Origin of the sequence: Streptomyces sp. NPDC012466 (genome assembly GCF_042955215.1) — a bacterium.
GTDB lineage: Bacteria > Actinomycetota > Actinomycetes > Streptomycetales > Streptomycetaceae > Streptomyces.
In genome coordinates this window covers 113135-210822 of sequence record NZ_JBIBEQ010000011.1, presented here as the reverse complement: position 1 = coordinate 210822, position 97688 = coordinate 113135, and the positions used below count along the sequence as shown (strand labels likewise).

Sequence of the window (97688 nt, the reverse complement as noted above, 5' to 3'; positions counted from 1 at the left end):
GAGGAGGAGGTGATCTGGTCGCTGCGGCCGCCCTTGGGGGCCTGGACCGCCTCGGCCTTGGTGATCTTCCCGCCGGCGACGGTCACCCGCACCTGGACCGGCCCGTACTGCGTCTGTGCCACGCTGCCGGTGAGGGTCTGCGCCTGGGCCTGGCCGCCTCCCGAACCCGCGGCCTGCGAGGAACCGCCCCCGGCCGGAGCCTTGTCCAGGGCCGACTGGAGGGACTTCTTGTAGCCGGCGCTCGTGTACGTGGCGCCCGACACCGCGTCGATGTCCGCGTTTCCGGCCGCGACGGCCGCCTGGTTGAGGCGGGGGACGGAGGAGGAGGTGATCTGGTCGCTGCGGCCGCCCTTGGGGGCCTGGACCGCCTCGGCCTTGGTGATCTTCCCGCCGGCGACGGTCACCCGCACCTGCACCGGGCCGTACTGCGTCTGAGCGACATCACCGGTCAGCGTCTGCGCGTCGCCGGCCCCCTGCTGCGCTCCGGCCGACGCCTTCGCCTTGTCCAGGGCCGACTGGAGGGACTTCTTGTAGCCGGCGCTCGTGTACGTGGCGCCCGAGACCGCGTCGATCTCGGCGCTCTGCGCCGCGACCGCCGCCTGGTTGAGGCGCGGCACCGAGCTGGCCGTGATCTGGTCGCTGCGGCCACCCTTGGGCGCCTGCACCGCCTCGGCCCGGGTGATCTTGCCGTTGCTCATCGTCAGGCGGACCTGCACCGCGCCGTACTGCGTCTGCGCCGCGTCACCGGTGACCGCGCCGTTCACGCCGCCCTGCGGTGCCTGCCCGGCCGCCGCGGGCGGCGCCTGCCCCGCCGCCTGGGCGGAGCCCGGGTCGGAGGCCGGCTTCAGGGACAGCAGCAGCACGATCCCGGAGACGGTGGCTGCGCCGGCGAGCACGGCGCGCCGGACGGGGTGAGACTTCCTCATCGTTTCCCAAACTCCAAAAGGGCCATTGGTGTCCCGTCGCTCACATCTCGAACGACTCGTGATGGATACGGCGGGCGGGTACTCCCGCGCCGCGCAGTGCCTCGTAGACGGACTGCGCGAAGCCGGGCGGCCCGCACATGAACACGTCGTGGTTGTCGATGTCCGGGATCTTCCGCTGGAGGGACTCGGCGGAGATGTCGGGGCGTTCCCCGTCCGGGCTGTTGACCGCGTACATCAGCCGGGCGCCGCGCTCGTCGGCGATCTTGGCGAGCTCGCCCCACAGCGCCAGGTCCTGGGTGCTGTTGGCCCGGTAGAGCAGCGTGATGTCACCGGACGCGCCCGGCAGTGTCTCGAACAGCGCCCGCATCGGGGTGATGCCCACCCCGCCGGCCACCAACAGCACCTTGCCGCGGCTGCGCCGCTGCGCGGTCATCGCCCCGTACGGGCCCTCGGCCCACACCCGCGTGCCGGGCGTCAGTTCGCGCAGCCGGGAGGTGTGGTCGCCGATCGCCTTGACGGTGATCCGCAGCATGTCCGGGCGGGGCGCCGCCGACAGGGAGTAGGGGTGCGAGCTGAAGCGCATGCCCGGCGCCATGAACCGCCAGCGGAAGAAGTGCCCGGCCTCCGCGCCCATCCGGTGCAGCTTGCGCCCGCCGATCAGCACGGACACGATGCCCGGCGTCTCCTCGATGACGGCCTCGACCCGCATGCGGTGCCGCAGGTTCAGCCGGATCGGCGTGAGGATCCGGTACCAGACGACCAGCGCGGTCACCACGCCGTACAGCCCGTACCAGAAGGTCTTGGCCGCGGGCTCGACGGCGAACTCGTTGCCCGTCGTGATCTGGTGCCAGAACGTCAGGTACACCGCCGCGTACGTGAGCAGGTGCACGTGGTACCAGGTGTCGTAGCCGATCAGGCGGCGCACCCCGCCGATGGACAGGATCCCGATGAGGAACAGCAGGCCCGTGCCGATGGCGGCCTTGCCCATGTCCGGCAGCTGGTTGATGGAGTCGGTCGTCTGCTGGACGATGTCGCCGAGCCCCTTGCCCGCCTGCAGGGCGTAGCCCCACATGATCAGGAAGACATGGGCGAGGACCAGGCAGAGCGTGTAGCGGCCGGTCATGGCGTGCCAGCGCGCGACCCGGTCGGTGCCCACCCGGCGCTCCAGCGCGGGCACCCGGGCCATCTGGAGCACCACGAGCGCCATGAGGTACCCGGCGAGCAGGCCGGTTATGCGGCCCGCCGCCAGGATCTTGGCCGAGGTGTCCGCGAGGGACGGTGTGTTGTCCCACCACAGCCACAGCACGGCCGCCGCACCGGCCCACAGGGCGATCAGCAGCGGGACGGCCGGGGAGCGGCGCGGGCGGATGCGGCGCATCGTCTGGCGGCGGGCGGCACGTCCGCCTGCGAGCGTGGTGGTCACGGTTCCTCCGTGGGGACTTGACCCTTGGCCCACAGATACGTGCCGCGGCACGGGAGTGTTCAGCCGGGTGCCGAGTCGTGTGCGAACAGCAGTGACCGTTGGTAACACTCACGCGGCCGACGACCCCTCAGAGGCGCGTGACGGCCGTGCTTCCGCTGAGCGTCCCCACGGCGATGTGCGGACGCCGCGCGGGGTCGGCCCAGACGAGGATCCGCCGCATCGCGTCCTCGGACACGGAGACGCAGCCGGCCGTCGCCCCCCGCCCGTGGACGTGCAGGAAGATGCCCGCGCCACGCCCTCGGACGGGACGCTCGTAGTTGAAGCCGATGACGAGCGCGTGCGCGTACTGCGTGCGATAGGTGATCAGGTGCTCCGACTCGGCGGCCCGGCAGTCAGCCGCGCGCGGCTCGGTCCAGCGGTTGTAGGAGCGGGAGTCGTTGTCCTGGCACCACCAGGACTCCTGGCGCACCCGGCGGTACCTGTACGCCGTCCCGCGCGGCGCGGCCTCGATGCCGAACGCGTACGGCAGGCCGTAGAGGCCGGTGGGGGTGGTGTTCGTGCCCTGCTTGCGGGACGCGCCCTCGACCAGCCCGTTCGCCCCGAAGCGCGCGGGCGCGGAGCCCTTCTTCACCCAGCGCCCGCCTCCGTCGCGGTCCCACCAGGCGACCGTGCCCGTCGTCGAGGCCCCTTTCGGAGCCACCGCGGTGATCAGCTGGGTGCCGCCACCGGTGTCCGCCATCCGGGCCGGCAACGGTGGCGCGGGGACGGGCGGCCCGGCGCCGAGCACCACGAGGGAGGAGACGGCGAGGACGACGGCACCGGGGCGCATGCCTCAGACGGTAGAGGGAGGCAGCGGCAACGGCAGCCCGGGAAGTCCGTCCAGGCTGGTGGCGATGTACTCCTTCTTGGTGAAGTAGGCGCTCAGTGAGGCGTCGTCCTCACGGGCGAACCGCTTGCCGTGCAGATCGCGGTCCGTCTCGTACGCCATGAATGGCACGCCGTAGCCGCAGGTGTCGCGGACGTGTTCGGCGGTGACGACGATGATCGCGCGCAGGCCGTGCGGCGTCGGGTCGATGTCCGGGAAGTGCGTGAGCAGTTCCGCGAAACGGGGGTCGTCGCGGAAGACCGGTTCACCCCTGCCGTGCACCCGGACGATGTTCGGCGGGCCCTGGAAGGCGCACCACATCAGGGTGATCCGCCCGTTCTCCCGCAGATGGGCGATGGTCTCGGCGTTGGAACCGGCGAAGTCGAGGTAGGCCACGGTGAGTTCGTCGAGGACGACGAAGGAGCCCGTGAGTCCCTTGGGGGAGAGGTTGACCGTGCCGTCGGCGGCCAGCGGGGCGGTGGCGGTGAAGAAGACCGGCTGCGCCTCGATGAAGGCGCGGAGCCGGCCGTCTATGCGCTCATAAGTCTTTCCCATGTCGAACAGTATGGGCGCAGGTATTTCGACTGTCTAAAGAATTGCGGGATCCGGTCACCTCTGCCGGATCCCGCGTGCGGGCGTCGCCGTGGCCGCCCCGGCCGGCGCTCCCACGGGGCGGCCACAGCGCCTGTCACCTCACTTGGTGAGTGTGCAGGCGGCGAGGGAGTCCAGGCCCTGCGGCTTGGCGGCGGTGCGGCCGATGGCGGTGGCGATGCGGTTCACGGTGGAGACGCGCTTGTCCTTGAGCGGGCCGAGGATGGCGTTCTGGACGAAGTTCGGGCCGCCCTGGCCGACGGTGTCGACCAGGCGCTTGTTGGCTTCCTGGATCTGCGTGTTGAGCAGGGTCAGGTTGCGGTCGACCTCGGCCTTGGCGGAGGCGGGGACCGCCGGGAGCTTCGACTTGACGTCCGGGCACGTGATCGTGCCGACGGCGGCGTTCCCGCCGTTGCCCGCGTTACCGGCGTTACCGGCGTTACCGGCGTTACCGGCGTTACCGGCGTTACCGGCGTTACCGCCCGTCTGCGGCTTGCCGGCCGCACCGCCGCCCGCGTTCGTGCCCGCGCCGTTGAGTGTGCAGGTGGCGAGGGAGTCCAGGCCCTGCGGCTTGGCGGCGGTGCGGCCGATGGCGGTGGCGATGCGGTTGACGGTCGCCACGCGCTTGTCCTTGAGCGGGCCGAGGATGGCGTTCTGGACGAAGTTCGGGCCGCCCTGGCCGACGGTGTCGACCAGGCGCTTGTTGGCCTCCTGGATCTGCGTGTTGAGCAGGGTCAGGTTGCGGTCGACCTCGGCCTTGGCGGAGGCGGGGACCGCCGGGAGCTTCGACCTGACGTCCGGGCACGTGATCGTGCCGGGGCCCGCGAGTGTCCGGGCCTCGGCCCCATTGCTCTTGGACGTCTCCCCGGCGAGGGCGAATCCGGCGATCACCGTGCCGGACAGCGCCACCGCGGCGGCGCCGCCGATGAACGTGACGCGACGCTTGTTGTACTTCGGAAGAGCCCTGGACATGCGGATGCCTCACTAGGGGGTCGGGGGGTTCGTCGGTCGAAACGCGGCGCCTGCGTTCGGCGAGAGGTACGGGTAAGCGGTTTCCCGTGTTCAACGGATCTTCAAATTCTTTCTCGCGCCGTCCGGATTCCGGCCCCCACCTCGAGGTCGATTGACGAATCATGCATGACTCTGCATACTCATGCATGCCGATCGCGGCCCGGCGGGACCTCGCGCAAGCAGTAGCGTGACGACCGCCTCCCCCGTGCGGGGAAGCGGTGGCACATCCACACCCACAGAGGAGCGCAGCAGGTGAGCAGCAACAGCGGTGACGTCCGGCTCTGGGGCGGTCGTTTCGCCGACGGTCCCGCCGAGGCCCTGGCGAAGCTGTCCGCGTCCGTCCACTTCGACTGGCGGCTCGCGCCGTACGACATCGCCGGTTCGCGCGCCCACGCGCGCGTGCTGCACAAGGCGGGTCTGCTCACGGACGACGAGCTGACCCGCATGATCGCCGGGCTGGACCAGCTGGAGGGCGACGTCGCCGACGGTTCCTTCGTGGGCACGATCGCCGACGAGGACGTCCACACCGCCCTGGAGCGCGGCCTCCTGGAGCGCCTCGGCCCCGACCTCGGCGGCAAGCTGCGCGCGGGCCGCTCCCGCAACGACCAGGTCGCCACCCTCTTCCGGATGTACCTGCGCGACCACGCCCGGATCGTCGGCGGTCTGATCGCCGAGCTGCAGGACGCGCTGATCGGCCTCGCCGAGGCCCACCCGGACGTGGCCATGCCCGGCCGCACCCACCTCCAGCACGCCCAGCCCGTCCTCTTCGCCCACCACGTCCTGGCCCACGTCCAGTCCCTCTCCCGGGACGCCGAGCGGCTGCGCCAGTGGGACGCGCGCACGGCGGTCTCGCCCTACGGCTCGGGCGCCCTGGCGGGCTCTTCCCTCGGACTGGACCCGGAGGCGGTGGCGAAGGACCTCGGCTTCGAGCACGGCAGCGTCGGCAACTCGATCGACGGGACGGCTTCCCGCGATTTCGTCGCCGAGTTCGCCTTCATCACCGCGATGATCGGGGTCAACCTCTCCCGGATCGCCGAGGAGATCATCCTCTGGAACACGAAGGAGTTCTCCTTCGTGACCCTGCACGACGCGTTCTCGACGGGCTCGTCGATCATGCCGCAGAAGAAGAACCCGGACATCGCGGAGCTGGCCCGCGGCAAGAGCGGCCGCCTCATCGGCAACCTGACGGGCCTGATGGCCACCCTCAAGGCCCTCCCGCTCGCGTACAACCGCGACCTCCAGGAGGACAAGGAGCCGGTCTTCGACTCCATCGACCAGCTGGAGGTCCTGCTCCCGGCCTTCACCGGCATGATGGCCACCCTCACCGTCCACCGCGAGCGCATGGAGGAACTGGCCCCGGCAGGCTTCTCCCTCGCCACGGACATCGCCGAGTGGCTGGTCAAGCAGGGCGTCCCGTTCCGCGTGGCCCACGAGGTCGCCGGCGAGTGCGTGAAGGTCGCCGAGGCCGAGGGCAAGGAACTGGACGAGCTGACGGACGAGCAGTTCGCCAAGATCTCCGCCCACCTGACCCCCGAGGTCCGCACGGTCCTCAACGTCCCCGGCGCCCTGGCCTCCCGCAACGGCAGGGGTGGCACGGCCCCGAGCGCGGTGGCGATCCAGCTGGGAGAGGTGAAGGCGGACGTGGCGGCCCAGCACGCCTGGGCGACGGCACGTCAGCAGGCCTGACGGGGGGGGCTGGGCGCCGCGCGAACAGGCGAAGCGAACCGCACGCGCCGAAACACCGCAGCGGCCGGGTCCCGAGGCGAAGGTCATCGCGGGTTACGTTGTCCGGAAGCCACCGGAGCCGACCGAACGGAGCCGACGATGCCCTTCGCCCGCCTGGCCGCAGCGACAACCCCCACCTGCCACATCGGCCTCGGCCTCGCCGCCGTCGGACGCCCCGGCTACATCAACCTGGGCCGGGACGAGGACCTTCCCGCGGAGCGCACGGTCGATGCCCTGCGGGAACGCACCCACGAACTCCTCGACGCCGCCTACGCCCAAGGCGTCCGCTACTTCGACGCCGCCCGCTCCTACGGCCGCTCCGAGGAGTTCCTCGCCGACTGGCTCAAGGGCAGGCCCGGCCTCGACGACATCGTCGTGGGCAGCAAGTGGGGTTACACCTACACCGCCGGCTGGTCCACCGACGCCGAGAAGCACGAGGTCAAGGACCACGGACTCGCCACCTACGAACGGCAGCGCGCGGAGAGCGACGCCCTGCTCGGCGACCGCCTCGACCTCTACCAGATCCACTCGGTGACCCCGGACAGCCCGGCCCTCACCGACAAGGAGCTGCACGCGAAGCTCGCCGAAGCCGCCGCGCAGGGCCTCACCGTCGGCTTCTCCACCAGCGGCCCCGCCCAGGCGGAGGCGATCCGGGCGGCCCTGGCCGTGACGGTCGACGGCGAACCCCTCTTCCGTACCGTGCAGTCCACGTACAACGCGCTGGAGACCTCCGCCGGTCCCGCCCTCGCCGAGGCGCACGACGCCGGACTCACCGTGATCGTCAAGGAGGGCATGGCCAACGGCCGCCTCGCCGGGCCGCACGCCCCGGACGCCCTCAAGGAGATCGCCGACCGGACCGGACTGGGCTGCGACGCGGTCGCCCTGGCCGTGATCCTCCGGCAGCCCTGGGCCGGTGTCGTCCTCTCCGGCGCGGCCACCACCACCCAGCTCGCCTCGAACCTGCACGCCGCGGTGGTCGATCTCGACGACGACCAGCTGGCCCGCCTCGCCACGCTGGTGGAGGAGCCGCACACGTACTGGGAACGGCGCGGGCAGCTGCCCTGGCACTGATCACCCCTTTCCGCACGGCAGCACGACAGCCGTGAGGCACCCGCGCCCGGGATGAGACATCGCTGTCTCATATGGCTTATGGTTGTCTCATGGCTGTCGATCCTGAGCACATGCTGCGCGCCGCCGCCGCCCTGCTGACCCGCAAATCCACCGCGACGATGGACGAGGTCGCCAAGGCCGCCGGAATCAGCCGGGCCACGCTGCACCGGCACTTCGCCGGACGTGACGCCCTCGTCCGGGCGCTGGAGGAGCTCGGCATCGCGGAGTGCGAGGCCGCCCTGGACGCGGCCCGGCTCGACGAGGGCACCGCGAGTGAGGCCGTACGCCGGCTGGTCGGCGCCATCGAGCCCGCCGCCGGGCTGCTCGCGTTCCTCTACACCGAGAACCAGCTCTTCGAAGGCGAGGAGCAGAACGCGGGCTGGACCCGGATCGACGACCGGATCTCCGCCCTGTTCCGGCGCGGCCAGCTCAGCGGCGAGTTCCGCATCGACCTCACGCCCGCCTGGCTCACCGAGGCGCTGTACGGCCTGATGGCCTCCGGCGCCTGGATGGTGCACAGCGGCAAGGGCGCACCCAAGGACTTCCAGCACATGATCGTCGAGCTGCTGCTCGGCGGCGCAGTCAGGAGAGAGGAATCATGACCAGCACCTTGCGGCCGGCGGACCGCACCGAGGCGGTGGAGCGTCCGGGCCGCTGGCTCGCGCTCGGCGTACTCGTGCTCGCCGTGCTGCTGGTGGCCGTCGACGCGACCGTCCTCGGTCTCGCGACCCCCTACATCAGCGAGGACCTCAAGCCCTCCGGCACCCAGTTGCTGTGGATCGGCGACGTCTACTCGTTCGTCATCGCCGGCCTGCTGGTCTCCATGGGCAGCCTCGGCGACCGGATCGGCCGCAAGCGGATCCTGCTGGCCGGTGCCACGGCGTTCGGCGCGATATCCGTGTTCAACGCCTACGCCACGAGCCCCGAGATCCTGATCGTCGCGCGGGCGCTGCTCGGCGTCGCGGGCGCCACCCTGATGCCGGCCACGCTCGCCCTGATCCGCAACCTCTTCAACGACCCGCGCGAACGCAGTCTGGCCGTCGGCATCTGGGGCGCCACCGCCTCCGCCGGTACGGCCGTCGGCCCGATCGTCGGCGGGTTCCTGCTGGAGCACTTCTGGTGGGGCTCGGTCTTCCTCATCAACCTGCCCGTGATGGCCGTGCTCGTCCTCGTCGGGATCAAGCTGCTGCCCGAATCGCGCACCGCGAACCCCGGCCCCTGGGACCTGGCCAGCGTCGTGCTGTCGCTGGTCGGCATGATCGGCGTGGTGTACGCGATCAAGGAGGCCGCCACCCACGGTTTCGCCTGGAGCACCCTGGCCGCGGGCCTGCTGGGCGCGGCGGCCCTGTACGGGTTCGTCCGCCGGCAGCTCAGGCTGCCGATCCCGCTGCTGGACATGCGGCTGTTCCGCAACCGCGGCTTCAGCGGGGCGGTGCTGGCCGACCTGCTGACCATCCTCGGTCTGTCCGGGCTGGTGTTCTTCCTGTCCCAGTACCTGCAACTCGTGCAGGGCAGGCGTCCGTTCGAGGCCGGTCTTGCGGAACTGCCCGCGGCGATCGGCGCGGTGGTGGCCGGACTGCTCGCGGGGCGTGCGGCCCGGCGCTTCTCGGTACGGGCCGTCGTCTCCGGGGGCCTCGCGGCCATCGGCCTAGCGCTCGCCGCGCTCACGGTGCTCGGACAGTCCACCGGCTACCCGCTGCTCGGGACCGCGCTGCTGGTGGTCGGCGTCGGCGCCGGATTCTCCTTCACGGTGACCGCCGACGTGATCCTGTCCAGCGTGCCCAAGGAGCAGGCGGGCTCCGCGTCCGCCGTCTCCGAGACCGCGTACGAACTCGGTGCCGCGCTCGGTATCGCCGCGCTCGGGTCGATCGTGACCGGCGTCTACCGCGACTTCACCGGCCCCGCGGGTACACCCGCCGCGGCCCACGAGTCGCTGGGCGGTGCCGTCGAGGCGGCCGGGAGCATGCCCGCCCACAGCGCCGCGACGATGCTGGACGCGGCCCGCACGTCCTTCGTGGACGGCCTGGCACTCGCGGCGGGCGTGGGTGCGGCGGTCCTGCTGGCAGCGGCGGTGGCGGCGTGGTTCCTGCTACGGGGCCAGAAGCTGGAGAGCGGACGGAACCACGCGTGACTCCGCCCGCCGGACGTCCCCGAGGTCATGCCCTCGGGGGCGCGGGAACAGCGGGACAAGCCCCACTCACCCGCGGCCGCCTCCGGTCCGAGGCCGCCCCTGCGCGTCGCGCCCACTCGGGGCCACGCCCGCGTCCGAGATGACTACGCCGCTTCCTTCGCCTTGCTCGCGTACATGTCCACGTACTCCTGACCGGACAGCCGCATGACCTCGGTCATCACCGAGTCGGTCACCGCCCGCAGGACATAGCGGTCCCGGTCCATCCCCTCGTACCGGGAGAACTCCATCGCCTCGCCGAACCGCACGGTGACCTTGCCGGGACGGGGGAGTCCCGCACCACCCGGCTGCAGCTTGTCGGTGCCGATCATGGCGAAGGGCACCACGGGCGCACCCGTCATCAGGGTCAGCCGGGCGATGCCCGTCCGCCCCCGGTACAGGCGCCCGTCGGGCGACCGCGTCCCCTCCGGGTAGATCCCGAACATGCGGCCCTCCTCCAGCACGCGACGGCCGGTCATCAGCGCGGCGACACCACCCCGGCCACCGTCGCGATCCACCGGGATCATGCCGACGCCCGTGAAGAACCAGGCCATCAGCCGGCCCTTGAGGCCCTTTCCGGTCACGTACTCGTCCTTGCCGATGAACACGACCTGACGGTCGCAGACCAGCGGCAGGATCATCGAGTCGATGAACGTCAGGTGGTTGCCGGCGAGGATGACCGGGCCAGTGCCGGGAATGTGCTCCGCACCCTCCACCTGTGGGCGGAACATCAGGCGCATGATCGGGCCGAGCACTGCCTTGATGAGCGCGAAGCGGGACAACGGACCCTCCGGTGTCAAGGGGTTCTGTATGAGTCTGTGCAGGTGAGGACGATACTCGTGGCCCCGGGCATCGCGCACATCGGGCACGGCGACTTCACCGAGGCCTTACGCACTGTTGACGCGTGTTTACCTGCGGTGGCGTGCCTCCGACGGCGTGTAACGCGGCCGACACGATGTGACGCACATCGCCCCGGGCCCACCGCACGCGTTCCCAGAACCGGCGGACCGAATCGCGGGCGGATGCGACGAACCGTCAACTCATCCTCCCCACCAGCCACTACGACATCCGACATCACCCGCGTGTTCCGCCCGGGGTCTCCCGCCGGTCATGTACGCGCCCCTACGATCAGCGCGCACTGACGAGCCGAACGGCAGGGAGGGCGCTCATGGGAACGCAGGAGTCGAACGAAGAAACGAGCGGTACCGGACGGCGAGCCCTGCTCGGCGCGGCGGTGCTCGGCGCCGGCGGCGCGGTCCTCGGCATGGCCGGCACGGCACGAGCCGACGGCGCCCGGCACGGCGGCGGCGTGCGGAGCCTGCCCAAGCCGACGATCATCGGCCACCGCGGGGCCAGCGGCCACCGCCCGGAGCACACCTTCGGTTCGTACCAGCTGGCCCTCGACATGGGTGCCGACATCGTCGAGGCGGGCGACCTGGTGCCGACGAAGGACGGGCACCTGGTCTGCCGTCACGAGCCCGAGATCGGCGGCACCACGGACGTCGCCGACCACCCCGAGTTCGCCGCTCGCAAGAAGACCAAGCTGCTCGACGGCGTCTCCACCACCGGCTGGTTCACCGAGGACTTCACGCTCGCCGAGCTGAAGACGCTGCGCGCGATCGAGCGCATCCCGGCCAACCGCCCGCACAACACCCTCTACGACGGCCGCTGGGAGATCCCCACCTTCGAGGAGGTCCTCAGGTGGCAGGACGAGCAGACGCGCAAGCGCGGCAAGCAGGTGTGGATCTACCCCGAGCTCAAGCACCCCACCTACTTCCGCAAGCAGGGCCTGCCGCTGGAGGAGCGCGTCGCCAAACTGCTGCGCAAGTACCGCAAGGACCGGCGCACGTCCCCGGTCATCCTCCAGTCCTTCGAGCCGACCAGCGTCCAGCGCCTGCACAAGCTCGTCGACAACCCGCTGGTCGTCCTGCTGTCCTCGGCCGGCTCCCGCCCCTGGGACTTCGTCGAAACCGGCGACCCGCGCACGGTCGCCGACCTGGTCAAGCCGGCCGGTCTGCGGGAGATCGCCTCCTACGCGCAGGGCATCGGCCCGACCCTGGACCTGGTCATCCCGCGCGACGCCCAGGGCAACCTCACCCAGCCGACGACGCTGGTCTCCGACGCGCACCGGGTGGGTCTGATCCTGCACCCGTACACCATGCGCAACGAGAACCCCTTCCTGCCCGCGAACTTCCGCAAGGGCGCGGAGGCGGACGCCTACGGTGACGTCTTCGCCGCGTACCGGACGTACTTCGCGACCGGCATCGACGGCGTCTTCACCGACCAGCCCGACACGGGCCTGCTGGCCCGCGCGGACTTCAACGGCTGAGGGCGTCAACACCTGAGCTCACGCCCCCCGGTCGGGTGAGCTTCGGCCGCCCGGGCAACCCGACGCCCGGGCGGTCGCGTCGCTCCGCATATGACGCACGACCTGGTCACCGCCCTGCGCCCGCTGCTCACCGCCGAGGCCTCCGCGGAGGCATATTCCACCGGAACCGAGCCGGGCGACCTGGAACAGGCGGTCTGGCTCCGCCTGCTGGAACGCCTCGACGCGGAGGGCCCGCCGCTGGACCCCGAGGAGTGGCTTCGCCGTGCCGTCCGTTCCGAGGCGCGCCGCACCCGCCGTACCAGCCGTCTCGAACGGCCGTATGCCGGTGATCCGGTCGACGACGGCGGCCATGACCCCGAACAGCTCGCCCTCGCAGCCGCCCGCGGCCGGGCCCTGCGCGAGGCCGTGCGCCGCCTCCCCGGCCGCTGCCCCCGGCTCCTGGAGGCCCTGCTCTCGCCGAAGGACCTGACATACCGGGAAATCGCAGGGGAGTTGGGTATCTCACAGGGGAGTCTTGGCCCGGAACGTTCCAGATGCCTGGGATGTCTGAGGAGATTGCTCACGCCGGAGGTTGCGGCCCGCTGAGGACGGGGATAGGAGTGGGGGACGACTGGTGATCAGATGAGCGGGAGGCGTGCGCACATGGGCATGAGCGTGACCATCTCTGCGGCGACCGAGCAGGACGCGGAGCAGATTTTCAGGCTGCAGTACCTGTGCTTCCAGACGGAGGCGGCGCTGTACGGGAATTACCGCATCGACCCGCTCGTCCAAACCCTCGACTCGGTCCGCGAGGAGGTCACCCGCGACTGCGTCTTCGTGGCCCGGCTCGGCGAGGAAGTTGTCGGCTCGGTCCGCGGCTCGGTCACCGAGGACGGCGCCGCCGCGATCGGCAAGCTCTGCGTCCACCCCCGCCTCCAGGGCCACGGCATCGGCGCCCGCCTTCTGCGAGCGGCCGAAGCGGCCCTCGCCGACCGGCACGGCGCCACCCGTTTCCGCCTCCACACCGGCCACCGCAGCGAGGGCAACCTCCGCCTCTACCGCAAGGTCGGTTACGTCACGGTGGGCACGTCCCAGGGCGCCGACGGCGTACCGATGATCGTCCTCGAGAAGCCGGCCGGCGCTTACGCGGCGACGGCTTGATCACGCCCCTCCGGGGGCGCGGGATCGTGTCGATGTGCGGCTCCGCCGCGTGGGCGCGATCAGCCGCACAGGGCCCGCGGCCGCCTGACGCGTCTCAGGCGGCATCCTCCTCGGACACGCCCTTGCGCAACCAGTAGATGGCGGACAGCGGCAAGAGCACGGGAATGAAGAGGTACCCCATCCCGAAGTCGGACCACACGGTCGCGTCCGGGAAGGCGGACGGCTCGGCCAAGGTCCAGGTCCCCACCGTCAGCACGCCCACCAGTTCCGCGACACAGCACACCAGCGCCGCCCGCCGGGCCGTCTCTCCACCCCGGACCAGCGAGTACGTGATGAACCCGTACACGACACCGGCCACCGCCGACAGCGAGTACGCCAGCGGCGCCCGGTCGAACTCCGTCGCGATCTGATACGCGGACCGGGACACCGCCCCCACGACCATCACGCCGTACAGCCACACCAGCAGCGTGCCCGGCCCGCTGGTCAGCCGCCGCCGGCTCACCTCAGCCTCCCCAGATGTCATGGAGACGCACCTCCAGCACCGCCAGCACCACACCGCCGGCGGCCACCGTCACCGACCCCCACCGGGTCCGCTCGGCCAGCGACATGAACCCCGCCGCCGGGACGCACGCGAACGCCCCCAGCAGATACGCCACGAAGATCGTCGTGCCCTGCTCCGGCTTCTGACCCCGCGCCAGCAGCACGATCCCCACCACCAGCTGGATCAGCGACAGCAGCGTGACCACGGCCATCCCGATGAAGTGCCAGTCCTTCGTCGGCTGGTCACGGTAGGCCGCCCAGCCGCACCAGGCGGCGAGCAGCAGCGCGGCGACGCCGGTCACCAGCGTCAGGGCATCAAGCATGCTGCGACCTTATTACGGCCGAAAAGGCCCGATGCCTCCGGCCCTGGCCTGCACCGTAGGGTCGAAGGCATGACGATCCACGCCCAGGCCCTGCTGTTCGACAACGACGGAACCCTCGTCTCCTCCCTCGCCTCGGTGGACCGCTGCTGGACGCGGTGGGCCGGGGAGTACGGGATCACGGCCGAGGAGTTCGCACGCGTCGAGCTGCACGGCCGGCCGGCCGCCGAGATAGCCGCCGACCTGCTGCCCGCCGAGGTCGTGCCGCAGGCCGTCGCGAGGATCGAGGACCTGGAGGTGGACGACGTGCCCAACGGCGGTGTCCACCTGCTGCCGGGCACCCGCGACTTCCTCGACTGCCTGCCGGCCGACCGCTGGGCCGTCGTCACCTCCGCCACCCGGCGGCTCGCCGAAGCCCGCCTCGACGCCGTCGGCATCCTGCCCAAGACCCTTGTCGCCGCCGACGACATCACGCGCGGCAAGCCCGACCCCGAGCCCTACCTGCTCGCCGCCCGCGCGCTCGGTGTCGACCCGGCGCACTGCGTCGTCTTCGAGGACGCCCCCGCGGGCCTCACGGCCGGCCGCGCCGCCGGCATGACCACCGTGGCGTTGACCACAACCCACCAGGCCCGCGAACTCCACGCCGATCTGGTCGTCGAGAACCTGGCGGCCCTGTCCGTGCTGGTCACCGAGCAGGGCGTGGAGATCTCCCCGCGCGGCTGAGGTGACACCGGCTCCGTCCACCGCTGTCCAGCATCCGGACAGCGGAGGGCCGGTCAGGTCCGTACGCATGTTTTACTGACGACATGACCACGACGAGCGACCGCATCCCCGCGACCGAGGCGACCATGACGCCCGGTGCTCGTTGTATGTGTCGAATGTGCGCCTTCTAGAGGGCCCCCGCACCACCCCCTGAGCTCGCGCCCCGAAGCGAGACGCGGCCCGTCCGCGCGCCCTGAGCGCCGCGTGACCCGAAGCCGCCCCGCGCACATGTTCTCCCCGGTTCCACTCTCCAGCGAGAACCGTGTCGCGTCCCTGACCGAATGCACCTGTGCCCGGGCACACCCACGCCCGCGCACTCGACAGTGACGGAATCCCAGTGATCACCACCTCGGGTCTGACCAAGGTCTACCGTGCACGCGGCCGCGAGGTCACCGCCCTGGACGGCGTCGACCTGCACGTCCGCGAAGGCGAGGTGTACGGCGTCATCGGCCAGTCCGGCGCCGGCAAGTCCTCGCTCATCCGCTGCGTCAACCTGCTGGAACGCCCCACCTCCGGCACCGTGACCGTCGCCGGGCAGGACCTCACCGCCCTGGCCGGCCGCGGCCCGCGCGCCGGAAAGGAACTGCGCCGGGCGCGCAGCCGTATCGGCATGGTCTTCCAGCACTTCAACCTGCTGTCCTCCCGGACCGTCCAGGACAACGTCGAGCTGCCGCTGGAGATCCTCGGGAAGTCCGGGCAGGAACGCTCGCGCAAGGCACTGGAGCTGCTCGACCTGGTCGGCCTCGCCGACCAGGCCAAGGCCTACCCCGCCCAGCTCTCCGGCGGCCAGAAGCAGCGCGTCGGCATCGCCCGCGCCCTCGCCGGCGACCCGAAGGTGCTGCTCTCCGACGAGGCCACCAGCGCCCTCGACCCGGAGACCACCCGCTCCATCCTGGCGCTGCTGCGCGACCTGAACCGGCAACTGGGCCTGACCGTCCTGCTCATCACCCACGAGATGGACGTCGTGAAGTCGGTCTGCGACTCGGCCGCCCTCATGGAGAACGGGCGCATCGTCGAGTCCGGCACGGTCACCGAGCTCCTCGCGACCCCCGGTTCCGAACTCGCCGCCGCGCTGTTCCCGCTCGACGGCGAGGCCTCCGGCGAGGACCGCACCGTCGTCGACGTCACCTTCCAGGGCGAGAGCGCCACCCAGCCCGTCATCTCGCAGCTCGCCCGTACCTACAACATCGACATATCGATCCTCGGCGCGGCCATCGACACCGTCGGCGGCCTCCAGGTCGGCCGGATGCGCATCGAACTGCCCGGCCGCTACGAGGACAACGTCGTGCCGATCGGCTTCCTGCGGGAAAAGGGGCTCCAGATCGACGTCCCGGGCCGCGAGTCCGAACTGGTGAAGGAAGGTGCCAAGTGACCTGGTCCGAGATGCAGCCCCTGCTGGAGCAGGCGTGTTGGGACACCCTTTACATGGTCGGCTGGTCCACGCTCATCGCCGTCGTGGGCGGGCTGCCGCTCGGCATCCTGCTGGTGCTCACCGACCGCGGGGGCCTCCTGCAGAACGTCGCCGCCAACAAGGTCATCGGGCAGATCGTGAACATCGCCCGCTCCCTGCCGTTCATCATCCTGATGGTCGCGCTGATGGGCTTCACCCGCTCGATCACCGGGACGACCATCGGCGTCGAGGCCGCCATCGTGCCGCTCGCCGTCGGCGCCATCCCGTTCTTCGCGCGCCTGGTCGAGACGGCCGTCCGCGAAGTGGACCACGGGCTCGTCGAGGCCGTGCAGTCCATGGGCGGCAACACCTGGACCATCGTCCGCAAGGTCCTCGTCCCCGAGTCGCTGCCCTCACTGATCTCCAGCACCACCACCACGATCGTCGCCCTCATCGGCTACTCCGCCATGGCGGGCACCGTCGGCGCCGGAGGCCTGGGCGACATCGCCATCCGCTACGGCTACCAGCGCTTCGAGACCCAGCTGATGTGGATCACCGTCGCGATCCTCGCCGTCGTCATCTCGGTCATCCAGTTCGCCGGCGACTACGCGGCCCGCTCCCTGCACCGCCGCGGCGCCCACTCGGGTCCCGCCCCCAAGCTGCGGCTGCTCAAAGCCGCCTCCTGAACCCCCCCGTACACCCATCACGGGGCCGCACCACTCGCAAGGTCATAAGGAAAGGCACTTTTCGTGCGTAACACCGCCAGGATCACCACCGCCGTCCTCGCCGCCGGAGCCCTCACTCTCGGGCTCAGCGCCTGCGGCGCGGACAGCTCCGACACCGACGGACCCCTGATCGTCGCCGCCAGCCCCGTCCCGCACGCCGAGATCCTCACCTACGTCAAGGATCACCTGGCGAAGAAGGAGGGCCTCGACCTGCAGGTCAAGGAGTTCACCGACTACGTCACGCCGAACACGGCGACGCAGGACGGCTCCGTCGGCGCCAACTACTTCCAGAACAAGCCGTACCTCGACGACTTCAACAAGAAGAACGGCACCGACATCGTGCCCGTCGTCACGGTCCACCTGGAGCCGCTCGGCCTCTACTCCCACAAGGTCGAGAAGGCCGACGACCTGAAGAGCGGTGCGACCGTCGCCATCCCGAACGACACGGTCAACGAGGCCCGCGCCCTCAAGCTCCTCGCGGCCAACGGGCTCATCACCCTCAAGGCGGGCGTCGGCAACGAGGCGACCCCCTCCGACATCACCAAGAACCCCAAGAACCTGAAGTTCAAGGAGCTGGAGGCGGCCCAGACCCCGCGCTCCCTCGAGGACGTGGACGCCGCCGTGGTCAACGGCAACTACGCCATCGAGTCCGACCTCAAGCCGTCCGAGGACGCCCTCGTCCTGGAGTCCCCGAAGAACAACCCCTACGGCAACTTCCTCGCCGTGAAGAAGGGCAACGAGGACGACCCGCGGGTGAAGAAGCTCGCCAAGCTCCTCACCTCGCCCGAGGTGAAGAAGTTCATCCAGGACAAGTACGCCGGCTCCGTGCTCGCCTCCTTCTGAGCCCCGCCCGGCACCCCGCGCACCCGGGGTCCTCCCTCATCCGGTGGGGGAGGGCCCCATGATGCGGATCAGTGCTTTCATGCTGCATGCTGGGCAGTTCAGCATGCCCTGAAGGTTCACCGAAGGTTACGGAGCGGCGGATGACGAGCACCTTCCCCAACATCTCCATCAGCACGGAGCGGTTGGTGCTGCGTCCCCTCGACGAAGACGACGTCGTCGCCCTGGCCGCGATGATGAACGACGAACAGGTGGCGGCCTGGACCTCCGTGCCCCAGCCGTTCACCGAAAGCGGCGCCCGCACCTGGATCACCGAGTACGCCCCCGCGCAGCGCACCGGGGGGCACGGAATCGACTTCGCCGTCACCGAGTTCCTCACCCAGCGCCTGGTAGGCGTCATCCAGCTCGGCAGGACCAACTGGCACGTACGCTCCACCGAACTGTCGTACATCATCGCCCCCTGGGCCCGCGGTGAGGGCTACGCCTCCGAGGCCGCCCTGGCCACCGCCCAGTGGCTCCTGGGGGACCAGAAGTTCGAACGCATCGAACTGCGCACGGCGGCCGACAACACCGCCTCCCAGCAGGTCGCCCAGAAGATCGGCTGTATCAGCGAGGGCGTGCTGCGCAACGCCTGTATAGCCCGGGCCCGTGCCGAGGACGGCACATGGACCGACGTACGCACCGACTTCATCGTCTGGAGCCTGCTCCCCGAGGACCTGGAAGGCGTGGGCGACCAGCTCCGCGACGGCTTCACGTCCTTCGGCGACTGGAACTAGGCCGGAACCACCCGGAGGACGACGGTGACGACCGCACCGGCGCTCCCTCCGACACCTCCACCGGGTACCCTCACGGAGCCCGCTCGCGGGCTGCCTCCCCTGACGCCACGCAGACGACCTGCGAAAACCCCTGGAGACTGACGACGATGGCCGACCGGGTCACGGTGATCGGCTGGGACGGTTCGCCGCTGACCGCCGCGGCGAGCGCCGCCCTGGGTGCCGCCACGCTCGTGGCCGGTGCCGCCCACCACCTGGCGCTCCCCGAGGTTCCCGCCGGCGCCGAGCGCATCCGCCTCGGCAGTGTCGCCCTCGCCGCCCGCCGGATCGCCGGCCACCGCGGCACAGCCGTCGTGCTCGCCGACGGCGACCCCGGCTTCTTCGGCGTGGTACGCACCCTGCGCGCCCCGGAGTTCGGCCTCGAAGTGGAGGTCGTGCCCGCCGTCTCCTCCGTCGCCGCCGCCTTCGCCCGCGCGGGCATGCCCTGGGACGACGCACAGGTGGTCGTCGCACACCCCCGCACCCTGCGCCGCGCGGTGAACGTATGCCGCGCCCACACCAAGGTGGCGGTCCTCACCTCACCCGGCGCCGGCCCGGCCGAACTCGGCCTGCTTCTCGAAGGAGTCCACCGCTCCTTCGTCATCTGCGAGGAACTCGGCACCGCGCGCGAACGCGTCTCCGTCGTCACCTCCGACAAGGCCGCCGACCACACCTGGCGCGACCCCAACGTCGTCATCGTCCTCGGCGGCCCGGCCCGGCCCGGCACCGCGGGGGAGGCCGGCGGCTGGATCTCCGGCCGCGACCCGTCCGCCGGACCGCGCGGCTGGACCCTGCCCGCCGACGCCTACGGCGCGGACCTCGGCGAAGGCGAGACCCAGCTGCTGCGCGCCTCCCAACTCGCCCACCTGGGGCCCCGCGTCGGTGACCTCGTGTGGGACATCGGCTGCGGCAGCGGCGCCTTCGCCATCGAGGCGGCCCGCGCCGGCGCCGCGGTCCTCGCCGTCGACAGCGACCGGGCCGCCTGCGCCCGCACCGACGCCGCGGCCCGCCGTCTCGGCGTGCAGCTCCAGATCGTGCACGGCACCGCCCCGCACATCCTGGAGAACCTCCCCGAACCGGACGTCGTCCGCGTCGGCGGCGGGGGAGCGGCCGTCGTCTCGGCGGTCGCCGACCGCCGCCCGCAGCGCATCGTCACGCACGCCGCCACCCGCGACGCCGCCGAACTCATCGGCCGCGACCTGACCGAGCACGGCTACGGCGTCGAGTGCGCCCTGCTGCAGTCCGTCGAACTCGACACCCGGGCCTGGACGGAGAAGGAACGGAGTGTCGCGTTCCTGCTCAGCGGCGTGCTCCCGCGGCGCGGTGCCTGACCCCGCCGACGTCCCCGTGATCGGGTTGTCGTACCGCGCGCGGTAGGCTGGCCGATCGCTGCACCGCACAAGGACGCCCGGCGCTTCGTCGGTCAATGTCCGGAAAACCCGCCCGTTTTGGGGGGTGTGTGGTACGGCAGAACCGGAGGACGCGCAACGTGGCGCAGTCCACAGCGGAACCGTCGCGGATCAAGCTGCCGTGGGGGTGGTTCGACCGCGACAATGCCAGTGAATGGCTTTGTCGCCTTTTCCGGACGGACCGTTCGTGCCGCTGGGGACGCACGCTCGTTCTTCACTGCGGGGCGGTCGGTGCGCCGTTCCGGGCGAGCTGGTCGTAGGAGCACTAACCGATGGGCGAGGGGTACGCATGACCGACACCGGCCAGGTCCCGGGCGAGGGACTGCCGGAGAGCGCAGGCATGGTGGAGCAGCCGGGCGCCCCCGCGCACGGTGCGTACACCTACCTCTCCGAAACCACCGCCGAGGACGAAGACCTGCTGCTCCTGCCGGGCGCCCAGGGCGCCTGGGGCAACGAGGTCCCTCCGCCCGCGCCGGAGCCGGTCCTCGAGACCGTGCACCAGCCGGGCCCGCACGAGATCTCCGGCCGCGACAGCGGCTCGGTCGACCTCGGAGGCGTCCGCCTGCCCGACCCGCCGCCGATCCCGCCCATCACCCCGCGCCGGCCGCTGCACCTCGGCCCGCCGCTGCCCGACAGTTCCGCCAGCCCGGTCCGCTCCCTCGCCGACCGCGGCCCCGCCGACGCGCCCGTACGACAGCCGGCGCCCTCCTCGGCAGGCCCCGAGTACCTCGACGGTTCCCGCGCCCCGGAGACGCCCTCGGCTCCCGCCGCGCCCTGGGGCGCACAGGTCACGCACCCGGCCCAGGTGAGCGCCGGGGCGGCGCCTGCGGAAACGGTTGTTCCGGCGACGGAACCGATGGGCACCGCCCAGGCGGCCGCGGCCCCCGCGACGACGGAGACGAGCCACACGACACCGCCGGCTCCGGCCGAGGCCGCCCATGCCGTGCCCGCGGAGGGTAGGGCCGACGGGGAAGACCCTGCCGGCGAGGGCGTCGACCCGGCAGAGCACCGGACGGCCACCGCCGGGGACGGTCAGGCCGCCCCCGTGGCGGTCGCGGGCGACCCGCAGGGGATGGACGTGGGACCGGCGGAAGGTCAGGCCGCCGCGTCCGAGGCCGGACACCTCCCCGCGGCAGAACCGATCGTCGCGGGTGACCCCGCCGGTGCGAGTACCGGTCCGGGCGCGGGCGGAACGGCCGCTGCCGAGCACGTCGTGCCCGCTCAGGCACACAACCCCACGGACACCGGTGCCGTCCCGGCGGAGCACCAAGTGGCCGCCGCCGAAGCCGCCCGGGCGGCCGGGGCCGGCCACGCCGTTCCCGAACAGGACACGGCCGTCGCGGGTGACCCCGCCGGTGTCACGGCTGGTCCGGACGCCGCCCAGGTGGCTGCGGCCGAGGCCGGAGCCGTAGCCGCTCCGGGAGTTGAGGTGCCGCCGGCTGCGGAGTCGGCGCCGGTGGCGGAGGACGCCCCCCAGAGCGCTGGGACTTCCGGACCGGAGGCCGCAGGCGAACAGGCCCCGCCGGCCGCCGCCGAGCAGGCCGTGGCCCCGGCTCCCGCCCCGGATGCCGGCCGGCTTCCCGAAGCGGTCCCGTTCCCGGAGGCCGCCTCCGGTCCGGAGCATGCCGTCGTGGCTCCGTCCGAGGCCGCCGGTGCGCAGGCCACCACTCAGGTACCGGGCGGGGCGACTTCGGACGCCGTCGCTCACCCGCCGGTAGCGGCCCCCGAGGCCGTTGCGCAGACGCCGGCAGCGGGCGCTGCCCCCGAGGCTGCCGCACCGGTTTCGGAGGCGACCGCTCCTGTGGCTGCCGCACCGGTCCCGGACACCACCGCCGAGGCTGCACCGGTTCCGGACGCGACCACTCCTGTGGCTGCTGCCCCGGTCCCGGACGCGACCACTCCTGTGGCTGCTGCCCCGGTTCCGGACGCGACCACTCCTGTGGCTGCTGCCCCGGTCCCGGACGCGACCGCTGCTGTGGCTGACGCAACCGCCGAGGCCGTCGCACAGGTCCCTCACGTCACTGGCCCCGAGGCAGCTGCGCCGGCTCTGGACGCGACCGCCCCCGCGGCTGCCGCGCCGCTCCCGGACGCCGCCCCCGTGGCTGCCGCGGAAGCCCCCGTACCGGCCCCGGACGCGACCGCTCCCGAGGCTGCCGCACCGATCGCTCACGCCACGGCCTCTGCCGCACCCGACGCCGCCGCACCGGAGCAGGTCCTCCCCGCCGGAGACGCCGCTCCCCAGCCCTCGGCGGCCTCCGACGGCGTGCCGACCGCCCAGCAGCCCGAGGCGACGCTCCCTCAGACCCCCGCTCCCGGCCCTGAAGCGCCCGGCCAGGTCGCCCCCGCCCCGGCTCCTGAGCCGGAGTCGGACGGCCGGGCAGGGGCCGCTCCCTCCGCCGAGGCCACCGCCCCGGTCCCGGTCCCGATCCCGGTCGCCGAAACCGCCGTGCCCGCCGACGCCCCCGCTCCCGCCGCGCCGGAGACCGCACAGGAAACCGCCCCGGAAGCACCTGCCCCGGCCCAGCCCTCCGCGGCGACGGCTCCCGGCGAGGCCCCGGCCCCCGTACCCCCTCAGGCACCGGAGGCGCCCGTGCCCGATCCCGCCGCCGACGCAGCGGTCCCGGCTGACGCCCCCGAGGCGGTCGCCGACGCCCCCGCTGCCGAAACCGTGGCGCCCGACGCGGCCCCCGAGACCCCGGCACCCGCCGAGGACGTCACCGTCGTACTCCCGGCCCCCGCCGCTGCCCCGGTCGCGGACGAGTCGGCCGGGCAGCCCGTGCAAGGCCCGCAGCAGTCCCTGCCGGCACCGTCCGAGACGCTGGAGCCCCCCGCACCCATGACCACCGTCCCGGCACCCCGCGACGGCGACGCCGAACTCGCACAGAACGCCGACGACCTGGACACCCGGGCCGCCGAACAGGAAGACCTGGCCGACCAGGAACGCCGAGAAGAGAGCGCGGCCGCAGTGGCAGAAGCCCGACAGTCCACCGGTCCCGCCGCCCCCGGCTACGACCCCGCCGAGCGCGAGGCCGTCCTGAAGGTCATGCGCGAACGCCGTGACATCCGCAACGGCTTCCGCAGCGACCCGATCCCGCACGAGGTGCTTCTGCGTGTCCTGGAGGCCGCCCACCACGCGCCCTCCGTGGGTCACTCGCAGCCGTGGGACTTCGTCGTGATCCGCTCCGCCGACACCCGGCGGGCGATGCACGAACTGGCCATGCGCCAGCGTGACGCCTACGCGAAGTCCCTCCCCAAGGGCCGGGCCAAGCAGTTCAAGGAACTGAAGATCGAGGCCATCCTCGACACACCGGTGAACATCGTCGTCACCGCCGACCCGACCCGCGGCGGCCGCCACACCCTCGGCCGCCACACCCAGCCCCAGATGGCTCCGTACTCGGCCGCCCTGGCCGTGGAGAACCTCTGGCTCGCCGCCCGCGCCGAAGGCCTCGGCGTCGGCTGGGTCAGCTTCTTCGACGAGCGCGAGATGGTCCGCGCCCTCGGCTTGCCCGAGCACCTCGAGATCATCGCCTACCTGTGCGTCGGCTACGTCGACGAATTCCCGGACGAGCCCGAGCTGTTGCAGGCCGGCTGGTCCAAGCGCCGCCCGCTGTCCTGGGTCGTGCACGAAGAGACATACGGCCGCCGTGCCCTGCCCGGAGAGGAACCCCACGACCTGCTCGCCGAGACCGTCGCGCAGATCCGCCCGCTGGACGCCAAGGCGCTCGGCGAGGCGTGGGAGCGCCAGAAGCGTATGACCAAGCCGGCCGGTGCGCTGGGCATGCTGGAGATCATCTCCGCCCAGCTGTCCGGCCTGTCCCGCCAGTGCCCGCCGCCCATCCCGGAGCCCGCCGCCGTCGCGATCTTCGCGGGCGACCACGGTGTGCACGCCCAGGGCGTCACCCCCTGGCCGCAGGAGGTCACGGCCCAGATGGTGGCCAACTTCCTCGGCGGTGGTGCCGTCTGCAACGCCTTCGCCACCCAGGTCGGCGCCGAGGTCTGCATCGTGGACGTGGGCGTCGCCGCCGACCTCCCGGCCACCCCGGGCCTGCTGCCGCGCAAGATCCGTGGCGGTACGTCCGACATGACGACCGGGCCCGCGATGACGCGCGAGGAGGCCAGGCAGGCCATCGAGGTCGGCATCGAAACCGCCCGCGACCTGGTCGCCGCCGGCAACAAGGCCCTGCTGACCGGTGAGATGGGTATCGCGAACACCACCGCGTCCGCCGCCCTGATCTCGGTCTTCACGGGTGCGGACCCGGCCGAGGTCACGGGCCGGGGCACCGGCATCAACGACGAGACCCTCGCCCGCAAGACCGAGGTCGTGCGCCGGGCCCTGGAACTCCACCAGCCGGACCCGGCCGACCCGATCGGCGTGCTCGCCGCGATCGGCGGCTTCGAGCACGCGGCCATCGTCGGTCTCCTTCTCGGGGGCGCCTCCCTGCGGACGCCGGTCATCCTGGACGGCGTCAGCGCCGGGGCCGCCGCCCTGGTCGCCCGCGCGATCGCCCCGGAGGTCCTGGCCGCGTGCATCGCGGGCCACCGCAGCGCCGAGCCGGGTCATGTCGCAGCCCTCAACAAGCTGGGCCTGCGGCCCCTGGTCGACCTCGACCTCCGCCTCGGCGAGGGCACCGGCGCCCTGCTCGCCCTCCCGCTGGTGCAGAGCACGGCCCGGGCGATGCACGAGGTGGCGACGTTCGATTCGGCGGGAGTGACGGAGAAGTAGGGCTCCCGTCGTCCGCGTAGGCCGGTGGGCGGGCGTTCCGCAGGACGGGGTGCCCGCCCGCCGCCCGCCCACCGGCAGAGGGCCCCCGGTGCCCAGCCACCGGACCACTCGTGCCGCCCTCACCCCTGCCCATTAAAATCCGCACGTCAGGGCACTGAACACCGCCGCAACAGGAGCCGCACCTCATGGCCGAACACCCCGCCTACCCCGTAGGCCTCCGCCTCACCGGCCGCCGCGTGGTCGTCCTCGGCGGCGGCCAGGTCGCCCAGCGCCGCCTTCCGGCCCTGATCGCGGCGGGCGCGGACGTCCTCCTCGTGTCTCCCGAGGCCACCCCCTCCGTCGAGGCCATGGCGGACGCCGGCGAGATCACCTGGGAGCGGCGCCCGTACGCGGAGGGCGACCTCGCGAACGCCTGGTACGCCCTGATCGCCACCAGCGATGCCGAGGCCAACACCGCGGCCTCGGCCGAGGCGGAGCGCCACCGCGTCTGGTGCGTCCGCTCCGACGACGCCGACCGGGCGACGGCCTGGACCCCGGCCACCGGTCACAGCGAGGGCGTCACGGTCGCCGTCCTCACCACCGACGCCAAGGGCCGCGACCCCCGCCACACCGCCGCCATCCGCGACGCGGTCGTCGAAGGCCTGCGCGACGGCACCCTCGTCGCCCCGCACCACCGCACCCGCACCCCGGGCGTCGCCCTGGTCGGCGGCGGGCCCGGCGACCCGGACCTGATCACCGTGCGCGGCCGCCGGCTGCTCGCCGAGGCCGACGTGGTCATCACCGACCACCTCGGCCCGCGTGACCTGCTCGCCGAACTGTCCCCGGGCGTCGAGGTGATCGACGCGGCGAAGCTGCCCTTCGGCAGGTTCATGGCCCAGGAAGCGATCAACGACGCCCTGATCGAGCACGCGCGCAAGGGCAAGTCGGTCGTCCGGCTCAAGGGCGGCGACCCCTTCGTCTACGGTCGCGGCATGGAGGAGGTCCAGGCGCTGGCCGAGGCCGGCATCCCGTGCACGGTCGTGCCCGGCATCTCCAGCTCCATCTCCGTCCCGGGCGCCGCCGGCATCCCGGTCACCCACCGGGGCATCGCCCACGAGTTCACCGTGGTCAGCGGCCACATCGCCCCCGACGACGAGCGCTCCCTGGTCGACTGGCCGTCCCTGGCCAAGCTGACCGGCACGCTGGTGATCCTCATGGGCGTCAGCACGATCGGCAAGGTCGCCGAGACGCTCATCGCGCACGGCAAGTCCCCGGACGCACCGGTCGCCCTGGTCCAGGAGGGCACGACGGCCGGCCAGCGCCGTGTCGACGCCACCCTCGCGACGGTCGCGGAGACCGTACGGAGCGAGGACGTGAAGCCCCCGGCGGTCATCGTCATCGGCGACGTCGTGACGGTCGGCCCCGAGGCCCCCGCACCCCGCAAGTAACCCCGGGTAACACAACCTGTACCCAGCCGTTGGCACCGCACCCAGGACAAGGCAGTATCACCCTGTGGCCGATCTCATCACCGTCGAGGATCCCGACGACCCGCGTCTGCGCGACTACACCGGCCTGACCGACGTGGCACTGCGCCGCAAGCGCGAACCCGCCGAGGGCCTGTTCATCGCCGAGGGCGAGAAGGTCATCAGAAGGGCCAAGGAAGCCGGCTACGAGATGCGCTCCATGCTGCTCTCGGCCAAGTGGGTCGACGTCATGCGCGACGTCATCGACGAACTCCCGGCCCCGGTCTACGCCGTCAGCCCGGAACTCGCCGAGCAGGTCACCGGCTACCACGTGCACCGCGGCGCGCTCGCCTCCATGCAGCGCAAACCCCTGCCCACGGCCGCCGGCCTCCTCGGGGCCGCCCGCCGCGTCGTCATCATGGAGTCGGTCAACGACCACACCAACATCGGCGCGATCTTCCGCTCGGCCGCCGCCCTCGGCATGGACGCCGTCCTGCTCTCGCCGGACTGCGCCGACCCCCTGTACCGCCGCAGTGTGAAGGTCTCCATGGGTGCGGTCTTCTCGGTGCCGTACGCCCGTCTGGACACCTGGCCCAAGGGCCTGGAGTCGGTCCGCGAGGCGGGCTTCACCCTCCTCGCCCTCACCCCCGACGAGAAGGCCCGGCCCCTCGACGAGGCCGCGCCGCACACCATGGACCGCGTGGCCCTCATGCTCGGCGCCGAGGGCGACGGCCTGTCCACCCAGGCCCTGGTCGCCGCCGACGAGTGGGTCCGCATCCCCATGTCCCACGGCGTCGACTCCCTCAACGTGGGCGCGGCGGCGGCCGTGGCCTTCTACGCCGTGGCCACCGGCCGGCCCCAGGTCTAGGGGTCCCGCGTGGAGCAGCGCGAGGCCGTCGTCGCCGTCCTCCTGCGCGGTGACCGCCTCCTCGCCGTGCGGCGCGGACCGGCGGTCGTCCGCCCCGGCTACTGGCAGCCCGTCAGTGGCAAGGTCGAGCCCGGGGAGACCCAGGAGCAGGCGGTCGTCCGGGAGGTGCGCGAGGAGGTCGGCCTCACCGTCGTGCCGGAGGCGAAGGTCTGGGAGTCGGAGACCGACGACCACCGCTTCCGCCTCCACTGGTGGACCGCCCGCGCGGACACGGGCGAGGTGGTCCCCGACCCGCGCGAGGTCGCCGAGACCCGCTGGGTCACCCCCCGGGAGTTCCTGGCCCTGGACCCGGTCTTCGACGGCGACCGCGCGTTCTTCGAACGGATCCTGCCGCAGCTGTGACGCCCCGCTGACCAGCCGGCCGTCGTCCTACGCCGGAGTCCTGCGGCCGGAGCCCTACGGTGCGAAGTCCTGCGGCACGGAGTCCTGCGGTCTGAAGCCCTGCGGGCCGTCGTCCTGCCCGACGTGCTCCTGCCGTACGACGCCCCCTTCGCCGCCCAGCCCCCGCGCCGGGCCCTGGCAGCCCTGCACCAGGGCGATGCCGACCGCCACCAGCAGCGTCACCACGACGAACACGAACAGCCGCTGCCGCAGCAGCCGCGGATTGGCGGGCCGTAGCCCGGTCCCCGTGTTCCTCGGCCCCTGACGCCCGGTGCCGCTGTGCGGAGCGGGACGGCTGCCGCCGGCCGACCGGGCTCCGTCGCGCCCGGTGGGGGTCGGCCGCGATCCGGACCGCGACGGGGCGCCGCCGCGCGAGCCGCTGGGCCCGCGCAACGGGGCCCTGCCACGGCTTCCGCCACCCGTCGACCGGTTCCCGCCCCGCGTACCGGCCCCGCCCTGGGAAGGCGTACCGTCCGGCGACGGATGGCCGTCCCGGGACGGCGAGGAGCCCCGCGGCGGGGGAGTGCCCCGCCCTCGCTGCGCCCCGGACGCGCCCGCGCCCTGCTGTCCCTGCGGACGGCGGGTCCGCTCGGGGTAGGTGTCGGCGGGCCGCTCGGTCTCGGCGCCGCGTGGCGCGGGCGGCCGGACCCCGGCGAGGTCCTGCGACTCCCGGGCCGCGATCTCCTTGAGCCGCAGCGACAGTTGCAGTGTGCTGGGCCGCTCCTCGGGGTCCTTCGCCAGGCACGCCCGGACGAGCGGAGCCAGCGCGTCGGGCACGCCGTGCAACTGCGGCTCCTCGTGCACGACGCGGTACAGCATCACCTCGGAACTGCCGTGCCCGAACGGCGAGTCGCCCATGGAGGCGTACGCGAGCGTGGCACCGAGCGAGAACACGTCCGTGGCCGGTGTGACGGCGGCCCCCCGCACCTGCTCCGGTGCGAGGAAGCCCGGCGAGCCGACGGCCGTGCCGACGTGGGTGAGCGTCGAGGCGCCGGTGGCCCAGGCGATGCCGAAGTCGATGATCCGCGGCCCCTTCGGGGACAGCAGGATGTTGGACGGCTTCAGGTCCCGGTGCACCACCCCGGCCTCGTGCACGGCCACCAGGCCCTCCGACAGGGCGGCACCGACGGCCGCGACATCGGCGGCGCCGAGTGGCCCCTCGGCCGCGACCTTGTCGTGCAGGGAAGGGCCGGGCACGTACTGGGTGGCGAACCAAGGGCGGTCCGCGTCGAGGTCGGCGGCGACCAGCCGGGCGGTACAGCCGCCGCGGATCCGCCGGGCCGCCGAGACCTCGCGTGCGAACCGGGAGCGGAACTCCTGATCCTCCGCCAGGTCGGGCCGGATGACCTTGAGCGCGACCCGTTGCCCCTTCTTGTCGGAGCCCAGGTAGACCACGCCCATCCCGCCCGCGCCGAGCCGTCTGTGAAGCCTGAACGAGCCGACGACGCGCGGGTCCTCGCGCCTCAGGCGCATCATCGCCATGTTCATCCCCGCTGCCCGGTCCTGTGACGAGCCACAGCTTACGTTTCCACGGCCGCCCGCGCGCAGAGGCCGCGCCCTCTCAGGGTGATGGATTGTCAGTGGTGGGCGGGAGAGTTGAAAGGCGGTCAGGGAGGGCGCGAAGAGGCGGACTTCGCCCAATCGGTGCTCCCAACCGCCCGTCGCAGAAGGGGGATTGATCCTGTGAAGGGTGATCGTGTGGAGATGGTCGTGGATGCGGGGGACACGACGCGCGCGTATGAGGTGGTGGCGAGCAGGGCGGGCCGCAGGGTGGAGACGGCGGTACGCCGAGGTGTCGTGGACGTGAGCGAAGTCACCCGGTGGGGGTCCCCCCACGCCGTTCACGCAGTGGGGGAAGGGGCGGTCGTACGTACCGCCCCTTCATGGCGAATCGGGTGCCGGCCCTGGTGGAGCAGCCGATTCCGAGGGAGAAAGCCGGACACAGCGGATTGAGCCGGGCGTCCCGTCGGGGAAGACCCTGAGACGCGCGTCCCCGTCTCCAACCAGGGGAGTACATCGCAGGTGGCTCCTCATCCTCCGGGAGGCCCGGCAATCGGTACGAGGGCATGACGCCCGGGAAGGGCCGGACGCCTAGATTTGAGGTCAAGCGGCGGGTGCAGCACTCGTCCCCCGAGGTCAGACGCCCGCCGCTGCACACGACAACCGAGAACGGTCAGGAGAGGGACCATGGCCCAGACGGCTCCGCGGACGCTGCTCCGCGAAGAGGGACGCAAGGTGTACGCCGCAGCGTTCCGCCGCCGGCAGGGCCGTCGCCACCCGGTGGTGGCGACGCTGATGGCCCTTCCCCTGGCGGTCCTGCTCCTCCTCGTCTTCGACGGGTGGGAGACAGTGGCCACACAGGCGTCGTCCGTGGGCGAGATGCTGGGGCGCTGAGCGGCGACCCCAGGCCCGGAAGAGCGGTCCGGGCGGGGACATCCCACCCATGAAACCCCGTGGGGACGGGGGTGCGGCGGACGGCAAAAATGCCGGCGCAGCTGGGGAGCTGCGCCGGCATTGCTTTTTGTCCGGCAGGCGCCGAGCACCCGGAACAGGCAGTTCCCTGCGGCCGGACCCCCGTCTGCACGTACTCTCACCCGGTGAACTCCGCCCCCGGCCCGCTCCTGACCGACCTCACCGCCAAGGCCCGAGCCACCGCCCACGCACGCTCATCGGCCTGCCCGTGTGGCGCGGCGACGCTGGCCGACCGCCCCGACGGCCTGGTGGTGCGGCACGCGGACACCGTCGCGAAGGCCCACCCCCCGGGCACCGACCCGGCCGAACTCGCCGGCCGCCTCACCCTCGCCACCCACCACCCCGGCATCCTTCTGCCCCCGCTGACCCCGGCACCGGCCGCCCTGCACGGCCGCCTGGTGACGTTCTGGCCGTACGGCACCCCGGTGGACCCCGAGGATCCCGACGCCGCACCCTGGGAAGCCGCCGCCTCCCTCCTCGCCCGCCTTCACCGCACCCCGGCCCCGCAGGACCTGCCCACGATGCGCGGCCCGGCCAAGGCGGCGCAGGCCGTCGCCCGGCTCCGTGAGGCCGGCCCGCACCCCGCGGCCGCCTCGGTCCTGCGCGCCTGGGCGACCCTCCCGCCCTGGGCCCGGGCCGAGGCGCCGATGCCGCGGACCGGCACCCTCTGCCACGGCGACCTCCACCTCGGCCAGCTCGTCCGCCATCCCACCCCGGCGGGCCCCTGGCTGCTGATCGACGTGGACGACCTCGGCGTCGGCGTCCCCGCGTGGGACCTCGCCCGCCCCGCCGCCTGGTACGCCTGCGGCCTGCTCCCGCCCAACGCGTGGGCCCGCTTCCTCGCCGCCTACCGCGAGGCGGGCGGCCCCGCCGTCCCGGCCGAGGGCGACCCCTGGCCCGCCCTCGACGTCCCGGCCCGTGCCCTCACCGCGCAGACCGCGGCCCGGGCCGTCGCCAAGGCGGTCGCGGCCGGCCGGCCACTGGACGAGGTGGAGCAGTCGGTCGTGGACGCCTGTGACCGAATGGCTACCGTCCCGCCGCAGTTGGCGCAGGAGCACGCGAAGTAGGGTGCAACCGACCACAGCGGGACAGAGTCTGTCCTGGCGAGATGTGAAGCAGGACCGACCGGCGAGGAGTTGAACGACCATGCAGTGTCCGAAGTGCCGTGCGCCGATGCACACGTACAACCGCAACGGTGTCCAGATCGAGCAGTGCAGCGGCTGCCGCGGGATCTTTCTCGACTACGGCGAGCTGGAGTCGCTGACCCGCCTGGAGGCCCAGTGGTCCCAGGCCGCCCCGCCGCCCGCCCCACAGGCCTACCCCGCCCCACAGGCCTACCCGGCCCCACCGGCCCCCGCTTGGGGCGCCCCGCACGGCGGTCACGGCCATCACGGTCACCACCGCAACAAGAGCTTCGGGCACATGCTGTTCTCGTCCTGAGCCGTGACATCACAGGAGCCCCCGGTCGCGAACGGCCGGGGGCTCCTGTGTGATGTGGACGATACTGGGATTGAACCAGTGACCTCTTCCGTGTCAGGGAAGCGCTCTCCCGCTGAGCTAATCGTCCTCGGGACCATGACCACTGAGAGCAGCGGACCATGGGCATTGCGTGCGCGATACTGGGATTGAACCAGTGACCTCTTCCGTGTCAGGGAAGCGCTCTCCCGCTGAGCTAATCGCGCGGGTCGGGATCCTCGAAAGATCCAGTGGACGATACTGGGATTGAACCAGTGACCTCTTCCGTGTCAGGGAAGCGCTCTCCCGCTGAGCTAATCGTCCTTGGAGGTGGAGACGGGATTTGAACCCGTGTAGACGGCTTTGCAGGCCGTTGCCTCGCCTCTCGGCCACTCCACCAGGAGTGTAGGGGACCGGGAAGCCCCCTCATCCTTCGAGCGGACGACGAGGTTCGAACTCGCGACCTCAACCTTGGCAAGGTTGCGCTCTACCAACTGAGCTACGTCCGCCTGTCGTTTCGGTCCGCTCTCGCGGCCCGGCGACGTGTTGAACTCTAGCGGATTCCGGTGCCAGGACAAAAACGCGTTTGCGCAGCGTGCTGCGCTTCCCCTGCTCAGGGACGTCACAGGGCCGCCCGGGGAGACGTCCCCCGGTCACGCGAGGGACACCCGCCATAGACTCGACTGCGTGCTCGACCTCCCTCCTCTCGCCCGTTTCGGCGACCGCGTCGCCACCGGGCTCCTCGACGTCACCGACGACCCCGAGGCCCTGGAGTCCAGCGGCTTCTGGGCCGTCTGCGCCGACTTCGAGGGCCGTCTGACCTGCGCCCGCTTCGCGGAGGTCCGGACGGCGGACGTGCCCGCCGCCGTACCCGGCGCATGGCGCGGACCGGCCGCCGGTGACTGGACGTCCTCGCTCGAGCGCGCCGCGTACACGGCCGCGGTGCGGCGGATCCGCGACCACATCGCGGCCGGCGAGGTCTACCAGGCGAACCTGTGCCGGGTGCTGTCCGCGCCCGTGCTCCCCGGTGCCGATGTGGACGCCCTCACCGCACTGCTGGCCCGCGGCAACCCGGCCCCGTACGCAGGAACGATCCGCCTGCCCGGGCACGGCGTGGAGATCGCTACCGCGTCCCCGGAACTCTTCCTGCGGCGCGAAGGCCGGATCGTCGAGTCCGGGCCGATCAAGGGCACCGGCAGGACCGAGGCGGACCTGCTGGAGAAGGACTACGCGGAGAACGTGATGATCGTGGACCTCGTCCGCAACGACATCGGGCGGGTGTGCGCCACGGGCAGTGTGACGGTGCCCGACCTGTGTGCCGTCGAGAAGCACCCCGGGCTGGTCCATCTCGTCTCGACGGTCCGCGGCGAGCTGGCGGACGGGGCAGGCTGGGCCGAGCTGCTCGGCGCCGCCTTCCCGCCCGGCTCGGTCACCGGCGCGCCCAAATCCAGCGCCCTGCGGATCATCGACGCCCTGGAGACGGCGCCCAGAGGGCCGTACTGCGGCGGGGTCGGCTGGGTCGACGCCGACCGCGGGACCGGTGAGCTGGCCGTCGGCATCCGGACCTTCTGGATCGACCGGGCCGACGGCGTGCTCCGCTTCGGCACCGGCGCCGGGATCACCTGGGGCTCCGATCCCGAGGGGGAGTGGCGGGAGACCGAGCTGAAGGCGGCCCGGCTGCTCGCGATAGCGTCGGGAACGTACGAGGTGAGTGGAGAGGACCTGACGTGAAGATCTGGCTCGACGGCGGGCTGCAGGACACCGAGTCCGCCCGCGTCTCCGTCTTCGATCACGGGCTGACCGTGGGCGACGGCATCTTCGAGACGGTCAAGGCGGTGGACGGCCGGGCCTTCGCGCTCACCCGGCACCTCGACCGGCTCACCCGCTCCGCGCGCGGCCTCGGCCTCCCCGACCCGGACCACGACGAGGTGCGCCGCGCCTGCGCCGCCGTCCTGGAGGCCAACCCCGTGCCGCTCGGCCGCCTGCGCATCACCTACACCGGCGGCCACGGCCCGCTCGGCTCCGACCGCGGCGAACACGGCCCGACCCTCGTCGTCGCCGTCGGCGAGACGACCCGCCGCCCCGACTCCACCGCCGTGATCACGGTCCCCTGGACGCGCAACGAGCGCGGCGCACTCACCGGTCTGAAGACCACCTCGTACGCCGAGAACGTCGTCGCCCTGGCCCGAGCCCGCGAACAGGGCGCCTCCGAGGCCCTGTTCGGCAACACGGTGGGGCGGCTGTGCGAGGGCACCGGCTCCAACGTGTTCGTCGTCCTCGACGGCGAGATCCACACGCCGCCGCTCCCCTCCGGCTGCCTCGCGGGCATCACGCGCGCGCTGACGGTCGAATGGACCGGCGCCGCTGAGACCGACCTGCCGCTGGACGTCCTGGAACGGGCCGACGAGATCTTCCTGACGTCCACCCTGCGGGACGTGCAGGCCGTGCACCGTGTCGACGGCCGTGAGCTGCCCGGCGCGCCGGGCCCGGTGACCGCCAAGGCGATGCGGATCTTCGAGGAGCGGTCCGGGAACGACCTCGATCCCTGACAGTTCGCGGATAATTCGGCTGACCAGGGCCGTGGTTGCGGGTAGAACACCCCTGATGACCACGACCCTGCGGCCGACCGAGCCGCTTCAGCAGAACGCCGACGGGACACGCTCACGCCGCTACCAGGTGTGCGTGAACAGCCGTCCCGTGGGGGCGATACACCTCGGCACGCATCCCGTGTTCGGCGACGCGGTGGCCCGGATCATGAAACTGCGCATCGACGAACCGGACCGCGGGCGGGGCCGGGGCACGGTGGCCGCCCTCGCCGCGGAGGAGGTGGCGCGCGGCTGGGGATGCCGCCGCATCGAGGCGGCGGTACCCGCCGAGTCCGCGGCGGGGCTCCGGCTCGCCACGACGCTCGGCTACGTCGTCCGCAACCGCGGTATGGAGAAGCCGCTCGGCGACACCCCGCCGGACCTGCCGGAGGGCAGCCGTGCCCGGCCCATGACCGAGGCGGAGTTCGGCCCCTGGCTGGAGAAGGGCAAGGAGGACTACGCGCGCAGCTGGATCGAGCGGGGGGTCCCGGAGGCCGAGGCCCGGGCGAAGTCGGAGCGCGACCACGCCACTCTCCTGCCCGACGGGCTCGCCACCCCCGGCATGCTCATCAGCGTCGTCGAGCACCTGGGCACACCGGTGGGCACGCTGTGGCTGGCGGTGCGCGAGGACAACGCCTTCGTCTTCGACGTGGAGGCCGACGCCGCCCACCGGGGTAAGGGACACGGCCGCACCCTCATGCTCCTGGCGGAGGCCCAGACGATCGCCGAGGGCAGGCGGACCCTCGGCCTCAACGTCTTCGCCGGCAACACCCCGGCCGAACGGCTCTACGCGTCGCTCGGCTACGAGACGACGCAGTACGCCATGTACAAGCCGCTGTAGCGGCCCGCAGCCGGGAGCCGGGCGCGAGCGGTCAGTGCTCCTGCCCGGCCAGCAGCCGGTCCGCGATCTCCTCGATCCGCCGGCGCAGCCCCTCCTGGCTCTTGCCGCCGTCGAGCCGCTCACCGCCGATGACGTACGTCGGGGTGCCGGTCACACCGATCGCCTTGCCCTCGGCCTGGTCGGCGTCCACGATCAGGATGTGACGGCCGTCGATCAGCGCTGTGTCGAACTCCTCGGCGTCCAGACCCAGTTCGCGCGCCACCTCGACCAGGAAGGGTTCTCCCGCCCGGGCCAGCTCCTCGACCCGTCCCAGCAGAGCCTCGACATACGGCCATCCCCGGCCCTGCTCCCACGCCTCCTCCGCGGCCTGTGCGGCCGCGAAGGCGTGCTTGTTCTTCTCCAGCGGGAAGTGCCGCATCCGCAGTTCCAGACGGTCGCCGTAGCGGGCGCGCAGCGCACGGAGATCGTCCAGCGCGGTGCGGCAGTCCGGGCACTGGAGATCGCACCAGATCTCGAGGACGAGGGCGGCGGAACGGTCGGGGGAGGAGTCGCTCATGCCCACATTCTCCCAGCAGCCGTGACCGGGGACGCAGCCCGCACCGGCACCTGCGGAGGAGACGACCCGGAGATCTCCCTGATGTCGGGCCGGAGCATGGCCCGCCGGGGATCGGCGGGTGCAGGATGGAAGGGACGAAGTGCCCCGACCCGACCCCGCACGCCTGGAGGACCGGATGATTGCCGAGACCGTCTGCTCCGCCGTGTCCGCGGCAGGCCTGGGCATTGCGGTGATCACGGCGTACCGCAAGCGCTATCTCGCGGCGGTCCGTATCGCGGCCTACGCGCTCGTCCCGATCGGCCTGGTGATGACGGGGGTCGTCGAGTGGCTGGCCGACACCGCGTTCAGCCCGACGGCCTGGGCCGGGTTCGGGGTCCTCGGCGTCGCGTGGGTGCTCTTCATGACCACACGGGCCGTGGAGCGCCGCCGCGGAGGGACCCGCAAGGAGCGCAGGGCGGCGGCCCGCGCGGCGGACCGGCCGGAGGCGGTCGCTCCCGTGGCCTCGGCGCCGAGTCTGGGCCAGGGCTCCCGTCCGGCGACCCGGCCCGCCCCCGCGTCCCGGGGCGAGGACGACTTCAGCGACATCGAGGCCATCCTCAAAAAGCACGGCATATGACCGGGCCCCGCGCCCGGGGCTGAATCGTCACAGTGGGTCCGCCGGTGCGCGGAAGTGATCACAACCCGAACCGGACCTCACGGAATCGGTGCACTCCCGCACGCAACGAGGACGCTGATCGCGCCCGGCAGGGCGAGTGGGTCATCATCGCCCCGAGATGCTGGACACGACGGAACAGAGCGACCCCGCACCGCCGCAGGACGGGGCACCTCCCCCAAGGGACGAGCCACGTCCCCGGCAGGACGAGCCGCGCGGTTGCCTCTTCGCCCTATCCCAGCCACCGCTGATGATCTTCCTGGCGGTGATCGGGAGTCTGCTGCTCATGGCCTCGTTGCACGATCTGCTGTTGCTGTGAGCCTGACCCGCGGTACCCGGCGTCACCCGCCGGGGCCCGCGTCGGCATCGGCGCCTTCCGGGGCCCGGCGGCCCGGCGACGGCCGTCAGCCCGCCGCCTCCTTGCGGCGCGCCCGGTAGGCGGCCACATGCAGGCGGTTTCCGCAGGTGCGGCTGTCGCAATAGCGCCGCGAGCGATTGCGGGACAGATCGACGAAGGCACGCCGGCAGTCGGGCGCCTCGCACCGCCGCAGCCGCTCCTGCTCCCCGGCGACCACGAAGAACGCCAGCGCCATCCCGCAGTCGGCGGCCAGATGGTCGGCGACGGAGGCGCCGGGTGCGAAATAGTGCACATGCCAGTCGTAGCCGTCGTGGTCCGTGAGCCGGGGCGTGGTGCCGGCGGCCGCGACCAGCTCGTTGATCTGGCCGGCGGCGGCCCGGGCGTCGGGGGCGGCGAAGACGGCGGCGAAGCGTCCGCGGATCTTGCGCACCGCGGAGAGGTCGAACTCCGAGAGCACCCCGACGTCGCTGATCTCGTGGTTGCGCACGAAGTCCGCGAGGGCCGCCACATCCGGCAGCCCGTCCGCCGTGTCGTCCTCCGGTGCGGTGTTCACCAGATCGACCACGGTGTCGAGGGCGCACCGGGTGTCGTGGGTGATCAGCACGATTCGCTCCCTGGCCTGAGGGTCGGGCGGGCGCCCGCCGATGCTGGCCGATGGTAACGGCTCCACCACCGCCGGACCGCCCTCATGCCCGCACATGGCTTCGAATAGAACGTCGCCGGGCCCGCCGGGGTTCCCGAGGGGCGACAGAGGGAGCGGGCAGCGGGGGGCGGTCGCGGCGGCAGGGGGAGTGCCCCGGCACGTGACCCGGCGCCGAGCCGCGTAGGCCGCGGCACCGGCGCCGGTGTCATCCCGTATGCGGTTGTCCGAGCCCGAGCCGTCTCCCCGAGTCGACGGCGCCGGGCGGCTTTGTGAGCGCCTCGCCCTAGCTTTCCGCCAGGATGTGCGAGAGCTCCTGGTCGAGGTCGAAGTGCCGGTGCTCCGTGCCGGGCGGCACGGCGGCGTCGGTCCGCTTCAGGAAGGACTCCAGGGCCCGTGCCGGGGCCTCCAGCAGGGCCTCGCCCTCCGGAGAGCTCAGGGCGATGCACACGACGCCCTGACCGTGACTGCGCGACGGCCAGACGCGGACGTCGCCGGTGCCCGTAGGGCGATGAAGTCCCTCGGCGAGCAGGTCACGGGCGAACACCCACTCGACGGTTTCCTCGGCTCCGGTGTGGAAGGTGGCGTGCACGGCGTAGGGGTCGGCCGTGTCGTACCGCAGGCCTGCGGGGACAGGCAGGGAGGACTCGCTCGACACAACGAGGCGCAGGTGCAGCTCGCAGCTGACCGTGGTGTTCATAAGCGCCAGGGCCTTTCGCTCAGTGTGCGCTCGGGGATTCGCACGTCGGCGAAATCGACATGCCACCTACGGTGCCGTTGTAAACCCCTCTGAGTGTTTTGCGTGCCTTTACGTAACTCTTCCGGCCGAGAGATCGTTCGCGTCGTGCGTCCATTCCGGTGACTGGTTTCGCTCGGGTAGTGTTCGGCCGTATGAATACGGGGAGTAACGAGCCGGGCGAGGTGGCCGTGGCGTCGGACGAGACGGGGACGAACGAAGGGCGCGGCGAGCCGGATCGGGGCCTCGGCTCCCGGGCGCCGGAATTCATCAAGGCCCGCCGCGCGCTGCACGTGAGCTGGCAGGTCGGCGTTTTCATCATCGGCCTCGCGGTGGTCGGGGCCGGCATCATCATGCTGCCCCTGCCGGGGCCGGGCTGGGTCGTGATCTTCGGCGGCATGGCGATCTGGGCGACGGAGTTCGTGTGGGCCCAGCTGGTGCTCCGCTGGACCAAGCGGAAGGTCACCGAGGCGGCCCAGCGCGCCCTCGATCCCAGGGTGCGGCGCCGCAACATCATCCTGACGTCGATCGGGCTGGTGATCGTGGGCGTGCTCGTCGGCATCTACCTGTGGAAGTTCGGCATCGTGATGCCGTGGAAGATCAAGGACCAGTGAGCGTCACAGGCACCCCCTGACATGGGGTAATGTTCTTCCTGCGTCCGGGCGATTAGCTCAGTGGGAGAGCGCTTCGTTCACACCGAAGAGGTCACTGGTTCGAACCCAGTATCGCCCACTCGGACCGGCGGCCCACCTGCGATCAGCAGGTGGGCCGCCGTCGTTTTCACCTTCACCTGGCAGGGCATCGCCTCGCTCGGGCGGAGTGCCGGAGGGTGACTCGCCGTCGGCATCGCCCGCCCGGCGGCGTGGCCGGAAACCCCTGCGACGAGCCGCTCCCGCCGCTGCCGGCTCCGCCCGTCGGAGCGCACGCGCTGTCGGTTCCGCTGGTGGACGGGCTGGGGCAGGAAACGCGGTGCGGCGGCCGGCCCGTCCTGTCTCGTGACGCCCGGCATGCCCCCGAGCTCCCGCATCTGCGAGCAAGGGCCCTCCCTCGCCGCACAGGCCCCCGAGCGCAACCAGTGCGCAGGCACCCGCCCGGCATGCCGAGAGCACGCACCGGATGCCGCAGGGCTCGCCCTCCGGGCGGACGACGCGACTGTGCGGACACCCCGGGGCCCGCCATGCAGGCTCCTGGCGCCGCGGAGGGCCCGCCGTCGGGACAGCAAGGGCACCATCTCCCGTCCCCGGCCGGGTCCACATGAACCCCTGCCTGGCTGGCCACCGGCGCCGCCTGCCGTGGCACCCACACCGGCCCCGGCGCCCGCCGTAGGCGCATCGCCGCCGCGTCCGGCACCTCGGGGACCCAGGCCGTGCCGTCCTGGAGGCCCGCACCGCCGGTCCCCGCGAGTCAGCCATCCCGCCCCGCATCCAGCTCCGGCGCTCCGCCCACCTCGGCCCCGACCGGCCCCCACGCCGGGCCCCCACCGCACCCACCGACCTCCGACGCCTCCAGGCGCTCCCGTCCCCGCAGCCCGAACACCCACCCCGACGCCACGGGGCCCAAACCGGCCCCCCACCCCCAGCGCCCCCTCCCTCCACCCACCGTCGCCTTTCGGTCGGGCAGGACACCCGCACGACCGGCCCTCCTCCGTTCGGCGCTTCGACCGCACCGCCGTCACCAGCGACGTCGTTCGAGCCCTGGGCCCACCCCGCCTCCTCGGCCCGGTCCGTCTCCCGCCCTCGCGGTAAGAAAATCTTGTCCGAATCATTGACGCACTCACAGCCCCTCCGTAACTTGTGCCAGCAAGCGCTTACTTGAAACGATTCATGCGAGCAGGGCGACGTGCGGGGAGGTCCAACCGTGGTGAACGGCAGGAATGTTGAGAGACGTACGATCCTGAAGGCGGCCGGGGCTACGGCGGCCACGCTGGGGCTGGCCGCGACGACCGGTTGCGGCGGTGACGGAGGGACCTCCGCGGACGGGACGGTGACGATCCGTTACGCGTGGTGGGGTGCGGAGGACCGCGCCGAGAGAATCAACAAGACGATCGAGCTCTTCCACAAGAAGTACCCGAAGATCAAGGTGAAAACGGACTTCCAGCCTTATGTCGACTTCTGGAAGAAGTTCAACACCCAGGCCTCGGGCGGAAATCCGCCGGACGTGTTCCAGAATGCGGTCGGCTTCCTCCGTAAATACGACGCGAAGAACGTGCTGCTCGATCTCAGCGAGCAGGCCAAGGCCGGCCACCTCCGGATGGAGGGATTCCGCGCGGGGCTGGAGAAGTTCGGCGAGATCGACGGCAAACTCCTCGGCGTTCCGGTCGGTTCCAACTCGATGGCCCTCGTCATCGACAAGCCCGTCTACACCCGCGCCGGCGTCAAGCCGGAGCAGGGCTGGACCTGGGACGACTTCGACGCGGCGATGAAGAAGATCCGCGACAAGACGGGCCGGGCCGGCGACAGCGGCATGTACGGCACCATGTACCTCTACGACCTCTACCTGCGCCAGAACGGCAAGGCGTTCTTCACCGAGGACGGACTGGGCTTCACCGAGGCGGACCTGACGGACTGGTGGACGAAGGCCAGGAAGGGTGTCGAGGAGGGTCTCTTCTCCGACCCCAAGAAGGTCGCCCAGATCAAGCCCAAGTCGGCGTTGGCCGCGGAGCTCTCGGGCAGCGAGTTCACCTGGGACAACTTCACCGTCCGCTACACCTCCGAGGGCAAGAGCGAGTACGGCCTGGCCCCGATCCCGACGACGGACGGCAAGAAGACCGGCCAGTACCTCGGCTCCCTCATGCTGAGCGCCTCCAGGCGCACGCAGCACCCCAAGGAAGTCGCCCAGTTCATCGACTTCATGGTGCACGAGCCCGAGGTCGCCAAGATCATGGGTTACGACCGCGGTGTGCCCGCGACGCAGGCCCAGTTCGACGCGTACAAGCCGACCGACCCTGTCAACCAGGCGATAGCCGCCTACGAGGAGTCCCTCGTCAAGGCCGGCGTCCTCGAGCCCATCACCCCGCACCCGAACGGCGCGGACATCTGCGAGTCGGCGTTCCTGCGCATCGCCGAGGAGATGGGCCTGGGCAAGAGGTCGGTGGCGGAGGCCGTCAAGCAGTTCTTCACCGAGTCGAAGACGGCTCTCGGCACCTGATGGGAACCACCGTGACACACGCCCCTGCGATGGAGGGCCTGTCTCAGGACTCCGAGCCGCGGCACGGTCCGGTGAAGCCCGCGCGCCCCGCCGCCCTCAAGCGGCGGCGGCGCCGGGAGAACCTGGCCGGCTATCTCTTCATGTCCCCGTGGATCGCCGGGTTCCTGCTGCTGACAGCGGGCCCGATGATCGCCTCGCTCTACTTCGCCTTCACCGACTACAACCTGTTCGACGCGCCCCGGTGGATCGGCCTGGACAACTTCTCGGAGATGTTCGGCGATCCGCGCTGGCGCCACTCGGTGCAGGTGACGCTCTGGTACGTTGCCGTCGGCACGCCGCTGAAGCTGCTCGCGGCCCTCGGCGTTGCGCTGCTGCTCGCCCAGAGCCGGCGCGGCCAGGCCTTCTACCGGGCCGCCTTCTACGCGCCGTCGCTCATCGGCGCGAGTGTCTCCGTCGCGATCGTCTGGAAGGCGATCTTCTCGGACGACGCGGTCGTGGACCGTACCCAGAAGATCTTCGGCATCGACGTCGGCGGCTGGACCGGCGACCCGGACATGATCATCTACAGCCTGGTGGCGCTCACCGTCTGGCAGTTCGGCGCTCCCATGGTCATCTTCCTGGCGGGTCTCAAGCAGGTCCCGCGTGAGCTGTACGAGGCGGCCGAGGTCGACGGGGCGGGCGCGCTGCGGCGGTTCTGGAACATCACGCTGCCGATGATCTCGCCGGTCCTCTTCTTCAACGTCCTGCTGGAGACGATCCACTCCTTCCAGATCTTCAGCTCGGCGTACATCGTCGGCGGCGGCGCCGGAAGCAACGCCTGCGGTCCCGCGGACGGCTCGATGGTCTACACCTGCTACCTCTACGTCCAGGGTTTCGAGAACAGCCGCATGGGTCTGGCGTCCGCGATGGCCTGGCTGCTGCTCGTCGCGGTGGCCCTGGTGACGGCGGTGCTGTTCTGGTCCCAGAAGCGCTGGGTGCACTACGAGGAGGGCGCCCGATGAGTGCGCAGGCCACCGACATCAAGCCAGCCTCCGGAGCCGGAGCGCTCCGTCACAAGCTGCCCGGCTCCCTCGCCTGGCACATCGGGTCGCTGCTGATCCTCGCGGTGATCCTCTACCCGGTGATCTGGGTCATCGGCGGGTCCTTCAAGAAGAGCGAGGAGATCGTCGGCAGCCTGGACCTTCTCCCGACCGACCCGGTCATCGCCAACTACAAGAGCCTCGCCGACGGCATCGCCGACATCTCGATCTCCACGTTCTTCCTCAACTCGCTGTTCCTGGCGGTCGGTTCCGTGATCGGGATTCTGGTGTCCTGCTCGCTGACGGCCTACGCCTTCGCGAGGATCCGCTTCGCCGGCCGCAATCTGCTCTTCACGCTGATGATCGGCACGCTCCTGCTGCCGTACCACGTGCTGCTGATCCCGCAGTACGTGCTGTTCCGCAACATGGAGATGATCAACACCTACACGCCGCTGCTGCTCGGGAAGTACCTGGCCACCGAGGCGTTCTTCGTCTTCCTGATGGTGCAGTTCATGCGCAACATGCCCAAGGAGCTCGACGAGGCGGCCCGCCTCGACGGCTGTGGGCACTTCCGCATCTACTGGTCGATCGTGCTGCCGCTGAGCCGGCCGGCCCTGATCACCAGCGCGATCTTCACCTTCATCAACTCCTGGAACGACTTCATGGGCCCGCTGATCTACCTCAACGAGCCCGACAAGTACACGGTCTCGCTCGGCCTGAAGATGTTCGTCGACCAGGAGGGACTGGCCAACTACGGCGGCATGATCGCCATGTCGCTGGTCGCGCTGCTGCCGGTCCTCGCCTTCTTCCTCGCCTTCCAGCGCTATCTGATCGACGGCATGGCCACGTCGGGTCTGAAGGGCTGAGGCGGGCATGGCCGGGACACGGGTGAAGGCACGGGGTGAGTCGGCGCTCGCCGAGCGGTTCGCGGTGTTCGCCGAGTCTCTGCTGACCGGTGTGTGGATCGCCGTCGTCTCGCTGGGCATCGTCACCTACCCCGCCGCGTTCGCCGCCGGGGCGCGGCACCTGCGGCGTCGTACCGCCCACGAGGGCGGCGGATGGCGGGAGTTCGCCGCCGATTTCCGCGCGGCGCTGCGCGGTGGGTGGCTCGTCGGGCTCGCCGGGTGGGCGGCGGTGGCCGCGGTCTGGGTGGACGTGCGGGCGGCCCGGGCGGGGATTCCCGGCGGGCCGCTCGTCGGGGCCCTCGGCGTCGTCGCGCTGATCGGGCTCGTCGTCGCGGGGCTGCGTGCGGCCGCGGTCTGGGCGCCGGGTACGCGCTGGCGGACGCTGCTGGCCGAGGCCGGGCGGCGGACCGTGCTCGATCCGGCCGGGTCCTTCCTGATCATCGGCGGGCTGGCCGTGGTGGCCGCGTCCGCCTGGTTCTCCGCGCCGCTGGCGGCCCCCGTCCTCGGGGCCGTCGCGGCGGCGGCCGTCGCCGTGGAGGAACGGTACCGGCACCGCTGAACGGCGGTGCCCCCTTCCAGGTCGGTGCCTCGGCGCCGCACCTCTCTCTGTCATGCCCCTGACCAGCGCACGGATTCGCTTCCCGCACGGACAAGGAAAGGCAGCATCGCCATGTCTCCCATCCCCCGCAGGTCCCTCCTCAAGGCGGCCGCCGTCACCGGAGCCGCCGCCCAGTTCAGCTGGGCGCTGGGAGCCCAGAACGCCCAGGCCGCGCCCGGAGCCGAACCCGCCGACGCGGATCCGGTGACCCTGGACTGGCTGGAGGACGGCGGCCTCGGCGCCGCACCCGGCTCCACCGTCGGCGTGCCCTGGCCCAAGGGCGCCTACCAGAAGGACCAGACCTTCGCGCTGACGGACGCCGGCGGCAAGGCCGTACCCGTGCAGTCCTGGCCGATCGCCTACTGGCCCGACGGGTCCCTCAAGTGGACCGCGCACGCGGTCGCGTCGGGGGACGGAAAGCTCACCCTGGCCGCCGGGACACCCGCCGCACCCGAGAAGAAGGTGACCGTCGAGAAGCGCGGCGGCACCATCGGCATCTCGACCGGCGTCATCACCGCGAAGATCGGCACGTCCGGTTCCACGATCGTCAAGTCCGTCACCCGGGGCTCCACCGAGATCGCGAAGAACGGCCGGCTCGTGCTGATCCGCCAGCCCGAGATCGAGGACGAGGACCAGGGCGCGGTCAGGACCGAGCGCTTCGACGGCGCGATCTCCAAGGTCGAGGTCGAGCAGGCCGGCCCGGTGCGCGCGGTCGTCCGCATCGACGGCAAGCACCGCAAGGGCGGCCGCAGCTGGCTGCCCTTCTCGATCAGGCTCTACTTCTACGCGGGCGCCGACTCCTTCCGCATGGTGCACACCATCACCTACGACGGCAAGCAGGAGCCGGGCAAGGCCAGTGGCGACTTCATCCGCGGCCTCGGAGTCCGCTTCACCGTGCCCCTGCGCGACGAGTCGTACGACCGCCACATCCGCATCGGCGGCGACGGCACCGGCATGCTCCGCGAGGCCGTCAAGGGCATCACCGGACTGCGCCGGGACCCGGGCGCGGCCGTGCAGGCGGCCCAGTTCGAGGGCAAGAAGCTGCCCGATCCCGCCACCTGGGACCAGCGGGTGACGACCCGGCTGCAGTACATCCCCGAATGGGGCGACTACACCCTCTCCCAGCTCTCCGCCGACGGCTTCACGCTGCGCAAGCGCACCAAGAAGGGCCACGGCTGGGTCGCCGCGGGCGGTGGCCGCCGCGCCTCCGGCTTCGGCTACGTCGGCGGGGCGAGCGGCGGGTTCTCCTTCGGCCTGCGCGACTTCTGGGAGAAGTTCCCCGCCCAGCTCGACATCCGGGACGCCCACACCGACGAGGCCGAGGTCACCCTCTGGCTCTGGTCGCCCGAGGCACAGCCCATGGACATGCGCTTCTACCACGACGGCATGGGCCAGGACACCTACCCGGAGCAGATCGAAGGCCTCAACATCACCTACGAGGACTACGAGCCGGAGTTCGGCACCCCGTACGGCATCGCCCGCACCTCCGAACTTCTCTTCTGGGCCAACGAGTCGACCCCGAGCCCGGACCGGCTCGCCGAGCAGGTCGAAGCCGTCCGCGTGCTGCCGCAGCTGGCCGCCCCGCCGAAGCAACTCATCAAGGCCAAGGTCTTCGGTCCGAACCTGTACTCCCAGCCCGACCGCTCCACCCCGGCCAAGGCGAAGATCGAGGACCACCTCGACTTCCTCTTCACCTACTACAAGGACCAGGTGGAGCAGCGCCGCTGGTACGGCTTCTGGGACTACGGCGACATCATGCACACCTACGACACGTTCCGGCACCAGTGGCGGTACGACATCGGCGGCTACGCCTGGGACAACTCCGAGCTGTCGCCGGACCTGTGGCTCTGGTTCGCCTACCTGCGCTCCGGCCGTGCCGACATCTTCCGCTTCGCGGAGGCGATGACCCGGCACACCGGCGAGGTCGACGTCTACCACCTGGGCAAATGGGCGGGCCTCGGCACCCGGCACGGCGTGCAGCACTTCGCCGACAGCGCCAAGCAGCAGCGCATCGCCAACACCACCTACCGGCGCTACTACTACTTCCTCACGGCGGACGAACGCGTCGGCGACCTCATGCACGCCAACGTCGACTCCGACGAGACGTTCCTCGCCCTCGACCCGCTCCGCAAGATCCGCACCGAGCCGTACACACCCGACCGGCACGCCCTGTCGGTCGGCTTCGGCACGGACTGGAGCGGCCTGGTGTCGGCCTGGCTGACGGAGTGGGAGCGCAAGGGCCCCAAGTGGGAGAAGGCCAAGGCGCGTGTGCTGTCCACCATGGAGACCATCGCCGCCCAGCCCAACGGCTTCGTCCAGGGCAGCGGCCTGTACGACCTGGACACCGGCAGGTTCGCCGTCGCCGGGGCCCCCAAGGTGGAGGTCTCGCACCTGTCGGCCGTCTTCGGCCTCAACGAGCTGTGCGCCGAGCTCATCGACCTCGTCGACATGCCGAAGTTCAACGAGGCGTACTTCGACTACTGCCGCTACTTCAACGCCACCAAGGCCGAGCAGAAGGCCCGATACGGCTCCGACTTCGGCAGCCTGCTGCTGTTCCAGGGCCACTCGCGCCTCGACGCGTACGCGGCCGTCAAGACCGGCGACGAGAAGCTCGCCAAGCGGGCCTGGGAGAAGTTCTACAACTCCGACGGCTACAAGGAGTCCGCGCCCTGGCGGACGGAGAAGCTGAGCGGCCCGGCCGCACTGGTGCCGGGCAGCGAGGCCACCTGGGTGTCCACGAACGACACCGCGCTGTACGGCCTCGCCGCCATCGAGAACCTGGCACTGCTGGGGGACAGGATGCCGTAGCGGGAAGCCGGACGAGCGGTTCCCGTGGCGACGCCGACGCGGGAACCGCTCGTCCTGACGGAAGAGCACCGCCGTGCCGCTCTCCTCCGCGGCTACGCCCGCGCGGTGGGCTCCGGCCGCCCCGGGCCGAACACCACACCCGCCGCTTCACCGGCCCGGCGCACCACGTCGACCGCGTGCGCCGCACGCGGGTCGACTCTGACGGTGAGCAGCAACTCCCGCGGTCCGATCACGGGTTCCGGCACGTCCAGCACATGGACACCGGCGACGCTCGTCCGCAGTCCCTCCGGGGCCGTGTACAACGCCACGGCCCCCGCACCCACCACCGAGAGCAGGCGCTCCAGGGTCCCCTGGACCCCGGCACCCGTGCCCCCGCCCGGTGATCGCCCCAGGTCCGTCAAGATGCCTCCCCGTCCCCCCGGCCACGGGCTTTGGCCGCAATCGAGAGCCCCGACGGCGCACAAAGGGGCTAGTTCATCCTCCCCAGCACCTCCCTCACCCGCCGGACGTCACGGATCCGCTGCTCGTACGTCGCCCCGAGCGCGAGCAGCAGGAGTCCGGCGAGGGCGGGAGGCGCCCAGCGGGGCAGGGCTCCCGTCACCTGCACGACGTACGGGGCGAGTTCGTGGAGGGTGACCAGGGCCAGCACCGAGCCGCCGAGCGCCAGCGGTGCCTGGAGGTGGTGCCGGGCACCCAGCAGAGTGACCAGCAGCGCCGCGACGCCGAGCAGGAGGGGCCGCGTCCAGTGCGGATCGGCCCAGGCCGCGACCAGGCTCGGCAGGAGTGTGGCCGCGAGCCCGGGGCCGTACGCCGTCCAGGACGACGTCTGCGGATCACGGCGCCGGCGCAGCGCTCCGACGAGCAGCGCCGGGACGGTCACCGGGAGCGTGTACGCCTCGGGAGTGCCGACGTCCCAGACGGCCAGCCGCACCCAGGCGGCCAGCACGAACAGGGCCGTGGCCGCGTAGCCCACGGGACGGCGCTCGGCGCGCAGGGCCGTGCCCGCGGCGATCACCCCGCACAGGGCCAGCACCAGGGCGAGCATCGGCGGGTCGGTGACGGCGAGAGCCACGGCGAACAACCCGAGGGCGGCCCCTACGGCCTCGACGGGCACCGTCGCCCGGGACGCGCCGAGCCGCGGCGCCAGCAGGGCGGCGGCGGCGGGAACCACCAGGACCAGCAGGGCGATGCGGGCCGGCGGCCAGTCCGCGGCGGCACCGGACGCCGAGGCCAGCCCGGCGCCGTACACGAGAGCCGCCGGAGCCGTGAAGGGCGCGACACCCGTCCGCCGTGAGGCCGCGGCGAACATCAGCGTCAGCACGGACAGCGCGATCAGGGTCGCGGACCGGGAGGCGAGAGAGAGCAGGGTGAGGTCGGCGGCCGTTACCAAGGACAGGACGAGGGCCGTGACGCGCGTGGCCGCCGACGCCGTGATCCGGCACGCGTACAGCGCGGCCGCCGTCAGGACGCCCGGAACCAGCGTCCCCGCCGGGTAGGGAACCTCGAAGACCGCCGGAAGCGTCAGGGCCGTCGCCCACAGCAGCCCCAGGGAACCGAGCAGGGCCCGCCCACGCCACGGCTCCGTACGCACCACCAGGGCGAGCACGGCGGCGATCGCCACCAGCACGAGGGGAGCCACGGTCGCGCCGGACGGCCAGGGCACCTCCATGGTCACCGCCGCACGGGCGTCGGCGGGAGCACCGCTCCACACCCGGCCCAGCCGGCCGGCCGGGCCCAGCAGCACCACGGCGACGACGGGCAGCGCCCACAGCACGGCCAGCGTCTGTACGGCACCGGAGGCCCAGGCGAAGCCCCGCCGCACGGCGTCCGGCAGCCGTTCCCTCCGCACCGCCGCCAACAGGCCGATGCCGACGGCCAGATGAGCCGGGACCACCCACTCCGACGGCACCCCGGGACGAGCCGCCCCACCGAGCGCGGCCACGACCAGCAGCCCGGCCGTGATCGCGAGACCGAGAGCGTGCCGCGTGCCCGGCCCCCGCAAGGCCGCAGCCAGGGCGATCGCCCCGGCGAGAAGCAGCAGCGCCCCGGCGCGGGAGGCCGCGCCGGGACCGCCGGCCGTCAAGGACAGCCAGCCGGCGCCCAGTACGCCCCAGCCGCCCATGCCGTACGCACCGACGACGGCGGTGATCCGCACGGCACCGGCCGGCGACCGCACCACCGCCACCGCGTCGAGTCCGGCCGTCACCAGCAGTGCGCTCGTGATCACGTACGCACTCGCGCCGGCGGCCAGGGCCCCCAGCAGCAACGGGAGCTGGGCCGCTGCCAGGGCGCAGGGCAACGGCAGACGCAGCGCGGCCGTGGCCGGCAGCAGGCCGTACGCCGCCCAGGCCGCCGCCAGGACCGCCGACGCGGCGGCCGCGTACCCGGTGCCGTCCGTCCCGGAGAGGGCCGCCGCGTGCAGCGCGTAGGCGTCCAGGACGGTCAGGGCCAGCCCGAGGCCCGCCACCGCCTCGGCCGTCGACCGCAGCCCCCGCTTCAGCAGGGCCACAGGTGCGGCGAGCGCGGCCAGCGTGACCGCGCCGAGGACCAGGGCCCGCCCGGCGATCCCCATGTGCCCCCAGCTGACCAGCGTGAACACCGCTGCCGCGAGCGTGAGCAGGACACCGCCGAGGACCAGCAGCGCGTTCTGCACGCTGGGCGCGGCCGTCTCCGGACGGGGCGGTGCGGCGGCCGGCGCATGCGCCGAGGCCTGGGCCCGCGGCTGCTGCGTCTGGTGCAGGGCCGCGACCAGCCAGGCGCGACGGGTCAGCAACTGGGCACGCCGGGCGTCCAGTTGCCAGAGCTCGGCGTCGAGGAGCCGCAATTCCTCGGCCGGCGGCGGAAGGTGGGTCATGCACCGCAGTGTGGTACGCGTCACCTCGCACGGCATGAGTGCGGATACTCAGGCGCGTACTCACCCGGTCCACGCCACGAGTGGGCAGACTGCCGGCATGGACTGGAACCATTACCGCTTCCGCAGTCTCTGGCCCCTTCCCGCACCCCCCGCCGCCGTGTTCGACGTGCTGGAGCGCCCCGAGGACTACCCGCGCTGGTGGCGGCAGGTGCGGGAGGTGACCCGGCTCGACGGCACCACCGGGGTGATCCGCATCCGCTCCGTCCTGCCGTACGACATGACCTTCACGGCGCGGGAGGTGCGGCGCGACCCCGCGGCCGGGGTGCTGGCAACCGCCCTGACCGGGGACATCGAGGGCTGGGCACGCTGGACGGTCACGCCGCACGGAACGGGCAGTCTCGCGCGGTACGACCAGGTCGTCAGCGTGCACAAGCCGCTGCTGCGGCGGTTCGCCGTGCCGGGGCGGCCCGTCTTCCGCGCCAACCACGCGCTGATGATGCGGTCCGGGCGGCGCGGACTGCGCGGGTACCTCCGAGCGGTTTGAAGGAAGCGTGCCCGGACCTGTATGGTTCAGTGCGTTCCCGGGCGATTAGCTCAGTGGGAGAGCGCTTCGTTCACACCGAAGAGGTCACTGGTTCGAACCCAGTATCGCCCACCGGAAACAGCCGGTCCGTCTCAGACGGACCGGTTTTTTCATGCCTTCGCGGGCCCCGTACCAGGTGCTCAGGCCGCTGCAGGCAGGTCCGGGCGCAGCGGCCACGCCGGGTCGACCGCCTCGTCCACACCGCTGCGCGCGAACCACGCCTGCAGGCCCCGTGCCTGGGCCGCGTGCCACACCGCCTGGAGGGTGTGCAGCTCACCCGGGGCGAGCCGCTCCAGCCGGGACGCGAACCGGCGGCCCACCGCCCGGGTGACCTCCAGCGCCGCCACGGCGTCCGCCGCCGCGTCGTGCGCGCCCTCCAGGGCGACGCCGTAGTGCGCGCACAGGTCGGTCAGGGTGCGGCGGCCCTTGCGGTAGCGGTCCAGATGCTTGTCCAGGACCCGCGGGTCGAGCACGGACAGCGGCGCCGACTCGAACCAGCGGCCGAGCGCGGAGGCGCGGTGACGGCGCAACTCCCGGTCCAGCAGGGTCAGATCGAACGGCGCGTTCATCACCACGACCGGCCGCCCCGCGTGCGCCTGCTCGGCCAGCGCCTGCGCTATCTCGTACATCACCGGCGCCGGCCACCGGCCGTTGCGCTGCAGGTGTTCCTCCGTCAGCCCGTGTACCGCCGTCGCCTCGGCGGGCACCGGCACCCCCGGGTTCACCAGCCAGCGGCTCACCCGCGGCCGGATGCCCGGGGCATCCTGGACGACGACGGCGGCCGACACGATCCGGTCGGTCTCGACGTCCACGCCCGTCGTCTCCGTGTCGAAGGCGGCCAGCGGCCCTTCATACCAGCACGTCGTCATAGCCACACAACCCCTCGTTCACCCTCGGCAGTTGACATACCGTCCGCTGCCCGATCCGGTGATACCCGGGCTGTTTGCGCCGTACGCCGGAAGGAGACAACAGGAGTACGGGTTGACGCAGTTCAGCGGCCCGCAGCGGGGAAACACTTGTTCTGGAAGGCTGTTGGCCATGGCCATAGCGCAGCCCGAACGGGGCGGGCTGCTGCCCGAGCGCACGGCCCCCTCTCGCGGCACACTCGCCACCACCGCCTGCATGGAGACCCTGCAGGTCGGCTATCTGCACGCCGTCGCGGCAGCCGCCGGCTGCTCGCTGTCCCAGCCCTTTCCCGACAACGGCATCGACTGGCACGTCAGCCACAGCGCACCCGGGCACACGGTCGACGACGAGGTCACCATCAAGGTGCAGCTCAAGGCCACCTACCAGGTGCCGCCCAACCCACCGGGCCGCACCTTCTCCTTCACGCTCGACAACGACCACCTGGCGAAGCTCGCCCGCACACCCGTGTCGGTGCACAAGATCCTGGTGGTGATGCTGGTGCCGCGCACCCAGGACGACTGGCTGCGCGCCAGCCACGACCGGCTCGACCTCAGGCACTGCTGCTACTGGACCAACCTCGCCGGACAGCCCATCACCGGCCGCCGGCGCACCACCGTGCGCATACCGACCGCGCGCATCTTCGACGACCGGGCCCTGTGCGAGATCATGACGCGGGTCGGGACGGGAGGGAAACCGTGACGCACCGCCCGACCGAGGAGCCGCTGAGGCCCGTGCGGCCCCACCCCGTGGACACCCCCTGGAGCGGCTCTCCGCCCGAGCCCGTCGACGTCGACCCGGCCGTGCTCAGCGCCCTGCTGCGACGGCACGGCTGGCAGCGACGCGGCGGCGCCCCGGGACGCTACGGCCGCTGGACCCCACCCGGCCCCGGCGGCAGCGGCACCAGCCTCCTGGTTCCCGAGAGCCGGGCCTTCCCCGACAGCGACGACCTGCTCGGCGAGGCCCTGCTCGCGCTGTCCCGCAGCGGCACGCCGTCCGCCCGCGAGGTCCTCGTCTCCCTCGCCGTGCCCAGCGACGAGATCCGCTGGTGGCACGACGTCCCCGCCGGACCCGCCGGCACCGCGTCCTGGACCGTCGAGGACCGGCTGCGCGGCGCCGCCCGCCGGATGCTGCTCGCCGCGGCCCTCGCCACCCGCGCCCGGGCCGGCTACCACGGCGCCCGCCACCGCCGCTCCGCCGCCGCGGCCCTGCGACACGTCCTCGTCGGCTCCGCCACCGACGGCCGGCTCACCGCCTTCGTGCCCGTCGCCGCCGGCCGGCCGCTCGCCGTCTGTCTCCACCAGGCCCTCTCCGCCGCCCGCGAGGCCATCGACTACCAGCGCGCCACCGGCGGCATGGACGCCTTCGACGCGGCGGTCGAGGCCGGGGTGAGCCATGAACTCACCGAGGCCCTCGTCGCCCTCGTCCGGGGTACCGAGGGCGCCCGGATCGCCGTCGAGTGGGCCCCGGCGGCCGGGGTGCCCGAGGGCTGCGCGCCCTCCGCCGAACCCGTCGAGTTCTCACCCGGTGACCTGGCCGTACTGCGCGAGGCGGGCGCCCGTTACCTGCGGGAGGAACCCGCCGTGCCGGTGCGGATCACGGGAGCCGTGGTCCGGCTGCGCCGGTCCGGGCCGCGCGGCGACGGCACCGTACGGCTGCGTGTGCTCGCCGGGGCCGACGTGCCGAACGTCCGCATCACCCTCGACGAGGAGGCGTACCGGATCGCCGGGCACGCCCACCTCGTCGGGCTTCCCGTGCGGGTGCAGGGGCGTCTGGAGAGCCGGGGCGGATTCCGCCGCCTCACCGGCGCCCACGGCGTCGTCCCCGTCCAGGTCGACGACGCCGAGCGGGACCGGCTGATGAAGGAGCTCCACGAGAACCTCGACTTCTTCGAGGAGGCCTGCGGAGGGGACTGCGGGGACTGATTTCGCGGAGGGGGGTCCCGGGTCGGTACGATCCTTACTCGTGCGCGCGCTCCGGTATGGCGCCCGCAGCCCCCTTCAGTCAGGAGAGACCGGTGTCAGACGTCCGTGTGATCATCCAGCGCGATTCCGAGCGGGAAGAACGCGTGGTGACGACGGGCACTACGGCCGCCGAGCTCTTCGCCGGCGAGCGCTCGATCATCGCCGCCCGCGTGGCCGGCGAGCTCAGGGACCTGTCGTACGCCCTGTCCGAGGGCGACGAGGTCGAGGGCGTCGAGATCTCCTCCGAGGACGGCCTGAACATCCTGCGCCACTCCACCGCGCACGTCATGGCGCAGGCCGTGCAGGAGCTCTTCCCCGAGGCCAAGCTCGGCATCGGCCCGCCCGTCAAGGACGGCTTCTACTACGACTTCGACGTCGAGAAGCCGTTCACGCCCGAGGATCTCAAGGCCATCGAGAAGAAGATGCAGGAGATCCAGAAGCGCGGGCAGAAGTTCTCCCGCCGCGTCGTCACCGACGAGGCCGCCCGCGAGGAGCTGGCCGACGAGCCCTACAAGCTGGAGCTGATCGGCCTCAAGGGCTCCGCCTCGTCCGACGACGGCGCGGACGTCGAGGTCGGCGCCGGTGAGCTGACGATCTACGACAACCTGGACGCCAAGACCGGCGACCTGTGCTGGAAGGACCTCTGCCGAGGCCCCCACCTGCCGTCGACCCGGGCGATCCCGGCGTTCAAGCTGATGCGCAACGCGGCCGCCTACTGGCGCGGCAGCGAGAAGAACCCCATGCTCCAGCGCATCTACGGCACCGCCTGGCCCACCAAGGACGAGCTGAAGGCGCACCTGGAGTTCCTCGCCGAGGCCGAGAAGCGCGACCACCGCAAGCTCGGCAGTGAGCTCGACCTGTTCTCCGTCCCGGAGCAGATCGGCTCCGGCCTCGCCGTCTTCCACCCCAAGGGCGGCATCATCCGCCGGGTCATGGAGGACTACTCGCGCCGCCGCCACGAGGAAGAGGGCTACGAGTTCGTCTACACCCCGCACGCCACCAAGGGGAAGCTCTTCGAGACCTCGGGCCACCTGGACTGGTACGCCGACGGCATGTACCCGCCCATGCAGCTCGACGAGGGCGTGGACTACTACCTCAAGCCCATGAACTGCCCGATGCACAACCTGATCTTCGACGCGCGCGGGCGTTCCTACCGTGAACTGCCGCTGCGCTTCTTCGAGTTCGGGACGGTGTACCGGTACGAGAAGTCGGGCGTCGTGCACGGCCTGACCCGGGCCCGCGGCTTCACCCAGGACGACGCGCACATCTACTGCACCCGCGAGCAGATGTCGGAGGAGCTCGACAAGACGCTCACCTTCGTCCTCGGCCTGCTGCGCGACTACGGCCTGACCGACTTCTACCTGGAGCTGTCCACCAAGGACCCGGAGAAGTTCGTCGGCTCCGACGAGGCCTGGGAAGAGGCGACCGAGACGCTGCGCCAGGTCGCCGAGAAGCAGGGCCTGCCCCTGGTGCCCGACCCGGGCGGCGCCGCCTTCTACGGCCCGAAGATCTCCGTCCAGACCAAGGACGCCATCGGCCGCACCTGGCAGATGTCGACCATCCAGCTCGACTTCAACCTGCCGGAGCGCTTCGACCTGGAGTACACGGGTCCCGACGGCTCCAAGCAGCGCCCGGTCATGATCCACCGCGCGCTGTTCGGCTCGATCGAGCGCTTCTTCGCCGTGCTCCTGGAGCACTACGCGGGCGCCTTCCCGGCGTGGTTGGCCCCCGTCCAGGCGGTCGGCATCCCGATCGGCGACGCGCACGTCGACTACCTGGAGAAGTTCGCCGCGGCGGCCAAGAAGAAGGGCCTGCGCGTCGAGGTCGACTCCTCCTCCGACCGCATGCAGAAGAAGATCCGCAACGCCCAGAAGCAGAAGGTGCCCTTCATGGTCATCGCGGGCGACGAGGACATGTCCCACGAGTCCGTCTCCTTCCGCTACCGCGACGGCTCGCAGGAGAACGGCATCCCCTTCGACGAGGCCATCGCGAAGATCCAGAAGGTCGTCGAAGAGCGCGCTCAGGTCTGATCCCACGGCGTACGGGCCCCCGGTGAGATCCCGGGGGCCTTTGCCGTCCCCCCAGCTCGACGCCATATGCTGCACTGCATGACGAGTGAGCCGGAGCAGCAGCTGGGAGTAGGGACGCAGGACGCGTTCCAGCGTCTGTGGACGCCCCATCGGATGGCCTACATCCAGGGCGAGAACAAGCCGACCGGCCCGGGCGCCGGCGACGGCTGCCCCTTCTGCTCCATCCCGGCCAAGTCCGACGAGGACGGGCTCGTCGTCCGCCGTGGCGAGCAGGTCTACGCGGTGCTCAACCTCTACCCGTACAACGGCGGGCACCTCATGACCGTGCCCTACCGGCACGTCGCCGACTACACGGACCTGACGGCGGGGGAGACCGCCGAGCTCGGCGAACTCACCAAGCAGGCGATGACGGCCCTGCGCACGGCCTCCGGCGCACACGGCTTCAACATCGGCATGAACCAGGGCTCGGTCGCCGGCGCGGGCATCGCCGCGCACCTGCACCAGCACATCGTGCCCCGCTGGGGCGGTGACACGAACTTCATGCCGGTGGTGGGTCACACCCGCGTGCTGCCGCAGCTGCTCGCCGACACGAGGAAGATGCTGGCGGAGGCCTGGCCGACCAGCTGATGTCCGGCCTCTGCGGCCTCCGCGGACGAGGCCGTCCAGGCCGACGGGGTCCGGGGGCGCGGCCCCGGGAGCTACGCGTCGTAGACGTCGGCCTTCTTCGGCGCAGCCTCCTGAACCGCCCCGCTGAGCGCCGCGGACCTGGACCCGAACTTCTCCACGTCCACCCCGTTCTCCCGCAGCACCTTCAGCGCCGCCGTATGCACCACCCGCAGCACGGGCGTGGCCGCGCGCAGCGCGTCGTCGGCCATGAAGCGATGCCGCCACGGCTGGTCGGCCCACGCGTGCCGCAGACCGAACGGCTCCGGCAGCGTCAGGCTGCCCCCGAGCCAGTTCAGCAGCGGCGGATACCAGGTCAGCGGGGCGCGCGCGGCGAGCCGGACCACCTCGTCGGCGTCGATCAGGGGCATCTTCACGGTGCGGGTCTCCCAGAAGCGGAAGGCCTTCTGGACCGTCTTCTCCTTGGCCGCCGGCTTCTCGTTGAACAGAGAGTTGACCGGCCCCAGCGCGTGCCCGGTGACCTCGATGCGCAGGGTGTCGTGCAGCACGGTCACCGTGATCAGCATGGTGATCACCAGGTGGCCGTCCCACAGGGTCCACTGCACGCCCAGGTAGTGCCGGTCACCGCTGCCGAACTGCTGCTTGTTGCAGATGTCCTGGACGGCGTGCGTCCGCACCGTGTACGCGTCGACGTCCGTGCCGCTCGGCCGGGACACCTCCGTCGCCTTCTCGCCGATCGGCGTGACGACCCAGTGCGTGATGGACGGCTTGGGGAAGCCGCCGGTGTTGATGGACGTGCGCTCCAGCATGCCGAGGCCGCCCTGGATCGCCACGATGACGTCCCAGCTGCGGAAGGGGTGGAACTCCTTGCCCGGCTCGGCGGAGACCAGCTCCTCGGCCAGCTGCCAGCTGCCCCACCGCGTGCCCATGCCGAGTATGCCCTTGGGCCCCGCGTAGAAGACCGAGTTGGACCGCTGCTCGGCGGCGAGGCGGGCCAGTTCCTTGCGGACCTGCTCGGCCGCGTCACCGGGATTGCCGGGGACGGCCTCGGGGATCTTGGCGCCCACCCCGCCGCCCGACAGCAGGCTCGACCAGCGATCCCGCAGGTCACGCGCGGTCCGCTCGCAGATCTGCTTGGCCCAGAACCAGCCGACGACCGGCATGATCACCGCCGCGCGTCCGTACAGGGCCCAGAAGCCCGTGAACGGCATGCGGATCAGGAACAGCACGGCCAGCGCGCCCACGGCGAGCAGCAGCGTGGTGGCGAGGGCGCCGGCCCGCTTGTCCTCGCGCTTGGTCATGGTGGTGCGCAGCGTGAAGACCAGCAGCCACACCAGGAAGCCCGGCAGGAACAGCACCCCGCAGATCACCGTGATCGCCGAGAGCCAGTTGTCGCGGTCGCGGCGGATGCGGTGGGCCGCCAGACAGTGCTCCACGACGACCTGGGGCTCGATGCCGAAGGACTGGATGACCGGCTTGCGCCCGGCGCCCAGCATCCGGTCGATCACCGCGCGGGAGAAGGCCTCGCCGAACCTGGGGCGGAAGATCTTCGCCCAGGACCGCGGCGGGGTCACCTTGGACTGGTGCCACTCGTTGTCGGCGTTCAGGATCTTGGTGACCTCGTCGTCCCGGTACGCCGCCGCGGCCAGCGCGTAGGTCGCCGCCGTCTGGCCGCTCGCACCCGCCAGAGGCACCTGGGCCCCCGGGCTGAAGTCGAATCCGTCCGTCACTGCCGCCCCCATCGCTGCCGCATCCGCATCTGCGGCCTTCCCGACTTCCGCGCTCCGCACACCTGTTGATCAGGTCATCAGCGTATCCGTCCGCACCGGCACGCGGGGGCGGGCGGCCCGTCAAGCCGTCCGCCCCCGCGCAGGGGAGCCCCCACAGGGGCACTTGGTGGCGCCCGGCGCCAACTACGAGGCCTTGCGCTCCTCTTCACGCACCCGGTCCGCGACCTGCTGCGGCATCGGTTCGTGCCGCGCGTACCGGCGGCTGAACCCCGCGGTGCCGTGCGCCATCGACCTGAGGTCGATCGCGTACCGGCCGATCTCGATCTCGGGCACCTCGGCCCGGATCAGGGTGCGTCCGCCGGGTGTCTGCTCCGTACCGAGCACCCGGCCGCGCCGCCCCGACAGATCGCTCATCACGGCGCCCACGAAGTCGTCGCCGACCAGCACCGACACCTCGGCCACCGGCTCCAGCAGATGGATCTTCGCGTCGGCGGCGGCCTCCCGCAGGGCGAGCGCGCCGGCCGTCTGGAACGCGGCGTCGGAGGAGTCCACCGAGTGCGCCTTGCCGTCCAGGAGGGTCACCCGTACGTCGATGAGCGGGTACCCGGCCGCGACTCCCCTGGCCGCCTGGGCCCGTACGCCCTTCTCCACCGACGGGATGAACTGCCGGGGCACCGCGCCGCCCACGACCTTGTCGACGAACTCGATGCCGGAGCCGCCGGGCAACGGCTCGACCTCGATCTCGCAGATGGCGAACTGCCCGTGCCCGCCGGACTGTTTGACGTGCCTGCCCCGGCCGGCCGACTTGGTCGCGAACGTCTCGCGCAGGGACACCCGGTGGGGGACGACGTCGACCTGGACGCCGTACCGGCTGCGCAGCCGCTCCAGGGCGACGTCGGCGTGCGCCTCGCCCAGGCACCACAGGACCACCTGGTGGGTGTCCTGGTTCTGTTCGAGCCGCATCGTCGGGTCCTCGGCCACCAGCCGGGCCAGACCCTGGGACAGCTTGTCCTCGTCCGGTTTGCTGTGGGCCTGGATGGCCAGCGGCAGCAGCGGGTCGGGCATCTGCCACGGCTCCATCAGCAGCGGGTCGTCCTTGGCGGACAGGGTGTCGCCGGTCTCGGCGCGGCTGAGCTTGGCCACGCAGGCCAGGTCGCCCGCGATGACGTGCGACACCGGGCGCTGCTGTTTGCCGAACGGCGTGGACAGGGCGCCGATCCGCTCGTCGACGTCGTGGTCCTCGTGCCCGCGGTCGGCCAGCCCGTGCCCGGAGACGTGGACCGTCTGGTCGGCGCGCAGGGTGCCCGAGAACAGACGGATCAGCGACAGCCGTCCCACGTACGGGTCCGAGGAGGTCTTCACGACCTCCGCGACCAGCGGAGCGTCCGGATCGCAGGGCTTGAGCTCGCGCGGCGTGCCGTCGATGGCCGTGACCCGCACCCTCTCGTGCTCCAGCGGCGTCGGGAAGCCCCGCGTGATCAGCTCCAGCAGTTCCACGGTGCCGAGCCCCTGCCGGGCGCCCTCGCCCGCCGGGGCGGCGGCCAGCACGGGGAAGAAGACCCCGCGTGCGACGGCCCGCTCCAGGTCCTCGATGAGCGTCTTGACGTCGATCGGCTCCCCGCCGAGGTAGCGGTCCATGAGGGTCTCGTCCTCGCTCTCGGCGATGATCCCCTCGATGAGCCGGTTGCGGGCCTCCTCGATCAGCGGCAGCTGGTCCTCGCCCGGCTCGGATTCCTTGCGCTCGCCGGCCGAGTAGTCGAACAGCTTCTGCGACAGCAGCCCGACCAGACCGGTCACGGGTGCGTGCCCGTCGGGTGTCTGGGGGCCGTGCAGCGGCAGGTAGAGCGGCAGGACCGCGTCGGGGTCGTCCGCGCCGAAGGCCTCCGCGCAGTTCCGGGTCATCTCCTCGAAGTCGGACCGCGCCGACTCCAGGTGCGTGACGACGATGGCCCGGGGCATGCCCACGGCCGCGCACTCCTCCCACACCACGCGGGTCGAGCCGTCCACGCCGTCCGAGGCCGAGACGACGAAGAGGGCCGCGTCCGCCGCGCGCAGACCGGCCCTGAGCTCCCCGACGAAGTCGGCGTATCCGGGGGTGTCGAGAAGATTGACCTTGATGCCGTCCCACTCGACGGGCACCAGGGAGAGCTGTACCGAGCGCTGTTGCCGGTGCTCGATGTCGTCGTAGTCGGAGACGGTGCCGCCGTCCTCCACGCGGCCCGCCCGGTTCACCGCCCCCGCCGTGAGTGCGAGGGCCTCCACCAACGTGGTCTTGCCCGATCCGGAGTGGCCGACCAGCACCACATTCCGTACGGACTGAGGGTGGTCGGCCGCTCGTGCCCTGCCGGCGGCCCCAGGGTGTGTCTGTGCCTTGTCGCCCATGATCCTGCCTCCCGTGCACGGTGAGGTCACTGTGGGCGCGGACATGCCGCCCGCGTACGGTGGCGGCTCCGGCGACGCCCGCGGTTCTTCGAGCTTTCCACTCCGGTCACGGTGCGTCCATACGAACGACGTGATCCCGCCTCCCACCAGCGACGCGCCGGTTCCGCCCAAGGGGTCCTGGTGCCCGCCCCTCGCCCACGCGCGCGCGTGGCTACGATGGGCCAGCCGGTGGCCAGCAGGGGCCATGCGGCGACACCGACCCTCGGGAAGGCCATGCTGAACAAGTACGCGCGTGCATTCTTCACGCGTGTCCTCACACCGTTCGCCGCGTTTCTGATCCGCCGGGGCGTCAGCCCCGACACCGTCACGCTCATCGGCACCGCCGGCGTGGTCGCGGGAGCGCTGGTCTTCTACCCCACGGGCGAGTTCTTCTGGGGCACGGTCGTGATCACGCTCTTCGTGTTCTCCGACCTCGTCGACGGCAACATGGCCCGCCAGCTCGGCCGCTCCAGCCGGTGGGGCGCCTTCCTGGACTCCACGCTCGACCGGGTCGCCGACGGCGCGATCTTCGGCGGTTTCATCCTCTGGTACGCCGGCGGGGGCGACGACCTCGTCCTGTGCGCCGTCTCGATCTTCTGCCTGGCCAGTGGCCAGGTGGTGTCCTACACCAAGGCCCGGGGCGAGTCGATCGGCCTGCCGGTCGCGGTCAACGGGCTCGTCGAGCGGGCCGAGCGGCTGGTGATCTCGCTGGTCGCCGCGGGGCTGGCGGGCCTGCACGCCTTCGGTGTGCCGGGCATCCAGTACCTGCTGCCCGTCGCCCTGTGGATCGTCGCCGTGGGCAGTCTCGTCACGCTGATCCAGCGGGTCGTCACCGTCCGCCGGGAGTCCGCGGAGGCCGAGGCCGCGACGGCTGCGCAGGACACCCAGGACACCCAGGGCTCCCAGGACAATGAGGACGAGCAGCGGAACGCCTCTCACGGGAGCGAGGCGGCCACGTGAGCACTCAGGACCGGCTGACGGACACGCTGTACGGCCTCGGCTGGAGCACGGTCAAGAAGCTCCCCGAGCCGGTCGCCGTACGGCTCGGCAACACCATCGCCGACCTCGCCTGGAAGCAGCGCGGCAAGGGCGTACAGCGCCTGGAGAGGAACTACGCGCGCGTGGTGCCCGGCGCGAGCCCCGAGCGCCTCGCCGAGCTGTCCCGCGCGGGCATGCGCTCCTACCTGCGCTACTGGATGGAGTCGTTCCGCCTCCCCGCCTGGAGCCCCGAGCGCATCGGGGCGGGCGTCGACGTCAAGGACCTGCACTACCTGCGGGAGGGCATGGCGGCGGGCAAGGGCGTCATCCTCGCCCTGCCCCACCTGGCCAACTGGGACCTCGCCGGCGCCTGGGCCACCACCAAGCTGGGCATCCCCTTCACGACGGTCGCCGAGCGCCTGAAGCCGGAGACGCTGTACGACCGGTTCGTCGCCTATCGCGAGGGGCTCGGCATGGAGGTCCTGCCGCACAGCGGCGGCACCGCCTTCGGCACCCTGGCCCGGCGGCTGCGCGACGGCGGCCTGGTCTGCCTGGTCGCCGACCGCGACCTGTCGGCCTCCGGCGTCGAGGTGGACTTCTTCGGTGACACGGCCCGGATGCCGGCCGGACCCGCCCTGCTCGCCCAGCAGACCGGCGCCCTGCTGCTGCCCGTCACCCTCTGGTACGACGACTCGCCCGTGATGCGAGGCCGCGTCCACCCGCCCGTCGAGGTTCCCGAGTCGGGCACGCGCGCAGAGAAGTCGTCCGTCATGACACAGGCGCTGGCCGACGCCTTCGCCGCCGGGATCGCCGAGCATCCGGAGGACTGGCACATGCTGCAGCGCCTGTGGCTCGCGGACCTCGATCCAGCGAAGGGATCCACGTGAGGATCGGCATCGTCTGCCCGTACTCCTGGGACGTGCCGGGAGGCGTCCAGTTCCACATCCGCGACCTCGCCGAGTACTTCCTCCGCCTCGGCCACGAGGTGTCCGTCCTGGCCCCGGCCGACGACGACACCCCGCTGCCGCCGTACGTGGTCTCGGCCGGGCGCGCGGTGCCGGTGCCGTACAACGGCTCGGTGGCCCGGCTGAACTTCGGCTTCCTGAGCGCCGCCCGGGTGCGCCGCTGGCTGCACGACGGCGCCTTCGACGTGATCCACATCCACGAGCCGACCTCGCCCTCGCTGGGCCTGCTGACCTGCTGGGCCGCCCAGGGGCCGATCGTGGCCACGTTCCACACCTCCAACCCGCGCTCCCGCGCGATGATCGCCGCGTACTCGATCCTCCAGGCCGCGCTGGAGAAGATCAGCGCCCGGATCGCCGTGAGCGAGTACGCCCGGCGCACCCTGGTCGAGCACCTCGGCGGGGACGCGGTCGTGATCCCGAACGGCGTCGACGTCGACTTCTTCGCCAAGGCCGAGCCCAAGGCCGAGTGGCAATCAGACGAGGCGCGAAGCTCCGTTGAGGGCGGTGGTGGGAGACGGGCGGGCGGCACCATCGGCTTCATAGGGCGCATCGACGAGCCCCGCAAGGGACTCCCCGTGCTGATGAAGGCCCTGCCGAAGATCCTCGCCGCGCGTCCCGGGGTCCGGCTGCTGGTGGCCGGTCGCGGCGACGAGGAGGAGGCCGTGGAGTCCCTGCCCCCGGAGCTGCGCTCCCGCGTCGAGTTCCTCGGCATGGTCAGCGACGAGGACAAGGCCCGCTTCCTGCGCAGCGTCGACCTGTACGTCGCGCCCAACACCGGCGGCGAGAGCTTCGGCATCATCCTCGTCGAGGCCATGTCCGCCGGAGCCCCCGTCCTCGCCTCCGACCTGGACGCCTTCGCGCAGGTCCTGGACCGGGGAGCGGCCGGTGAACTGTTCCCCAACGAGGACGCGGACGCCCTGGCCGACGCGGCCGTGAGCCTCCTGGAGGACCCGGAGCGACGAGCGGAGCTGCGCGAGCGGGGGAGTGCCCACGTACGGCGCTTCGACTGGTCGACCGTCGGCGCGGACATCCTTTCCGTCTACGAGACGGTGACGGCCGGTGCGGCGGCGGTCGCCGAGGACGAGCGCACGACCGGGCTGTGGGCGCGACTGGGGTTCGCCCGGGACTGACCCCGGGAGACGGCGGCCCGCTTGGGCCCCGCACACCGTCCGCCCCGCACACCGTCCACCCCGCACACCTTCTGCCCGGCACACCCGGGACGGCGGATGGGGCGGGGTGAACCGGTGGGCCTGTCGTGCCGCTAGCCTTGCCGCCCGTGACCACCACTCTCATCTGGATCGCCGTCGCCCTGGTCGCGATCGGGCTCTACCTGAGCTGGACCGCGGGCCGGCTCGACCGTCTCCACGCCCGGATCGACGCCGCCCGGGCCGCCCTGGACGCGCAGTTGCTGCGCCGGGCCTCGGTGGCACAGGAACTGGCGACGTCGGGGGTCCTGGATCCGGCCGCCTCGATCGTGCTCTACGAGGCCGCGCACGCCGCCCGGCAGGCCGAGGAGGAACAGCGGGAGGTGGCCGAGAGCGACCTGAGCCAGGCGCTGCGGGCCGTCTTCGGGGAGGCTCCGCAGGTGGAGGCGGTACGCGAGGCGCCCGGCGGAGAGGAAGCGGCCCGGGAACTCACCGAGGCGGTCCGCAGGGTGCCGATGGCCCGGCGCTTCCACAACGACGCCGTACGCGCCGCCCGGGCCCTGCGCCGCCACCGCAAGGTGCGCTGGTTCCGCCTGGCCGGCCACGCGCCCTTCCCCCTGGCCTTCGAGATGGACGACGAGCCTCCGGTGGCCCTGGTGGACCGGGCCGCCTGAGCCCCCTTCACGGTCGTTTTCCGGCCGTCCGTCGCAAAAGAGTCCACGGCCTTCCCATTGGCCCTTGCTGTGGCCTGGTTCTCTCGCGTTTCCTCAGTGCTGCAGAAATCCTCTTTCCCCTCAGTGAGGTCACCCGTGTCCATCTCCGAAAACCAGGCTCCCGAGACCGGCACCGCCCGAGTGAAGCGCGGCATGGCCGAGCAGCTCAAGGGCGGCGTGATCATGGACGTCGTCACGCCGGAGCAGGCGAAGATCGCCGAGGACGCGGGCGCCGTGGCCGTCATGGCCCTGGAGCGGGTCCCGGCCGACATCCGCAAGGACGGCGGCGTGGCCCGCATGTCCGACCCGGACATGATCGAGGGCATCATCGACGCCGTCTCGATCCCGGTCATGGCCAAGTCCCGCATCGGCCACTTCGTCGAGGCCCAGGTCCTGCAGTCCCTCGGCGTCGACTACATCGACGAGTCCGAGGTCCTCACCCCGGCCGACGAGGTCAACCACTCCGACAAGTGGGCCTTCACCACGCCGTTCGTCTGTGGCGCGACCAACCTGGGCGAGGCCCTGCGCCGCATCGCCGAGGGCGCCGCGATGATCCGTTCCAAGGGCGAGGCCGGCACCGGCAACGTCGTCGAGGCCGTCCGCCACCTGCGCCAGATCAAGAACGAGATCGCCCGCCTGCGCGGCTACGACAACAACGAGCTGTATGCCGCCGCCAAGGAGCTGCGCGCCCCGTACGAGCTCGTCAAGGAAGTCTCCGAGCTCGGCAAGCTCCCCGTGGTGCTGTTCTCCGCCGGCGGTGTCGCCACCCCGGCCGACGCCGCCCTGATGCGCCAGCTCGGCGCCGAGGGCGTCTTCGTCGGCTCCGGCATCTTCAAGTCCGGCGACCCGGCCAAGCGCGCCGCCGCCATCGTGAAGGCCACCACCTTCTACGACGACCCGAAGATCATCGCGGACGCCTCCCGCAACCTGGGCGAGGCCATGGTCGGCATCAACTGCGACACTCTCCCCGAGGCCGAGCGCTACGCCAACCGCGGCTGGTAAGGCACAAAAATCCATGAGCGACACCCCCGTCATAGGCGTCCTGGCCCTCCAGGGCGACGTTCGGGAGCACCTCGTCGCCCTGGCCGCGGCCGACGCCGTGGCCAGGCCGGTGCGGCGCCCCGAGGAACTCGCCGAGGTGGACGGTCTCGTCATCCCCGGCGGCGAGTCGACCACCATCTCCAAGCTGGCCGTCCTGTTCGGCCTGATGGAACCCCTCCGCGCGCGCGTGCGGGACGGCATGCCCGTCTACGGCACCTGCGCCGGCATGATCATGCTCGCCGACAAGATCCTCGACCCGCGCTCGGGCCAGGAGACCATCGGCGGCATCGACATGATCGTGCGCCGCAACGCCTTCGGACGGCAGAACGAGTCCTTCGAGGCCTCCGTCGCCCTCCGGGGCATCGAGGGTGACCCGGTGGAGGGCGTCTTCATCCGCGCCCCCTGGGTGGAATCCGTCGGCGCCCGGGCCGAGGTGCTCGCCGAGCACGGCGGCCACATCGTCGCGGTCCGCCAGGGGACCGCGCTGGCCACGTCGTTCCACCCGGAACTGACCGGCGACCACCGCGTCCACGCCCTGTTCGTCGACATGGTGCGGGCGAACCGGACAGCCGGATCCTTGTAGGATTCCTGCGTTCGTTGCTGAGATGGGTTACGCGAAGGAGACAGGCAGATGTCCGGCCACTCTAAATGGGCTACGACGAAGCACAAGAAGGCCGTGATCGACGCCAAGCGCGGCAAGCTCTTCGCGAAGCTGATCAAGAACATCGAGGTCGCGGCGCGAATGGGCGGCGCCGACATCGAGGGCAACCCGACGCTCTACGACGCCATTCAGAAGGCGAAGAAGTCGTCGGTCCCCAACAAGAACATCGACTCGGCGGTCAAGCGCGGAGCGGGCCTGGAGGCCGGCGGCGCCGACTACGAGACGATCATGTACGAGGGTTACGGCCCGAACGGTGTCGCGGTGCTCATCGAGTGCCTCACCGACAACCGCAACCGCGCCGCCTCCGAGGTCCGCGTCGCCATGACCCGCAACGGCGGCTCCATGGCCGACCCGGGCTCGGTGTCGTACCTGTTCAACCGCAAGGGCGTCGTGATCGTCCCCAAGGGCGAGCTGACCGAGGACGACGTGCTGACCGCCGTGCTCGACGCGGGCGCCGAGGAGGTCAACGACCTCGGCGAGAGCTTCGAGGTCCTCAGCGAGGCAACCGACCTGGTCGCGGTCCGCACCGCCCTCCAGGACGCCGGCATCGACTACGACTCCGCCGACGCCAACTTCGTCCCGACCATGCAGGTCGAGCTGGACGAGGAGGGCGCCAAGAAGATCTTCAAGCTGATCGACGCGCTGGAGGACAGCGACGACGTGCAGAACGTCTTCGCCAACTTCGACGTCAGCGACGAGGTCATGGAGAAGGTCGACGCGTAACGCCGCCGCGAGCTGCGGGGCTCGATGGGCTCAACGGGCCGACGGGACACACCCGTCGGCCCGTCGCGTTGTCAGCGGTACCCGATAGCCTGCACGAACAGGCGATTGAAGGAGGGGCGGGTGCGCGTACTCGGGGTGGACCCCGGACTGACGCGGTGCGGTGTCGGCGTCGTCGAGGGGGTCGCGGGCCGGCCGCTGACGATGCTGGGCGTCGGCGTCGTGCGCACGCCCGCGGACGCCGACCTCGGCCACCGCCTCGTCGCCGTCGAGCAGGGCATCGAGCAGTGGCTCGACGAGCACCGGCCGGAATACGTCGCCGTGGAGCGGGTCTTCAGCCAGCACAACGTCCGTACGGTGATGGGCACGGCCCAGGCCAGCGCCGTCGCCATGCTCTGTGCCGCCCGCCGGGGAATCCCGGTCGCACTGCACACCCCGAGCGAGGTCAAGGCCGCCGTCACCGGCAGCGGCCGGGCCGACAAGGCACAGGTGGGCGCGATGGTCACCCGCCTGCTGCGGCTCAGCGCACCGCCCAAGCCCGCCGACGCGGCCGACGCCCTCGCGCTCGCCATCTGCCACATCTGGCGCGCCCCCGCACAGAACCGACTCCAGCAGGCCGTAGCCCTGCACACCTCGAAAGGCCGGACGGCATGATCGCCTTCGTCAGCGGCACGGTCGCCGCGCTCGCCCCCGACGCCGCGGTCGTCGAGGTCGGCGGCGTCGGCATGGCCGTCCAGTGCACGCCCAACACGCTGTCCACGCTCCGCATGGGCCGGCCCGCCAAACTGCACACCTCGCTCGTCGTGCGCGAGGACTCCCTGACCCTCTACGGGTTCGCGGACGACGACGAGCGGCAGGTCTTCGAGCTGCTCCAGACGGCCAGCGGTGTCGGCCCCCGGCTGGCCCAGGCCATGCTCGCCGTGCACAGCCCGGACGCGCTGCGCCGGGCCGTCGCATCCGCCGACGAGAAGGCCCTCACCGCCGTCCCCGGCATCGGCAAGAAGGGCGCGCAGAAGCTCCTCCTGGAGCTGAAGGACCGGCTCGGCGCGCCCGTCGGCGCCCCCGCCGTGGGTGCGGCGGTCAGCACCGGCTGGCGCGACCAGCTGCACGCGGCGCTGATCGGCCTCGGGTACGCCACCCGGGAGGCCGACGAGGCGGTGTCCGCCGTGGCCCCGCAGGCCGAGGCCGCCGGGGGCACGCCCCAGGTGGGCCAGCTGCTGAAGGCGGCCCTGCAGACCCTGAACCGCGCCCGATAGCCCGTACCGAGATTCCGAGGCACACTCCATGAACTGGGACGACACGACCGACGCCGATGCCGCGGGGCCCGCCGCGGAGCGGCTGGTGGACTCCGTCGCCGACCGCGAGGACCAGGCCGTCGAGGCCGCCCTGCGCCCCAAGGACCTGGACGAGTTCATCGGCCAGGAGAAGGTCCGCGAACAGCTCGACCTCGTCCTGCGCGCCGCACGCGCGCGGGGCGCGACCGCCGACCACGTGCTGCTCTCCGGCGCCCCCGGCCTCGGCAAGACCACCCTGTCGATGATCATCGCGGCCGAGATGGGCGCCCCCATCCGCATCACCTCCGGCCCCGCCATCCAGCACGCCGGCGACCTCGCCGCGATCCTCTCCTCCCTCCAGGAGGGCGAGGTCCTCTTCCTCGACGAGATCCACCGCATGTCCCGGCCCGCCGAGGAGATGCTCTACATGGCGATGGAGGACTTCCGCGTCGACGTCATCGTCGGCAAGGGCCCCGGTGCCACGGCCATCCCCCTGGAGCTGCCCCCCTTCACCCTGGTCGGCGCCACCACCCGCGCCGGCCTGCTGCCGCCCCCGCTGCGCGACCGCTTCGGCTTCACCGCCCACATGGAGTTCTACGAACCGGCCGAACTGGAGCGGGTCATCCACCGCTCGGCGAACCTCCTGGAGGTCGAGGTCGAGCCGGAGGGCGCCGCCGAGATCGCCGGCCGCTCCCGCGGCACGCCCCGCATCGCCAACCGTCTGCTGCGCCGCGTCCGGGACTACGCGCAGGTCAAGGCCGACGGGCTGATCACCAGGGACATCGCGGCGGCCGCGCTCGCGGTGTACGAGGTGGACGCGCGCGGCCTCGACCGCCTCGACCGGGGCGTGCTGGAGGCTCTGCTCAAGCTGTTCGGCGGTGGTCCGGTCGGTCTGTCCACGCTCGCTGTCGCGGTGGGGGAGGAACGTGAGACCGTGGAGGAGGTCGCCGAGCCCTTCCTCGTACGCGAGGGACTGCTGGCCCGCACCCCGCGCGGCCGGGTCGCCACCCCCGCCGCATGGGCGCATCTCGGCCTCACCCCGCCACGCTCCCAGACCGCCGGAAACGGACAACAGGACCTGTTCGGGGCGTGACGGCGCCGTTACGTCTCCAGGGCGGCGAGGTCAGTGGCCGGAGCAGGAACCCCGGTGCCATGCTGAGCGTTGTTCCATGCGCGCGGACTCGCTTAGACTCCGCCGATGCCGCCTTTGCCGGCGGTGTACACACCCCCAACCATCTGGCCGCTCACAGCGCGGTCGTGTGAAGGAAGTACCGACCCGTGAGTCTCCTGACCCTCCTCCCGTTCATCGTGCTCATCGGGGCCATGTTCCTGATGACCCGGTCGGCCAAGAAGAAGCAGCAGCAGGCCGCCGAGATGCGGAACCAGATGCAGCCCGGCAGCGGTATTCGCACCATCGGGGGCATGTACGCCACGGTCAAGGAGGTCAATGAGGACACCGTCCTCGTCGACGCCGGTCCCGGCGTCGAGCTCCTCTTCGCCAAGAACGCCATCGGCGCCGTCCTCACCGACGACGAGTACAACCGCATCGTCCACGGCGTCGAGCACGACCTGAAGTCCGACGCCGACATCGTCCCGGACGATGCCTCCTCCCTCACCGGGACCGGCGACTCCGCCGCCCCCGCTGACGACAAGGTTGTCGACCTCGGCAAGAAGGACGCGGCCGAGGAGCCGGCCGACGACGCGGCCGAGGCGAAGACGGACGCAGAGCCGAAGAAGACCGACGGCGACTCCGAGGCGAAGTAGTCGTGTGCCCGGGGGGGGGGGGGGGGCCCCCCCCCCCCCCCCCCCCCCCCCCCCCCCCCCCACACCGGTGTCACGGGCGGAAGCGCAGGACCTGCGGGTCGTGGTCGCTGATCTGGTCGTTGAACTCCGCGTTGACGTGCACGCTGTCGTACTCGAAGTCGCAGTCGCGGCGGATCGACGGGCTGATCAGGATCTGGTCGAGGACCTGGCTGTTGCCCTGGTAGACGTAGGAGTAACGCTCACTGCGCGGCAGCGACTTGATCGCCGACCACAGTTCGCCGCGGCCCTCGAGGAGCTGCGCGGTCCGCGAGAACTCGAAGTCGTTGATGTCGCCCAGCGCGATGACGTCCGCGTTCTTCTGCGTGTCGAGGATGTCCTTGACGAAGGCGTTCACCAGGGTGGCCTGCCGGTGCCGCTGCGTCTCGGAGCTGCGGGACGGGGGCTGGTACTGGGCGGTCAGACCCTGGTCACCGCCCTTGGAGTTGAAGTGGTTGGCGATCACGAAGACCGTGCGGCCGCGGAAGACGAACTCGCCGGCCAGCGGCTTGCGGCTGCTCTTCCAGGCCTCGTCGGCGGGGGCGATCCGGCCCGGGCTGAGCGTCAGATGGGCCTTGCCGCGGATCTTCGTCACGTCGGTGGCCGTCGTGGCGTCGCCGCCCGCGCGGTCCGTGAAGGAGACCCGCTCCGGGTTGAACAGGAACGCCTGGCGGATGTTGCCGCCCGGCTCACCGCCGTCGGTGCCGTCGGCCGGGTCGATCGAGCGCCAGTCGTACGTCGGGCCGCCGGCCGCGACGATCGCGTCGATCAGCTTGGTCAGGGTCTGGTCGGCCGCGACCGTGCCGTCGTTCTTCGCGCCGTTGTTGTCCTGGATCTCCTCCAGGGACACGATGTCGGGCGACTTCAGGTTGTTCACGATCGCGGAGGCGTGGGCGGCGAACGTGTCGTCGGTCGGGTCGAGGTTCTCGACGTTGTAGGTGGCGACGGCGAGTTCGGAGGAGCGCTGCTCGCGGGTCGTCTCGCGCTCCAGGCCCGCGCTCTTCAGCGTGCCCAGCTCGCTCGCGACGAGGGTGTAGCCGCCGAACTGGTTGTAGTCCAGGGGGCCCGCGGTGCTGCCCGTGAGGGTGTCGCCCACGTTCGCCTTGGGGAAGTCCGCCGTCGGTCCGAGGGACTGGATCTGCAGGCGGCCCGTGTTCTGGTCGTCGTAGGAGCCGTAGACCGTGCCGCCGTGGCGGTTGCGGTTCTCGTGCGGCTTCACCGTCACCCAGAGCTCGGTGTACGGGTCGGTGGCGCCGACGACGCGCGTGTCGGTGACCCGGACGGACATGCCCTCCAGCGCCTCGTAGTAGTCCAGGGCGTACGTCGAGGGCTTGAGGGGGAGCGCGTTGACCGAGCCGTTCGCGGCGGCGTCACCGGCCGGCGCGTAGGCGGCGGGCACCGAGCGCGAGGTGATCGCCGTGGCGGCGGGGAGGGCGTTGCCGCTGGAGACGACCGTGGTCGTCGGCTTGGTGATCTCCGTCAGCGACTGGTTGCCGGAGGTCGCGCCGCCGGGGACGAATTCCGAGACCGTGCCGCTGACCGTGACGGAGTCACCGACGGCGACACCCTTCGGCGCGGAGCCGGTGAAGACGAAGACGCCCTCGCTGGTCGCCGGGTCGGCGTCCGGGTTCGGGTCCTGGATCCAGAAGCCGCGGGACGAGCCGTAACTCCGGATGCCGGTGACGATTCCGGCCACGTCCGTGACCTGCTTGCCGGCGTACGGGGAGGTGCGGGTGCTGCCCTGGACGTCGTGGACGCGGACCGATTCCGCGTGCGCGGGGCTGGTGAGGACGATCGTGGATGCCGCGGAGCACGCGGCGACGACGGTGAGCGCGGCGAGACGCGCGGACGACTTGCTCGGCAACGGGGGTTCCCTCCGGGGACGTGACAGAGCGCCGGGACGAGGGCGGACACGTGTGGGTTGGCTGGCTGTCGCTACCTGTGGGGCGGGTGCGGTGACGCGCGTAGAGGAAGGGGACGGGTGGACCTGGTGGGGCCGGCCCGGTGAACAAGTGTCCGCCGACTTCTACGCGCGTCAATCTCCAGCCTGTTCATGTCACTTGTCAAGGTTTCGGCCATGTACGGCGGCTGGCGGGAAGATGAAGTGGGCGGCATGGGTGGAAATCCGTCTAGGCTGAGCGGTTGAGTCGTATGAAGGCGCCCTAGGAGAACAGCCGATGTCAGACAGCTCCCCCCTGCCGCCGGTGCGGCTGCACACCGAAGCGGAGCTGGCGCGCGACGCACTGTCCACGCCGTTGCTGTCCCGGGCCGTCCGGCTCGCCCGCTGGGCCGGGCCGGACACCCGTGTCGACGCCGGGGGAGGACTGGTCGACGAACAGTTGCCCGCAGCCGCCGAGGCACTCGGGCTGAGCGGCGACGACGCCGCCGCCGACGCCGGCGAGGCGTGGCGGGTCGCCGTGGACGCCGGGCTCGTCGAGGTCGTCGACGAGCAGGAGGGCACCGTGACGGCCGGTGAGGATCTGGCCCTGCTCACCGGTGGCTCGCCGCAGGACGTGCTCGCCGTGTGGCTCGCCGCCCTGGAGACCGTGCTCGCCGACGCGAGCGTGCCCGACCTCGACGGACTTCTGGCCGAGGGCGGCGAGGTCGACCTCTCCGCCCTGGACTGGGACCCCGAGGCCGAGTCCGAGTTCCTCGACGGCGTGCTCGGCAACCTCTATCTGCTGACCGCCGGCGAGGACGCCCCCGGTGGCGCCCCGGTGCCGTTGCCGGCGCTGGCCGCCTCGGTGATCGTGCCCAGTGACATGGGCGAGCCCACCAACGACGTCCTGGAACAGGTCTCCGACGCGATGATGCGGCTGGACGACCAGTTCCGGATGCTGGAGCCGGTGGGTTTCGTCGAGTACCAGCCCGTCGACGAGGCGCTCATGGTCGACGCCGACGAGGAGTCCGCGGCACCCGTCGACGACACCGACGTCTCCCGCTACGGCATGGTCCGGCTCACCCCGCTCGGTCTGTACGGCATGCGCGCCCGGCTGCTGGAGGCCGGGTTCGACGCGCCGGCCGTCGGGGACCTCGCCGACAAGGGGGCCGACGCGCTGCTCGACGGCACGGCGAAGTTCCCTCCCGGCGCCGCGCAGGCCGAGACCGAGCAGTGGCTTCAGCGTCGGGAACCGCTCGCCGCGGCAAGGGAGTTGCTGGCGGCGGCCCGGGGTTCGGACGCCGGGGCACCGTTGCGGAGGCTGCGGTGTCAGCAGGCCCTGTCGCTCGTCGGGCCGTCGGCCGAGCCCGCCTTGCGCGAGGTGCTCGACGACGCCGAGCTGGGCGGGCTCGCACGGGTGTGGCTGACCGAGCACGGTGCGGTGGACGTGCCCGCGCCGTCCGAGGCGATGGTGTACTGGCTGACCATCGACACGGTGGCCGCGCAGCTCGCCGCGGAGGGGAACTCCGAGGAGCTGCGGGCGCTGGTGGAGGGGCTCGCGCAGCAGCACAGTGGGTTCTTCGCGGCGGTGTGGCGGGTCGATCACCCCGCGACCGCCGATGTGCTGGAGGCGATGGGGCGGTTGCATCCCGACAAGAAGGTCGCGAAGGAAGCGCGGAAGGCCGCGTTCAAGGCGCGGTCGCAGCACGGGGGCTGAGCGTTCCCAGCGAGTGCGGCGCCGTTGGGGCTGGTCGCGCCCACGTGGCGGAGCCGCATATGAGAACAGGCCCGCGCCCCTTCGGGCGGCGTTCAACTCGCGTTCACAGGTGAGCGGGACGGTGTTGCCGAACGAGGTCCGCCACCCTCCACGGCATCCTCACCGTCACAGGAGACACCATGTCGCTCACCCGCAGGGACTTCGCCAGAAACTCCGCGATCACCGGTGCCGGTGTCGCGCTGGCGGGCAGTGTCGGCGCCCTCGCCACCGCGCCGAACGCCCTCGCGTCCACCGACACCGACAGCGCGGGGGACGAGGCGGCGGACGCGCGGCACCGAGTCGGCTACGGGCCGCTCGTCCCCGACCCGAAGGGCATCCTCGCCCTGCCCGCCGGCTTCACGTACCGGGTCATCACCCACAGCGGCAAGACCAAGCTGGAGTCCGGTGAGTCCACGCCGTCCAACCACGACGGCACCGCCGCCTTCGACGGCCCCCGCGGCACCACCCTGCTCGTCAACAACCACGAGCTGAAGGGGCCGCGCGCCAACTGGAAGTACCCGGTGCCGCTCACCGAGGGCCTCGTCTACGACCCGGCCGCGGCCGGCGGCTGCACCGTCGTCGAGGTGCGCCCCGACGGACGGGTCGCCGAGTGGGTCGGCATCGCCGGCACCTCCACCAACTGCGCCGGCGGTGCCACCCCCTGGGGCACCTGGCTCACCTGCGAGGAGAACTCCGACAAGGCCGGCGTCAACGGCATGACCAAGGACCACGGCTACGTCTTCGAGGTCGACCCCTGCGACCGGCGCGCCAACCGCGCTCCCAAGCCGCTGAAGTTCTTCGGCCGCTACGACCACGAGGCCGTCGTCATCGACCCCAAGCGCGGCCACGCCTACCTCACCGAGGACGCCGCGGGCCCCAACGGCCTCTTCTTCCGCTGGACCCCGCCCCGCGGCTTCGAGTACGGCCCCGGGAAGTTCCGGGGGCTCGCCGACGACGCCGGTGTCCTCCAGGCGCCCAAGTGCTTCGACTCCGGCGGCACGTTCGTCGACGACCTCTCCCGCGCCACGAAGACCGGCACCGTCTACGGCGTCGACTGGGTGGACGTCCCCGACCGCGACGCCCGCACCACCCCCGTGCGCAAGCAGTTCAAGGACGACCAGGTCACCCGCGCCCGCAAGCTGGAGGGCATGTGGTGGGGCGACGGCGGGGCCTACATCGTCGCCTCCTACGCCCGTGCGGAGAGCCCTGTACAGCACGACGGCCAGGTCTGGTTCTACGACCCCAGGCGCCGCACGCTGACCCTGAAGGTCCTGCTCGGAGTCAACCCCGACCCGTCCGAGGACGGCGCGTTCGACGGCCCCGACAACATCACCGTCTCCCCGTACGGCGGCCTCGTCATCGCCGAGGACGGCGAGGGCGTGCAGCACCTGTTCGGCGCCACCGACAGCGGCCGCACCTACCCGATCGCCCGCAACGAGCTGAACATCGGCACCGAGGAGGAGCCGGAGTACAGCGAGTTCACCGGAGTCACCTTCTCGCCCGACGGCCGGACCCTCTACGCCAACATCCAGACACCCGGCATCATGCTCGCCATCACCGGCCCCTGGAAGCGCCAGAAGCGGTCATAAATTCGCTCGCAGTTCCGGACGCGCGCCTCCTACAGTGAGATCACAACGTCACGCACCTCCCGGTGCGATGGCAGCGGCTACTTCTCTTCCAAAGAATCCGACGCCGCCGCCGACTTGATCTCGGGAGGCGCAGCATGTGGTGGGTGCCCGGTGCGAAGGCAACGGTTACTTCCTGGATCGGACGGTTGCGGGTTCGAGTCCCGTCAGCGACTTCGGGTCGCTGTAGCTCAATGGGTAGAGCATCTGAATAAGTCCGTCGCCGACTTCTGTTCTCGGGCACCCACCTCTTTTTCCGCATGCAGCGTCTCCCCCGAAACGCGAATGAATTCGGGGGAATTCACCATGGCACGATTCAATTCCAAGGCGGCCCGCGCGCGTCCCGTCTCGCGCGTGACGTCCACCGGGCGTGTGCTGCGCACCTACGAGGGCGGCCGCGGCCGCGAGCGGGACGCCCGCTCCGAACTCTTCCTGCTCGCCGTCTCCCACTTCGTCACCCAGCAGACCTTCTACGAGACCGGCGACGACCGCGACGACCGCTTCGCGAAGCTCGTGCGCAAGCTCGCCGTCGCCGACCCGGAGTGGACGGCCGGCCTGCTCGGCTGGCTGCGCGGCGCGGGCAACCTGCGCACGGCCTCGCTCGTGGGCGCCGCCGAGTACGTCAAGGCCCGCCTGGACGCGGGCGCCGACGACGGCCCCTCCAACCGGCAGGTCGTCGCCTCCGTCCTGCAGCGGCCCGACGAGCCCGGCGAACTGCTCGCGTACTGGACCGCCATGTACGGCCGCAACGTGCCGAAGCCGGTCAAGCGCGGCATCGCCGACGCCGTGCGCAGGCTCTACCACGGCAAGGCACTGCTGAAGTACGACACCGCCTCCAAGGGCTACCGCTTCGGTGACATCCTCAACCTCGTGCACGCGGCGCCGGACCCGGACAAGCCGTGGCAGGGCGAGCTGTTCCGCTACGCCCTCGACCGCCGCCACCACCCCGACACCGCCGTACCGCCCGCGTCGGACCAGGTTCTGGCGGCCCACCACGACCTGACGGCGCTGCCCGTCGAGGAGCGGCGTGCGGTCGTGACCTCCGAGGGCGGTGCCCAGCGGCTGGCCGCGGCCGGGATGACGTGGGAGGCGCTGGCGGGCTGGTTGCAGGGGCCGATGGACAAGGCGGCCTGGGAGGCCGTGATCCCCTCCATGGGCACCATGGCGCTCGTGCGGAACCTGCGGAACTTCGACGAGGCCGGTGTCTCGGACGAGGTGGCCGAGCGGGTCGCGGCGCGGATCAGCGACCCGGCGGAGGTCGCACGTTCGCGGCAGTTCCCCTTCCGGTACCTCGCCGCGTACCAGCATGCGCCGTCGCTGCGCTGGTCGTACGCCCTGGAGCGGGCGCTCGGCCACTCGCTGGCCAACGTGCCCGCGCTGCCCGGCCGGACACTCGTGCTCGTCGACCGCTCGGGTTCGATGTTCTGGTCGCGCCTGTCCGACCGTTCGGAGCTCACCCGCGCCGACGCGGCGGCGATCTTCGGCACGGCGCTGGCGCTGCGGGCGGAGCGCGCGGACCTCGTCCAGTTCGGCTCGACGAGCGACCGCGTGGCGTTCCGCGCGGGGGAGTCGGTGCTGAGGATCCTCGACCGCTTCGGCGACCTGGGCGGCACCGACACCACGGAGGCCGTGCGCCGGCACTACAAGAAGCACGACCGGGTGCTGATCGTCACCGACGAGCAGTACACGCACCACCACCGGGGCGACCCGACCGAGCAGATCCCGGCGGACGTACCGGTCTACACCTGGAACCTCGCCGGATACCGGGCGGGTCACGGCCCGTCGGGGAAGGGCAACCGGCACACGTTCGGGGGGCTCTCGGACGCGGCTTTCCGGATGGTTCCCCTGATCGAGGCCTCCCGGGACGCCGACTGGCCCTGGGCGGCCTGACAGACCGTGGCCCGCACCACGTGGGGAGTGTGGGCCACGGTTCTGCGCGCGCACCTTGTGGAGCGATGAACTGACATCTAACATTTCAGTTCATGAAGGCCATCCGGCCCGTGCCCCGCCCCCTGCTCAGGGACCGGGCGTACGCGGCGATCCGGGACGCCATCGTGGCCGGGGAGATCGAGCCCGGCGCGGTGGTGCGGGACGCCGAGCTCGCCGAGCTGCTCGGCCTGTCCCGGGCGCCGGTGCGGGAGGCGTTCTCCCGCCTGGTGGACGAGGGGCTGCTGGAGAGCAAACCGCAGAGCTACACCCGGGTGACCCCGCTGGTGGCCGCCGACGTGCGGGACGCGGCCGCCGTGGTCGGCGCCCTGCACGAACTCGTGACGCGGGTCGCCGTGCCCCGGCTGGGTGCCGCGGACATCGCCGCGATGCGCGCCGCCAACGAACGGTTCGCCGCGGCCGTGGGCGCCGGCGACGTCGACGCGGCGCTGCGTGCCGACGACGAACTGCACGACGTCCTCGTCCGCGTGAGCGGAAACCGCGCGGCCGCCGCGACCGTCGCCCGTTACACCCCGCTCATCCGCCGCCTGGAGCGACGGCGCTTCGGCGAGGCCGGCAGCTGCCGCTCGGCCGGGCTGCACGAGCGGCTGATCGACGCCTGCACGGCCGGTGACGTGGCCGAGGCGGTCCACGTCACGGCGGAGATCTGGCGGGGGCTCGAAGAGCTCGCCGACTGAGACGGACCCCCACTCAGGGAGGACCCATGTCCCTTTCCTCGTACGAGCGTTACCCCCTGCTCTTCGGGCCCTCGCCCGTACACCCCCTGGAACGGCTCACCGCGCACCTCGGCGGTGCCTCCCTCTGGGCCAAGCGCGAGGACTGCAACTCCGGCGTGGCGTACGGCGGCAACAAGACCCGCAAACTGGAGTACCTGGTCGCCGACGCGCTCGCCCAGGGCTGCGACACGCTCGTGTCGATCGGCGGGGTGCAGTCCAACCACACCCGCCAGGTCGCGGCCGTCGCCGCCCGGGCCGGGCTCGCGTGCGTGCTCGTGCAGGAGAGTTGGGTGGACTGGCCCGACGCGGTGTACGACAAGGTCGGCAACATCCTGATCAGCCGGCTCGCCGGGGCCGATGTGCGGCTGGTGAGGGCCGGGTTCGGCATCGGCTTCAAGGAGAGCTGGGAGCAGGCGCTCAGGGAGGTCGAGGAGTCGGGCGGGAAGCCGTACGCCATCCCGGCCGGTGCCTCCGACCATCCGCTCGGCGGCCTCGGCTTCGCCGGGTGGGCCTACGAGGTCGCCGAACAGGAGCGGGAGCTGGGCGTCTTCTTCGACACCGTCGTGGTGTGCTCGGTGACCGGATCGACCCAGGCCGGCATGGTCGCCGGGTTCGCCGCGCTGGAGGAGGCGGGCGGGCGGCCCCGGCGCGTGCTCGGCATCGACGCCTCGGCGAAACCGGCCGCCACCCGCACCCAGATCGCCCGCATCGCCCACCGCACCGGGCGGCTGATCGGCCTGAAGCGCGAGCTGACCGAGTCCGACGTCGAACTCGACGAGCGGTACCACGCGGGTGTCTACGGCGTCCCCGACGAGACCACCCTGGCGGCGATGCGGCTCGCGGCCCGGACGGAGGGAATGGTCACCGACCCCGTGTACGAGGGCAAGTCCATGGCCGGGATGACCGACCTGGTGGCGAGGGGCGAGATCGGTCGCGACGCCACGGTCCTCTACGCCCATCTGGGCGGCCAGCCGGCACTGAACGCCTACAGCGCGCTGTTCTGACCGCCGCTCCGGGCGGGCACGGGAATCATCCGGCGGGCCGTCGGGTTGTCGCGGTCATCCGACGCCCTGGAGGAACCGCCATGTCCGACGAGCCAGCCGTTCGCGAACTGCGCCTGGTCGTGACCGCCGACGACTACGACGCCGCGCTGCACTTCTACCGGGACGTGCTCGGTCTGACCGAGCAGGCCGCGTTCGCGTCGGAGGACGGGCGGGTCACGATCCTCGACGCCGGGCGGGCCACCCTGGAGCTGACCGACCCGAACCACGCCGCGTTCATCGACGAGGTGGAGGTGGGGCGGCGGGTGGCCGGGCACATCCGGGTCGCCTTCCAGGTGGACGACTCCGTCGCCACGACGGCGACACTCGCCGCCGCCGGAGCGGAGGTCGTCGCCGAGCCGACACGCACCCCCTGGAACTCCCTGAACTCCCGCCTCGAAGCGCCGGGCGCCCTCCAGTTGACGCTGTTCACCGAGCTGGGCGACTGACGGACCTCCGGCAAGACGTCCGGGGCGCCATCGCCGGTGCCGGTTCGGGTCCGTGCCGGACGGGGGCGCCGCCGGTCCCGGGCCGGGTGCCCGTGCGGCCGCGCAGCCGGAGCGGGTGCGTCCGGCTGCCCCTGCCGGGCAGGCAGCCGCGCCGGATACAGTGCTGAGCGTGCGGACGGACAATCAGCGTGCGGAGCCGGGTGCCGAACGGCCCGACGGTGTCCGGCGCCGGGCCACGATCCACGACGTCGCACGCCTGGCCGGGGTGTCGCGCCAGACGGTCTCCAGGGCGGTCAACGACAAGGGCGAGATCGACCCCGGCACCAAGGAGCGCGTCCTGGAGGCGGCGCGACTCCTGGACTACCGGCCGAGCCGGTTCGCCCGCGGACTCGTCCAGAAAGGCGCGGTGACGGCCGGCCTGGTCATCCCGGACCTGCGCAACCCGTTCTTCCCCGAGGTGGCCGCCGGGGTGCTGGAGGCGGCCGAGCAGCGCGGCTGGCAGGTCGTCGTGTGGGACTCCCGGATCGACGAGGCCAGGGAGCGGGAGGCGCTCGACGTGCTCTCCCACCAGGCGGACGCGGTCGTGGGCTACTTCAAGGACCCGGACGACGTGCTCGCCCGGCACCTCGGGGGCGTGCCGCTGGTGCTGCTGGAGCGCGGACCGCAGCAGACCCGGTTCGCGGCCGTGGGCATCGACGCCGCCACCGGCGTCGAACAGGGCCTGAACCATCTGTTCCGCGCGGGGCACCGCAGGATCGGCATGCTGGACGGTGCGCACGGCCCCGTCCCCCGCAGACAGGCCTTCCTGGAGCAGGCGCGGCGGCTCGGTCTGCCCGTCGACGAGGACTGGGTGGTGATGTGCCCCGAGCACAGCGTGGCGGGCGGCGAGGCCGGCATGGACCGGTTGCTGACCGCGCGGCCCGGGATCACCGCGGTCTTCGGCTTCAACGACCTGATCGCCGTCGGGGCGATGCGCGCCGCCCGCCGCCGTGGACGGAGTGTTCCGCGGGACCTGGCCGTGCTCGGCTTCGACGGCCTCTCCCTGGGCGAGCTGGTCGAACCCGCCCTGACCACCCTGCACATCGACAAGCGGCAGCTGGGGCGGCTGGCCGTGGAGCAGGTGGCCCGGCTGTGCGCGGGTGAGGAGCCACTGCGGGGCGCCGACGCGTGGGTGACGCCCGAACTCGTGGTCCGCGACTCCGCCTGATTCCGGCCGGGCCGGTTCGCCGGGGACGCTGATCATCCCGGGTGCGGCCGACGCCTTCGGCCGTGCGCCGACGAAGAAGTGAGGGGCCGGGCCCGGGGCCCGCCGTCTCGGTAGGGTGCGCAGAGAGTCCCCGGTTCGTGAGGAGTGGTCGCGTGGCGCAGGTCAGGCCCATGCGGGCGGATGCCCGGCGTAACCACGAGCGGTTGCTGCGGGTGGCTGTGGAGGCGTTCGCCGAGCACGGGGAGGGTGCCTCGCTCGACGACATCGCCAAGCGCGCCGGGGTCGGCTCCGGCACGCTGTACCGGCACTTCCCGACCCGGCGGGCGCTGCTGGAGGCCGCGTACCTGGACCATGTCGAGGCGATCGCGGCCCGGGCCGGTGTGCTCGCGGCCGAACGGCCCCCGGGCGAGGCGCTGGGGGAGTGGCTGTACGAACTGGGCGCCGGGATGATCCGGATGCGGGGACTGAAGGCGCTGCTGGGCCCGGCTGTCACGGACTCCGGGTCCCTCGTGAACACGGCCTGCGGCGACTCGGTCAAGGCCGCGGCGGGGCGGCTGGTGCGGGCGGCGCAGGAGGAGGGCACGCTGCGGCGGGACGTCGAGCCGATCGATGTGCTGCGGCTGGCGCACGGGGTGGCGACGGCGTCGGAACGGGCGGACGGGGAGGACCGGCACATCCGGCGGTATCTGACGCTGCTGATGGAGGGACTGGCGGCGGGGCGCCGCTGATCGCGGGCCGGACGCCGGACGCCCCCTGGAGAGGGGGCGTCCCGGGAGGCCGGTTCGGTGGTTACAGGGCCTGCGCCGCCGGCTTCACCATCCCCCTCACCGTGCGGGACTTCACGAAGTCGCCCATGGCCGTCATGTCCCACTCGCCGGAGAACTGGCGGATCAGCTTGGCCATCAGGACGCCGGTCTGGGGCTCGGCGCCGGTGAGGTCGAAGCGGACCAGTTCCTCGCCGGTCGTGCCGTCCAGGAGGCGGCAGTAGGCCTTGGCGACCTCCGTGAACTTCTGGCCGGAGAAGGAGTTGACCGTGAAGACCAGACCGGTGACCTCCTGGGGCAGACGGCCGAGGTCGACCATGATGACCTCGTCGTCCCCGCCGCCCTCGCCCGTGAGGTTGTCGCCGGAGTGCCGGATCGCGCCGCCCACGATCTGGAGCTTGCCGAAGTAGCAGCTGTCGATGTGGTTGCGCTGCGGCCCGTAGGCGATGACCGAGGCGTCCAGGTCGATGTCCTTGCCGCGGTAGGCCGGCTCCCAGCCGAGCCCCATCCTGACCTGGGACAGCAGGGGGCGGCCGCCCTTCATCAGGGAGACGGTCTGGTTCTTCTGGAGGCTGACGCGCCCCTTGTCGAGGTTGATCTTCCCGGCGCCGGGGGCGGGCGGCGGAGGCGTGGCCGGGGCGGCCGGGGGCGCGGCGGGAGCGGAGACGGGCGGGGCGGGCGGCTGCACCGGGGCCGGCGGCGGGGTCACCGGCTGGGGCGGGGCCATCGGCTGGGCCGGGGCGGCGGCGGCCGGTTCCTCCACCGTGACACCGAAGTCCGTGGCGATGCCCGCGAGGCCGTTGGCGTATCCCTGGCCGACGGCCCGGGCCTTCCACTGGCCGCCTCGCTGGTAGACCTCCACGATGACCAGAGCCGTCTCGCTGCCGAGCTGCGGGGGCGTGAACGAGGCCAGGACGGAGCCGTCGTCGGCGTTGCGGATCGTGGCCGTCGGCTCGATGCCCTGGAAGGTCTGGCCCGCGGCGTCCGGGCTCGCCGTGACGACGATCTTCTCGATGCCCGGGGGGAGGGCCGTCGTGTCGACCACGATCGCGTCGGGCGCACTGCCGCCGCCCGAGCGGTACGTCACGCCCGGGCCCGAGGGCTGGTTGTAGAAGATGAAGTCGTCGTCGGAGCGCACCTTGCCGTCGGCGGTGAGCAGCAGGCCCGATACGTCGAGCCGCACCGGGGCGGCGACGTCCACCGTCACGCGGGCGGCGGACAGGGGGATGTTCGAGCCGGGGGTCATAGCTGTCATGCCGGGTGAACGAGCGAGGCGGTTTTGCCGTTCCCTTACCTTGCGGCCAATCGGGTCACCGGCGATTTCGGGGATGGTCGCGGGCGGCGCGTTCGTTGCCCCGCTTGTAGTTGCCGGTCCAGCGGGCCATGACGAGCTGGGGGTCGGAGCCCTCGACCTCGGCGAGGAACCGCGCGGCCCGGGGGCCGTTCAGGGTGGTGGCGGGGTGGCCGTGGTGGCTGATGCGGACGGTTCCGCCCGCGTGCTGCTCGTAGGTGAATCCGTGGGGCCGTGGCATGGCGCGAGCGTACGGGGGCGGGGGCGGGCGTCCCACCGGATTTCGCCCGACCCCCGCCCTCGTACGCGGCGGCCCGTCGCGCTACGGCACGACCACGATCTTGCGGCCGACCCCGGACGCGAACTGCTCCAGCGCCTCGGGGTACCGCTCCAGCGGGACGCGGTCGCTGATGAAGATCTCCGGGTCGAGGACACCGTTGGCGAACAGCTCCGCCGCCCGCTCGAAGCTGTGCAGCACCGCCATCGAGCCCGTGATGGTGATCTCCTGGTTGTAGACGCGGTAGGGGTCGATCGTCACGCGCGTCGCGTAGTCGGCCACGCCGAACTGCAGGAACGTGCCCGCCTTGGCCACCCGGTCCAGGCCGTCCTGGATCGCCGCCGCGTTGCCCGTGGCGTCGACGACCAGGTCCCAGCCCTGCGGGCGGTCCAGTTCGTCGGGGTTCGCCGCGGACGCCGAGACGCCGAGGCGGCGGGCCGTCTCCAGCCGGGCGGGGTTCACATCGACCACGTCCACGCTCGCCGCGCCGGTGCGCTTGGCCAGTTCCAGCATCATCAGGCCCATCGTGCCGGAGCCGTAGATCAGCACGTGGGCGCCGAGTCGTGACTGGAGGACGTCGTAGCCGCGCACCGCGCAGGACAGCGGCTCCACGAGCGCCGCGTCCTCGGTGCGGACGTGGTCGGGGAGCTTGACGCAGTTCGCGACGGGGGCGACCGCGTACCGCGCCGCTCCTCCGGCGGTCGTGACGCCGATCGCCGCCCAGCGCTCGCAGAGGTTGTTGTGGCCGGTGCGGCAGTAGCGGCACTCGTGGCAGTACAGGGACGGGTCGACGGCGACCCGGTCGCCCACCGCCACCTCGGTGACCTGCGTGCCGACCCCGACCACCTCGCCCGCGAACTCGTGCCCGGGCACGATCGGCAGCTTCGGGGCGAACTCGCCCTGGAGGATGTGCAGGTCCGTGCCGCACAGCCCGCAGGCCGCGACCTCGACGACGACCTCGCGCGGCCCTGGCGTCGGGTCCGGGACCTCGGCGACGACGGCCCTGCCCACAAACTCGATGACGGCGGCCTTCATTTCACGGCTCCCAACGACAGGCCCTGGACCAGCTTGTCCTGGGCGGCGAACCCCGCGGCGAGCACCGGCAGGGAGATGACGAGCGACGCGGCGCACACCTTCGCCAGGAACAGGCCCTGGCTGGTGATGAAGCCGGTCAGGAAGACGGGGGCGGTCTCGGCGACCACACCGGTCAGCACCCGGGCGAACAGCAGCTCGTTCCAGCTGAAGATGAAGCAGATCAGGGCGGTGGCGGCGATGCCGGGGAGGGAGATGGGAGCGACCACGCGCGCGAGGACGGTCGGCAGCCGTGCCCCGTCCACCCGGGCCGCCTCGATCACCGCGACCGGGATCTCGGCGAGGAACGACTGCATCATCCACACCGCGATCGGCAGGTTCATCGAGGTGTAGAGGATGACCAGCAGCCAGATGTTGTCGAGCATCCCGGCGTTCTTGGCGAACAGGTAGATCGGCAGCAGGCCGGCCACCGCGGGCAGCATCTTCGTGGAGAGGAAGAAGAACAGCACGTCCGTCCACTTGCGGACGCGGTTGATGGACAGCGCGTACGCCGCCGGGAAGGCCAGCAGCAGGACCAGCAGGGTCGAGGCCACCGAGGCGACCAGGGAGTTGATCAGAGCCGGCCAGGGGCTCGCGCCGCCGCCCGCGCCGAAGAACGCGCGGTAGCCGTCCAGGGTCAGCGAGGCCGCGAAGGACGGCGGGTTGGTCGCCGCGTCCGCCTCGGAGTGGAAGGACGTCAGCGCCATCCACGCGATGGGCAGGAAGAACGCGATGCCCAGCAGCCAGGCCAGCAGGCCCAGGCCCGCCCCCTTGCCACGGACACGGCGGGCACGGAGTGCGGTGGTGCTCATGCGCGGGACACCTCCTCGCGGAACAGGGACGACACCACGCGCAGGGCGAAGGTCGCGATGACGATCGAGCCGATGACCACCAGGACGCCCGCGGCCGAGGCGAGGCCGTTCTCGTGGGCCTGGTAGAAGCTCTGGTAGACGGTGTAGGGGAGGTTGGCGGTGCCCAGGCCGCCGGACGTGATCGTGAAGACCGCGTCGAAGTTCTGGACGATGTAGATCGAGCCCAGCAGGGCGCCCAGTTCGAGGTAGCGGCGCAGGTGGGGGAGCGTCAGATGGACGAAGATCTGCCAGTCGCTCGCCCCGTCGACCCGGGCCGCCTCGATCTGCTCGTGGTCACGGCTCTGCAGGCCGGCGAGCAGGATCAGCATCATGAACGGCGTCCACTGCCACACGAGGGAGGCCTCGACCGCGAGCAGCGGGGTCGTGGAGATCCAGTCGGGCTGTGGGCCGCCCACATAGTGCAACAACCCGTTCAACAGGCCGTATTCAGGGTTGTAGAGCACATGCTTCCAGAGCAGGGCCGCCGCGACGGGCACCACCAGGAAGGGCGCGATCAGCAGGGTCCGTACGAGGCCCCGGCCGCGGAACCTCCGGTCCAGCAGCAGTGCCAGGACGAGTCCGAGGACCAGGCTGGCCAGGACCACCGCCACCGTCAGCAGCACGGTCGTCCACACCGAGTGGCGCAGGTCCGGATCGGTGAGGACCTCCTGGTAGTTGTCCACGCCGGTGAAGCGGCGGGCGTCGGGATAGAGGGAGTTCCAGTCGAAGAAGGAGATCACCAGTGTGGCCACGAAGGGCAGCTGGGTGACGACGATCATGAAGATCAGGGCGGGCAGCAGCGGGGCCCGGGTCGCCCAGGCACGCAGTCGGGTGGAGGGGCGGCGGGCCGGGGTGTGCAGCTCCGGTGTGGCCACGGGGGCCGTCGTGGTGGCGGTCATCGTCCCTCGTACTCCTCGGAGATCTTCTCGGCGAGCGCTTGCGACTTCCTCAGGGCCTCCTCGACGGACTGGCGTCCGGCGATGGCCGCGCTGATCTCCTGGGAGACCTTGGTGCCGAGGTCCGTGAACTCGGGGATGCCGACGAACTGGATGCCGGGCGCGGGCCGCGGCTGCACTCCGGGGTCATTCGGCCGGGCCTTCTCGATGGCCTCCTTGGTCATCTCCTGGAAGGCACCGGCCTCCTTGCGGTAGTCGGGGTGGGCGTAGGTCGACGCCCGCTTGCCGGCGGGGACGTTGGACCAGCCGACGGTGTCCCCGACCAGTTCCTCGTAGCCCTTGCCGGACGCCCAGGAGACGAACTTCCAGGCGTTGTCCGGGTTGCGGGAGGCCTTCTGGATGCCCCAGGCCCAGGTGTAGAGCCAGCCGGAGGACCTCGTCTTCTCGACGGGGGCGGGGGCGTAGCCGACCTTGCCCTTGACGGGGGAGTTCGCCGCCTCCAGCGACCCGGCCGCGGAGGTGGCGTCGTACCACATCGCGACCTTGCCCTGGGTCATGTTGTTCAGGCACTCGGCGAAGCCGGACTGGGCGGCGCCGGACTCGCCGTGCTCGCGCACCAGGTCGACATAGAACTTCGTCGCCTTCTCGAAGGCGGGGGAGTCGAGCCGCGCCTTCCAGTCCTTGTCGAACCAGGTGCCGCCGAAGGTGTTCACGACCGTGGTGAGCGGGGCCATCACCTCGCCCCAGCCGGGCAGTCCGCGCAGGCAGATGCCCTTCATGCCGGGCTCGGCGCCGTCCGCCCGCGCCGCGAGGTCCGCCACCTGCTGCCAGGTGGGGTGCGCGGGCATCGTCAGGCCCTTCTCGTCGAACACGTCCTTGCGGTACATCAGGAACGACGACTCGCCGTAGAAGGGCTGGCCGTAGAGCTTGCCGTCGTCGGCGGTGAGGGACTGGCGCATCGGCTTCAGGACGTCCTGCTCGTCATAGGCCGGGTCCTTGGCGACGTAGCCGTTCATCTCGTGCAGCCAGCCGTTGCGGGCGTAGATCGGTATCTCGTAGTTGGACAGCGTGGCGACGTCGTACTGCCCGGCCTGGTTGGCGAAGTCCTGGCTGATCTTGTCGCGGACGTCGTTCTCGGGCAGGACCGTGAAGTTGACCTTGATGCCCGTCTCCTCGGTGAAGTGGGCGCGGGTCAGCTTCTGCAACTCGACCATCTGCGGGTTGTTGACCATGAGGACGTTGATGGCGTCGCCGCCGGAACCGGCCCCGCCCGCGCCGACCCAGCAGCCGGAGAGCAGCGGGGCGAGCAGCGTCCCTGCGGCGGCCAGGGCGAGCGTGGCTCGCGGTGGCCGTCGTCGGCTCTGGGTTCGCATGGATCGCTCCTGGATGTATGGGGAGATAAGGGGCATCACAAGGCGTGCGGGCGCCCTGGGAGGTCGTGGGGTCGATGTGTGGTCAGACCCGGATGACCTGCGGTCCGAGCAGCGAGTAGCGGTGGGCCTCGGCGGTCGGCAGCAGGGTGCTCGTCACGATCGCCTCCAGCGCGGCGACCTCGCCGAACCGGCAGAAGCTGACCGCCCCGAACTTGGTGTGCACGCCCGCGAAGACCACACGGCGGGCCGCCCGGATCGCCTGGGCCTTGACCTCGCTGACGGCCGGGTCGGGGGTGGTGAGGCCGTGTTCGCGGGAGATGCCGTTGGCGCCGATGAAGGCGAGGTCGACGACGAAGCCGGACAGCATCTTCGTCGTCCAGTGGTCGACGGTGGCGAGGGTGCCGCGCCGCACCCGGCCGCCGAGCAGCAGCACGGAGATGTGTTCGGCCTCGGCGAGGACGCCCGCGACCGGCAGGGACGCGGTGACCACGGTCAGCGGCCGGTCCCGGGGGAACGCCTCGGCGATGAGCTGGGGGGTGTAGCCCTCGTCGACGAATACGGTCTCGGCGTCGCCGAGCAGCTCCGCCGCGGCGGCCGCGACCCGGCGCTTCTCGGGGACGTGACTGGTGGCCCGGAAGGCGAGCGTCGTCTCGAAGCCGGCGCTCTCCACGGGGTAGGCGCCGCCGTGGGTGCGGCGCAGCAGGCCGTGGTCCTCCAGGACGCGCAGATCCCGCCGCACGGTCTCCTTGGCCACGCCCAGCTCGGTGGCGAGGGCGGTGACGTCGACCGTGCCGTCACGTCGTGCGGCCAGCACGATCGCGCGCCGGCGTTCTTCCGCCGTACTGGTACTCATGCCGGCCCTTGCCTCCCGCTCGGCTGCCCGTTCGGGCCCTGTGCGGCCCATGGGGGAAGTTCTACAGCGGGCATGCGGCGCTGACCAGGCCTGTTGGGGACTCGATGCTGCCCGGTTGTGCCCGTTCGATACGGGGTGTGCCCGTCACGGACCTGCGCCGGGGCCCTTCGGAAGGTGAGATCGGGCAGTGGTGGTGCCCGAACCAGGGGGCGGGCGGGCCCGTTCGGTGCCCGCCCGCCTTCGTGTGACGACTTTTCCGGTCAGTACGGCCAGATCGGCGGGTCCGTCACGAAATGGCCGCCCAGGTAGGCGTGCGCCTCGTTGCCGTCCTGCAGCTCGCCCTGCTCGGCGATGAGTTTCTCGGCGAACGGCTCGGAGTCGTCCTGCGGCTCGTAGCCGAGCGCCCGGGCGCTGGTGAGGTCCCACCACAGCCGGGTGTTGGCGGAGGAGCCGTGGACGACGGTGTGGCCGACGTGCTCGGCGGTCAGCGCCGCGTGGAGGAGACGGGCGCCGTCGGCGGGGCTCATCCACACCGAGAGCATGCGCACGCTGGTCGGCTCGGGGAAGCAGGAGCCGATGCGCACCGAGACCGTCTCCAGGCCGTGCTTGTCCCAGTAGAGCTGCGCGAGGTCCTCGCCGAAGCACTTGGACAGGCCGTAGAAGGTGTCCGGGCGGCGCGGGGTGTCGACCGGGATGAGCGCGCCCGGATCGAGGGGTGCGTCGCCCCGCGGGCGCGGGGTGTAGCCGACGGCGTGGTTGGAGGAGGCGAAGACGATCCGCCTCACGCCCTCCTCGCGGGCGGCCTCGTACAGGTGGTAGGTGCCCTCGATGTTCGCCTTGAGGATCTTCTCGAAAGGGGCTTCCAGGGAGATGCCCGCGAGATGGACGATCGCGTCGACGCCCCGGACCGCCTCGCGTACGGCGTCGCGGTCGGCGAGGTCGGCGGTGATCGCGTCGGGCGCGCCCTCGATCGGGCGCATGTCCAGCAGGCGCAGGTCGTAGCCGTAGTCCGGGAGCAGGTCCCGCATCAGAGTGCCGAGGCCGCCGGCGGCGCCGGTGAGCAGGACGGTGCGGGGAGCGGGCATCCTCGGGTCTCCTTGATCGCCGACCGTGTGCACATGAGCGCACGGCATTCATATGCGTGGACACGCTAAGGATCAGGGGCGGAGCCCGTCAAGTATGGCGCGGAGCGGGTGAATCCGCAGGTGCGTCGCGGGTGTGCGCGCTTGACCGGCCCCGAGGCGGCGCCTTAGCGTGGACTCGTTCAGAAATATAGACGCCAATCATGAATATGGAACCGGGAGAGCTTGTGACGTCAGCCCCTCTCGCCGCTCGACTCGACATTCCCAGCGGACCGCTGTTCTTCCCGGTCACCGCCTACGGACCCGACGGCTCCGTGGACCTCGACACCTACCGCACGCACGTCCGCCGCGGGGTGGAGGCCGGGGCCGCCGCCGTGTTCGCCTGCTGCGGCACCGGCGAGTTCCACGCACTGACGCCCGAGGAGTTCGAGGCCTGCGTACGGGCCGCCGTCGAGGCCGCCGACGGGCGCGTACCGGTCGTCGCGGGCGCCGGGTACGGCACCGCGCTCGCCGTGCGCTACGCCCGCCTCGCCGAGGCCGCCGGTGCGGACGGCCTGCTCGCCATGCCGCCCTACCTCGTCGTCGCCGGGCAGGAGGGGCTGCTGCGGCACTACCGGGAGGTGGCCGCCGCGACCGCCCTGCCGGTCATCGTCTACCAGCGCGACAACGCCGTGTTCACCCCGGAGACGGTCGTCGGACTCGCCCGCACGGACGGGATCATCGGCCTCAAGGACGGGCTCGGCGACCTCGACCTCATGCAGCGCATCGTCAGCGCCGTCCGCACCGAAACCCCCGGCGACTTCCTCTACTTCAACGGCCTGCCGACCGCCGAGCAGACCCAGCTCGCCTACCGCGCCCTCGGCGTGACGCTCTACTCGTCCGCCGTGTTCTGCTTCGCGCCGGAGATCGCCCTCGCCTTCCACCGGGCCCTCGGGACCGGTGACGACGCCACCGTGCGGAGACTGCTCGACGGCTTCTACCGCCCGTTCGTCGAACTGCGGGCCCAGGGCCGCGGCTACGCCGTCGCGCTGGTCAAGGCCGGGGTACGGCTGCGCGGCCTCGACGTCGGGGAGGTGCGGCCCCCGCTGCACGAGCCGGCCGGGGATCATGTCAAGCAGCTCGCCGAACTGATCGAGCGGGGCTACGCGCTGCTGGAGGAGACCCCGTGAAGGCGTCGGCATTCGTCTACCCCTGGGACGTCAACGGGGACCCGGAGGCACCCGCGCGGATCGCCGCGCTCGGCGTGCGGCAGGTGACGCTCGCCGCCGCCTACCACTCCACGCGCGCCCTCACGCCCCGCCATCCGCGCCACCGCATCGTCACCGCCGAACACGCCGCCGTGCTGTACCCGGCGGACGACCGCTGGGCCGCGCGCGAGCTGCGCCCCTACGCGGCCGGCGCCTGGGCCCCCGGCGACGCCTTCGGCGAGGCCGCCACCGCGCTCACCGAGGCCGGTCTGGAGGTGCACACCTGGGTCGTCCTGGCGCACAACTCCCGCCTCGGCGCCGAGCACCCGGACACCTCGGTCGTCAACGCCTACGGCGACCGCTACCCCTGGGCGCCGTGCATCGCGCAGCCCGCCACGCGCACGTACCTGACCGACCTGGCGGCCGAGGCGGCGGTCCGGCCCGGGGCGCGCGGCACCGAACTGGAGTCCCTCGGCTGGTACGGACTGCAGCATCTGCACGCCCACGACAAGACCGGCGGCATCGGCCTCGGGGACGCCGGGCAATACCTGATGGCGCTGTGCTTCTGCCCGTCCTGCCGGGACGGCTACGGCCGGCACGGCCTGGACGCCGACGAGCTGGCGGCCGCCGTACGGACCGCGCTGGAGCCGGTCTGGCAGGGCGCGCCCTCCGACGGAGGCTGGACGGGCATCGAGAAGCTCCTCGGTGAGACCCTCGCGAACACCACGCGCGCGTACCGCGACGACACCGCCCGCACCCTCCAGGAGCAGGCCGTCGCGGCGGTCCGCGCGGCGGCGCCCGAGGGCTTCCAGGTGCTGCTGCACGCGGACCCGGTGTCGTACCACGTCGGCGCCAACCCCGGAGTCGACCCGGCGCACATCCTGTCCGTCGCGGACGGCGTGGTCGTGCCCTGCGCGGGCGGCACCGGCACACTGACACCGTTCGCACGGCAGGACCGCCGGGGCGCCGTCATCGCGGCCAACTTCACCGTCGTCTCGGGGATGGGCGGCAGCCCGGGCACCCTCGCCGCCGACGCGGCCGGGGCGCGGGAGCTCGGCGCCACCGAACTGCGGCTCTATCACGCCGGGTTGGCGTCCGACGGCGACCTGGAGGCGGTCCGCTCCGCCCTCGCCGGGCTCTGACACAGCGCGGCCGCCGTCACCAGCAGGGCCACGCCCAGGACCACCAGCACCAGCCGGTGGCTCACCAGCTCGACCAGGGCCGCCCCGGCGGCCAGCCCGGCCACGTTCGGTGCGTACACCAGGGTGTGGGCGCTGGCCGTGACCCGGCCCAGCAGCGCATCCGGCGTCTCGTGCTGCACGGAGGTCAGCGCGGCGATCAGCACGGCGGGCAGCCCGGCGCCGATGGCCGCACCGCACACCAGGGCCACCGGGTCGGACGGCACCGCCCGCAGGGCCACGGCGACGGCCAGCAGGGCGATCCCGGACGCCGCGAAGCGCCGTGCGCCCAGGTGACGCAGGGCGGAGCCGGAGAGCAGGCCGACCGCGACCGAACCGGCGCCCTGCACGGCGTACAGCACGCCGGTGTACGCGGGGGAGTGCCCGAGGGCGTCGACGACGGCGTACACCATCGCCCCGTTCAGACCGGCGCAGAGCATGGCGGCGCCGCCCGCCAGGACCAGAGGGCGCAGCACGGGGTGCGCCCACAGGTGCCGGACGCCCTCGGCGGCCCGCCGCCGAGGGCTGCCGAGGGGCGGCGCGGGCTTGTCCTGCCGTACGCGCAGTGCCGTGTACAGGGCTGTGGCCAGCACGAACGTCGCCGCGTCCAGGAGGGCGACACTCGCGCCGCCGTACCCCGCGTAGAGGCCCGCGCCCGCCAGCGGGGCCAGGAGTTTCATGCTCTCCGTGGCGGTCATGCGCAGGCCGTTGAAGTCGCCCAGCAGGGCCGGGTCGACCGCCGTCGCCATCAGTGCCGACTCGGCCGCGTCGTGGACGACGCCCGCCGCGCCGTATACGAACAGCACCGCGTACAGCAGCCACAGGTCACCCGGGGCGTCGACCCTCAGGAGGGTGAGCAGCAGGGTGGCCAGGAGCAGGTTCACCCCGATCAGCAGGGGCTTGCGGCGGATCCGGTCGGCGAGAGTGCCCAGCAGTGGTCCCGCCAGGGTCGGCAGCCACATGGCGAGCATGCACAGCGCTGCCAGGCCGTCCGAGCCGGTCAGGTCCTTGACCCACACGCCGGACGCCAGCCACAGGGCCGACGTGCCGAAGCCGGAGACCACCACGCCGCAGAGGCAGAGCCCGCAGTCGCGGTCGCGCAGGACGCGCACGAGGGGCCGGGTCGTCTTGGTCGTCATGCCTCGCCATCGTGCGGCTAAGGCCCCGGGCGGCGGATCGGGCAGGTTCCTCATCAAAGGCCCGGACGAGCGATGACTTTCCTGCCCGGGATCGGTCTACCTCCCGAGACGACACTCCGGAGGAGCACCCATGACCGACATCACCGGGACGACCGGTACGCCCCTCGACCTCGGCCCCCAGACGGAGGTCCTGGCGCGGCTCGTCGCCGGCGTCACCGACGAACACCTGGCCGACCCGACGCCCTGCCCGAAGTACGAGGTGCGTCACCTGCTGGGCCACCTGGCGGGACTGGCCACCGCCTTCCGTGACGCCGCCCGCAAGGACCTCGGCGCCACGACCGACACCAGCCCGGACTCCGCGCTGCCGGACATCGCGCCCGGCTGGCGCGAGGAGCTGCCCGAGGTCCTCGCCGAACTGGCCGAGGCCTGGCGCGACCCGGCGGCCTGGACGGGCATGACCCGGGCCGGAGGCGTCGACCTGCCCGGCGAGATCGCGGCCCTCGTCGTCACCGACGAACTGGTCGTCCACGGCTGGGACCTGGCCCGCGCGACCGGCCGGACCTACGACCCCGACCAGGCCGCACTCCAGACCTGCCACGACTTCCTCGCCGCGTCCGTCGACGACCCCCAGCGCGGCGCCATCTTCGGCCCGGTCGTCACCGTCGACGCCGACGCGCCCCTGCTGGACCGCGCGGTGGGACTGAGCGGCCGGGACCCGGGGTGGACACGTATGCCGTAAGGGCGTCGGGCGGCCACGCCGTGGGGCGGCCGGGCGGTCACTGCCCTTGTCCCGGGGGCGAGGTGGGGGCGGGGACGACGAGAGTGGGGGCGCCCCTGGAGTCTTCAGCTCCTCCTCGGTGAACCTGTGCCGCCGGGCCATCTGCCCTTGCGGCTGCGGCTGCGGCTGCGGCACCCGGAGTTCCGGACGCCCGGGTGACCCCGGCGGCGTCGGCGCGGTGGCGCATAACCTCCCCTCCATGTCTCTCACCCTGACCGTCCTCGGGACGGCCTCCCCGCATCCCGGCCCCGACCGCCCCTGCTCCGGCTATCTGCTGCGCGGCGGCGGGGCCGAGGTGTGGGTGGACGCCGGGCCCGGGACCTTCGCGGAGTTGCAGCGGCACACGGACCCGGCACGGCTCACCGCCGTGTGGATCTCGCATCTGCACGCGGATCACTGTGCCGATCTGCTGTCCGCGGTGTACGGCCTCGCGTACGGCGGGCTCACCCCGGCCGCACCCGTGCCGGTGTACGCCCCGGCCGGGTGCGCTCAGCGTCTCGCCGGGTTCTTCGGACGGCCCGACGCCGGTTTCCTGGACGGCATCCTGGACTTCCGGACCCTGCACGACGGCCACGTGGCCCGGCACGGCGGCCTCGCCCTCACCGCACACGCCGTCGTCCACGACGTCGAGTCGTACGGGCTGCGGGCCGAGGCCGGCGGGCGGGTCCTCGCCTACTCCGGTGACAGCGGCCCCTGCCCCGCCCTGGCCGAACTCGCCCGCGGCGCCGACCTGTTCCTGTGCGAGGCGGACATCGACACGCATCGCGAAGGCGAACAGGTCCATCTCACTCCCGAGGACGCCGGTGCCGCCGCCCGCCGGGCGGGGGTACGGGAGTTGCTCGTCACGCACGTCGGTCCCACACTCACCCCCGAGGCGGCGACCGCACGCGCCGCCTCCGCCTTCGGTGGCCCCACCGCCACCGCCCGCCCCGGCGCCACCAGGAGCGTGTGAACGGCACCACGGCTTCTTTGTCGAAAGCATTGACGAAACAAACGCGCCCTCCTACCGTCATCGCGTCGTACTTCGTACGTCATATATGAGACGCGATACGCGAGATCCGATACGCGATCCACCGAGACGCGAGATCCGAGAGGCGCGCATGACCTCTGTGCCCACGCCGATCCCCTCCCGCACGCAGTACGTGCTGGAGGGGATCAAACACCGCATCCTCACGGGGCAGTTGACGCCCGGGCAGGCGCTCGTCGAGACCGAGCTCGCCGCGCAGTTCGGGGTGTCCAAGACCCCGGTGCGCGAGGCGCTCAAGACCCTCGCCGGGACCGGGCTGGTCGTGATGAGCCAGTACAAGGGCGTCACCGTGCGCATGGTGGACGCGGACATGGCGCGCGAGGTCTACGACGTCCGGCTGTTGCTGGAGCCCGAGGCGCTGAAGCGGGCCGTGCAGCGCGGGGCCTCCCTGGACGCCGCCCGCGAGGCGCTGACCAGGGCCGACGCCGCCACCGACACCGCAGAACGCTCCCTCGCCAACCGGGAGTTCCACCGCGCCCTGTACCTGCCGTGCGGCAATCCGCTGCTCGGCCGGATGCTCGACGAGGTGCGCGACCAGGCCGCCCTCGTCTCCGCCGTCGCCTGGGCCGCCTCGCCCTCCTGGGAGCGGGAGGCCGGTGAGCACCGGGAGATCCTGCGGCTCGCCCTCGACGGCGACGCCGACGGCGCGGCGCGTGCCCTGCACGCCCACATCGCGTCCTTCGTGCAGCGCGCTTTCCCCCAGGCAGGACTGGAACAGGAAGGTCAGGAATGAGCAGCGTGGCGTTCGAGGCCCAGCGGGCGGCCCTGGCCGACGTGGTGGCGATCCCGGTGACCCCGTTCGCCGAGGACGGCTCCGTCGCGCGGGACACCCACCGGGCTCTGCTGCGCCGTCTGCTCGACGGCGGCATCACCACCCTCACCCCCAACGGCAACACGGGCGAGTTCTACGCCCTGAGCCCCGAAGAGCGCCGGCTCGTCACGGAGCTGACGATCGACGAGGCCGGCGAGCGGGCCCTCGTCCTGGTCGGTGTCGGGCACGACATCCCGACCGCAGTCGCCTCCGCCCGGCACGCCCGGGAGCTCGGCGCGCAGATGGTGATGGTCCACCAGCCCGTCCATCCCTACGTCTCCCAGGCCGGCTGGGTCGACTACCACCGGGCCATCGCCGAGGCCGTGCCCGAGCTGGGTGTCGTGCCGTACGTCCGCAACGCGCAGCTCACCGGTGCCCGGCTCGCCGAACTCGCCGACGCCTGCCCGAACGTCATCGGCGTGAAGTACGCCGTCCCCGACGCGGCCAGGTTCGCCGCGTTCGCCCGGGACGCGGGTCTCGAGCGGTTCGTGTGGGTGGCGGGGCTCGCCGAGCCGTACGCACCCTCCTACTTCTCCGCCGGTGCCACCGGTTTCACCTCGGGGCTGGTGAACGTCGCCCCGGCCGTCTCCCTGAACATGATCGAGGCGCTGCGCTCGGGCGACTACCCGGCCGCGATGAAGGTCTGGGAGCAGATCCGCCGCTTCGAGGAGCTGCGCGCCGCCAACGGCTCCGCCGACAACGTCACCGTCGTCAAGGAGGCCCTCGCCTCCCTCGGACTGTGCCGCCGCGAGGTCCGCCCGCCGAGCAAGCCGCTGCCGGAGAGTGAACGCGCCGAGGTCGCCGCCATCGCCGCAGGGTGGTCGATATGACCGGCCGGAAGCGTCCCGAGGAGCTGCGCAGCCACCAGTGGTACGGCACCGAAGGGCTGCGCACCTTCAGCCACCGCGCCCGCACCCGGCAGCTGGGCTACCTGCCCGAGGAGCACCTGGGCAAGCCCGTCATCGCGATCCTCAACACCTGGTCCGACATCAACCCCTGCCACGTCCATCTGCGCGAGCGGGCCCAGGCCGTGAAGCGGGGAGTGTGGCAGGCCGGTGGTTTCCCGCTGGAGTTCCCGGTCTCCACGCTCAGCGAGACCTTCCAGAAGCCGACCCCGATGCTCTACCGCAACCTGCTCGCCATGGAGACGGAGGAGCTGCTGCGGTCGTACCCGGTCGACGGGGCCGTGCTGATGGGCGGCTGCGACAAGTCGACGCCCGCCCTGCTCATGGGGGCGGCCAGCGCCGATCTGCCGGCGGTCTTCGTGCCGGCCGGGCCGATGCTGCCGGGCCACTGGCGCAACGAGGTCCTCGGCTCCGGTACCGACATGTGGAAGTACTGGGACGACAAGCGGGCCGGTGTCATCGGCGACTGCGAGATGCAGGAGCTGGAGAGCGGCCTCGCCCGTTCGCCCGGCCACTGCATGACGATGGGCACGGCCTCCACGCTGACCGCCGCCGCCGAGGCCCTGGGCGTCACCGTGCCGGGCGCCTCCAGCATCCCGGCCGTCGACTCCGGGCACGACCGGATGGCCGCCAGGGCGGGCATGACGATCGTGGAACTGGTCCACAAGGACCGGAAGCTGAGCGACATCCTCACCGCCGAGGCCTTCGAGGACGCCGTGACGACCGTGCTCGGACTCGGCGGCTCCACCAACGCCGTGATCCATCTGATCGCCATGGCCGGCCGCGCGGGCGTCCGCCTCACCCTCGACGACTTCGACCGCATCGCCCGCACGGTCCCGGTGCTGGCCAACGTACGGCCCGGCGGACAGACGTACCTGATGGAGGACTTCCACTTCGCGGGCGGTCTGCCCGGGTTCCTCTCCCGGATCCCCGACCTGCTCCACCTGGACCGGCCCACCGTCTCGCACGACACCCTGCGCGAGCAGATCGCCGGCGCCCAGGTCCACCACGACGACGTCATCCGGACCCGGGACAACCCGGTCGCGCCGGAGGGCGGGGTCGCCGTGCTGCGCGGCAACCTCTGCCCGGACGGCGCGGTCATCAAGCACATCGCCGCCGAACCTCGCCTGCTCAAGCACACCGGGCCCGCCGTCGTCTTCGACGACTACCGGACCATGCAGCGCACCATCAACGACCCGGCGCTCGGCATCACCGCGGACCACGTCCTCGTGCTGCGCAACGCCGGCCCCAAGGGCGGACCCGGCATGCCCGAGTACGGGATGCTGCCGCTGCCCGACCACCTGCTCAAGCAGGGCGTGCGGGACATGGTCCGGATCTCCGACGCCCGGATGAGCGGCACGAGTTACGGCGCGTGCGTGCTGCACGTCGCGCCCGAGTCGTACGTCGGCGGACCGCTCGCCCTGGTGCGGACCGGCGACAGCATCACCCTCGACGTCGAGGCGCGCACCCTCCATCTCCACGTCGACGACGAGGAACTCCAGCGGCGCAGGGCGCGGTGGACACCGCCGCCCACCCGCTACGAGCGCGGCTACGGCGCGCTCTACAACGAGCAGATCACGCAGGCCGACACCGGCTGCGACTTCGAGTTCCTGGCCCGCCCGGGCACCGTGCAGGACCCCTACGCGGGCTGAACCGGCACGACCCACACGCCACCCCGCACCACCTTTGCTCCTCAGCACGACCCGGCACGACCCTGCCCGTGAAGAAAGCGCTTCCCGCGCACGCGTCGACGCACGACGTACCACGACGTACTGAGAACGGAGAACAGTCATGGCCCAAGCCGCAGCCGTGGCGAAACCGCCCGCGCCACCCCGGCGGCGCCGGGCCTCCGCCACGCCGCGCAGGCTCCCGTACCTGCTGATCGCGCCGGCCGCCCTGCTGATGCTGGGGTTCATCGCCTACCCGGTCATCAGCGTCTTCTACTACAGCCTGCAGAACTACAACCCGACCAAGCCGTGGCGGAACGGCTACGCGGGCTTCGACAACTTCGTCCACGCCTTCACCGAGGACCCCGTCTTCTGGGACACCCTGGTCTTCAGCGCCCAGTGGGTCGTCGTCGAGGTCGGCCTCCAGCTGCTGTTCGGCCTCGCGCTCGCCCTGATCGTCAACCAGACCTTCGTGGGCCGGGGCCTGGGCCGCGCCCTGGTCTTCTCCCCGTGGGCCGTCTCCGGCGTGCTGACCTCCGCGATCTGGGTGCTGCTCTACAACTCCCAGACGGGCATCACCCGATACCTCGCCGACATGGGCATCGGCTCCTACGGCACCAGCTGGCTGTCGGACACCTCCACCGTGTTCCCGGCGGCGATCGTCGCCGACCTGTGGCGCGGCGTGCCCTTCTTCGCGATCCTCATCCTCGCCGACCTCCAGTCCGTCTCAAAGGACCTCTACGAGGCGGCCGAGGTCGACGGCGCGAGCCGGCTGAAGCAGTTCTGGCACATCACGCTGCCGCACCTGAAGGACGCCATCATTCTGTCCACGCTGCTGCGCGCGGTGTGGGAGTTCAACAACGTCGACCTGCTCTACACCCTGACCGGCGGCGGCCCCGCGGGCGAGACGACCACGCTGCCGCTGTACATCGCCAACACATCCGTCGACGCCCACAACTTCGGCTACGCGTCGGCCCTGACCACGGTGGCGTTCGTGATCCTGCTCTTCTGCTCGATGGTCTACCTGCGGCTGAGCAAGTTCGGAGGCGAGGGCAAGTGAGCGTCAAGGAAGCCACCAAGACCGCGCCCGCCCCCGTGCCCGCCGCCCCCGAGCCGCCGCGCCCCGCCAAGGGGCACCGCGCCTGGGACGAGGCGCCCCGCTGGCAGATCTACCTGCCCCTG

General features: G+C 71.8%; 91 protein-coding genes, 7 tRNA genes and 1 pseudogene (1 of these 99 cut by a window edge). 67 read left to right on the top strand and 32 right to left on the bottom strand.

Annotated features, from left to right (window positions below):
• The 5 genes from ACFY9E_RS33875 to ACFY9E_RS33855 form a co-directional block, all read right to left on the bottom strand.
• On the bottom strand, positions 1 to 926 hold a 926-nt coding region (locus ACFY9E_RS33875), incomplete at its 3' end, for an FMN-binding protein (protein ID WP_390990718.1).
• A gap of 40 nt (positions 927 to 966) precedes the next feature.
• A complete protein-coding gene (locus ACFY9E_RS33870) occupies positions 967 to 2349 on the bottom strand; it encodes a ferric reductase-like transmembrane domain-containing protein (RefSeq protein WP_390990716.1) in 1383 nt (460 codons plus the stop codon).
• A 127-nt stretch (positions 2350 to 2476) separates the two neighbouring features.
• The gene (locus ACFY9E_RS33865) at positions 2477 to 3178 is read right to left on the bottom strand and encodes a L,D-transpeptidase family protein (RefSeq protein ID WP_390990713.1); all 702 of its coding nucleotides are present in this window, start codon (positions 3176 to 3178) and stop codon (positions 2477 to 2479) included.
• 3 nt (positions 3179 to 3181) lie between these two features.
• Positions 3182 to 3769: a pyridoxamine 5'-phosphate oxidase family protein gene (locus ACFY9E_RS33860; RefSeq protein ID WP_390990710.1), complete on the bottom strand. Its 588-nt coding sequence runs from the start codon at positions 3767 to 3769 to the stop codon at positions 3182 to 3184.
• Positions 3770 to 3907: 138 nt separating this feature from the next.
• On the bottom strand, positions 3908 to 4777 hold the full coding sequence (locus ACFY9E_RS33855) for a hypothetical protein (RefSeq protein ID WP_390990707.1): 870 nt from the start codon (positions 4775 to 4777) through the stop codon (positions 3908 to 3910).
• Between the two features lie 291 nt (positions 4778 to 5068).
• On the opposite strand from ACFY9E_RS33855, the gene argH reads away from it, so the two are divergent.
• The 4 genes from argH to ACFY9E_RS33835 all read left to right on the top strand — a co-directional run bounded on the left by argH (position 5069) and on the right by ACFY9E_RS33835 (position 9782).
• Positions 5069 to 6502, top strand: coding sequence for an argininosuccinate lyase (argH, locus tag ACFY9E_RS33850; RefSeq protein ID WP_390990704.1), 1434 nt, complete (start codon positions 5069 to 5071; stop codon positions 6500 to 6502).
• 138 nt (positions 6503 to 6640) lie between these two features.
• Positions 6641 to 7612, top strand: a complete 972-nt coding sequence (locus tag ACFY9E_RS33845; protein WP_390990701.1) for an aldo/keto reductase — start codon at positions 6641 to 6643, stop codon at positions 7610 to 7612.
• An 89-nt stretch (positions 7613 to 7701) separates the two neighbouring features.
• A complete protein-coding gene (locus tag ACFY9E_RS33840; protein ID WP_390990698.1) occupies positions 7702 to 8253 on the top strand; it encodes a TetR family transcriptional regulator in 552 nt (183 codons plus the stop codon).
• Positions 8250 to 9782, top strand: coding sequence for an MFS transporter (locus tag ACFY9E_RS33835; RefSeq protein ID WP_390990696.1), 1533 nt, complete (start codon positions 8250 to 8252; stop codon positions 9780 to 9782). Before ACFY9E_RS33840 ends, ACFY9E_RS33835 begins: the two co-directional genes overlap by 4 nt.
• 143 nt (positions 9783 to 9925) lie before the next feature.
• Here ACFY9E_RS33835 and ACFY9E_RS33830 read toward each other — a convergent pair whose 3' ends face one another.
• Positions 9926 to 10600, bottom strand: coding sequence for a 1-acyl-sn-glycerol-3-phosphate acyltransferase (locus ACFY9E_RS33830; protein WP_030842933.1), 675 nt, complete (start codon positions 10598 to 10600; stop codon positions 9926 to 9928).
• Between the two features lie 386 nt (positions 10601 to 10986).
• On the opposite strand from ACFY9E_RS33830, the gene ACFY9E_RS33825 reads away from it, so the two are divergent.
• The 3 genes from ACFY9E_RS33825 (at position 10987) to ACFY9E_RS33815 (ending at position 13287) form a co-directional block, all read left to right on the top strand.
• Entirely contained in the window at positions 10987 to 12147 is a 1161-nt protein-coding gene (locus tag ACFY9E_RS33825) for a glycerophosphodiester phosphodiesterase family protein (protein WP_390990694.1), read from the top strand.
• A gap of 90 nt (positions 12148 to 12237) precedes the next feature.
• Complete coding sequence (locus ACFY9E_RS33820) at positions 12238 to 12732, top strand: sigma-70 family RNA polymerase sigma factor (RefSeq protein ID WP_390990691.1); 495 nt, start codon at positions 12238 to 12240, stop codon at positions 12730 to 12732.
• A 57-nt stretch (positions 12733 to 12789) separates the two neighbouring features.
• Positions 12790 to 13287, top strand: a complete 498-nt coding sequence (locus tag ACFY9E_RS33815; RefSeq protein ID WP_390990912.1) for a GNAT family N-acetyltransferase — start codon at positions 12790 to 12792, stop codon at positions 13285 to 13287.
• A 94-nt stretch (positions 13288 to 13381) separates the two neighbouring features.
• On the opposite strand, the gene ACFY9E_RS33810 is transcribed toward ACFY9E_RS33815, so the two are convergent.
• Entirely contained in the window at positions 13382 to 13810 is a 429-nt protein-coding gene (locus ACFY9E_RS33810) for a hypothetical protein (RefSeq protein WP_390990689.1), read from the bottom strand.
• A complete protein-coding gene (locus ACFY9E_RS33805; protein WP_390990687.1) occupies positions 13791 to 14150 on the bottom strand; it encodes a hypothetical protein in 360 nt (119 codons plus the stop codon). The genes ACFY9E_RS33810 and ACFY9E_RS33805 overlap by 20 nt, the downstream gene beginning before the upstream one ends.
• A 69-nt stretch (positions 14151 to 14219) precedes the next feature.
• On the opposite strand from ACFY9E_RS33805, the gene ACFY9E_RS33800 reads away from it, so the two are divergent.
• The 10 genes from ACFY9E_RS33800 (at position 14220) to ACFY9E_RS33755 (ending at position 27520) form a co-directional block, all read left to right on the top strand.
• Positions 14220 to 14870 (top strand): HAD-IA family hydrolase, encoded by a 651-nt coding sequence (locus ACFY9E_RS33800; RefSeq protein WP_390990684.1) that lies wholly within the window; start codon positions 14220 to 14222, stop codon positions 14868 to 14870.
• Between the two features lie 376 nt (positions 14871 to 15246).
• Positions 15247 to 16281 (top strand): ATP-binding cassette domain-containing protein, encoded by a 1035-nt coding sequence (locus ACFY9E_RS33795; RefSeq protein ID WP_390990681.1) that lies wholly within the window; start codon positions 15247 to 15249, stop codon positions 16279 to 16281.
• Positions 16278 to 16985: a methionine ABC transporter permease MetI gene (locus ACFY9E_RS33790; protein WP_390990678.1), complete on the top strand. Its 708-nt coding sequence runs from the start codon at positions 16278 to 16280 to the stop codon at positions 16983 to 16985. The genes ACFY9E_RS33795 and ACFY9E_RS33790 overlap by 4 nt, the downstream gene beginning before the upstream one ends.
• 63 nt (positions 16986 to 17048) lie before the next feature.
• Entirely contained in the window at positions 17049 to 17867 is an 819-nt protein-coding gene (locus ACFY9E_RS33785) for a MetQ/NlpA family ABC transporter substrate-binding protein (protein ID WP_390990675.1), read from the top strand.
• Between the two features lie 140 nt (positions 17868 to 18007).
• Positions 18008 to 18640 carry a GNAT family N-acetyltransferase gene (locus ACFY9E_RS33780; protein ID WP_390990672.1) on the top strand — a complete coding sequence of 211 codons (633 nt, stop codon included), beginning with the start codon at positions 18008 to 18010 and terminating at the stop codon, positions 18638 to 18640.
• A 146-nt stretch (positions 18641 to 18786) separates the two neighbouring features.
• Positions 18787 to 20007, top strand: a complete 1221-nt coding sequence (cbiE, locus tag ACFY9E_RS33775) for a precorrin-6y C5,15-methyltransferase (decarboxylating) subunit CbiE (protein WP_390990669.1) — start codon at positions 18787 to 18789, stop codon at positions 20005 to 20007.
• 367 nt (positions 20008 to 20374) lie between these two features.
• The gene (cobT, locus tag ACFY9E_RS33770; RefSeq protein ID WP_390990666.1) at positions 20375 to 24808 is read left to right on the top strand and encodes a nicotinate-nucleotide--dimethylbenzimidazole phosphoribosyltransferase; all 4434 of its coding nucleotides are present in this window, start codon (positions 20375 to 20377) and stop codon (positions 24806 to 24808) included.
• Positions 24809 to 24993: 185 nt separating this feature from the next.
• Positions 24994 to 26235: a uroporphyrinogen-III C-methyltransferase gene (gene cobA / locus ACFY9E_RS33765; RefSeq protein ID WP_390990663.1), complete on the top strand. Its 1242-nt coding sequence runs from the start codon at positions 24994 to 24996 to the stop codon at positions 26233 to 26235.
• A gap of 64 nt (positions 26236 to 26299) precedes the next feature.
• The gene (locus tag ACFY9E_RS33760; protein ID WP_390990660.1) at positions 26300 to 27118 is read left to right on the top strand and encodes a TrmH family RNA methyltransferase; all 819 of its coding nucleotides are present in this window, start codon (positions 26300 to 26302) and stop codon (positions 27116 to 27118) included.
• Positions 27119 to 27127: 9 nt separating this feature from the next.
• Entirely contained in the window at positions 27128 to 27520 is a 393-nt protein-coding gene (locus ACFY9E_RS33755) for an NUDIX domain-containing protein (protein ID WP_390990658.1), read from the top strand.
• 54 nt (positions 27521 to 27574) lie between these two features.
• Here ACFY9E_RS33755 and ACFY9E_RS33750 read toward each other — a convergent pair whose 3' ends face one another.
• Positions 27575 to 29047, bottom strand: a complete 1473-nt coding sequence (locus ACFY9E_RS33750; RefSeq protein ID WP_390990655.1) for a protein kinase — start codon at positions 29045 to 29047, stop codon at positions 27575 to 27577.
• 195 nt (positions 29048 to 29242) lie between these two features.
• Here ACFY9E_RS33750 and ACFY9E_RS33745 point away from each other — a divergent pair.
• From ACFY9E_RS33745 to ACFY9E_RS33730, 4 genes and pseudogenes are all read left to right on the top strand, one after another.
• Positions 29243 to 29545, top strand: a pseudogene (locus tag ACFY9E_RS33745) (hypothetical protein); the annotation flags it as partial.
• Between the two features lie 201 nt (positions 29546 to 29746).
• Positions 29747 to 29953: a hypothetical protein gene (locus tag ACFY9E_RS33740; protein ID WP_030842984.1), complete on the top strand. Its 207-nt coding sequence runs from the start codon at positions 29747 to 29749 to the stop codon at positions 29951 to 29953.
• 203 nt (positions 29954 to 30156) lie between these two features.
• Positions 30157 to 31098 (top strand): phosphotransferase, encoded by a 942-nt coding sequence (locus tag ACFY9E_RS33735; RefSeq protein WP_390990652.1) that lies wholly within the window; start codon positions 30157 to 30159, stop codon positions 31096 to 31098.
• Between the two features lie 79 nt (positions 31099 to 31177).
• Positions 31178 to 31471, top strand: coding sequence for a zf-TFIIB domain-containing protein (locus ACFY9E_RS33730; protein ID WP_390990649.1), 294 nt, complete (start codon positions 31178 to 31180; stop codon positions 31469 to 31471).
• A gap of 55 nt (positions 31472 to 31526) precedes the next feature.
• Here the strand turns inward: ACFY9E_RS33730 and ACFY9E_RS33725 are convergent.
• The 5 genes from ACFY9E_RS33725 to ACFY9E_RS33705 all read right to left on the bottom strand — a co-directional run bounded on the left by ACFY9E_RS33725 (position 31527) and on the right by ACFY9E_RS33705 (position 31995).
• A tRNA-Val gene (locus ACFY9E_RS33725) sits at positions 31527 to 31598 on the bottom strand.
• 43 nt (positions 31599 to 31641) lie between these two features.
• A tRNA-Val gene (locus ACFY9E_RS33720) sits at positions 31642 to 31713 on the bottom strand.
• A 25-nt stretch (positions 31714 to 31738) separates the two neighbouring features.
• Positions 31739 to 31810 (bottom strand) — tRNA-Val (locus tag ACFY9E_RS33715).
• A 1-nt stretch (position 31811) separates the two neighbouring features.
• A tRNA-Cys gene (locus tag ACFY9E_RS33710) sits at positions 31812 to 31885 on the bottom strand.
• A 37-nt stretch (positions 31886 to 31922) separates the two neighbouring features.
• A tRNA-Gly gene (locus ACFY9E_RS33705) sits at positions 31923 to 31995 on the bottom strand.
• 178 nt (positions 31996 to 32173) lie between these two features.
• On the opposite strand from ACFY9E_RS33705, the gene ACFY9E_RS33700 reads away from it, so the two are divergent.
• The 3 genes from ACFY9E_RS33700 to ACFY9E_RS33690 are packed head-to-tail and all read left to right on the top strand — an operon-like array spanning position 32174 to position 34912.
• A complete protein-coding gene (locus ACFY9E_RS33700) occupies positions 32174 to 33217 on the top strand; it encodes a chorismate-binding protein (RefSeq protein ID WP_390990646.1) in 1044 nt (347 codons plus the stop codon).
• Positions 33214 to 34035 carry an aminotransferase class IV gene (locus ACFY9E_RS33695; RefSeq protein WP_390990643.1) on the top strand — a complete coding sequence of 274 codons (822 nt, stop codon included), beginning with the start codon at positions 33214 to 33216 and terminating at the stop codon, positions 34033 to 34035. The genes ACFY9E_RS33700 and ACFY9E_RS33695 overlap by 4 nt, the downstream gene beginning before the upstream one ends.
• Positions 34036 to 34090: 55 nt before the next feature.
• Positions 34091 to 34912 carry a GNAT family N-acetyltransferase gene (locus ACFY9E_RS33690; protein WP_390990640.1) on the top strand — a complete coding sequence of 274 codons (822 nt, stop codon included), beginning with the start codon at positions 34091 to 34093 and terminating at the stop codon, positions 34910 to 34912.
• A gap of 31 nt (positions 34913 to 34943) precedes the next feature.
• On the opposite strand, the gene ACFY9E_RS33685 is transcribed toward ACFY9E_RS33690, so the two are convergent.
• Complete coding sequence (locus ACFY9E_RS33685) at positions 34944 to 35468, bottom strand: DsbA family protein (protein ID WP_390990637.1); 525 nt, start codon at positions 35466 to 35468, stop codon at positions 34944 to 34946.
• 175 nt (positions 35469 to 35643) lie between these two features.
• Here ACFY9E_RS33685 and ACFY9E_RS33680 point away from each other — a divergent pair, with 175 nt between their 5' ends.
• Together ACFY9E_RS33680 and ACFY9E_RS33675 are read left to right on the top strand one after the other, a co-directional pair.
• A complete protein-coding gene (locus tag ACFY9E_RS33680; protein ID WP_390990635.1) occupies positions 35644 to 36084 on the top strand; it encodes a hypothetical protein in 441 nt (146 codons plus the stop codon).
• 157 nt (positions 36085 to 36241) lie between these two features.
• A complete protein-coding gene (locus tag ACFY9E_RS33675; protein WP_390990633.1) occupies positions 36242 to 36439 on the top strand; it encodes a hypothetical protein in 198 nt (65 codons plus the stop codon).
• A gap of 85 nt (positions 36440 to 36524) precedes the next feature.
• Here the strand turns inward: ACFY9E_RS33675 and ACFY9E_RS33670 are convergent, their stop codons facing one another.
• Together ACFY9E_RS33670 and ACFY9E_RS33665 are read right to left on the bottom strand one after the other, a co-directional pair.
• A complete protein-coding gene (locus ACFY9E_RS33670) occupies positions 36525 to 37082 on the bottom strand; it encodes a CGNR zinc finger domain-containing protein (protein WP_390990630.1) in 558 nt (185 codons plus the stop codon).
• Positions 37083 to 37404: 322 nt separating this feature from the next.
• Positions 37405 to 37818 (bottom strand): SsgA family sporulation/cell division regulator, encoded by a 414-nt coding sequence (locus ACFY9E_RS33665; RefSeq protein ID WP_004002642.1) that lies wholly within the window; start codon positions 37816 to 37818, stop codon positions 37405 to 37407.
• Positions 37819 to 38009: 191 nt separating this feature from the next.
• Here ACFY9E_RS33665 and ACFY9E_RS33660 point away from each other — a divergent pair, with 191 nt between their 5' ends.
• The 7 genes from ACFY9E_RS33660 to ACFY9E_RS33630 all read left to right on the top strand — a co-directional run bounded on the left by ACFY9E_RS33660 (position 38010) and on the right by ACFY9E_RS33630 (position 46331).
• Positions 38010 to 38468, top strand: coding sequence for a TIGR02611 family protein (locus ACFY9E_RS33660; RefSeq protein WP_390990627.1), 459 nt, complete (start codon positions 38010 to 38012; stop codon positions 38466 to 38468).
• A 46-nt stretch (positions 38469 to 38514) separates the two neighbouring features.
• Positions 38515 to 38586 (top strand) — tRNA-Val (locus tag ACFY9E_RS33655).
• 1125 nt (positions 38587 to 39711) lie between these two features.
• Positions 39712 to 41001 (top strand): extracellular solute-binding protein, encoded by a 1290-nt coding sequence (locus ACFY9E_RS33650; RefSeq protein WP_390990625.1) that lies wholly within the window; start codon positions 39712 to 39714, stop codon positions 40999 to 41001.
• Positions 41001 to 42002, top strand: coding sequence for an ABC transporter permease subunit (locus ACFY9E_RS33645; protein WP_390990622.1), 1002 nt, complete (start codon positions 41001 to 41003; stop codon positions 42000 to 42002). The genes ACFY9E_RS33650 and ACFY9E_RS33645 overlap by 1 nt, the downstream gene beginning before the upstream one ends.
• Positions 41999 to 42886, top strand: a complete 888-nt coding sequence (locus ACFY9E_RS33640; RefSeq protein ID WP_390990620.1) for an ABC transporter permease subunit — start codon at positions 41999 to 42001, stop codon at positions 42884 to 42886. The genes ACFY9E_RS33645 and ACFY9E_RS33640 overlap by 4 nt, the downstream gene beginning before the upstream one ends.
• A gap of 7 nt (positions 42887 to 42893) precedes the next feature.
• Entirely contained in the window at positions 42894 to 43484 is a 591-nt protein-coding gene (locus tag ACFY9E_RS33635; protein ID WP_390990617.1) for a hypothetical protein, read from the top strand.
• 111 nt (positions 43485 to 43595) lie between these two features.
• Positions 43596 to 46331 (top strand): Tat pathway signal sequence domain protein, encoded by a 2736-nt coding sequence (locus ACFY9E_RS33630; protein ID WP_390990614.1) that lies wholly within the window; start codon positions 43596 to 43598, stop codon positions 46329 to 46331.
• Positions 46332 to 46423: 92 nt separating this feature from the next.
• Here ACFY9E_RS33630 and ACFY9E_RS33625 read toward each other — a convergent pair whose 3' ends face one another.
• Both ACFY9E_RS33625 and ACFY9E_RS33620 read right to left on the bottom strand, forming a co-directional pair.
• Positions 46424 to 46732 carry a hypothetical protein gene (locus ACFY9E_RS33625; protein WP_390990612.1) on the bottom strand — a complete coding sequence of 103 codons (309 nt, stop codon included), beginning with the start codon at positions 46730 to 46732 and terminating at the stop codon, positions 46424 to 46426.
• Positions 46733 to 46800: 68 nt separating this feature from the next.
• Positions 46801 to 49185, bottom strand: coding sequence for an SCO7613 C-terminal domain-containing membrane protein (locus ACFY9E_RS33620; RefSeq protein WP_390990609.1), 2385 nt, complete (start codon positions 49183 to 49185; stop codon positions 46801 to 46803).
• Between the two features lie 97 nt (positions 49186 to 49282).
• Here ACFY9E_RS33620 and ACFY9E_RS33615 point away from each other — a divergent pair, with 97 nt between their 5' ends.
• A complete protein-coding gene (locus ACFY9E_RS33615) occupies positions 49283 to 49729 on the top strand; it encodes an SRPBCC family protein (RefSeq protein WP_390990606.1) in 447 nt (148 codons plus the stop codon).
• 39 nt (positions 49730 to 49768) lie between these two features.
• Positions 49769 to 49840, top strand: a tRNA-Val gene (locus ACFY9E_RS33610).
• A gap of 68 nt (positions 49841 to 49908) precedes the next feature.
• Here the strand turns inward: ACFY9E_RS33610 and ACFY9E_RS33605 are convergent.
• On the bottom strand, positions 49909 to 50637 hold the full coding sequence (locus ACFY9E_RS33605; RefSeq protein WP_352118610.1) for a 3'-5' exonuclease: 729 nt from the start codon (positions 50635 to 50637) through the stop codon (positions 49909 to 49911).
• Positions 50638 to 50806: 169 nt separating this feature from the next.
• Between ACFY9E_RS33605 and ACFY9E_RS33600 the strand changes: the two genes are divergently transcribed.
• The 4 genes from ACFY9E_RS33600 to ACFY9E_RS33585 all read left to right on the top strand — a co-directional run bounded on the left by ACFY9E_RS33600 (position 50807) and on the right by ACFY9E_RS33585 (position 55292).
• A complete protein-coding gene (locus tag ACFY9E_RS33600) occupies positions 50807 to 51373 on the top strand; it encodes a DUF4365 domain-containing protein (protein ID WP_390990603.1) in 567 nt (188 codons plus the stop codon).
• Positions 51370 to 52596 (top strand): hypothetical protein, encoded by a 1227-nt coding sequence (locus ACFY9E_RS33595; protein WP_390990601.1) that lies wholly within the window; start codon positions 51370 to 51372, stop codon positions 52594 to 52596. The genes ACFY9E_RS33600 and ACFY9E_RS33595 overlap by 4 nt, the downstream gene beginning before the upstream one ends.
• A gap of 92 nt (positions 52597 to 52688) precedes the next feature.
• The gene (gene thrS, locus ACFY9E_RS33590) at positions 52689 to 54665 is read left to right on the top strand and encodes a threonine--tRNA ligase (RefSeq protein WP_390990599.1); all 1977 of its coding nucleotides are present in this window, start codon (positions 52689 to 52691) and stop codon (positions 54663 to 54665) included.
• 66 nt (positions 54666 to 54731) lie between these two features.
• Entirely contained in the window at positions 54732 to 55292 is a 561-nt protein-coding gene (locus tag ACFY9E_RS33585; RefSeq protein WP_390990597.1) for an HIT domain-containing protein, read from the top strand.
• 71 nt (positions 55293 to 55363) lie between these two features.
• Here ACFY9E_RS33585 and ACFY9E_RS33580 read toward each other — a convergent pair whose 3' ends face one another.
• Together ACFY9E_RS33580 and ACFY9E_RS33575 are read right to left on the bottom strand one after the other, a co-directional pair.
• Positions 55364 to 57031 carry a hypothetical protein gene (locus tag ACFY9E_RS33580; RefSeq protein ID WP_390990594.1) on the bottom strand — a complete coding sequence of 556 codons (1668 nt, stop codon included), beginning with the start codon at positions 57029 to 57031 and terminating at the stop codon, positions 55364 to 55366.
• Positions 57032 to 57202: 171 nt separating this feature from the next.
• Positions 57203 to 59401 carry an elongation factor G-like protein EF-G2 gene (locus tag ACFY9E_RS33575; RefSeq protein WP_390990591.1) on the bottom strand — a complete coding sequence of 733 codons (2199 nt, stop codon included), beginning with the start codon at positions 59399 to 59401 and terminating at the stop codon, positions 57203 to 57205.
• Between the two features lie 216 nt (positions 59402 to 59617).
• On the opposite strand from ACFY9E_RS33575, the gene pgsA reads away from it, so the two are divergent.
• From pgsA to yajC, 11 genes are all read left to right on the top strand, one after another.
• Positions 59618 to 60400 carry a phosphatidylinositol phosphate synthase gene (gene pgsA, locus ACFY9E_RS33570; RefSeq protein ID WP_390990588.1) on the top strand — a complete coding sequence of 261 codons (783 nt, stop codon included), beginning with the start codon at positions 59618 to 59620 and terminating at the stop codon, positions 60398 to 60400.
• The gene (locus ACFY9E_RS33565; RefSeq protein WP_390990586.1) at positions 60397 to 61305 is read left to right on the top strand and encodes a phosphatidylinositol mannoside acyltransferase; all 909 of its coding nucleotides are present in this window, start codon (positions 60397 to 60399) and stop codon (positions 61303 to 61305) included. Before pgsA ends, ACFY9E_RS33565 begins: the two co-directional genes overlap by 4 nt.
• Complete coding sequence (locus ACFY9E_RS33560; RefSeq protein ID WP_390990584.1) at positions 61302 to 62513, top strand: glycosyltransferase; 1212 nt, start codon at positions 61302 to 61304, stop codon at positions 62511 to 62513. The genes ACFY9E_RS33565 and ACFY9E_RS33560 overlap by 4 nt, the downstream gene beginning before the upstream one ends.
• A 146-nt stretch (positions 62514 to 62659) precedes the next feature.
• A complete protein-coding gene (locus ACFY9E_RS33555) occupies positions 62660 to 63202 on the top strand; it encodes a hypothetical protein (RefSeq protein WP_352118577.1) in 543 nt (180 codons plus the stop codon).
• 135 nt (positions 63203 to 63337) lie between these two features.
• On the top strand, positions 63338 to 64243 hold the full coding sequence (pdxS, locus tag ACFY9E_RS33550) for a pyridoxal 5'-phosphate synthase lyase subunit PdxS (RefSeq protein WP_126390171.1): 906 nt from the start codon (positions 63338 to 63340) through the stop codon (positions 64241 to 64243).
• 13 nt (positions 64244 to 64256) lie between these two features.
• Positions 64257 to 64865, top strand: a complete 609-nt coding sequence (gene pdxT / locus ACFY9E_RS33545; protein WP_390990580.1) for a pyridoxal 5'-phosphate synthase glutaminase subunit PdxT — start codon at positions 64257 to 64259, stop codon at positions 64863 to 64865.
• 48 nt (positions 64866 to 64913) lie between these two features.
• On the top strand, positions 64914 to 65666 hold the full coding sequence (locus tag ACFY9E_RS33540) for a YebC/PmpR family DNA-binding transcriptional regulator (RefSeq protein ID WP_384168999.1): 753 nt from the start codon (positions 64914 to 64916) through the stop codon (positions 65664 to 65666).
• Between the two features lie 120 nt (positions 65667 to 65786).
• Complete coding sequence (ruvC, locus tag ACFY9E_RS33535) at positions 65787 to 66317, top strand: crossover junction endodeoxyribonuclease RuvC (protein WP_248508203.1); 531 nt, start codon at positions 65787 to 65789, stop codon at positions 66315 to 66317.
• Complete coding sequence (gene ruvA / locus ACFY9E_RS33530; protein WP_390990577.1) at positions 66314 to 66919, top strand: Holliday junction branch migration protein RuvA; 606 nt, start codon at positions 66314 to 66316, stop codon at positions 66917 to 66919. Before ruvC ends, ruvA begins: the two co-directional genes overlap by 4 nt.
• A gap of 28 nt (positions 66920 to 66947) precedes the next feature.
• Positions 66948 to 68030, top strand: coding sequence for a Holliday junction branch migration DNA helicase RuvB (gene ruvB, locus ACFY9E_RS33525; RefSeq protein ID WP_390990575.1), 1083 nt, complete (start codon positions 66948 to 66950; stop codon positions 68028 to 68030).
• Positions 68031 to 68215: 185 nt separating this feature from the next.
• On the top strand, positions 68216 to 68701 hold the full coding sequence (yajC, locus tag ACFY9E_RS33520) for a preprotein translocase subunit YajC (RefSeq protein ID WP_390990572.1): 486 nt from the start codon (positions 68216 to 68218) through the stop codon (positions 68699 to 68701).
• Between the two features lie 70 nt (positions 68702 to 68771).
• Here the strand turns inward: yajC and ACFY9E_RS33515 are convergent, their stop codons facing one another.
• The gene (locus ACFY9E_RS33515) at positions 68772 to 70601 is read right to left on the bottom strand and encodes an endonuclease/exonuclease/phosphatase family protein (RefSeq protein WP_390990569.1); all 1830 of its coding nucleotides are present in this window, start codon (positions 70599 to 70601) and stop codon (positions 68772 to 68774) included.
• Positions 70602 to 70914: 313 nt separating this feature from the next.
• Here ACFY9E_RS33515 and ACFY9E_RS33510 point away from each other — a divergent pair, with 313 nt between their 5' ends.
• The 8 genes from ACFY9E_RS33510 (at position 70915) to ACFY9E_RS33475 (ending at position 80084) form a co-directional block, all read left to right on the top strand.
• Entirely contained in the window at positions 70915 to 72333 is a 1419-nt protein-coding gene (locus tag ACFY9E_RS33510) for a hypothetical protein (protein ID WP_390990567.1), read from the top strand.
• A gap of 179 nt (positions 72334 to 72512) precedes the next feature.
• A complete protein-coding gene (locus ACFY9E_RS33505; RefSeq protein WP_390990565.1) occupies positions 72513 to 73961 on the top strand; it encodes an alkaline phosphatase PhoX in 1449 nt (482 codons plus the stop codon).
• A 342-nt stretch (positions 73962 to 74303) separates the two neighbouring features.
• Positions 74304 to 75887 (top strand): TROVE domain-containing protein, encoded by a 1584-nt coding sequence (locus tag ACFY9E_RS33500; protein ID WP_390990563.1) that lies wholly within the window; start codon positions 74304 to 74306, stop codon positions 75885 to 75887.
• Between the two features lie 92 nt (positions 75888 to 75979).
• Positions 75980 to 76621, top strand: coding sequence for an FCD domain-containing protein (locus ACFY9E_RS33495; protein ID WP_390990560.1), 642 nt, complete (start codon positions 75980 to 75982; stop codon positions 76619 to 76621).
• A 26-nt stretch (positions 76622 to 76647) separates the two neighbouring features.
• Positions 76648 to 77664, top strand: coding sequence for a 1-aminocyclopropane-1-carboxylate deaminase (locus ACFY9E_RS33490; protein ID WP_390990557.1), 1017 nt, complete (start codon positions 76648 to 76650; stop codon positions 77662 to 77664).
• A gap of 80 nt (positions 77665 to 77744) precedes the next feature.
• Positions 77745 to 78149: a VOC family protein gene (locus tag ACFY9E_RS33485; protein ID WP_390990554.1), complete on the top strand. Its 405-nt coding sequence runs from the start codon at positions 77745 to 77747 to the stop codon at positions 78147 to 78149.
• A gap of 169 nt (positions 78150 to 78318) precedes the next feature.
• Complete coding sequence (locus tag ACFY9E_RS33480) at positions 78319 to 79356, top strand: substrate-binding domain-containing protein (RefSeq protein ID WP_390990552.1); 1038 nt, start codon at positions 78319 to 78321, stop codon at positions 79354 to 79356.
• A gap of 152 nt (positions 79357 to 79508) precedes the next feature.
• Positions 79509 to 80084, top strand: coding sequence for a TetR family transcriptional regulator (locus ACFY9E_RS33475; RefSeq protein WP_390990549.1), 576 nt, complete (start codon positions 79509 to 79511; stop codon positions 80082 to 80084).
• Positions 80085 to 80145: 61 nt separating this feature from the next.
• Here the strand turns inward: ACFY9E_RS33475 and ACFY9E_RS33470 are convergent, their stop codons facing one another.
• The 8 genes from ACFY9E_RS33470 to ACFY9E_RS33435 form a co-directional block, all read right to left on the bottom strand.
• Positions 80146 to 81366 carry a TerD family protein gene (locus ACFY9E_RS33470; RefSeq protein WP_390990909.1) on the bottom strand — a complete coding sequence of 407 codons (1221 nt, stop codon included), beginning with the start codon at positions 81364 to 81366 and terminating at the stop codon, positions 80146 to 80148.
• A 64-nt stretch (positions 81367 to 81430) separates the two neighbouring features.
• Positions 81431 to 81652 (bottom strand): hypothetical protein, encoded by a 222-nt coding sequence (locus tag ACFY9E_RS33465; protein ID WP_390990546.1) that lies wholly within the window; start codon positions 81650 to 81652, stop codon positions 81431 to 81433.
• Between the two features lie 81 nt (positions 81653 to 81733).
• Positions 81734 to 82723, bottom strand: coding sequence for an alcohol dehydrogenase catalytic domain-containing protein (locus ACFY9E_RS33460; RefSeq protein WP_390990543.1), 990 nt, complete (start codon positions 82721 to 82723; stop codon positions 81734 to 81736).
• Positions 82720 to 83571, bottom strand: a complete 852-nt coding sequence (locus ACFY9E_RS33455; RefSeq protein WP_390990540.1) for an ABC transporter permease subunit — start codon at positions 83569 to 83571, stop codon at positions 82720 to 82722. The genes ACFY9E_RS33460 and ACFY9E_RS33455 overlap by 4 nt, the downstream gene beginning before the upstream one ends.
• Entirely contained in the window at positions 83568 to 84509 is a 942-nt protein-coding gene (locus tag ACFY9E_RS33450; protein WP_390990538.1) for an ABC transporter permease subunit, read from the bottom strand. Before ACFY9E_RS33450 ends, ACFY9E_RS33455 begins: the two co-directional genes overlap by 4 nt.
• Entirely contained in the window at positions 84506 to 85879 is a 1374-nt protein-coding gene (locus ACFY9E_RS33445; RefSeq protein WP_390990535.1) for an extracellular solute-binding protein, read from the bottom strand. The genes ACFY9E_RS33450 and ACFY9E_RS33445 overlap by 4 nt, the downstream gene beginning before the upstream one ends.
• A gap of 82 nt (positions 85880 to 85961) precedes the next feature.
• Entirely contained in the window at positions 85962 to 86732 is a 771-nt protein-coding gene (locus tag ACFY9E_RS33440) for a DeoR family transcriptional regulator (protein WP_390990533.1), read from the bottom strand.
• A 260-nt stretch (positions 86733 to 86992) separates the two neighbouring features.
• Positions 86993 to 87817: an NAD-dependent epimerase/dehydratase family protein gene (locus tag ACFY9E_RS33435; RefSeq protein WP_390990531.1), complete on the bottom strand. Its 825-nt coding sequence runs from the start codon at positions 87815 to 87817 to the stop codon at positions 86993 to 86995.
• 224 nt (positions 87818 to 88041) lie between these two features.
• Here ACFY9E_RS33435 and ACFY9E_RS33430 point away from each other — a divergent pair, with 224 nt between their 5' ends.
• Together ACFY9E_RS33430 and ACFY9E_RS33425 are read left to right on the top strand one after the other, a co-directional pair.
• Positions 88042 to 88983, top strand: a complete 942-nt coding sequence (locus ACFY9E_RS33430; protein ID WP_390990528.1) for a 5-dehydro-4-deoxyglucarate dehydratase — start codon at positions 88042 to 88044, stop codon at positions 88981 to 88983.
• Positions 88980 to 90143, top strand: a complete 1164-nt coding sequence (locus tag ACFY9E_RS33425) for a hypothetical protein (RefSeq protein WP_390990526.1) — start codon at positions 88980 to 88982, stop codon at positions 90141 to 90143. The genes ACFY9E_RS33430 and ACFY9E_RS33425 overlap by 4 nt, the downstream gene beginning before the upstream one ends.
• Here the strand turns inward: ACFY9E_RS33425 and ACFY9E_RS33420 are convergent.
• Positions 90080 to 91318, bottom strand: coding sequence for an MFS transporter (locus ACFY9E_RS33420; protein WP_390990523.1), 1239 nt, complete (start codon positions 91316 to 91318; stop codon positions 90080 to 90082). The two genes, ACFY9E_RS33425 and ACFY9E_RS33420, sit on opposite strands and share 64 nt — an antisense overlap.
• Before the next feature lie 130 nt (positions 91319 to 91448).
• Here ACFY9E_RS33420 and ACFY9E_RS33415 point away from each other — a divergent pair, with 130 nt between their 5' ends.
• The 7 genes from ACFY9E_RS33415 to ACFY9E_RS33385 form a co-directional block, all read left to right on the top strand.
• The gene (locus ACFY9E_RS33415) at positions 91449 to 92057 is read left to right on the top strand and encodes a TIGR03086 family metal-binding protein (protein WP_390990521.1); all 609 of its coding nucleotides are present in this window, start codon (positions 91449 to 91451) and stop codon (positions 92055 to 92057) included.
• 238 nt (positions 92058 to 92295) lie between these two features.
• Positions 92296 to 93048, top strand: coding sequence for an MBL fold metallo-hydrolase (locus ACFY9E_RS33410; protein WP_390990518.1), 753 nt, complete (start codon positions 92296 to 92298; stop codon positions 93046 to 93048).
• A gap of 148 nt (positions 93049 to 93196) precedes the next feature.
• On the top strand, positions 93197 to 93856 hold the full coding sequence (locus ACFY9E_RS33405; protein WP_390990516.1) for an FCD domain-containing protein: 660 nt from the start codon (positions 93197 to 93199) through the stop codon (positions 93854 to 93856).
• The gene (locus ACFY9E_RS33400) at positions 93853 to 94764 is read left to right on the top strand and encodes a dihydrodipicolinate synthase family protein (RefSeq protein WP_390990513.1); all 912 of its coding nucleotides are present in this window, start codon (positions 93853 to 93855) and stop codon (positions 94762 to 94764) included. The genes ACFY9E_RS33405 and ACFY9E_RS33400 overlap by 4 nt, the downstream gene beginning before the upstream one ends.
• Positions 94761 to 96491 (top strand): L-arabinonate dehydratase, encoded by a 1731-nt coding sequence (araD, locus tag ACFY9E_RS33395; protein ID WP_390990510.1) that lies wholly within the window; start codon positions 94761 to 94763, stop codon positions 96489 to 96491. Before ACFY9E_RS33400 ends, araD begins: the two co-directional genes overlap by 4 nt.
• A 139-nt stretch (positions 96492 to 96630) precedes the next feature.
• Positions 96631 to 97566, top strand: coding sequence for an ABC transporter permease subunit (locus tag ACFY9E_RS33390; protein ID WP_390990507.1), 936 nt, complete (start codon positions 96631 to 96633; stop codon positions 97564 to 97566).
• Positions 97563 to 97688, top strand: the beginning of a protein-coding gene (locus ACFY9E_RS33385) for an ABC transporter permease subunit (protein WP_390990505.1). 771 nt of this gene lie beyond the right edge of the window; 126 of the gene's 897 nt are visible here — the first part of the coding sequence; the start codon lies at positions 97563 to 97565; its stop codon lies beyond the right edge, outside the window. Before ACFY9E_RS33390 ends, ACFY9E_RS33385 begins: the two co-directional genes overlap by 4 nt.

Bases quoted from the DNA above. Each gene is read 5' to 3' on its own strand.
- ACFY9E_RS33865 (WP_390990713.1), bottom strand. From the start codon at position 3,178: ATGCGCCCCGGTGCCGTCGTCCTCGCCGTCTCCTCCCTCGTGGTGCTC.
- ACFY9E_RS33860 (WP_390990710.1), bottom strand. From the start codon at position 3,769: ATGGGAAAGACTTATGAGCGCATAGACGGCCGGCTCCGCGCCTTCATC.
- ACFY9E_RS33855 (WP_390990707.1), bottom strand. From the start codon at position 4,777: ATGTCCAGGGCTCTTCCGAAGTACAACAAGCGTCGCGTCACGTTCATC.
- ACFY9E_RS33845 (WP_390990701.1), top strand. From the start codon at position 6,641: ATGCCCTTCGCCCGCCTGGCCGCAGCGACAACCCCCACCTGCCACATC.
- ACFY9E_RS33840 (WP_390990698.1), top strand. From the start codon at position 7,702: ATGGCTGTCGATCCTGAGCACATGCTGCGCGCCGCCGCCGCCCTGCTG.
- ACFY9E_RS33835 (WP_390990696.1), top strand. From the start codon at position 8,250: ATGACCAGCACCTTGCGGCCGGCGGACCGCACCGAGGCGGTGGAGCGT.
- ACFY9E_RS33825 (WP_390990694.1), top strand. From the start codon at position 10,987: ATGGGAACGCAGGAGTCGAACGAAGAAACGAGCGGTACCGGACGGCGA.
- ACFY9E_RS33820 (WP_390990691.1), top strand. From the start codon at position 12,238: ATGACGCACGACCTGGTCACCGCCCTGCGCCCGCTGCTCACCGCCGAG.
- ACFY9E_RS33815 (WP_390990912.1), top strand. From the start codon at position 12,790: ATGGGCATGAGCGTGACCATCTCTGCGGCGACCGAGCAGGACGCGGAG.
- ACFY9E_RS33810 (WP_390990689.1), bottom strand. From the start codon at position 13,810: ATGACATCTGGGGAGGCTGAGGTGAGCCGGCGGCGGCTGACCAGCGGG.
- ACFY9E_RS33805 (WP_390990687.1), bottom strand. From the start codon at position 14,150: ATGCTTGATGCCCTGACGCTGGTGACCGGCGTCGCCGCGCTGCTGCTC.
- ACFY9E_RS33800 (WP_390990684.1), top strand. From the start codon at position 14,220: ATGACGATCCACGCCCAGGCCCTGCTGTTCGACAACGACGGAACCCTC.
- ACFY9E_RS33780 (WP_390990672.1), top strand. From the start codon at position 18,008: ATGACGAGCACCTTCCCCAACATCTCCATCAGCACGGAGCGGTTGGTG.
- cbiE (WP_390990669.1), top strand. From the start codon at position 18,787: ATGGCCGACCGGGTCACGGTGATCGGCTGGGACGGTTCGCCGCTGACC.
- cobT (WP_390990666.1), top strand. From the start codon at position 20,375: ATGACCGACACCGGCCAGGTCCCGGGCGAGGGACTGCCGGAGAGCGCA.
- cobA (WP_390990663.1), top strand. From the start codon at position 24,994: ATGGCCGAACACCCCGCCTACCCCGTAGGCCTCCGCCTCACCGGCCGC.
- ACFY9E_RS33750 (WP_390990655.1), bottom strand. From the start codon at position 29,047: ATGAACATGGCGATGATGCGCCTGAGGCGCGAGGACCCGCGCGTCGTC.
- ACFY9E_RS33740 (WP_030842984.1), top strand. From the start codon at position 29,747: ATGGCCCAGACGGCTCCGCGGACGCTGCTCCGCGAAGAGGGACGCAAG.
- ACFY9E_RS33730 (WP_390990649.1), top strand. From the start codon at position 31,178: ATGCAGTGTCCGAAGTGCCGTGCGCCGATGCACACGTACAACCGCAAC.
- ACFY9E_RS33690 (WP_390990640.1), top strand. From the start codon at position 34,091: ATGACCACGACCCTGCGGCCGACCGAGCCGCTTCAGCAGAACGCCGAC.
- ACFY9E_RS33685 (WP_390990637.1), bottom strand. From the start codon at position 35,468: ATGAGCGACTCCTCCCCCGACCGTTCCGCCGCCCTCGTCCTCGAGATC.
- ACFY9E_RS33680 (WP_390990635.1), top strand. From the start codon at position 35,644: ATGATTGCCGAGACCGTCTGCTCCGCCGTGTCCGCGGCAGGCCTGGGC.
- ACFY9E_RS33675 (WP_390990633.1), top strand. From the start codon at position 36,242: ATGCTGGACACGACGGAACAGAGCGACCCCGCACCGCCGCAGGACGGG.
- ACFY9E_RS33665 (WP_004002642.1), bottom strand. From the start codon at position 37,818: ATGAACACCACGGTCAGCTGCGAGCTGCACCTGCGCCTCGTTGTGTCG.
- ACFY9E_RS33660 (WP_390990627.1), top strand. From the start codon at position 38,010: ATGAATACGGGGAGTAACGAGCCGGGCGAGGTGGCCGTGGCGTCGGAC.
- ACFY9E_RS33645 (WP_390990622.1), top strand. From the start codon at position 41,001: ATGGGAACCACCGTGACACACGCCCCTGCGATGGAGGGCCTGTCTCAG.
- ACFY9E_RS33640 (WP_390990620.1), top strand. From the start codon at position 41,999: ATGAGTGCGCAGGCCACCGACATCAAGCCAGCCTCCGGAGCCGGAGCG.
- ACFY9E_RS33635 (WP_390990617.1), top strand. From the start codon at position 42,894: ATGGCCGGGACACGGGTGAAGGCACGGGGTGAGTCGGCGCTCGCCGAG.
- ACFY9E_RS33630 (WP_390990614.1), top strand. From the start codon at position 43,596: ATGTCTCCCATCCCCCGCAGGTCCCTCCTCAAGGCGGCCGCCGTCACC.
- ACFY9E_RS33620 (WP_390990609.1), bottom strand. From the start codon at position 49,185: ATGACCCACCTTCCGCCGCCGGCCGAGGAATTGCGGCTCCTCGACGCC.
- ACFY9E_RS33615 (WP_390990606.1), top strand. From the start codon at position 49,283: ATGGACTGGAACCATTACCGCTTCCGCAGTCTCTGGCCCCTTCCCGCA.
- ACFY9E_RS33605 (WP_352118610.1), bottom strand. From the start codon at position 50,637: ATGACGACGTGCTGGTATGAAGGGCCGCTGGCCGCCTTCGACACGGAG.
- ACFY9E_RS33600 (WP_390990603.1), top strand. From the start codon at position 50,807: ATGGCCATAGCGCAGCCCGAACGGGGCGGGCTGCTGCCCGAGCGCACG.
- ACFY9E_RS33585 (WP_390990597.1), top strand. From the start codon at position 54,732: ATGCTGCACTGCATGACGAGTGAGCCGGAGCAGCAGCTGGGAGTAGGG.
- ACFY9E_RS33580 (WP_390990594.1), bottom strand. From the start codon at position 57,031: ATGGGGGCGGCAGTGACGGACGGATTCGACTTCAGCCCGGGGGCCCAG.
- ACFY9E_RS33575 (WP_390990591.1), bottom strand. From the start codon at position 59,401: ATGGGCGACAAGGCACAGACACACCCTGGGGCCGCCGGCAGGGCACGA.
- pgsA (WP_390990588.1), top strand. From the start codon at position 59,618: ATGGGCCAGCCGGTGGCCAGCAGGGGCCATGCGGCGACACCGACCCTC.
- pdxT (WP_390990580.1), top strand. From the start codon at position 64,257: ATGAGCGACACCCCCGTCATAGGCGTCCTGGCCCTCCAGGGCGACGTT.
- ACFY9E_RS33540 (WP_384168999.1), top strand. From the start codon at position 64,914: ATGTCCGGCCACTCTAAATGGGCTACGACGAAGCACAAGAAGGCCGTG.
- ruvA (WP_390990577.1), top strand. From the start codon at position 66,314: ATGATCGCCTTCGTCAGCGGCACGGTCGCCGCGCTCGCCCCCGACGCC.
- ruvB (WP_390990575.1), top strand. From the start codon at position 66,948: ATGAACTGGGACGACACGACCGACGCCGATGCCGCGGGGCCCGCCGCG.
- ACFY9E_RS33510 (WP_390990567.1), top strand. From the start codon at position 70,915: ATGTCAGACAGCTCCCCCCTGCCGCCGGTGCGGCTGCACACCGAAGCG.
- ACFY9E_RS33505 (WP_390990565.1), top strand. From the start codon at position 72,513: ATGTCGCTCACCCGCAGGGACTTCGCCAGAAACTCCGCGATCACCGGT.
- ACFY9E_RS33500 (WP_390990563.1), top strand. From the start codon at position 74,304: ATGGCACGATTCAATTCCAAGGCGGCCCGCGCGCGTCCCGTCTCGCGC.
- ACFY9E_RS33495 (WP_390990560.1), top strand. From the start codon at position 75,980: ATGAAGGCCATCCGGCCCGTGCCCCGCCCCCTGCTCAGGGACCGGGCG.
- ACFY9E_RS33490 (WP_390990557.1), top strand. From the start codon at position 76,648: ATGTCCCTTTCCTCGTACGAGCGTTACCCCCTGCTCTTCGGGCCCTCG.
- ACFY9E_RS33485 (WP_390990554.1), top strand. From the start codon at position 77,745: ATGTCCGACGAGCCAGCCGTTCGCGAACTGCGCCTGGTCGTGACCGCC.
- ACFY9E_RS33470 (WP_390990909.1), bottom strand. From the start codon at position 81,366: ATGACCCCCGGCTCGAACATCCCCCTGTCCGCCGCCCGCGTGACGGTG.
- ACFY9E_RS33465 (WP_390990546.1), bottom strand. From the start codon at position 81,652: ATGCCACGGCCCCACGGATTCACCTACGAGCAGCACGCGGGCGGAACC.
- ACFY9E_RS33460 (WP_390990543.1), bottom strand. From the start codon at position 82,723: ATGAAGGCCGCCGTCATCGAGTTTGTGGGCAGGGCCGTCGTCGCCGAG.
- ACFY9E_RS33455 (WP_390990540.1), bottom strand. From the start codon at position 83,571: ATGAGCACCACCGCACTCCGTGCCCGCCGTGTCCGTGGCAAGGGGGCG.
- ACFY9E_RS33450 (WP_390990538.1), bottom strand. From the start codon at position 84,509: ATGACCGCCACCACGACGGCCCCCGTGGCCACACCGGAGCTGCACACC.
- ACFY9E_RS33445 (WP_390990535.1), bottom strand. From the start codon at position 85,879: ATGCGAACCCAGAGCCGACGACGGCCACCGCGAGCCACGCTCGCCCTG.
- ACFY9E_RS33440 (WP_390990533.1), bottom strand. From the start codon at position 86,732: ATGAGTACCAGTACGGCGGAAGAACGCCGGCGCGCGATCGTGCTGGCC.
- ACFY9E_RS33435 (WP_390990531.1), bottom strand. From the start codon at position 87,817: ATGCCCGCTCCCCGCACCGTCCTGCTCACCGGCGCCGCCGGCGGCCTC.
- ACFY9E_RS33420 (WP_390990523.1), bottom strand. From the start codon at position 91,318: ATGACGACCAAGACGACCCGGCCCCTCGTGCGCGTCCTGCGCGACCGC.
- ACFY9E_RS33415 (WP_390990521.1), top strand. From the start codon at position 91,449: ATGACCGACATCACCGGGACGACCGGTACGCCCCTCGACCTCGGCCCC.
- ACFY9E_RS33410 (WP_390990518.1), top strand. From the start codon at position 92,296: ATGTCTCTCACCCTGACCGTCCTCGGGACGGCCTCCCCGCATCCCGGC.
- ACFY9E_RS33405 (WP_390990516.1), top strand. From the start codon at position 93,197: ATGACCTCTGTGCCCACGCCGATCCCCTCCCGCACGCAGTACGTGCTG.
- ACFY9E_RS33400 (WP_390990513.1), top strand. From the start codon at position 93,853: ATGAGCAGCGTGGCGTTCGAGGCCCAGCGGGCGGCCCTGGCCGACGTG.
- araD (WP_390990510.1), top strand. From the start codon at position 94,761: ATGACCGGCCGGAAGCGTCCCGAGGAGCTGCGCAGCCACCAGTGGTAC.
- ACFY9E_RS33390 (WP_390990507.1), top strand. From the start codon at position 96,631: ATGGCCCAAGCCGCAGCCGTGGCGAAACCGCCCGCGCCACCCCGGCGG.